Here is a 114,370-nt window from a genome sequence, read left to right on the forward strand (position 1 = left end):
GGAGTGTCCCCGGGGCTGGTGCGCCATCACTTCGGGTCCAAGCAGGCGCTGCGCCAGGCGTGTGACGCCCACCTGATCAAGCTGATCACCAGGATCAACGAGCAGGTCGCCGCCGACACGACCGCCGGCGGCGTGAACTACGTCGGTGCCTCCCTGGCGGCTCTCGGGCCCTACCAGCGATACCTGGCGCGCGCCCTGACCGAGGGACGGGCCGAGCCGGTGTTCGACGCGATGGTCCAGATGAGCGAGCAGTGGCTCGCCGAGCTCGACGAGCGCCGCTCCGATCCGCCCTTCGCCGACCGTAAGGCCAGGGCGACGGTGGGCACGGCGATGGCACTGGCCGTCGGGATCCTCCATGAGCACGTGTCCCGAGGGCTGGGCGTCGACGTGTCCAGCGAGGGAGGCGCCGACCTGCTCGCCGTGACCCTGCTCGATCTCTACTCCCACCCCTGGCTCAGCCCGGAGAAGGCCGCCGCGTACCGCGACGCCCTGGAGAACACCCGGCGTTCGACGGAGGAGCATGCTGATGAGTGACGCGATATCGGTAACCGGCCTGGTCAAGGCGTTCGGCGCCACCCGCGCGCTGGACGGCCTCGACCTCGTCGTGGGCACCGGAGAGGTGCACGGTTTCCTGGGGCCCAACGGCGCAGGCAAGAGCACCACGATCCGGATCCTGCTCGGCATGCTGCGCGTGGACGCGGGCACCGCCCGGCTGCTCGGCGGCGATCCGTGGGCCGACGCGACCGAACTGCACCGCAGGCTGGCCTACGTGCCCGGCGACGTCACCCTGTGGCCTCAGCTGTCCGGAGGCGAGGTGATCGACCTGCTCGGACGGCTGCGCGGCGGGCTCGACCAGCGGCGCCGCGCCGAGCTGCTGGAGCGCTTCGACCTGGACCCCCGCAAGAAGAGCCGTGCCTACTCCAAGGGCAACCGGCAGAAGGTCGCCCTGATCGCCGCGCTGGCCTCCGACGCCGAGTTGCTCATCCTCGACGAGCCCACCTCCGGCCTGGACCCCCTGATGGAGGAGGCCTTCCGCGAGACGGTGAGTCAGGAGCAGCGCCGCGGAGACCGGACCGTGCTGCTGTCCAGTCACATCCTGTCCGAGGTGGAAGCCCTGTGCGACCGGGTGACCATCATCAAGGACGGCCGTACGGTGGAGAGCGGCACCCTGGCCGACCTGCGTCACCTCACCCGTACCTCCATTCAGGCCGACCTGGCGGCGCCGGCGGACGGGCTGGCCGCCCTGCCCGGCGTACACGACCTGCGCGCAGAGAGCGGCCGGGTACGGTTCGACGTCGACACCGCCGCCCTGGATGTGGTGCTGAGGCACCTCACCGACGCCGGCGTACGCGGCCTCGTCAGCCGGCCCGCCACCCTTGAGGAGCTGTTCCTGCGCCACTACGACCGCACCGCCGCGAGCGACGGGCCGCACGCGGGAGCGGCACGATGAACGCGCTCACCGGCGCCGGTCACCTGGTCCACCTGGCGCTGCGCCGCGAAAGGGCCATCGCCCCCTGGTGGATCCTGCTGGTCGTGAGCCTGGGCCTGGTGATGGTCGCGTACATCAACAGGAACATGGGCACCTACGAGCTGAAACTCGCCTACGTCGACCTCGTCCGCCGCAACGCCTTCTTCCAAGGGCTCGGCGGCGGATTCGCCGAACCGCGGCTGGAGGTTCTCGCCACGTGGCGCAGCGGCGGATTCCTCTATGTCGCGAGCGCGTTCGCGGCCGTCATGTCCGTCGTCCGGCACACTCGCCGGGAGGAGGACGCGGGCCGGACCGAGCTGGTCCGCTCGGCCGTGGTGAGCCGCCACGCCCAACTGACCGCCGCCGTGCTGGTCGCGGCCGGGGTCAGCCTGGCCTGCGGGCTGTCGACGGCCGTCGCGCTGATCGGGATCGGGCTCGAACCGATCGGGTCGCTCGCCTACGGGGCCGCCGTCACGGTCGCGGGCTGGGTCTTCGCCGGAGTCGCCGCCGTCGCCGCCCAACTGGCACGCAACGCCCGTACGGCCACGGCGATCGGCCTGACTGTGCTCGCCACCTCCTACGTGATGCGCTACGCCGGTGACGCGAGCGCGCAGTACTGGCTGAAGTACCTGTCCCCACTCGGCTGGAGCCATCTGGTGCAGGCGTACCAGGGCGAACGGTGGTGGATGCTCGGGGTCTCGATCCTGACCGGCGCCATCCTGCTCGCCATCGCCCACCACCTGCTCGGCCGCCGCGATCTGGGCGCCGGGATGCTGCCCGAACGCCTCGGCCGCGCGACGGCCCCGGACCTGCGCGGCCCGATCAGCCTGGCCTGGCGGCTGCACCGCGGCCTGCTGGTGAAATGGGCGGCCGGGGTCGCGTTCTTCGCAGCGGCGGCCGCCGGGCTGAGCCCGCTGGGCCGGGAGTTGCTCTCACGGCCGAGCATCGTGGTCGACACCATCACCAAGACCCTCGGCCTGCCCGCCGACGCGACGCTCGGCGCCTACTCCTGGTACATGATCCTGATCATCGCGTACGCCGTCGCCCTCTACCCGGTGCTCATGACACTGCGGCTGCGCGAGGAGGAGACCTCAGGCCGCGCGGAGGCCGTACAGGCCACCCCCGTGACCCGGCTCCGGTGGGCGGCCGGTCACCTGGTCGTGACCGGGCTCGGCACGTTGGCGCTGATGGCCGTCGCCGGGCTCGTGTTCGGCGCGCTGTACTCGGTGCTGGTGGGCGACCTCGCCATCGACCTGCCCCGCTTCCTGGCCGGTGCGCTGGCCGCCGTACCGGCCGCCTGGTGCGTCGGGGCGGTGTGCGTGCTCGCGTACGCGATGCTGCCGAGGGCGAGCGTGGCGATCTGCTGGGCGATCTGGGCCCTGACCGTCGCGCTCGGGCAGGTCGCCGGCCCTCTGTACGGGCGGTGGGGCGGCAGCCCGCTGGAGCCGTTCCACTACGTCCCCAACGCCTTCGCCACCACGTCCATGAGCCTCGAACCGACCTTGGCCCTGCTCGCCGTCACGGCGGGGTTGCTCGGCGGCGCCGTGCTCGCCCTGCGCCGCCGCGACTTCGGATAAGGCCACTGGCAGATCTGTGGGCTGGCCGCCGCGTCCACCGCGCAGGAGCGGAATCTGGTCAAGACCGCCGGAGACCTGGACGCCGAAGGGCTCGGCGCCAGGGTCAGCCCGGCGCGCGGCCCGGCGACCGGTTGACGGCGCTGCCGATCAGTGCCCTGTGGGATCGGTGATCAGGCGCGGTGGAAGGCGACAGGCTCCGGGGGCAGGGGGGTGTTGCCGAGTATGAGGTCGGCGGACTTCTCCGCCAGCATCATGACCGGCGCGTAGATGTTGCCGTTGGTGACGTACGGCATGGCCGAGGCGTCCACCACCCGCAGGCCCTCGACGCCGTGCACGCGCATCGTCTCTGGATCCACGACCGACCTCTCGTCCACGCCCATCTTGCAGGTGCACGACGGGTGCAGCGCCGTCTCGGCGTCGCGCGCCACCCAGTCGAGGATCTCCTCGTCCGTCTGAACCCCGGGCCCGGGGGAGAGCTCGCCGCCGTCCAGGTCCGCCCAGGCCGGCTGGGACAGGATGTTCCTGGCGTGCCTGATCGCCTCCACCCACTCGCGGCGGTCCTGCTCCGTCGACAGGTAGTTGAAGCGCAGGGCCGGCTTGACGCGCGGGTCGGCGGAGGTGATGCGGACCGAGCCGCGGGCGTCGGAGTACATCGGGCCGATGTGCACCTGGTAGCCGTGGCCGCCGGCCGGCGCGGAGCCGTCGTAGCGCACCGCGATCGGCAGGAAGTGGAACATCAGGTTCGGGTACGCGACCTCGTCGTTGGAGCGGATGAAGCCGCCCGCCTCGAAGTGGTTGGTGGCCCCCGGCCCGCCGCGCAGGAACAGCCACTGGGCGCCGATGACCGGCCTGCGCCACTTGGCCAGCGACGGCTGCTGCGACACCGGCTGCCTGCACGCGTGCTGGACGTACACCTCCAGGTGGTCCTGCAGGTTCTCGCCCACGCCCGGCAGATCGTGCACCATCTCGACGCCCAGCGGCTCCAGCAGCGGGGCGGGGCCGACGCCGGACAGCTGCAGCAGCTGCGGCGAGTTGACGGCGCCGCCGCAGACGATGACCTCGCCCGCGGTGATGCGCTCGCCGTCGCAGATGACCCCCACCGCGCGGTCGCCCTCGAAGACGATCCGCTCCACGAAGGCCCTGGTCCTGACGGTCAGGTTGCGGCGGCCGCGCACCGGGTGCAGGTAGGCGCGGGCCGCGCTGAGCCGGCGGCCCCGGTGCAGGTTGCGGTCGAAGGCGGCGAAGCCCTCCTGCCGGTAGCCGTTCACGTCGTCGGTGAGCGGGTGCCCGGCCTGCTGGACGGCCTCGAAGAAGGCCCGGAACAGGGGCCCGTCGGCGGGGCCGCGCTCCAGCTTGAGCGGGCCCTCGCCGCCGCGGAAGTCGGTGCCCGGGTCGGCCAGGCAGCTCTCCATCTTCTTGAAGTACGGCAGGCAGTGCGCGTAGTCCCAGCTCTCCATGCCGGGGTCGGACGCCCAGCGCTCGTAGTCGAGCGGGTTGCCGCGCTGGAAGATCATGCCGTTGATGCTGCTGGAGCCGCCGAGGACCTTGCCGCGCGCGTGGTAGACGCGCCGGCCGTTCATGTGCGGCTCGGGCTCCGACTCGTACTTCCAGTCGTAGAACCGGCTGCCGATGGGGAACATCAGCGCGGCGGGCATGTGGATGAACACGTCCCACCGCCAGTCGGCGCGGCCCGCCTCCAGCACCAGCACCGACACGGACGGATCGGCGCTCAGCCGGTTGGCCAGGGCGCAGCCGGCCGAGCCGCCGCCCACGATGACATAGTCGTAGCTCACCGGGGGATCCAGTCCTTCCACACGATCTCGTTCTCCTCGACCCAGCGCTTCGCGGCCTCGGCGGCCGACAGGTCCTCGTTGATCATGTCGCTGGCGACCTTGTTCTGGTCGTCGTTGGTCCACTGGAAATTGCGGACCAGCTCGTACGCCCTGCCGCCGTTCTCGGCGAACCGCTTGCTGACGATCTTGTCGAGCAGGTACGGCGGATAGTCGCACGCGACCCTGGCCGGGCGGGCGTCACAGCCGATGGCGTGCGCGGGAAGATTGATCTTCACCAGCTTGACCTTGGTGAAAAGCCATTGCGGCTCATAGAAGTAGAGCAGCAGCGGCGTCTTGTTCTTGGTCGCCGACTGGGCGGCCTTGATCAATGCGTCCTCGCTGCCCGAGTAGACGACCTTGTAATTCAGCCGGAGATTCTTGACCAGTGCCTCGTCATTGGTGACGAACGACGGGTCACCGTCGAGCACCTGGCCGAGTTCGCCGGATTTCGGAGTCTTGAAGAGGTGCGCGTAGTCGTTGAGGTTTCTCCAGTCGGTGATGTTCGGGTGTTCCTTGGCCATCCACTCGGGGACGTACCACCCGATCACCCCCTTGTTGCCGGTGAGACCTGCGGAAAGGGCGACCTTCTTCTTCTCGATGTACTCCTCCTTGAGGTCGTTGTGACCCCAGTTCTCGACGATGACGTCGACCTCACCGGTCTCGAAGCCCTTCCAGGAGTCGGCTTCGGCCATTTCGCGCGTTTCCACCTTGTAGCCGAGCTGAGTTTTGAGCAGGTGGGACAGCACGGCGGCCTGGGCCTCGTACCCGACCCAGCCGTGGATGTCGATCTTGACCGTCTGGTTGGCGTCGGCCTGCGTGCTGGGCTCCTCGCCCGTACAGGCGGTCAGGAGCAGGGCCAGCGCGAGCGGGCCGGCGAGAATCTTGGTTCGCATGAGAGTCTCCGGCGACCGTGACCCCGCCTGGGCGGGGTCACGGGTCTTGAGGGATCGGAGGGGGTTACTTGGGGATCCAGGCCTGCCACTTGTCCGGGTTGGCCTCGATCCACGCCTTGGCGGCCTCCTCACCGGACATGCCGCCGTTGGTCATGTCGTCGGACACCTTGTTCTGGTCCTCGTTGGTCCACTGGAAGTTCTTGACCAGCTCGTACGCCTTGCCGCCGGTGTCGGCGAACTTCTTGCTGACGATCTTGTCGAGGTCCATCTCCGGGTAGTCGCAGGCGACCTTCTTCGGGTCGGCGTCGCAGCCCTCGGTGTACTCCGGCAGGTTCACGCGGACCAGCTCGGTCTGGCTGAACAGCCAGTGCGGGTCCCAGAAGTAGAACAGCAGCGGCTTCTTCTGCGCCTGCGCCTGCTGGGCGCTCTTGATCAGCGCGGCCTCGCTGCCACCGGTGACGATCTTGAAGTCCAGCTTGAGGTTCTTGATGAGCGCGGCCTCGTTGCTGACGTACGACGGGTCGCCGAACAGCAGCTGGCCCTTGCCGCCCGACTCGGAGGTCTTGAACAGGTCGGCGTACTTGTTGAGGTTCTTCCAGTCGGTGATGTCGGGGTTCTCGTCGGCCATCCACTTGGGGATGTACCAGCCGATGACGCCCTTGTTGCCGGTCGAGCCCGCCTCGACGGCGACCTTCTTCTCCTCGATGTACTGCTTCTTCAGGTCCGGGTGGCCCCAGTTCTCGATGATGACGTCGACGTCGCCGGTCTCGAAGCCCTCCCAGGCGAGCTGCTCCTTGATCTCCGGCAGTTCCACGGTGTAGCCGAGCTCGTTCTTCAGCAGGTACGCCACCACGTTGGCGCTCGCCTCGTAGCCGACCCACGGGTTGATCGCGATCTTCACCGTGCCGGCCGGGGTGGCGGCGTCGGCCGAGCCCTCGGGGGAGGCGGCGGTGGTCGCCCCGCCGTCGACGGTGGCCCCGCCGCAACCGGCGGCCAGGCCCAGCGCTAAGAGGCCTGCGAACAGGCGAATTTTCATGTGAATTTCCTTTTGTGGGGCAGAGAACGCCTGTCGGCGCCCTGCGTGATGCGGTCCAGCATGACTCCGAGCAGGACGGTCGCGACACCTGCGACGAAGCCCATGCCGAAGTCGGGGCGCTGGGAGAACCCGAGCACGACGTCGTAACCGAGGGCGCCGGCGCCGACCAGCCCGCCGACGACCACCATGGCGAGCGTCAGCACGATCCCCTGGTTGGCGGCGAGCAGGATGGCCCGGCGGGCCATCGGCAGCTGCACCTTCCACAGGATCTGGGCGGAGGTGGAGCCGGTGGAGGCGGCGGCCTCGATCACGGAGGTGGGCACGTGCCTGATGCCGTCCTCGACCAGGCGCACCACGGGCGGCACGGCGTAGATGATCGAGGCGAAGATCGCGGTGAACCGGGTGGTCCCGAACAGGGCCAGCGCCGGAAGCAGGTAGACGAACGCGGGCATGGTCTGCGCGGCGTCCAGCAGCGGGCGCTGCACGGCGGAGAACCGGTCCGAGCGCGCGGCGGCGACGCCCAGCAGCACGCCGATCGCCAGGGTCGCGACGACCGCGACGGCGACCGTGGTCAGCGTCCGCATCGAGTGCTCCCACGTGCCGAGCAGCGCGATCCCGAGCAGGCAGACCAGCGCCGTCAGCGCGGGCCGTACCCCGCTGACCCGCCAGGCGACCAGCAGCACCGCGGCGGCGACCAGCCACCACGGCGCGGTGGTGAACACCGTCTCCAGCGGGTTGAGCAGATAGATCGTGACGGTGTCCTTGACGAACGTGGTGACGCCGTACCAGCTCGTCTCGGCCCAGAGCACGGCCTCGTTGATCGGGCGGGTGACGCTGACCGTCAGGTCCTCCGGCCACTGCCGGGGCACGAACGCCGCGGCCACCAGCCCGGCGACCGCCAGCACCCCGGCGGCGGCCACGTTGCCGCGGCCGATCCGGCTGTGCGGGTCGCGCCTGGCCACCGAGACCATCATCCGGTCCAGGATCACGGCCATGATCACGATCGCGATGCCCGCCGGCAGCATGATGCCGACCTGGGCCCTGGACAGGCCGCGGATGATGTCGGAACCGAGGCCGGGCGCGGAGATCAGGTTCGCGATGACCACCATGGACAGCGCCATCATGATGGTCTGGTTCACCGCCAGCGCCATGGTGGAGCGCGCCAACGGCAGATACACCTTGAACAGCGTCTGCGCCCGGGTGGCGCCCAGCGAGGCGGACGCCTCGACCGCGGTGGGGGAGACCTGCTCGATGGCCAGCGCCGTGATGCGGATCGCGGGCGGGATCGAGTAGATCATCGTCGCGATCACGCCGGCCGGCGCGCCGATGTGGAAGAACAGCGCGAGCGGCGCCAGGTAGGCGAACGTCGGCATGATCTGCATGACGTCCAGCACCGGCGTGACGGCCTTGCGCACCCGCGCCGACATGCCCGCCCAGATGCCCAGCGGCACGCCGATCGCCAGCGACAGCAGCACCGCCGCGGAGACCAGCGCGAGCGTCTCGACGCTCGACTCCCACAGCCCGAACACGCCGAACGAGCAGAACCCGGCCACCGCCATCAGCGCGACGCGCCGGCCGCCCGCCAGCCAGGCGAGCCCGCCCATGACCCCGATCAGCCCGGGCCAGCCCATCGCCACCAGCACCGCGTGGAAGGAGGTGTAGAGGGCGTCCACGAACAGGCGGATGTAGTTGAGGAAGTACAGGAAGAGCGGATTGTCGTTGCGGTGGTCGTCGATCCACTCGCGCAGCTCGGTGACCGCGGTGAACGGCGCCGCCTCGCTGTTGTGCGGCAGCGTGCCGGTGCCGCGGAAGGCCAGGTACGCGAGCGCGAACAGGGCCGCGACCCCCGCCGGGACCACCCACCTCGGCACGCGCAGCCTGGAGGCAGGCGTGACCGCGGTGCTGCTCATGCGCCGACCTGTGCGGCCGCGGGCGTCTCCTGACCGGAGAGGAAGGCGAGCATGTCCACCCGGTCGAACACCCCGGCCAGTTCCTCGCCGTCCATCACCCGGATCGGCCTGGAGGAGGTGGAGACGGCGCCGATGGCGTCCTTGATCAGGGTGTTGGCGGGGAGCTCCGGCCCGTCCAGGTTCTCGCGCTCCTCCGGCGGCCGGGCGATCCAGCGCAGCGTCAGCACGTGGCTTCTGGGCACGTCCCGTACGAAGTCCGCCACGTAGTCGTCGGCCGGCGCGCCCACCAGCTCCTCGGGGGTGCCGAGCTGGACGATCCGGCCGTCCCGCATGATCGCGATGCGCTCGCCGAGCTTGAGCGCCTCGGACAGGTCGTGGGTGATGAACACCATCGTCTTGCCGACCTCGCGGTGCAGGCGGACGACCTCGGCCTGCATGTCGCGGCGGATCAGCGGGTCCAGCGCGCTGAACGGCTCGTCGAACAGCATCACCTGCGGGTCCACGGCGAGCGCGCGGGCCAGGCCGACGCGCTGCTGCATGCCGCCGGAGAGCTGGTCGGGGTAGGAGTCGGCGTGGCCGTCCAGGCCCACCAGCGACAGGATCTCCCTGGCCCTCTCGTGCCTGGCGGCCTTGGCGGCGCCCTGGACCTCCAGCCCGTACGCCACGTTGTCGATCACCCTGCGGTGCGGCAGCAGGCCGAAGTGCTGGAAGACCATGCTGACGTGGTGCCGGCGCAGATCGCGGAGCTTGGCCGGGGAGGCGCCGATCACGTCCTCGCCGCCGATCGTCACGCGGCCCGCTGTGGGCTCGATGAGGCGGGTGAGGCACCGTACGAGGGTGGACTTGCCGCTGCCGGACAGGCCCATGACGACGAAGACCTCGCCGGGGCGGACCTCGAATCCGACGTCCCTGACGGCGGCGGTGCAGCCGGTCTTCTCTCGAAGCGCGGCGGGATCCAGGTGTTTGTCCTCGCTCGCCAGCACTCTCTCGGACTTGGGCCCGAAAATCTTCCAGAGCCCTTCGACCGCGATGGCCGCGTTGTCAGGGGACACCCCGTACTCCTCGCCTTCTCGCCCAGGGGGCTCAACATATGGGGTTAAGAAAGCAAATCTCAACGTTGTGACCGTTAGGAGACCTCTGTGCATCTGCGGTGTTACGTCGTTGGATCGTTCCAAACACCCATTTCTGGACATAGGCGGGCGTAATGCAATATTTCTCGCCATATGGTCTTCATAAGTGGAGCTCCAGGTTCTATGCTCATGCGTCACACTGCTTGACTTATGTCGCGTTATGGTCGCTTGGCTGGCCTGGCGCGGGTGTGTTCCAATTACCCGAGCTTGCATGGATTTCCCCACAGGTCACGAGGCCTTGCATATACGCCGATACTGGGCGAGAGGTTGCGTTCGGTGAGTACAGAGTTAGCAGAGCGGCCGCCGGAGGAAGGCAGGTGGCGGCTGCGCAATTGGCGGGTCCGCGCCAGGCTGGTCGCCCTGATCCTGGTGCCGACGGCTGCGGCCGTGCTCCTGGGCGGGATCCAGGTCTTCGCCTCGACGGGAGCGGCCGCCGACTACGCCCGCATCAACCAGCTCGCCCGGCTGAGCGAGCAGGTCGGCGGTCTCATCCACGAGATGTCCGGGGAACGCGCCAGAGTCTCCTGGCACATCGCCCGGAACCGCCCCCAGGCTCAGCTTCCCGACGTACGCGCCCAGATCGGCAGGACCGACGCCGCCATCCGCGAGGTGAGAGACACCGCCGGCCAGCTGCTCGGCGGGGTCAGCGGCCGTACCGCCGACCAGATCGAGAACATGCTCAACCGGTTCGACGACCTGGACGGGCTGCGCGACCAGGCCATCGAGGCCGACCTGCTCCCCGCCCCGGCCGTCGAGCTCTACACCACCGTGATCAACGACCTGCTCTCCATCCACGACGAGCTGGTCAGCGGCAGCCAGGACGACGAGCTGTTCCGGCAGACCCGCATGCTCGACGCGCTGGCCCGCGTCAAGGAGAGCGTCTCCCTCCAGCAGGCCCTGCTCACCACCGCGCTGGTGGAAGGTTCCTTCGGCCAGGAGCAGCTCAAGACCTTCCTCGGCGAGCTGTCCCGCGAGGAGAACCAGCGCGAGGCCTTCTCCGAGGAGGCCACGGCCGGGGAACGGCGCTTCTTCGACGAGACCGTCAACGGCCGCTCCGCCGACGACATGCTGTTCCTGCGCGAGCTGGTGCTCATCCGGGCCACCGCGGGGCAGACGCTGCGCGGCCTCGACCTGGCCAAGCGCGACGACGCCGGGCAGTGGTTCGAGGCGTCCACCGTCGTCATCGACTCCCTGCGCACGGTCGAGCAGCGCCAGGCCGCCGGCATCCTCAGCCGCAGCGAGTCGCTCAGCTCCGGCGAGCAGCAGAGCGCGTACCTGATCGCGGGCGCGGTCATCGCCCTGCTCATCGCCGTCCTGGCGATCACCACCGGGGTGGCGCGCTCCCTTGTCCGCCCGCTGCGCCGGCTGCGCGCCGAGGCCCTGGAGATCGCCGGAAGGCGGCTGCCCGACTTCGTCCAGCACCTGCGGGAGTCCCGTGACGGCGCGGTCGACGCGGAGGTGCCGCCCATCGGCGTCTTCTCCCGCGACGAGGTCGGCGAGGTGGCCAGGGCCTTCGACGAGGTCCACCGGGAGGCCGTGCGGCTGGCCGGCGACGAGGCCCGGCTGCGCGCCAACGTCAACGCGATGTTCGTGAACCTGTCGCGGCGCAGCCAGACGCTGGTCGAGCGGCAGCTCACCCTCATCGAGCGCCTGGAGCGCGGCGAGCGCGACGACGACCGGCTGGCCGACCTGTTCAAGCTCGACCACCTGGCCACCCGCATGCGCCGCAACTCCGAGAACCTGCTGGTCCTGGCCGGCCAGGAGGCCGCGCGCAAGTGGAGCCAGCCGGTCGAGCTCATGGACGTGGTCCGCGCCGCGCTGGGCGAGGTCGAGAGCTACGACCGCGTCAGCATCCAGGTCCAGTCGGACGCGGCCATCGCGGGCCAGGCCGTCAACGACGTCGTGCACCTGCTGGCCGAGCTGATCGAGAACGCCGTGTCGTTCTCCTCGCGCGACACCAAGGTCATCATCTCCAGCAGCCGCATCGACGGCGGCGGGCTCATGGTCGCCGTCACCGACCAGGGCATCGGCATGAGCCCGGAGGAGCTCTCCGAGTCCAACTGGCGGCTGGCCCACCCGCCGGTCGTGGACGTGTCGGTGTCGCGCCGGATGGGCCTGTTCGTGGTCGGCCGGCTGGCGCTGCGGCACAACATCAAGGTCCAGCTGCGCCGCCAGGACGTGGGCGGGCTCACCGCCATGGTCCTGCTCCCGGAGGCGCTGCTCACCCCCGTCCCCGGCGCCTCGGCCACCGCGCCGCCGTTCCCGCAGGCCGCCGCGTCCCAGGACCCGCCGTCGTTCGCGCACGTGCCGATGCAGGCCAGCACCGCGCACCCGGGCATCGGCCACCCGTCCATGCCGGGCACGGCGCATCCGTCGATGGACTCGCTCCCCGAGCCGTCGTCGTGGTTCAACTCGACGCACACCCAGTCGGGTGACGTCTCACGCGACAGCGTCTTCGGCGCCGACCCGCCGCGGGGTTTTCCCTCGGACGGCGCGTTCGCCGACCCGCCGCGCGGCTTCGCCGGGGACGGCGCCTCCGGCGACGGCCCGCGTGACTTCCAGCAGGACGGCGCGTTCGGCGGGGAACTGCCGCGCCGCCTGCCGCCGGACAACGGCACGGGCGGAGAGCTGCCGCGCCGCCTCGCCGCCGACAACGGGGCCTCCGGGGGCCTGCCGCGCCGCCTGCCGCCGGAGCAGCCGGCCTTCCCGCAGCAGGGCGACTACCTGCCCGTCCACGCCTCGATGGAGCCGAGCCCCGAGGTGTCGAGCTGGTTCACCAAGCCCGCCTTCACCGACGAGCGGGACCAGCCAGGCCCCGGCCCCGATCCGGCCTGGTCGTCGGGCGACTCGTGGTCCGCGCAGGGCGACACCGCCGCCATCCCCAAGATCGACATCTCCGCGCCGCCGCCCGAGCCGTCCCACAGCGGCAGCTGGTCCTCGCCCGCCGACAACGGCTGGCAGGCCGCCGGCGCGGCCCGCGAACCGGCGCTCGGCGGCACGACCAGCTCCGGGCTGCCCAAACGGACGCCCAGGGCGAACCTGGTGCCGGGTACCGCGGCGCCGGCCCCGCCGCCGGCGCCCGCGCCCCCGGTGTCCCCCGACCGACTCCGCAGCAGGCTCTCCAGCTACCAGCAGGGCGTCCGCAAGGGACGCGCCGAGCTAGAGGAGGACTGATGAAGGATTTGAGCCAGGCGGCAAGAGACGTCAACTGGCTGGTGTCCAACTTCGTGGAAGAGGTGCCCGGCGCCGCGCACGCCGTGGTGGTCTCGGCCGACGGGCTGCCGATGGCCTTCTCCCGCGGCTTCCCGAAGGACCGGGCAGACCAGCTGTCGGCCATCGCGGCCGGCCTGGTCAGCCTGACCCAGGGCTCGGCCAGGGTCTTCGAGGGCGGCAACGTCGTGCAGACCCTGGTGGAGATGGAACGCGGCCTGCTCCTGGTGATGTCGATCAGCGACGGATCCTGCCTGGCGGTGCTGGCCGCACCCGATTGCGACATGGGCCTGGTGGCCTACCAGATGACGGTCCTGGTGGAGCGTGCGGGGCAGGTGCTGACGCCTGACGTGCGCGCGGAACTGTCGGCCGTGCGACCGTGGTGATGGGAGTAGGACGTTGGCATCGTGGCATGGCGGGGAGCCGGAGCCAGAGCGCAGCTCACTGGTCAGGATGTACGCCGTCACAGGCGGCCGTACACGCAGCACGCTCGCGATGGAGGCGCTCGTCTCGTCGGCGACGTCCATCCAGCTCGGCCATACCTACACGCGTGAGTACCGGCAGATCAGCGAGCTGTGCCGGCAGGTGAGGTCGGTCGCGGAGATCTCCGCGCTGCTGGCCATGCCGCTCGGCGTGGCACGGGTGCTGATCGCCGACATGGAGGCGGAAGGGCTGGTCAGGGTGTACCAGCCGCAGTTGGACGCAGGCAAGCCGGACAGGGGCCTGCTCGAAAGGGTGCTCAGTGGACTTCGCAGGCTCTAACGCCGGGCTCACCTCGACGAAGATCGTGGTGGCCGGCGGGTTCGGGGTGGGCAAGACGACGTTCGTGGGGGCGGTGTCCGAGATCATGCCGCTCACCACGGAGGCGGTGATGACGGACGCCTCGGCCGCGGTGGACGACCTCTCGCTCACCCCGACCAAGACGACCACCACGGTGGCGATGGACTTCGGGCGGGTGTCCCTGGACCGCGACCTGATCCTCTACCTGTTCGGCACGCCCGGGCAGCACCGGTTCTGGTTCATGTGGGACGACCTGGTGAAGGGGGCGATCGGCGCGGTCGTGCTGGTCGACACGCGCCGGCTGGCCGACAGCTTCCCGGCCATCGACTACTTCGAAGAGGCCAAGCTGCCGTTCGTGATCGCGCTCAACGGCTGGGACGGGCAGTTCCCGCACGTGGAGAACGAGGTCAGGGACGCGCTCACCCTCGCCGCGCACATCCCGATCGTCCGCACGGACGCCCGCAGCCGCGAGGCGGTCAAGTCGACCCTCATCACCCTGGTCGAGCACGCGCTGACCGTCCGCTCCTACTGAGGCCGGCCCGACCACCAGTACGCCGCCACGAGCTCCGCCACCAGGGTCTCCGTCAGCAGGCGGACGTCCGGGTCGTCGTCGTGCGCGTACCGCACGACGGCCGCCGCGTCCTTCACCTCGCCGCCGACCGCGACGACCGTGGAGCCGCGCTCGCGTACCCAGTCCATGGCCTGCTCGTCGTAGCGGGAGCCGGGGAACAGCAGCGCCCGGTAGGACAGCGTCTTCGTCAGGTAGACGTCCACGTGCGCCCAGTCGCCCGTCTCGCAGGCGTCGGCCGGCCTGCGGGGCCCCTCGCGCACCATGAGCGCCGACTGCTCCGCGGACGAGAGCCGCTCGGCGGGGGCGATCGCGTAGACGCCGTTCGGCCCGTTCAGCAGCTCCAGCACCATCGGCAGCCAGGCGTCGCGCCGCTCCAGCAGGTCGGCCGTGGCCTCGGCGGCCCGCCGCACCAGCCCGGCCACGTCGCGGCCCGCGCCGGTGAGGCGGGACTCCAGGGCGAGCAGCAGGGCGAGCGTGTGCTGGAACGTCCGGCACGCCACCCCGCCGCGCTCCTCGCCCGCGTGCATGGGCACCACCAGGCCGGCGGCCTGCGCCAGCGCGGAGCCGGGCGCGTTGGTGAGCGCCATCAGGAACGACGCGCCGCCCGCGTACCGTTCGACCGCGTCCAGCGTCTCCCGGCTCCCGCCGGTCGCCGAGATCGGGACGACCAGCGTACGGGGGCCGGGCGGGAAGGTCGCGGCGGCCGAGGCGTACTCGGCCCAGGCGTCCACCCCGGCGGCGCGCAGGCGCAGCGCGGCGACCCCGGCGGCGTACCGCGAGCTGCCCATGCCCAGGAACAGCACCCTCCCGATGCCCTCGGGCAGCCCCGCGAACGGGTCCGCGGCGTCCAGCGCCCCGGCCAGTTCGGTGAGAGCGGCGGGCTTGGCCTCCAGGTCGGCCAGGAAGAGGTCGGGGTTCACGGGTTCTCCATCCAGTTGCGCAGCACGCCCATGGGGGCGTACCTCCAGCGGGGCAGGTGGCGTGCCGCGTAGATGAGCTCGCGGCACTCCTGCTCCACCTCGAAGGGCCGGATCAGGGATTCGTCCAGCAGGTCAGGTCGGCCACCCGCGGCCAGGCGGCCCTCATAGGCGGCGAGCATCAGGGCACGGGCCTCGGCGGCCCAGCGCGCCGCCCGCTCGGCGGGCAGGTCGCGGCGCTTGACCGCGACCTGGGCGACGTGCTCGATGCTGGTGGTCAGCTGGGCGACGTCGCGGGCGGCGGGCTGGTACGGGTCGGCCTCGGAGACGGTCGGGTTGCCGTCGAAGTCGATGACCGCGCAGCCGTCGCGCCACCGCAGGATCTGGCCGACGTGCAGGTCGCCGTGGATCCGGATCAGCGGGGTGGGGCCGGTGGAGGCCAGCGGCGCCAGCTCCGCGCGCAGGCGGCCGGCGACGGTCTCCAGCCAGGCGCCGTCGGGGCCGCCGGTCAGCGCCAGGGCCTCGCCGAGGGCGTCCTCGGCACGCGGGCGGTGGTCGCGCGGGGCCGCGCCCCCGCCGTCGCCGGGGAGGGTGGCGAGCGTGAGGTGGAGGTCGGCAGCCAGGGCGCCCAGGACCGGGGCGAAGGCGGTGTCGCCGGCCTCGGCGTCGTCCACGCACCAGGTCCAGCCGTCCGTGGCGTCCGGGAGGTAGCCGGTGACGAGTGCCAGGAGACGGGAGCCGGCGAGCAGCGCGGCGTAGGGCGGCGCGGTGTGCGGGAAGCCGGTGCTTGCCAGATGGGGGAGTACGTCGAGCGCCGGATGGGGAAGCGGGACCGGCGGTGTGAGCCATTTCACGACGACGCGCTCGTCCACCACTACCGAGTAGTTCGTCTGATCGACATGGGCGCCGAAGTCCCGCTCGGCGGGCACCCCGATGTGACATCCGGGCGTGTCGTACGAGAGGCTTGGCAACGGCAGGAAGCGCCGGACCTCGAAGGGCGGCGGCACCTCGCCGTCCAACAGCCGCAGCACCGCGGCTGTGAGACCGCGCTCTCGGTCGGTGAGCGGCTTCTCACCCAGAGACAGCAGCCGTTCCCAAATTGAATCCGAATTCAACACTTAGATCAAACTTCCAGGTAGCAATGTCTACCAAAGTCTTGCTCATGTTGATTTCTGCTGCAACACTCCTGGTCTGGTCTGCCGTGCCCGGTTGGTCGCGCGACCCCCCGTACATGCACATCTCATAAGGAGTAGCGGCCGTGTTCCGAACCCGGTTCACCCGTCGTCTTCCGGCTGCCGCCGTGGCCGCCGGCCTCGCGCTCGCCGTCGCGGCGTGCGGCGGTGGATCGACTGACAGCGCAGAGACGGCGACGCAGACGGCAGCCGCCCTGAACCCCAACGCGGACCTGACCAAGCAGTCGCTCGCGGTGACCGTGTGGGACGGTTACACCCCCAAAGAGCTGCAGGACATGGTCAAGCGGGATCTGAAGATCTCCGAGCTCAACGTCACCCTCCACGACACCAACGAAGTCGCGATGACGAAGCTGACCGCCGGGGGCGACAGCGGCATCGACGTGGCCTTCGTCTCGGGGCAGTACGCCCAGGCGCTCAACGAGCAGGGCCTGCTGGAGCCGATCCACGCCGAGCTCATCCCCAACCTGGCCAACCTCTACCCCGAGGCCACCCAGCTCTCCTACGACAAGGGCAACAAGTTCTCGGTCCCCTACACCTGGGGCACGACCGGTATCTGCTACCGCAGCGACCTGGTGAAGCAGGAGCCGACGAGCTGGAACGACATCCTCAAGCCCCCGGCCTGGGCCGAGAAGAAGGTCACCATGATGACCACCGAGCGCTGGCTGGCCCTGCCCGCGCTCAAGGCCCTGGGCTACTCGGTCAACACCGACAAGGACGACGAGATCGCCAAGGTCAAGGAGCTGCTCCTTGAGGCCAAGCCGCACCTGCTGGCCTACGACGACCTCACCTTCGGCGACCGGCTGATCAAGGGCGAGGCCGTCATGGTCGAGGCGTGGGACGGCTGGTGCCCGACCACGGACGAGAAGCAGAACATCAAGTTCGTGGTCCCGAAGGAGGGCAGCGACCTCTGGGTGGACACCATGGTGATCATGAAGACCTCCAAGAACAAGGAGGCCGCGCACGCCTTCATCAACTACATCCTCAGCCCCGACGTGCACCGCTGGGCGGCCGAGAACATCAACTACATGGTGCCGAACAAGGCCGCCATGGACAAGGTGAAGATCGTCCCCGGCTCGCTGCTCGGCACCAAGCCGGCCGAGCTGCTCAACGGTGAGTCGATCATCGACATCGGCCAGGCCAGCACCAAGTACACCCGCCTGGCGTCCGAGATCAAGGCCGAGTAGGTGTGAAGGACAAGCCAGAAGCCCGGCCGGTGTCCCTCTCAAGAGGGCGCCGGCTGGGCGCGTTCGTGTTCCTGGCGCCGGGGCTGGCCTACCTGGTCGTGCTGCTCCTGGTGCCGCTGGCGCTGGTGCTCAGCTACACGGTCTTCCAGCGCGGCCGCTTCGGCGGCGTCATCTACGAGTTCACCTGGGAGAACTTCGAGCGCCTGTTCGACTCGCTCTATCTGCGGGTGCTCGTCGACTCGCTGGAGATGGCCGGGCTGGCGACGCTGATCGCGCTGCTGCTCGGATACCCGACGGCCTACCTGATCGCGTGCCTGCCGCGTAAGTGGAAGACGATCGCGCTGGTCGCGATCGTGCTGCCGTTCTGGACGAACTTCATCATCCGGGTCTACGCCTGGATCATCCTGCTGAGCCCGGAAGGGCTGATCAACGGCTGGCTGCAGGCGTTCGGGCTGGGCCCGTACGAGCTGCTCTACAACCGGGGCGCGGTCGTGCTGGGCCTGCTCTACTCGTACCTGCCGCTGATGGTGCTGCCGCTCTACGCCTCCATCGAGAAGCTCGACCCGCAGCTGCGGGAGGCGTCGGCCAACCTGGGCGCCTCGGCGTTCACCACCTTCCGCAAGGTCACGCTGCCGCTGACGGTGCCGGGCGTGTTCACCGGCTGCCTGTTCGTGTTCGTGCCGAGCTTCGGCAACTTCGTCATCCCCGAGATGCTCGGCGGCGGCAAGTCGGCCATGGTGGGCAACCTGATCCGCACCGAGTTCCTGTCGGCGCGCGACTGGCCGTTCGGCTCCGCCCTGGCGCTGGCGCTCATCGCGGTGCTGCTCGTGCTCCTGGTCGTGCAGGCGTGGGTGACGCGCCGTGCGTAGATCAAGGTGGCTGCACGTCCCGTTCTGGGCGACGTACGTGTTCCTGTACGCGCCGATCCTGGTCCTGGTCGTCATGTCGTTCAACTCCGGCGACTCGGCGTACACCTACGAGGGTTTCAGCCTCGAGTGGTACGGCGAGCTGGCCGGCGACGAGCGGATCATGAGCGGCGTGGTCAACACGCTCATCGTGGCCACCGGCTCGACCGTGATCGCCACCGTGCTCGGCACGATGCTGGCCGTCGGCCTGGCCAGGCACTCCAGATCCAAGACCCTGGACGCGCTGGCGCTGATGCCGGCCGTGCTGCCGGACCTGGTGCTCGCGATCGGGCTGCTGCTCTTCTACGGCCTGATCCAGCTCACGCTCGGGCTCTACTCGGCGGTGCTGGCGCACGCGCTGTTCTCGATGGCGTTCGTGGCGGCGGTGGTGCGCACCCGGCTCACCGGCGCGGACACCTCCCTGGAGGAGGCCTCGCGCGACCTCGGCGCCGGCCCGTTCACCACGTTCATGAAGATCACGCTGCCGCAGCTGGCCCCCGGCATCGTCGCGGGCGCGCTGCTCGCGTTCACGCTGTCGCTGGACGAGTTCGTGATCGCCTACTTCACGATCGGCAACCACGAGCAGACGCTGCCGATCGTCATCTACTCGATGATCCGTTTCGGGGTCACCCCGAAGATCAACGCGCTGGCCGCGATCCTGCTCCTGGTGAGCTTCACGGCGGTGATCGCCGGACAGCGCATGACCAAGATCGGGGAAAGGATGCCGCGTGCTCAAGATTGACGGGATCACCCGCAGGTTCGGCGACGTCACCGCGCTCGACGGCGTCTCGCTGGAGATCGGCCAGGGCGAGTTCTTCGCCCTGCTCGGCCCGTCGGGCTGCGGCAAGACGACGCTGCTGCGCATCATCGCCGGGTTCGAGACGCCCGACGCCGGCACGGTGACGCTCGACGGCGAGGACCTGCTGGACAAGCAGCCGAACCGGCGCCCCATCAGCCTGATGTTCCAGTCGTACGCGCTGTTCCCGCACATGACCGTCCAGAAGAACGTCGCGTACGGACTGGAGCGCGAGAAGCTGCCGCGCGCCGAGATCAAGAAGCGCGTCGGCGAGGTGCTGGAGACGGTGGGCCTGTCGGAGCTGGCCGGCCGCAAGCCGAGCCAGCTCTCCGGCGGCCAGCGGCAGCGCGTCGCGCTGGCACGATCCATCGTCAAGCGCCCGCGCCTGCTCCTGCTGGACGAGCCGCTGTCGGCGCTCGACAAGAAGGTCCGCGCCGACATGCAGCTGGAGCTCAAGCGGCTGCAGAACGAGGTCGGCATCACGTTCGTGGTCGTCACCCACGACCAGGAGGAGGCCATGTCGCTCGCCGACCGCATCGCGGTCTTCGACAGCGGCGCGGTGCGCCAGGTGGACGAGCCGGTCGCGCTCTACGAGCGGCCCCGCACCCCCTTCGTCGCCGACTTCGTCGGCGCCAACAACCTCTTCGAGGGTACGGCCGGCGCCAAGGACGAGCTGGAGACCGAGGACTTCGGGGTGCTGCCCGGCTCCCCGGCGGAGGGCCTGGAGCAGGGCGCCAAGGCGCTGCTGGCCGTCCGGCCGGAGCGGGTCAGGCTGATCGGGGCCACCGAGTCACGCGGCCTGAAGGGCACCGTGGTGGACGTAAGCTTCTACGGAGGCGTCTCCCACGTCTCGGTCGGGGTTCCCGGCCGGGGCAAGCCCGTGCTGGCGGCCGTCCAGGGCGCGAGCGAGGTGCGGCCGGGCGCCGAGGTCCGGCTCGACTGGCAGGCCGATGAGGCGGTCATCATCCCGGTGGATCAATGAAGCAGATCGTTGCCCGTGACCGTGCGGGCGTACGAGAGGATCAGCTCCGCGGCCTCGTCGGGGCCGATGAGCGGGTGACGAGCGGTGATGCGGTAGCCGTACGCGTCCTCCAGCGCGACCAGGTTGCGCGAGATCGTCAGCGTGTCGGTGGTGAGCCTGAAGACGCCCAGCGCCGCCCCGGTGTCCAGGATCGACTGGTACATCGACACCTGCCGGTCGTAGAGCGAGGTGAGCAGCACCCCGTAGACGCGGTTGCGGCCGGCCGCGCCGCCCATCTCGTTGAGCAGCCGCACGTCCGGGTCGAGCGATCCGGTGGGCAGCCCCGACCGGATCGTCAGCACCAGCTTGGCGACCGGGTCGGTGTGCGCGGCGAGCTGCCGCAGCCGCTGCTCGTAGAAGCGCTCCATGCCCGCGTGCTGCGCCTCGACCAGCAGCTCGCTCAGGTCGGGGTAGTGGTAGAGCACCGCGCCGGAGGTCAGCCCGGCCTCCTCGGCCACGTGCGAGAGCTGCACCCGGTCGATGCCATGCCGGATGATGGCCCGCCGCGCCGCCTCGATCAGGTCGATGCGCCGGTCACTGCGGCTCTTGCGCTGGGCCATCTTCGCCTTCGCTTCCCAGAGTTCGCTTTACATTCAGGAATCCGTTGACCATAGTGCCCTGAAGTTGACCTTCGCGCCAGATGCGTAATTGAATTCCCCTTCAAAAGGCTAGATCTCCCCCGGAGCGCACATGTCTCTCACCATCCTGTTCATGCCGGAAAGCGCCTACGGCCCGACCAACAACAGCGCCGGCATCGGCGACATCCTCCGCCGCCGCGGCCACCGCGTCGTCTTCGCCGCCGAGGCGTCGTGGAAGGGCAAGCTCGAGGCGCTCGGGTTCGAGGAGGACCTGGTCGACCTCGCGCCTCCGGCCGAGGAGGAGCAGGACGCGGGCCAGTTCTGGAAGGACTTCATCCGCGACACCGCGCCCGAATACCGCAAGAGCACCCGCGAGCAGCTGGAGACCGTCACCGCTCCGATCTGGAAGGAGCTGATCGACGGCGCCAAGTACTGCGAGCCGCAGCTCAAGGAGATCATCGAGCGGGTCCAGCCGGACGTCATCGTCGAGGACAACGTGCTCACCTTCCCGGCGCTGCTGACCGCCGGCAAGAAGTTCGTCCGCATCGTCTCCTGCAACCCGCTGGAGGTCCGCGGCGAGGGCATCCCGCCGGTCTTCTCCGGCCTGCCCGCCGCCGACCGCGCCGAGTGGGACGCCTTCCGTGCCGAGTACGACCGCACCCACCGCGAGATGTGGACCGCCTGGAACGAGTGGTGCGTCGAGCAGGGCACCGAGCCGCTGCCCGAGCTCGACTTCATCCACGAGGGCGACCTGAACCTCTACGTGTACCCGGAGCTGCTCGACTACGTCGACGCCCGCCCGCTGGGCGCCAACTGGCACCGGCTCGACTCCTCGGTGCGCGAGACCGACGAGGACTTCGAGCTGCCCTTCGAGCGCAACGAGGGCGCCTCGCTGGTCTACTTCTCGCTCGGCTCGCTCGGCTCGGCCGACGTGGGGCTCATGCAGCGGGTGATCGACGTGCTGGGGACCACGCCGCACCAGTACGTCGTCTCCATGGGCCCGCTGCACGAGGAGATCAAGCTCGCCGGAAACATGTGGGGCGCCGAGTTCCTGCCCCAGACGAAGATCATCCCGCAGTGTGACCTGGTCATCACGCACGGCGGCAACAACACCACCACCGAGGCGCTCCACTTCGGCAAGCCGATGATCCTGCTGCCGCTCTTCTGGGACCAGTACGACAACGCCCAGCGGGTGCACGAACTCGGCTATGGTGTCAGGCTTTCCACCTACGCCTTCACCGACGAGGAGCTGACGGGGGCGCTCGACCGCCTCCTCGGCGACGAAGAGATGCGCGCCAAGCTGGCCGCCGCCGGCGAGGAGATCCGCCGCCGCGACGGCCTGCGCAAGGCCGCCGACCTGATCGAGGAGCTCGGCCGCAGCTAGGCGGCCGGGGCCAGCGAGGAAAGTAAGTTCATGCGTACGTTGATCAACCCAGCCACCGGCACCGCCTGCGCCGAGGTGCCCGACACTCCCGTGGAGGCCGTCGAGGCCGCCGTGCGGCGGGCCCGCACGGCCTCCGCGGAGTGGGGCGAGGCCACGCCGGCCGAGCGGGCCAAGCTGCTGCTCCGGGTGGCGGACCTGGTGGAGGCCGAGGCCGAGGAGCTGACCAGGCTGGAGGTCGAGGAGACCGGCAAGCCCGCGGCCGTCTTCAGGGACGGCGAGCTGCCCTTCCTCGCCGACAACCTGCGGTTCTTCGCCGGGGCCGCCCGCTCGCTCGACGGCACCGGCGCCGGGGTCTTCAGCTCCGGCTACACCTCGGTGCTGCTGCGCCGCCCCGTCGGGGTGGTCGGGTCGATCGCGCCGTGGAACTTCCCGCTGGTCATGGCCGTCTGGAAGGTCGGCCCGGCGGTCGCCGCCGGCAACGCCGTGGTGATCAAGCCGGCTCCCCAGACGCCGCGCACGACGCTGCGGCTGGCCGAGCTGTTCGCCAAGGCGGGCGCGCCCGCCGGGCTCGTGCAGGCGGTCACCGGCGGCGCCGAGGTCGGCCAGGCCCTGGTCACCGACCCGGGGGTCGACATGGTGAGCGTGACCGGCTCCACCGAGACCGGCCGGGCCGTCATGACCGGCGCCGCCGCCACGCTCAAGCGGGTCCACCTGGAGCTCGGCGGCAAGGCTCCGGCGCTGGTCTTCGAGGACGCCGACCTGGCCGAGATGGCCCGCGGCGTGGCCATGGGCGCCACGTACAACACCGGCCAGGACTGCACCGCCGCCACCCGCGTGTACGTGGCCCGGCAGGTCTACGACGAGGTCGTGGAGGCGCTGCGGGCAACTCTTGCCGAAATCCGGGCCGGCGACCCCTGGGACCCGGAGACCGACATCGGCCCGCTGATCTCCGAGACGCACCGGGAGCGCGTGCACGGCTTCGTGGCACGTTCCGGCGGCCGGATCGCGCACGGCGGCGCGCCGGTCGCCGGGCCGGGCTTCTACTACCCGCCCACGCTTGTGACGGATGTCGCACAGGACAGCGAGATCGTCCAGGGCGAGCTGTTCGGGCCGGTGCTCGTGGTCCTGCCCTTCGACGGTGAGGACGAGGCGGTGCGGCTGGCCAACGACACCCGTTACGGTCTGGCCTCGTCGATCTGGTCGCGTGACGTGGCCCGCGCCATGCGTGTCTCACACCGGCTGGACGTGGGTGTGACCTGGGTCAACGACCATCTCCCGATCGCCAGCGAGGCTCCGCACGGCGGGGTCAAGGGCAGCGGGTCCGGCAAGGACATGAGCCAGGAGGCGGTCCTGGAGTACGCGGTGACGCGGCATCTCATGATCAAACACGCGGCGCCCGCTGAGCGGGACTCCTTCAGGCCAGCCTGAAAGCGTGTGCGGCGGAATGTCGCCCAAAATGCCTACTTGGGCGCATTTGATGGGATATGTTCGGTTGGCCGATCTGGTACGGAGTGTGTTCCAATTACCCAGCCCGGCAGATTCCCATGCGCCACACGCGTGTCTGATTTCTTCGAGCACGTAAGGCGAGAGGTAGCGAGAGTCAGTGAGGACGGAAAACCCCAAGCACACGAGGCCGGGGGACAACACAGGCGGACGTTTCCGGCTGGCGAACTGGCGCGTGCGCTCGAGGCTGGTAGCACTGATCCTCATCCCCACGGTCGTGGGTGTGCTGCTCGCCGGTTTGCAGCTCGCGAGCGCGATCAACACGAGCACCGAGTATCGGCGCCTCACCGAGGTGGCCGAGCTGGCGCAGCGCGTCGGAGCGCTCGCCCACGAGCTGGGCAAGGAGCGCACGCTCACCGCCTGGTACATCGCCGACCGCCGTCGTGCGGGGCGTCTCGCCCAGTTGCGTACCCAGCGTGGAACGGTCGATAACGCCAAAAAGCGGGTAATCGAGGCGGCCGGTGCGATCGACGACAGCCACGCCGCCCGCGTGCGCGCCGACGTCGACGGCATCCTGCGCTGGCTGAACGGCCTCGACGGCCTGCGTGACTCGATGACCGCCCAGAACGTCCCGCCCCGCGCGTCCATCAGCACCTTCACCGACATGATCGGGGTGCTCGCCAACCTGCAGAACGACCTCGGTGAGGGCATCGCCGACGACGGGCTCCAGGGTGACGCGGCCGCGCTGACGGCGCTGCAGCGGGCCAAGGAAGAGGTCTCCCGCCAGCAGGGCATCCTGGTCGTCGCCCTGGTCGAGCGGAAGCTGGACTACGACGACCTGTCCGACTTCCTGGGCTCCTGGAACCGGCAGCAGTCGGAGCTCGACAGCTTCACGCAGGAGGCGCGCACCGCCGACCAGGCCGCCTACCGGCAGGCCATGCGCGGCCCGGAGATCGACCGCGCCGACGCGATGCGCCAGCGGGCGCTGGCCCAGCTGCGCGAGTACTCCACCATCAGGGACCTCGACGTCACCACCCGGCGTGACCTCAGCCTCTGGTACGAGAGCACGACGCTGGCGGGCAACGCCATGCGCAAGGTCGAGGACAGCCTGGCCACCAGGGTCGTGACCCAGACCAGGGAGCTGAGCGACGCCGAGCAGCGCAACGCGATCATCTCCGGCGCGACCATCCTGATCCTGCTGCTCCTCGTCCTGGTGATCACCAGCCGGGTGGCCGGTTCGCTGGTCCGCCCGCTGCGCCGGCTGCGCGCCGAGGCGCTCCAGGTGGCCACCACCCGGCTGCCGGAGACGGTCCGCATCCTCCGCGAGGGCGGCGAGGGCGCCCAGATCCCCGAGGTCCCGTCGATCGGCGTCAACACCCGCGACGAGATCGGGGAAGTGGCCCGGGCCTTCGACGAGGTCCACCGCGAGGCGATCCGGCTGGCCGGCGACGAGGCCAAGCTGCGCGCCAACGTCAACGCGATGTTCGTCAACCTCTCCCGCCGCAGCCAGACTCTGGTCGAACGGCAGCTGCAGCTCATCGAGGGCCTGGAGCAGGGTGAGGAGGACGAGCAGCGGCTCGCCAACCTGTTCCGCCTGGACCACCTCGCCACCCGCATGCGCCGCAACAGCGAGAACCTCCTGGTCCTCGCCGGCCAGGAGGCCGCGCGCAAGTGGAGCGAGCCGGTGCCGCTGGTCGACGTGGCCCGCGCCTCGCTGTCCGAGGTCGAGAACTACGAGCGCGTCCAGATCCAGATCCCGTCCGGCATCCAGGTCGCCGGCCCGGCGGTCACCGACACCGTCCACCTGCTGGCCGAGCTGATCGAGAACGCCATCTCGTTCTCCCCGCGCGAGAGCAAGGTGCAGGTCAGCAGCCAGACCGCCGAGGGCGGCGTGCTGGTGACCATCAACGACCAGGGCATCGGCATGAGCCCCGAGGAGCTGGGCGAGGCCAACTGGCGGCTGGCCAACCCGCCGGTCGTGGACGTCGCCGTCTCCCGGCGCATGGGCCTGTTCGTGGTCGGCCGCCTGGCCCTGCGCCACGGCGTCCGCGTCCAGCTCAAGCAGCGCGAGCGCGGCGGCCTGAGCGCGATGGTGCTGCTGCCCGCGACGCTGCTCATCGGCGGGCAGGGCTCGGTGCCGCACCAGCGCTCCCAGTACGACGCGTTCACCAGCTTCGACCCGTCCCAGTTCGACTCCGCCGCCGCGGCGGCCAACGGCTCGGTCTTCCCCGCCCCGTCGTCCCTGTCCATGGAGACGAAGGACGTCCGGGGCAGCGACAGCGCGCCGCTCGACACCCAGTGGCCGGGCACGATCCCGGCGCCCGGTGGCGAGGGCTGGCCGTCGTACCCCGAGCCCGGCAAGCAGGACTGGCCGCCGTTCACCGAGCAGCCCGCCGCCGGGCAGCAGGGCGAGCCCCGCTGGCCGTCCTTCGCCGAGCAGCCGCCGGTCAACTCCGACGACTCCCGCTGGCCGTCGTTCGCCGACCAGCCGCCGGCGGCCAAGGCCGAGGAGCCGCGCTGGCCGTCGTTCGCCGAGGAGCCGCCCGCGCAGCAGGACCAGCCGCGCTGGCCCTCGTTCGCCGAGGACCCCGCGGCGCGGCGCGACGAGGCCCAGTGGCCGTCCTTCGCCACGGAGCCGCCGCCGCAGCAGCGGGAGGAGCCGCGCTGGGGATCCTTCGGCGACCCGGCCCCGCAGGCGCCCTTCGGGGCGGAGCCGAGCCAGCCCTTCGGCGCGGAACCGAGCTCGTTCGGCGACCAGCGCTGGCCCTCCTTCGCGGAGACGGTCAAGGCCGCCCAGTCCTACCCGTCGAACGGCAGCGCCGACCCGTTCGGGCCCGGCGAGTACTCCTCTCAGGACCTGACCGGCCCGCTTCCCGCGGTGCGCAACTCCCCGATGGAGGAGCAGGGCGAGGAGTTCCTGCCGATCTTCTCCTCCGTCGGCTCCGACTGGTTCCGCCGGCCCGAGTCCGAGCAGAGCGCGGAGCCTGAGCTCCGGGCCGCCGCTCCGGTGGAGGAGGCGGAGACCGCCCAGCACGCGGCGGTGACCGACCGTCCGGTGCTGCCGCAGCGCACTCCGGGTCAGTCGGGCGCGGGCGCGTCGTGGTCCTCTCCCGCCGACAGCGGCTGGCAGGCCGCGCAGGCCGCCGCCCAGCCCGCGCAGGGCGGCACCACGTCGTCCGGTCTGCCGCGCCGCGTGCCCAAGGCCAACCTGGTCCCCGGTACGGCGAGCCTCGCCGAACCTGCGGTCACCTCGCCCGCTCCGCAGATCTCGCCCGAGCGGCTGCGGAGCCGGCTGTCGAGTTTCCAGCAAGGTGTACGGCAAGGCCGCGCGTTCACCCGCGGAGATGTGAATGAGGAGGAGCAATGAGAGAGTTGAGCCAGGGAGCGCGTGGCATCAACTGGCTGATCACTGATTTCGTCAACAACGTGCCCGGCGTCGCGCACACCGTCGTGGTGTCGGCCGACGGCCTGCCGTTGGCCTACTCCGAGGGCTTTCCCAAGGACCGGGCCGACCAGCTCGCCGCGGTGGCCTCGGGCGTGATCAGCCTGACCCAGGGCGCCGCCCGGGTTTTCGAGGGCGGGATGGTGACCCAGACCGTCATCGAGATGCAACGCGGACTGTTGATGATCATGTCGATCAGCGACGGCTCCTGTTTGGCGGTTCTGGCCGCACCCGACTGTGACATGGGCCTGGTGGCCTATCAGATGACGCTGTTGGTCGAGCGTGCGGGGCAGGTGCTGACGCCTGCCGTACGCGCTGAACTGCAGGCGGCCCGCCCCCGCTAGCCGGGCGGTGACAGGAGATCATGGTGTCAGGTCAGGGTTGGGCTGGTGATAGCAATACTCCGCCGCATCCGTCGGCTCCCCGTCCGCCGAAGTCCAGCTCCCTGGTCCGGCCGTACGCCGTGACCGGGGGGCGAACCGCCCCGCGGATGAAGTTCGCCATGGAGGCGCTGGTGTCCTCCGTGACGTCCGAATACCAAGACATTTCAATGCTGAGTCCGGAATATCAGGCGATCATTCAGCTGACTCGGAACGTCCGGTCAGTTGCCGAGATCTCCGCCCTCTTAAAGCAACCTCTGGGGGTGGTCCGGGTGCTGATCGCCGACATGGCGTCAGAAGGCCTGATCCGCGTGCACCAGCCTGCCCTGGACGCGGGCAAGCCGGACCTCAACCTGCTGGAAAGGGTGCTCAGTGGACTTCGCAGGCTCTAGCGCCGGGCTCACCTCGACGAAGATCGTCGTGGCGGGCGGGTTCGGCGTGGGCAAGACGACGTTCGTGAAAGCGGTGTCCGAAATCCTGCCGCTCACCACGGAGGCGGTGATGACGGACGCGTCGGCCGGTGTGGACGACGTCTCGCTCACCCCCAACAAGACGACCACCACGGTGGCCATGGACTTCGGCCGCGTGTCGCTGGACCGGGAGCTGATCCTCTACCTGTTCGGCACGCCCGGTCAGCACCGGTTCTGGTTCATGTGGGACGACCTCGTACGCGGCGCCATCGGCGCGGTCGTGCTGCTCGACACCCGCCGGCTGGCGGACAGCTTCCCCGCGATCGACTACTTCGAAGAGGCCAAGCTGCCGTTCGTCATCGGCATCAACGGCTGGGACGGGCAGTTCGCCCACTCGGAGGACGAGGTGCGCGAGGCGCTGTCGATCGGCCCGCAGACCCCGATCGTGCGGCTGGACGCCCGCGTCAGGGACTCGGTCAAGGCCACCCTGATCGCGCTGGTCGAGCACGCGCTGTCCCGCCACATGCACGCGCCCGCCTGATCCGGGCGGGAGAACGGCCGCCGCCGCGTTCCGGCGGCGGCCGCCGTGTGTCTCCGGCGCGCCCCCGGGAGGTCAGTGGGCCACCGGCTGGCCGCGGACCAGGCGGCCCACCTCGGCACGCAGGTGGACGAAGTCGGGGTGCTCGCGGGTGTTGATCTGGTCGCGCGGCGACGGCAGGTCCACCTGGAGGTCGGCGACGACGTGCGCGGGCGCCTTGGAGAGCACCACCACGCGGTCGCCCACGTACACGCTCTCGTCGATGTCGTGGGTGATCAGCACGATCGTCATCTTGTGATGCCCGCGCACCTTGAGCACGAGGTCCTCCAGGTCCTCGCGGGTCTGCGCGTCGACCGAGCCGAACGGCTCGTCCATGAGCATCAGCGTGGGCCGGTAGGCCAGCGCGCGGGCGATCGCCACCCGCTGCTGCATGCCGCCGGAGAGCTGGAACGGGTACTTGCGGCCCGCGCCGGAGAGTCCCACCGACTCCAGCGCCTCGGCCGCGGCCTCGCGGCGGCGCTTCTTGTCCATGTTCTTGCGGCGCAGCGGCAGCGCCACGTTGTCGGCCACCGACATCCAGGGGAACAGGGACCGGCTGTAGTCCTGGAACACCACGGCGAGGTTGTCGGGGGTCTGCCTGACCAGCTCTCCGTCGACCTTGATGCGGCCGCCGGTCGGGGTGATCAAGCCGGCGATGGACCGCAGGAGGGTGGACTTGCCGCAGCCGGAGGGGCCCACGATGCACAGTAACTCGCCCTCGGCCACGCTCAGGTTGAGCTGGTCGATGGCGTGGTGCGCGCTGGGCCCGCCGCCGCCGTAGATGTGGGTGAGGTTCTCTATCTCAAGCAAGGCGATTGTCCTAAAAGGGGGCGAATCCAGAGATAACACGGCGACTCTACCGAAGGCCACATTGGTTGCACATGGTTACGCCGTACCGGCCGGTTCATGTCAAGCGCCCGCCGTCTCGCGGGCGTGATGCCAGCCGAGCACGCGGCGCTCGACGACCAGGAACACCTCGTTCAGCAGATAGCCCAGGATGCCCAGGAGCACGATCCCGGCCCACATCGCCGGCAGGTTGAACATCGAGTACGCGACCGTCAGCTGGAAGCCGATGCCGTTCGTGGTGCCGGGCAGCAGCTCGGCGAAGACGGTGACGATCAGTGACAGCGACAGGGCCAGCCGCAGCCCGGCGAACACCTTCGGCAGCGCGGCGGGCAGCACGATGCGCAGCACCCGTTCCCGGCGCGACAGCCGGAAGGCCCGCCCGGTCTCCAGGTAGAGCGGCTCCACCGCGCGGGCGCCGTCGGCGGTGTTGAGCAGCACCGGCCAGATGATGCTGAACATGATGAAGGCGAGCTGCATCCGCATCCCGAAGCCGAACACCACGAGGAACACCGTCACCAGCGCCGGCGGCGGGATCGCCCGCAGGAACTGCAGCACGCCGTCGAGGTAGTCGTAGGCCCTGGAGGACAGCCCGAGCGCCAGCCCGAGCAGGATCCCGGCGGTGGCGCCGCCGGCCAGCCCGCCCGCCATCCTGCCCAGGCTCGGCAGGATGTCGGCCACGGCCTGGTCGGTCAGGAACAGCCTGCCGGGCGGCCCGGAGAACCACATGGCGTGCATCCGGGTCACGATCGTGGACGGCGGCGGGAAGAACGCGCTGCCCGCGGCCCTGGTCGCGACCTCCCAGAGGATCACGAGCACGATCAGCAGCGGCCACCGGAGCAGCGCCCCGCCCAGCCTGGTCATGAGCCGCCTCCCACGCGCGTGTGATGCCACCGGAACAGCCGCCGCTCGGCCGCCACCAGCAGGGCGTTGACCACCACGCCGAACAGCCCCACCCAGACGACCCCGGCGAGGATGTCGTCCATCCGGGCCGGCACCGCGATGCCGGCGAAGTAGATGAACACGCCGATGCCCTCGCCCCGCCCGGCCACGATCTCGGTGCTGACGGTCAGGATGAGCGCCACCCCGGTGGCCAGCCGGAAGCCGGTCATGATGAACGGCGCCGCCGAGGGCAGCGACACCCACCACAGCACCGAGAGACGGCCGAAGCCGTAGGAGCGCAGGGACTCCCTGGCCACCGGGTCCACGCCGCGCAGCCCGTACATCGTGTTGTAGAGGATGGGCCAGACGGCGGCGTAGATCACCAGCGTGACGCGCAGTTGCAGGCCGGTCCCGATGAGCAGCGCCACCAGCGGGATGAGCGCCACGGACGGGATGGGCCGCAGGAACTCCACGATCGCCCGCGTCGCCGCGTCGATCACCGGGACGCTGCCGAACAGCACGCCGAGCGGCACCGCGACCAGCGCCGCCACGGCCAGCCCGATCGCCCACGCGAGCACGCTCGTGCCCGCGTGCGCGCGGAAGCCCTCGTCGAACAGCAGGGCTCCGGCGCGCTGGAGGATCTCCGAGGCGGGCGGCAGGAACTCGGCCAGGCCGGCCCGCCCCGCGATCTCCACCAGCGCGGCGAACGCGAGCGCTCCCGTCACGCGGCGCGCCCACCGGGAGGACCGGGGACGCGCCAGAGGCGAGCGGGTGAGTACGGGGGCGTTCACCCCGAGGTGGTGGGCGACATCAGCGACGCGACGTCGATGTCCTTGCCGAGCCATCCGGCCTCGACCATCCAGTCGGCCACCCGCTGCAGCCGCACCGGGTTGTCGGAGCTGGAGAAGTACGGGAACGTGACGGTGGCGGCGGTCGCCTTCTCGATCTGGGTGAAGTTGGGCAGCACGTCGACGACGAGCTCGCGGTTGGACTCCATCATCTTGGCCGCGGCGTGCAGCGCGCGCTGGAAGGCGGCGGCCGTGTTCGGGTTCTTCTCGTACCATTCCTGGGTGCTGACGTAGCCCGAGATGGGGAACTCGGCGGCCGGGCCGGACGCCGGGTCGAGAATCTTACGGGCGCCCATCTGGGAGGTCGCCGCGGTGACCATGGGCTCACCCAGGTAAGCCGCGTCGATCTGGCCCTTCTGCCAGGCCGGCATGATGTTCTGGAACGTCACCTGGACGTATTTGATCTTTTTCGGATCGACATTATTTGCTTTTAGGACCTGGGTCAGCGCGAGCTCCTGGAAATTGTGCAGGACGTTCACGTTGATCGTCTTGCCTTCGAGGTCCTTGGCCGACCTGATCGGCGAATCAGGCAAAGCCATCACACTCAGGGAATCCGGGGCCGCGCGCGAGCCCTCGGCCAGGATCCGCAGCTTCAGCGCGCCCTGGTCGTGGGCCTGGAACATGGACACGTAATTGCCGAACATGGCGTCGATCTCGCCATTCAGGAGCATGGGAATGGCCTCGGGGGACGACTGCACGATCTGCGGCGTGACCTTGAGCCCCTCCTTCTCGAACAGTTTCTGGTCGATGGCCACGTACAGGGCGGCCGTGTCGATGGCCGGCAGGCCGACGACCTTGATCTCGGTCTTCTCCAGGCCGCCGTTGGCGGCAGCGGTTGAGGTCGGCGCGCTGGTCGTGGTGCTGTCACCGCTGCACGCGGTGATTCCCAGCGCCAGGACCAGCCCGATGACGGCGGCCCTGCTAGGACGGCCAAGCCTCATGTCTGGGACTCCCTTCGCACGGTTAGACGGAGCCTGAAGGTAGGGGGGTGGTCTGTTTCTCGCGGGAGGTGCGCCTGGACACGCAACAAGCACTGACGGTAGCACCAGATGGCGCTCCATCATCGCGAAAATAACACTTATGGTTGCATTGCCGGTTTGACGTTCTATCGTGGTGATTGGCTTGAACAATTAACAATCTTCGTGCTTTCGCCTGCCTTGACTGGGGTTGAGGGGCTCGGGTCGGGCGGTGAAGGAGGTGATGGGTGGGTTCCCGATACTGGTGATGCGTTCGATGATCGGCCAATACGAGCTGTGAGTCGGCTGCCCTCATTTCTCATGACGTGATGGGCGGTCTGGTGACCGTGTCGCGATATCGGGGACGATTAGGCGCCCCGTGCTCGAAATGGCCCTCATCTCGATAGTCAATGAGCCCCCACCCGCAATGGTCATCGAGATTCCCCGTCCGGGGCGAGAGGTTGCGAAGGCAGTGAGTAAGCAGGGTGCTGTAGCTTCCGTTGACCGCGAACCGCACGGCCACCAGGACCGACACCGGACCAGACCTTTCCCGAGCAGATTCCGTCTGGGCAACTGGCACGTGCGATCACGCCTGGTCGCGCTCATCGCGGTGCCCACGGCCGTGGGCGTCGCCCTGGGCGGCCTGAACGTGATCACCTCGCTCCAGGACGCGAACACGTACCAGACCCTGCGCGAGGTCGCCGAGCTGAGCGAGTCGCTCGGCGCGGTCTCCCACGCGCTCGCCGCCGAGCGGGACGAGACCGCTCTCTACATCGCCCAGGGCAGGCCCGACGTGCGCGAGCCGCAGCTGCGCGGCATCCACAACGAGGTCGACGACCTCATCGCGGACGTCAGGCAGCGCGCCACCGCCGTGAACGACACCCACGGCGACGCCGTCCGCCCGGTGCTGCGCAGGCTGGAGGAGATCCGGGCGCTGCGCGACACCGCCGTCGAGGGCAAGATCCAGCCGTTGCCGACGATCGTCAAGTACTCCCAGATCAACGCGGGCATCCTGCAGTTCCACGACCAGCTCGGCCAGGTCGCCGTCGACGACGTGGTCGCGCACACCGCGGGCGCCATGGCGGCGATCGCGCGGGCCAAGGAGCAGGCGTCCAGACAGCGCGGCATCCTGGCCAGCGCGCTGGACAAGAAGAGCTTCGACGCCGGCGAGCTGGACTCCCTCACCACGTCCAAGGCGCGGGAGGAGAGCGAGGAGACGCTCTTCGCCACGCTGGCGACGCAGGACCAGCTCGAACTCTTCCGCAACGTGGTCGTGGGCCAGGACATCGACCAGACCGACCTGTTCCGGTTGCGGGCCATCGCGCAGTCGGCGCAGAACCGGCCGCTGAGCATCGGCACCGACCCGGCCAAGGACGTCGCCACCTGGTTCGACGTGAGCTCCGGCAAGATCGAGGCGATGCGGAAGGTGGAGACCTCGCTGTCCTCCTCCCTCATCCTGCGCGCCCGCGCGCTGGAGGACGGCGCCAACAGGGCCGCGCTGATCTCGGCCGGGCTCATCATGATCCTGCTGCTCGTGGTGCTCGCCGTCATCACGCTCATCGCCCGCTCCCTGATCAGGCCGCTGCGGAGGCTGCGCCGCGAGGCGCTGGACGTGGCCAACCACCGCCTGCCGGAGACCGTGCGCACGCTGCGCGACAGCGGTGACGCGACGCCCGCCCCCGTCGCGCCGATCGGGGTCAAGACCGAGGACGAGATCGGCGAGGTGGCGCGGGCGTTCGACGAGGTGCACCGGGAGGCGGTGCGGCTGGCGGGCGAGGAGGCGCGGCTGCGCGCCAACGTCAACGCGATGTTCGTCAACCTGTCGCGGCGCAGCCAGACGCTGGTAGAGCGGCAGATCACCCTGATCGACGGCCTGGAGCAGGGCGAGCAGGACGAGCAGCGGCTGGCCAACCTGTTCAAGCTGGATCACCTGGCCACCCGCATGCGCCGCAACTCCGAGAACCTGCTGGTCCTCGCCGGTCAGGACCCGCCCCGCCGGTGGAGCCAGCCGGTCAAGATGGTCGATGTGGCCCGCGCCTCGCTGTCGGAGGTGGAGGGATACGAGCGGGTGGTGCTCCAGGTCCCCGACGGGGTGTCGATCGCCGGACAGGCCGTCAACGACGTGATCCACCTGCTGGCCGAGCTGGTGGAGAACGCGCTGTCCTTCTCCCCGCGCGAGACCCGCGTGACCCTCTCGGGCAGCCGGATCGACGGCGGCGGCGTGATGCTGTCGATCACCGACTCCGGCATCGGCATGACCCAGGAAGAGCTCGCCCAGGCCAACGAACGGCTGACGGACACGCCCGGCATGGACGTCGCGGTCTCGCGCCGCATGGGCCTGTACGTGGTGGCCAGGCTGGCGCACCGGCACGGCGTCCGGGTGCAGTTGCGCCCGCACGCCTCGGGCGGGCTGACCGCGATGGTGCTCATCCCCGAGTCGCTGCTCGCCCAGTCGGCCGCCCTCGCGGGCGCGTCCGGCGGCCAGGGCGACGCGTACACCGGGCCCCAGCCCGCGCCGATGCCGCTCAACGTCTTCCCGATGGGCCCCGGACACCCCTCCTTCCCAGGCCCCGACGTCGGAGCGGACGGCGTCGGCTCCGTCTGGCCGGCCCCGCCGTGGCCGCCGGACGGAAGCTGGCCGGAGCCCAGCCGGGGCGGCGGCGGGTCGTACGAGACCAACGACTGGGTGCCCCCGCGCACCCCCGGATGGAACGGCGGCAACCCGCCGATGCCCCGCCGTGGCATGCCCGACCAGCGGCAGCCCATGGGCTACGCGTACGGCGAGCGCATCGACCCGCCGGAGCGGCCGAAGTACGAGTTCCCCGGCAGCGAGCCGTCCACCGGCCCGCTCCCGGCCGTCGGCCCCGGCTCCTCCGGCAGCGGGGACGACTACCTGCCGATCTACGCCGCGGTGGAGTCGGCCTGGTTCGAGCGCGGCGGTTCGAGCTGGAGCTCGTCGAAGGCGGACGAGGGCTGGTCGGCGGCGCAGGCGGCCGTGGAGCCGGTACGCGACGGCTCGACCGCGGCCGGGCTGCCCAAGCGGGTGCCCAGGGCGAACCTGGTGCCCGGCTCGGCCGAGACCGCGTCGGCGCCCAAGGGCGTCATGCCGGTGCCCGCCGTCTCGCCGGATCGGACCCGCTCCCGGCTGTCGAGCTTCCAGCAGGGCTTCCGCGCGGCGCGCGACGACATCAACGGCGGCCGGACACCGGCGAACACGCCCCCGCCCGGCCCGGCCTTCGGCGGGAACGCGTCCGGAGGGAACACCTTCGGCGGCATCAACGGCAGGAACGACGACACAGGCGAGGACCTATGAACGAGCTGAGCCATGCCGCACGTGGCGTGGACTGGTTGATCACCGATTTCGTCAGCACGGTGCCGGGCGTGGCGCACGCCGTGGTGGTCTCCTCCGACGGGCTGCCGCTGGCGGCCTCGTCGGGGTTCCCCGCGGACAGGGCTGATCAGCTCGCGGCCATCGCGTCCGGCCTGGTGTCGCTGACCGCGGGAGCGGCCCGGGTGTTCGAAGGCGGCGGGGTGGCGCAGACCATCGTCGAGATGCAGCGGGGGCTGATGCTCATCATGTCGGTCTCGGACGGCTCCTGCCTGGCGGTGCTGGCCGCCCCCGACTGCGACATGGGCCTGGTGGCGTACCAGATGACCTTGATGGTGGACCGGGCGGGGCAAGTGCTCACGCCCGCGGTGCGTGCGGAACTGCGCGCGGCCCAGACCAGGTGATGCGGGTGACGGATTCGCGGTGGAACAGCGGCGGCTGGGAGCAGGGCCTCCCGCCCCGATCGCAGGCCGACCCGGCGTCGCCGGTGCGGCCTTACGCGGTGACCGGCGGGCGGACGGCGCCGCGGGTCAAGCTGGCGATGGAGGCGCTGGTGTCGTCGGCCACCGCCGAACACCGGGAGTTCTCCCATATAACCCCTGAATATCAAGCGATTTCCCGATTGTGTCGTCAGGTGCGGTCGGTCGCCGAGGTGTCGGCTCTGCTGCACATCCCGTTGGGGGTGGCGCGGGTGCTGATCGCCGACATGGCGGCTGAAGGGCTCGTACGCGTGCACCAGCCGCAGCTGGATGCCGGCCGTCCGGACGTCAACTTGCTGGAAAGGGTGCTCAGTGGACTTCGCAGGCTCTAGCGGGGAATTGACCTCGACCAAAATAGTGGTGGCCGGCGGCTTCGGGGTGGGCAAGACGACGTTCGTCGGCGCCGTGTCGGAGATCATGCCGTTGACGACCGAGGCCGTGATGACCGACGCGTCGGCGGGGATCGACGACCTTGGCATGACGCCGCTGAAGTCGACCACGACCGTGGCCATGGACTTCGGGCGGGTGTCCCTGGACCGTGACCTGATCCTCTACCTGTTCGGCACGCCGGGTCAGCACCGGTTCTGGTTCATGTGGGACGACCTGGTGCGCGGCGCGATCGGGGCCGTGGTGCTGGTCGACACGCGGCGGCTGGCCGACAGCTTCCCGGCGATCGACTACTTCGAGGAGGCCCAGCTGCCGTTCATCGTGGGCGTCAACGGCTGGGACGGGCAGTATCCGCACCCCGACAGCGAGGTCCGCGACGCGCTCTCGCTGGTCCCGCACATCCCGCTCATCCGCCTGGACGCGCGCTCCAAGGAATCGGTGAAGGGCGCGCTCATCCACCTGGTCGAGCACGCCCTGACCGTGCGCACCGCCGTCCCCGGCTGGAACGGCTAGGCGGGAACCGCCTCGATCACGCTGGCGGCGGCCTCCAGGCCGACGACCCTGGTCAGGGTGAGGTCCGCGCGGGCGAGCAGCGCACCGTACTCCGCCCTGCTGCGCTCGGCGCCGCCGTCGAAGACGGCGAGCATCCGCATGTCGAGGTCCTTGCCCAGGTGGGGAGCGTCGTCGTCGGGCAGCACGATCTCCAGGATCAGCACCCGGCCGGTCGGGCTCATCGCCTGACGCACCGTGCGCAGGATCGCCACCGCGTCCTCGTCGTCCCAGTTGTGCAGCACGCTGCCGAGCAGGTAGGCGTCCCGGCCCTCCGGGACCGACCGGAAGAAGTCGCCCGGCACCAGCTCGCAGCGGCCGGCCAGACCGTCGTCCGCGAGCGCCTGCCTGGCCTGCTCGACGACGTGCTCCCGGTCGAGCAGCACTCCGCGCATCTCGGGGTTGGCCCGCAGGATCGCCGACAGGATGTGTCCCCGCCCGCCGCCCACGTCCACCAGGCTGTGCACGCCGGTGAAGTCGTAGCCTTTCACCAGGCCCTCGATGAACGGGATCGCCCTGGTCGACATGTATTCGCCGAAGATCCTGCTCGCCTCGGGGTCGGTGGCCAGGCTCTCGTAGAGAGGGCCGTAGCGGGCCGTGAGCGCCGACGATCCCGAGCGGACGGTGGCGGGCAGGTTGCCCATCGCATACCAGAGCCTCTCGTCGCCCAGCATCCGGATCGACGAGCGCAGCGAGCCGGGGACGTCCGAGCGCAGCACGGTGCCCCGTTCGGAGAGGTCGTAACGGTCGTCTCCGGCACGCCGCACCAGGCCCATGGCCGCCAGCTCGCGCAGCACCCTGCGGAGCGCGCGCGGATCCGCCTCGCACCGCCTGGCCAGCTCGGCCGGCTCGAGCGGGCCGTGGGCCAGCTCGTCGGCCACGCCCAGCTCGGCCATGGTCAGCAGGGCCGCGAAGCGGGAAAGATCCGCCATCGCGTCCCAGATGAGGTCGTCGGAGTGACGCATGGATTCCTTTCTCGATCTCGTATCGTCATGGTCTGCGGGTGGCCTGGCGGTGCCAGACCAGGACCCGCCGTTCGGCCAGCACGAACAGCGCGTTCACCAGATAGCCGAGCACGCCGAGCAGCGCGATCGCCGACCAGACGCCGGCCGCGTCGAAGCTCCGCTGCGCCTGCAGCATCTGGTAGCCGATGCCGTCGGTGCCGCCGAAGATCTCCGAGAGCACCATGAGGATCAGCGCCAGCGACAGGCTCAGCCGCAGCCCGGCGAAGATCTTCGGTGACGCCGCGGGGATGACGACCACCCGCAGATGCTGGGCCTTCGACAGCCCGAACACGGTGGCGGTCTCGGTGTAGGTGCGGTCCACCGACCGGGCGCCGTCGATGCTGTTGAGCAGCACCGGCCAGATGACGCCGAACACGATCGTGGCCAGCTGCGTCGCCAGGCCCGACTGGAACAGCACGAGGAACAGCGGCAGCAGCATCGGCGGCGGCACCGCCCGGCCGAACTCGATCAGCCCGTCCACGTACCCGGAGATGGTGCGCGAGCGCCCCAGGACCACCCCCACCACCACGCCGATCAGCGAGGCGAGGACCCAGCCGCCGAACATGCGGCCGAGGCTGGGCATGATGTTGGCGAACGCGTCATCGGTGAGGAACAGCCGGGAGGCCGGTCCCGAGAACCACAGCTCGTACATCCGCACGACGATCTCGCTGGGAGGCGGGAAGTCGTCGTCCACGTAGACGAAACGGGTGACCAGCTCCCAGGCGACTATCACCAGGGGTACGAACCAGAGCCGGTTGAGCACTTTCACGTCCGCGCCCCTCCCGTCCGCAGCCAGTGCCAGCGGAACAGGCGCCGCTCGGCCGTCTGCAACGCCAGGTTCGCCACCACTCCGAAGATCCCGGCCCACAGCGTGGCCGCCATGATCAGGTCCATCCGGTTGCCCGAGCCGGCCGCGACCGCGAACACGCCGATGCCGTTGACGCCGCCGGCCAGCAGCTCCGCGCTCACGGCCAGCACCAGCGCGATCCCGGCGGCGATCCGCACGCCGGTCGCCATGAACGGCGCGGCGCTGGGCAGGCTGACCCGGGCCAGCACCGCCAGCGGGCCGAACCCGAAGGTCCGCATCGACTCCTTGGCCAGCGGGTCGACGTCGTGCATGCCGTACAGGGTGTTGATGAGGATCGGCCACAGCGACGCGTAGACGATGACCGAGACCTTCATCAGCGAGTCTTCGGGGATGAGCAGGATCGCCAGCGGGATGATCGCCACCGACGGGATCGGCCGCATGAACTCCAGCAGCGGCCGGACCGCCTGCTCCGCCCGGGGCAGCGCGCCGAGCAGCACGCCCAGCGGCACCCCGACGCCGATCGCGACCAGCAGGCCGAGCGCCCAGTTGCCGATCGTGACCAGCATTCCTTCGAGGAACTCGGGGTCCGCCAGGAGGAGCGCGGCTTCGTACAGGATCACCGACGGAGCCGGGAAGTCGAACGTCCGGGACACCCAGAGTCTGATGACCAGCTCGCCGAGAATGAGGAAGCCCGCGACGCCGATGGCGCCGCGGGTCAGTTGGGCACTTCTCATCCTGCTGCTGGGGGAGCCACGATGATCGACTTCACGTCGATCGGCTTCTCGAGGTACTTGTACTCGAGCATCAGGTCGGCGACCTTCTGCAGCCGGTCGGCGTTCAGCTCGCTCGGGTAGGTGCCGAGCGTGATCACCGACGCGACCTCCGGCGTGATCTTCGTGTACGTCGGGATCATCGCCTCGATCTCCTTGCGGTCGCTGGAGGCGAGGGTCTGGGCCTTGGAGATCGCGCGCTGGAAGGCGGCCAGCGTCTTCGGGTGCTTCTGCGCCCACTCCTCGGTGGCCATCCAGCCGGCGATGGGCAGGTTCTCGGTCTCACCGGTCATCGTGTCGGCGAGCTTGCGGAAGCCGAGCTGGCTCTGCGTCGCGGTGATGAACGGCTCGGTGATCCAGCCGGCGTCGGCCTGGCCGCTCGCGATGGCGTTGCCCATCTCGGGGAACGGCTTCTCCGCGAATTTGACGTCGTTTTCAGTAAGACCGGCGACCTTCAGCTGCGTCGTCACGGCAAGCGTGGCGACGTTGCGCAGGTTGTTGACCAGGATGGTCTTGCCCTTGAGGTCCGCCACCGCGTTAATCGGCGAGTCCTTCGGGACCATGATGTTGAAGTTGTTTTCAGCGGCCTGGTACATGTCCGCGACGAGCTTCAGCTTCTTGCCGGCCTCGACCGCGGAGAAGGTCGAGACGTAGTTCGTCATGGAGATGTCGAGTGAGCCGTTCTCCACTTGCGGGATCGCGGCCGCGCCACCGGTAATGATGACCGGCTCGACCGTGAGGCCCTCCTCCTTGAAGTAGCCCTTGGCGTTCGCGATATAGAGCGACACGGGGTCGGGAATGGGGAGGGCCCCCACCTTGATGGTGGTCTTTTCCAGACCGTCGGCGTTGGCCGTCGTGTCGGGGGACTCGCCGCCGCTGCCACAGGCGGTAAGGGCGAGTGCGACTGCGGCGCCGACGGCAATGGCGCGACAGCGCAGGTTGCGTGTCATGGGGAAGGTCTCCTACCAGGGGGGAAGCTATTGGAGCGCGGCATTCGATCGCCGGGCGTGAAGCGTACCGGAGGGGAGATCAGAGCTGAAGCCGATCCGTCTCGAATCCCCTAGTTTTCTGCTTAACACGACTTCTCGCTTTATAGTCGCATATATTACTTTCTGTCATCTAAAGGGTCATATGTCCGAATCGGAAGATCGTAGCTCTCCGTAAACGGAAGCTAGCGGCCCGAACAAAGCGGCCCTCTGGACGATGGAAAACTCGTGAGGCGTTGGCTCAACTATGAGGTTTGTGCTCAAATTGGGCACCGAACTTGCCTGCGATCACGCGTCGGCGTGCCAAATGCGCGTGATCCCCACTAAGCAGCAGGCTATGGCGAGAGGTTGCCACAGTGAGGACACCAGCGACCGATTCCGGTCGTAGCAGGGCGCAAGACCTGCCGGGACCGCCCGTTTCCACGCTGGCGCCGGCGGACCGGCCGCTGCCCAAGCCGGGCAGCTCGTTCGCTCTGCGTAACTGGCGAGTACGGACCCGCCTCATCGCCCTCATCGCCATCCCGACGATCGTCGGCGTCCTCCTCGGCGCGCTGCGCGTCGGCACCTCCATCGGCAGCGCCCAGCAGTACGCGCAGGTCGGTGAGGTCAACACGCTGATGAGCAGTGTCGGGGAGCTCGCGCACAACCTGGCGGTCGAGCGCGACCGGGCCGCCCGCTACGTCGCCTCCAACCGCAGACAGGGCGAACTGCAGCCGCTGACCACGCAGCAGGATATCGTCGACGCCAGCGCCAAGCGCTTACTCGGGATTTCGGGCTCCGCCCAGGGCCTGCTGTCGGATCTGGGCCAGAGGCGTCTGGAACTCACCCGCTTCCGGCTCGGGCAGCTGCCCACGATGCGCAAGACGATCCAGGGAAGCCAGCTCCCGCCGCTGCCGACCATCGAGAAGTACAGCGAGGTCATCAGCGATCTGCTGCAGCTCTTCGACGAGGTCGGCCAGGGGGCGGCCGACGAGCAGATCACCTCGACCAGCACGGCCATGCGCGCCGTGGCCCGGGCCGAGGAGGAGACCTCCAAGCAGCGCGCGCTGCTGTCCGCCGCGCTGCTGAAGAACGAGTTCACCGGACCCGAGTTCAACGCCTTCGTCGACGCCCGCGCCCGCCGCGAGAGCGAGCGGGCGACCTTCCGCAGCGCCGCCACGCCGGCCCAGCGCCAGCACTTCGACAACACGGTCACCAGCGTCGAGGTCGGCCGGGCCGAGTTCTACGCCAACCGCGCGATCTTCCTGCACAACGCGGGGACGGCGCTGCAGCGCCTGGACACCACGACCACCAAGGACGTCGACAAGTGGTACGACTCCATCACGCGGACGGTCGACAAGCAGAACGAGGTGCAGAAGGCCCTCTCGCAGCAGATCGCCACCCGCAGCGCCGACCTGCAGGGCGCCGACCGGCAGGCGGCCGCCTTCAGCATCGGCCTGGTCATCCTGCTGCTGGCGCTGGTCCTCGTGGTCACCGCCGTCATGGCGCGCTCGCTCGTACGGCCGCTGAGGCGACTGCGCGGGGACGCGCTCAAGGTCGCCGGCAAGACGCTGCCCGGCCTGGTGCGTCAGCTGCGCGAGGGCGAGGCGGATCCGGAGTCGCTGCACGTGCCGCCCATCCAGATCTCCTCCAAGGACGAGATCGGTGAAGTCGCGCGGGCGTTCGACGAGGTGCACCGGGAAGCGGTGCGGCTGGCGGGCGAGGAGTCCCGCCTGCGGGCCAACGTCAACGCGATGTTCGTGAACCTGTCGCGGCGCAGCCAGACGCTGGTCGAGCGGCAGATCACCCTGATCGACGGCCTGGAGCAGGGCGAGCAGGACGAGCAGCGGCTGGCCAACCTGTTCAAGCTGGACCACCTGGCCACCCGCATGCGCCGCAACTCCGAGAACCTGCTGGTCCTCGCCGGCCAGGAGCCGCCACGCCGCTGGAGCCAGCCCGTCAAGATGGTCGACGTGGCCCGCGCCTCGCTCTCCGAGGTCGAGAACTACGAGCGGGTCGTGCTCCAGGTCCCCGACGGCGTCTCCGTCGCCGGCCAGGCCGTCAACGACGTCATCCACCTGATCGCCGAGCTGGTGGAGAACGCGCTGTCGTTCTCCCCGCGCGAGACCCGGGTGACGGTGTCCGGCAGCCGGATCGACGGCGGCGGCGTGATGCTGTCCATCAGCGACTCCGGCATCGGCATGACCCAGGAAGAACTCGTCCAGGCCAACGAACGGCTCGCCCAGACCGTGGCCGTGGACGTCTCGGTCTCGCGCCGCATGGGCCTGTTCGTGGTCTCCCGGCTGGCGCAGCGGCACGGCATCCGCGTACAGCTCAGGACGCAGAGCGGCGGCGGGCTCACCGCGATGGTGCTGGTGCCCGAGAGCCTGCTGGGCGCGCAGACGCAGGGCTTCGACGGCGCGGCCGGCGCCGCCGGGGCGCTGGCCGGCATGCAGCGCGCCAGGGCCGAGGCCTTCACCTCGCCGCCGCCCGTGCCCCAGTGGGGCGACAACGGCTTCCAGATGAGCCCGGCGCACCCCTCGTACCCGGGGAGCGCGGAACCCAGCGGCTCCTGGCCCGCCACCAACGTGCAGTGGCCGTCCAACGGCGGCGGCTCGGGCGCGTGGCCGTCCGATCCGCGCGGCGGCGGGTTCGACACCGACGACGTGTGGATCCCCTCGCGCGTCCCCGGCAGCTGGACGAACGAGCAGGCGCCGCCGATCGAGCGCCCCGCCGACCCGCTGCCGACCAGGAACCCGGCCAACCGCGGCAAGCAGGCGTACGACTTCCCGGAGACGGCCGAGTCGGGGGCCACCGGCCCCATGCCCGCGGTCAACGCCTCCTCGGGAGGGGACGACTACCTGCCGATCTTCGCCTCGGTGGAGTCGGCCTGGTTCGAGCGCGGTGGCAGCAGCGGCGCGTGGGGGTCGGCCAAGGCGGACGCGGGATGGACCGCGGCGCAGGCGGCGGCCGAACCCGTACGGGACGGCGCGACGGCCTCAGGGTTGCCCAAGCGGGTGCCGAAGGCGAACCTGGTGCCGGGCTCGGCCGACACGGCCGCGGCGCCCAAGGGGGTCGCCCCGATGCCCGCGATCTCACCGGACCGGGTGCGCAGCCGGCTGGCGAGCTTCCAGAAGGGCTTCCGTGCGGCACGCGACGACATCAGCGAGGGCAGGGCGAACGTCTCTGACCCGAGGGAGAACAGGGAGGAGGGCGCGTGAACGACCTGAGCCAGGCGGCGCGGGGAGTGGACTGGTTGGTCACGGACTTCGTCAACAGTGTTCCCGGTGTCGCGCATGCGGTGGTGGTGTCGTCCGACGGACTGCCCCTGGCCACGTCGGCCGGGTTTCCGGTGGACCGGGCCGACCAGCTGGCGGCGATCGCCTCCGGGCTGGTGAGCCTGACCCAGGGCGCGGCCCGGGTGTTCGAGGGCGGCGCCGTGAACCAGACGATCGTGGAGATGCAACGGGGGCTCATGCTGATCATGTCCATTAGCGACGGTTCCTGTCTGGGAGTGCTCGCCGCTCCGGACTGTGACATGGGGCTGGTCGCGTACCAGATGACGTTGATGGTGGATCGCGCCGGCAAGGTGCTGACCCCGGCGGTGCGTGCCGAGCTGCGCGCCAGCCAGACCAGGTGATGTAGGTGACGGACCCCAGATGGAACAGCGGCGGCTGGACTCCCCAGCCGCCTCCGCCGTCGAGCAACGACCCGGCCTCGCCGGTCCGTCCCTACGCGGTGACCGGCGGGCGGACCGCGCCCAGGGTCAAGCTCGCGATGGAGGCCCTGGTGTCGTCGGCGACGGCCGAGCACCGGGAGTTCTCCCACATCACTCCCGAATACCAGGCGATCAGCCATCTCTGCCGTCAGGTGCGGTCGGTCGCGGAGGTGTCGGCGCTGTTACGGATGCCCTTGGGCGTGGCGCGGGTGCTGATCGCCGACATGGCCGCTGAGGGCCTGGTCCGGGTGCACCAGCCGCAGCTGGACGAGGGCAGGCCGGATGTCAACCTGCTGGAAAGGGTGCTCAGTGGACTTCGCAGGCTCTAGCCCCGGGCTCACCTCGGCGAAGATCGTGGTGGCCGGCGGCTTCGGGGTGGGCAAGACGACGTTCGTCGGCGCCGTGTCCGAGATCATGCCGCTGACGACCGAGGCCGTGATGACCGACGCGTCGGCGGGGATCGACGACCTCGGCATGACCCCGCTCAAGACGACCACCACGGTGGCCATGGACTTCGGGCGGGTGTCCCTGGACCGCGACCTGATCCTCTACCTGTTCGGCACGCCCGGGCAGCACCGGTTCTGGTTCATGTGGGACGACCTGGTGAAGGGGGCGATCGGCGCGGTCGTCCTGGTCGACACGCGCCGGCTCGCCGACAGCTTCCCGGCCATCGACTACTTCGAAGAGGCCAAGCTGCCCTTCATCGTGGGCATCAACGGCTGGGACGGACGGTACCCGCACGGCGACAACGAGGTCCGTGAGGCGCTCACGCTCGCGCCGCACATCCCGCTCCTCCGTCTCGACGCGCGTACGAAGGACTCGGTCAAGGGCGCTCTGATCAACCTCGTGGAGCACGCGTTGTCGGTCCGGATGGCCGTGCCAGGCTGGAACGGCTAGCGAAGCGGATAGGCTGAGAGCAGACCCACATTCGCTTCGAGGACTGGCCAACCACGTGTTCGAGACGCTTTCCGACCGGCTGACATCGGTCTTCTCCTCCCTCCGATCCAAGGGTCGGCTGTCCGACGCCGACATCGACGCGACCACCCGCGAGATCCGCATCGCGCTGCTCGAGGCCGATGTCGCGCTCCCGGTGGTCAAGGCGTTCGTCGCCCGGGTCAAGGAGCGCGCCCGCGGTGCGGAGGTCTCGCAGGCGCTCAACCCGGCGCAGCAGGTCGTCAAGATCGTCAACGACGAGCTGATCGAGATCCTGGGCGGCGAGACGCGCAGGCTGCGTTACGCCAAGACGCCGCCGACCGTGATCATGCTCGCCGGTCTCCAGGGCTCCGGCAAGACCACGCTGGCGGGCAAGCTCGCCAAGTGGCTGCGCGAGCAGGGCCACGTGCCGCTGATGGTCGCCGCCGACCTCCAGCGCCCCAACGCGGTGCAGCAGCTCCAGGTGATGGGTGAGCGCGCGCAGGTCGCGGTCTACGCTCCGGAGCCCGGCAACGGGGTCGGCGACCCGGTCGACGTCGCCCGCCGCTCGATCGACGAGGCCAGGCGCCAGCAGCACGACATCGTCATCATCGACACCGCCGGCCGCCTCGGCATCGACCAGGAGCTCATGCGGCAGGCCGCCGACATCCGCGACGCGGTCCAGCCCGACGAGATCATGTTCGTGGTCGACGCCATGATCGGCCAGGACGCCGTCACCACGGCCCAGGCGTTCATGGACGGCGTCGGCTTCGACGGCGTGGTGCTCACCAAGCTCGACGGCGACGCCCGCGGCGGCGCGGCCCTGTCGGTGCGCCACATCACCGGCCGCCCGATCATGTTCGCCTCCACCGGCGAGAAGCTGGAAGACTTCGACGCCTTCCACCCCGACCGGATGGCCTCCAGGATCCTCGACATGGGTGACATCCTCACCCTGATCGAGCAGGCCCAGAAGACGTTCGACGAGGAGCAGGCCGCCAAGATGGCGGGCAAGCTCACCTCGGGCGAGAACTTCACGCTGGAGGACTTCCTCGAGCAGATGATGATGGTCCAGAAGATGGGCCCCATCAAGAACCTGCTCGGCATGATGCCCGGCATGGGGCAGATGCGCGACCAGATCAACTCGATCGACGACCGCGACCTCGACCGCATCGCCGCCATCATCCGTTCGATGACCCCGGCCGAGCGGCAGGACCCGAAGATCATCAACGGCTCCCGGCGGGCCCGCATCGCGAACGGCTCCGGCACCACGGTCAGCGCCGTCAACAACCTGGTCACCCGCTTCTTCGAGGCCCAGAAGATGATGAAGCGGATGGCCGGCGGCATGGGCATCCCCGGCATGCCGGGCGGCAAGGGCAAGGCGGCCAAGTCCTCCAAGAAGGCCAAGAAGGGGCGGCGCGTGAGCGGCGACCCGCGCAAGGCCGCGCTCGGCAAGGCGACCGCGGCCGACGAGGCCCCCGCCGCGCCCAAGAAGGGCGGCGCGCTGGGCAACCTCGGCGGCAAGCTGCCTCCGGGCGTCGAGCTGCCCCCCGGCTTCGACCCGTCGAAGCTGCGGCTGCCCGGCCAGAAGTAATCTTCGTGGCGGCGGGCGTGTGGGTCCCGGGCAGTGTCCGGCGTCTGGCACAATGACATGTTGGAACACCGTGACCAGGCGGGTGCCCTCTCACCTCCCGCAGGTCACGTTTGTCCCTTGAGCGGGCTCGCATCGTGCCCCACTCGATGAGAAGCCGCTCACTCGTGTCTGTGAACGCAGGAGAGACCACACCCGTGGCAGTCAAGATCAAGCTCAAGCGGCTCGGCATGATCCGCAACGCTCAGTACCGCATCATCGTCGCCGACAGCCGCACCAAGCGTGACGGCCGTGCGATCGAGGAGATCGGTCTGTACCACCCGAAGGAACACCCTTCGCGTATCGAGATCAATGGTGAGCGTGCCGCTTACTGGCTGGGTGTCGGCGCGCAGCCGACCGAGCCGGTGCTCAAGCTGCTCAAGCTCACCGGCGACTGGCAGAAGTTCAAGGGCGAGCCCGCCCCGGCGCCTCTCAAGGTGGCCGAGCCGGCGCCCGACAGGCACGCCGTCTACGAGGCCGCCGCCAAGGAGGCCCTGGCCGGTGGCGAGACCGCCACCACCGCCACGACGCCGAAGAGGTCCAAGAAGAAGGACGAGGCCGAGGCCCCCGCCGAGACCCCGTCCGAGGGCGAGGGCTGACGTGCTCGAGGAGGCACTCGAGCACCTCGTGAAGGGCATCGTCGAACATCCCGACGATGTCCGGGTCCGCGCACGCCGCATCCGCAGCGGGCGCGTCCTGGAGGTCCGAGTGCACCCTGACGACCTGGGCAAGGTCATCGGCCGCGGCGGGCGCACCGCCAAGGCTCTGCGCACGGTCGTGAACGCCCTGGCCGACGGCAAGTACGTCCGGGTCGACCTGCTCGACCTGCACGAAGCGGTCCGTTGACGTCAGGTTTCGCGCGCCCTCATCGGTAAGCCCGGTGGGGGCGCTCGTGGTTGTGGAGAGGGAAGGTTCACGTGCAGCTGGTCGTCGGCCGGATAAGCCGTGCCCATGGAGTGCGCGGTGACGTCACCGTGGAGGTGCGCACCGACGATCCGGGGCTGCGCTTCGCCGTCGGCAACGCGCTCACGACCGACCCGCCCGAGCGCGGGCCGCTGGTGATCGAGAGCAGCCGCTGGCACAAGGGCGCGCTGCTGCTTTCGCTCGCCGGCGTCACCGACCGCGACAGCGCCGAGGAGCTCCGCGGCACCATGCTCGTCATCGACTCCTCGGACGTCGAGCCGTCCGACGACCCCGACGAGTTCCACGACCACCAGCTCATCGGGCTCACGGTCGAGACCACCGGCGGCGAGACCGTCGGCGAGGTGGCCGACGTCCTCCACCACGGCCAGGACCTGCTCGTGGTGCGGCGCGGCGGCGGCCGCGAGGAGGCGCTCGTCCCGTTCGTGAAGGCGCTGGTCCCCGTCGTGGATCTGGAGGGCGGCAAGCTCGTCGTCGATCCGCCGGAAGGCCTGCTGTGAGGCTCGACATCATCTCGATCTTCCCTGAATACTTCGCGCCGCTCGGCGTCTCGCTGATCGGCAAGGCCCGCGAGCGCGGCACCCTCGACGTCCGCGTCCACCAGCTCCGCGACTGGGCGCACGACGTCCACAAGACCGTCGACGACACCCCTTACGGCGGCGGCCCCGGCATGGTGATGAAGCCGGAGGTGTGGGGCGAGGCCATTGACGACGTCATCGGCGACGGCGGGCCCCGGATGATCGTGCCGACGCCGAGCGGGCGGCCGTTCACCCAGGAGCTGGCCCAGGAGCTGGCGGGGGAGGAATGGCTGCTGTTCGCGTGCGGCCGCTACGAGGGCATCGACTCCCGGGTGATGGCCGAGTACGGCTCGCGGCTGCGCGTCGACGAGGTGAGCATCGGCGACTACGTGCTGGCGGGCGGCGAGGTGGCGGTGCTGGTGATGGTGGAGGCCATCGGCCGGCTGCTGCCCGGCGTGCTCGGCAACGTCCGCTCCGCCGTCGACGACTCCTTCGCGCCCGGGGCCATGCGCAACCTGCTTGAAGGCCCGGTCTACACCAAGCCGCCCGTCTGGCGGGGTCACGAGGTGCCGGACGTGCTGCTGTCCGGGCATCACGGCAAGGTCGCCAGATGGCGCCGTGACCAGGCGCTCCGCCGTACGGTCGCGACCCGGCCCGAGCTGCTCGCGGAGATCGACGCCGAGACGCTCGACAAGCACGACCGGCGGCTCCTCGACGAGCTGGCGTTTCGCGTCCCTCCGGAAGATGTGGCAAACTGAAGCGTCGCCAACTGCCATGTGGTTGGTCAGCATGCCCGGGAAGCTTCCCGGGTTCACCGAATCAGCAGGCGCGTCCGCCATGAGCTCAGGCCGGGTGGACCTCCGCGTGCTCGCGAGACTTGAGGAAGCATCTCTCATGCACACGAAGATCCAGGAGCTTGAGAAGGCCAACCTGCGCAGCGACGTCCCGGACTTCCGTCCCGGTGACACGCTCGAGGTCCACGTACGCGTCGTCGAGGGCAACCGCTCCCGCGTCCAGGTCTTCAAGGGGTTCGTGCTCCGCCGTCAGGGCGGCGGCGCCCGCGAGACCTTCACCGTCCGCAAGGTCAGCTACGGCGTCGGCGTCGAGCGCACCTTCCCGGTGCACAGCCCGGTGATCGAGAAGATCGTCGTGGCCAGCCGGGGCGACGTGCGCCGCGCCAAGCTCTACTACATGCGCGACCTGCGCGGCAAGGCGGCCCGCATCCGCGAGAAGCGTGAGACGCCCGTCAAGTGAGCCCGGCGTCCGAACGGCCCGCCCTGTGGGGCGGGCCGTTCCGCCTTTGCGGGGGCCTTCCCTTTATGTGGAGCGACTCGTGCCCGGTGTAACGTCGGTCGAGGCTTGCCGAGCCGACACATCATCTAGGCTCATCACCGATGACTAGCGAGAGCCAGGAGTACGGCGCGTCGCGCCGCCCTGTCGAGGACGAGGTGGACGTGGTCGCCGAAGAGACTCACCAACCGGCAAAAGGCGGGAAGCCCGACGAAGACCAGAAGAAGGAAAAGAAGGGCTCCTTCTGGAAGGAGCTCCCCGTCCTGGTCGTCGTGGCACTGGCCCTCGCGCTGATCATCAAGACCTTCGTGATCCAGGCGTTCTACATCCCGTCCGAGTCGATGGAGAACACCCTCCTCACCAACGACCGGGTCCTCGTCAACAAGCTCGTCTACCACACCCGCGACATCGAGCGCGGCGACGTCGTGGTCTTCTCCGGCGTCAACTCCTGGGACGGCGAGTTCCAGATGGAGGAGCCGAGCAACCCCGTCGAGGGCTTCTTCCGGTGGGTCGGCACCGCGTTCGGCATCGTGCCCGGTGAGAAGGACTACATCAAGCGGGTCATCGGCGTCGGCGGCGACCACGTCGAGTGCTGCGACAAGCAGCAGCGCATCACCGTCAACGGCGTGCCGCTCGACGAGAGCTCGTACCTCTACCCGGGCAACCTGCCCTCGCGTGAGGAGTTCGAGACCGACGTGCCGCCCGGCCACCTGTGGGTGATGGGCGACCACCGGCAGGTCTCCATGGACTCGCGCTCCCACACCGGCGATCCCGGCGGCGGGTCCATCCCCGAGAGCCAGGTCATCGGGCGGGCCTTCGTCATCGTCTGGCCGTTCTCCCGGGCCACCACGATCCCCATCCCCGAAACGTTCGCACAGCCCGCGCTCCAGGCGCTCAGCGGCGCGACACCGCTGGTCGCCGGGTTCGCGCTGGCCGTCCCCCTGGTTCTGGTCCGTAGGCGCTGGCTGCGGAGTAAGCGCTGATGGCCGCCACCGAGAAGGCGGAGTCCTTGGAGAAGAAGAAAAAGGGCGGCTTCCGGGAGACCGTCCTCCTGCTGATCACGGGGATCGGCATCGCCCTGTTGCTGCAGGCCTTCGTGGTCGGATCGTTCTACATCCCCTCGGAGTCGATGGAGAACACCCTCAAGATCAACGACCGGGTGTTCGTCAACAAGCTCGCCGGGCCGCCCGGGCGCGGCGACATCGTGGTGTTCAAGGGCTGGAACGGCGAAGACACCATCAAGCGGGTGATCGGCGTCGGCGGCGACCAGGTCAAGTGCTGCGACTCCAAGCGGCGCATCACCATCAACGGCAAGCCGCTCGACGAGTCGTCCTACCTCTACCCCGACGACTACCCCTCGGGCGACGAGTTCGACGTCAAGGTGCCCGAGGGCAAGCTCTGGCTGATGGGCGACCACCGCAGCGCCTCCGCCGACGCGCGCAGCCACATGGAGGAGCCCGGGGGCGGCTTCATCTCGGTCGACGACGTCATCGGCACGGCGGTCGTCCGCTACTGGCCGCTCGGACGCGGCACGATCTTCACGAAGCCTGACAGCTTCGCACGGGTCGAGTAGTCGCGGTTTGCGCCGGATGGGGCGTACGCTTCCAGTGTCATGACAGTAGCGTTCCGCCCTCGACCGAGCGTGGTCCGGCGTGATTCCGGGCTCTACGCCTACGAGCGGGCGCTGGCCCGCCGCGGCCTCACTCCCATCGCCGGAGTCGATGAGGCCGGACGTGGCGCGTGCGCCGGCCCGCTGGTCGTCGCCGCCGTCATCCTGCGCAAGCCGATCGAGGGGCTGGGCGACTCCAAGCTGCTCACACCCGCCGTGCGGGAGCGGCTGCACGACCTCATCCTCGCCACCGCGCACGTCGGCGTCGTCGTCATCCCTCCGGAGGTCATCGACGCCAGGGGGCTCCACAAGTGCAACGTGGCGGGAATGCGGCGGGCGGTCGCGCGGTTGGCCTGCGATCCGGGATACATCCTCACCGATGGCTTCCCGGTTCCGGGTCTGCCGGCGCCTTCGCTGGCGGTCTGGAAGGGGGACCAGGTGGCCGCCTGCGTGGCGGCCGCGTCGATAGTGGCGAAGGTGACGAGGGACCGGCTGATGGCCGCGCTCGACGAGGAGTTCCCGCTTTACGGCTTCGCCGAGCACAAGGGGTACGTCACGCCACAGCATCGCCTCGCACTCGAAACGCACGGCCCGTGCCCGCACCACCGTTACTCCTTCGTCACGGTGGCTAGGGGGATGGGCGAGAATGAAATGGGGGCCGGGGTTGCCTGATCAGGCACGCCGGGGGACCGGTACGACAGGAGGACCGCGATGAGCGCAGAGGATCTCGAAAAGTACGAGACCGAGATGGAGCTGCAGCTTTACCGCGAATACCGCGATGTCGTCGGATTGTTTACCTACGTGGTGGAAACGGAGCGGCGGTTCTACCTGACGAACTCGGTCGATCTGGACGTACGCACGGCGGAGAACGGCGATGTGTTCTTCGACGTGAAGATGCAGGACGCGTGGGTGTGGGACATGTACCGGCCCGCGCGGTTCGTGAAGAACGTCCGTGTGGTCACGTTCAAGGATGTCAACGTCGAAGAGCTGGCCAAGGCCGACCTGGAGATGCCCAAGGAGGGCTTCTCCGGTTAGCGGCGTGACAGATTGACGAAGGGGCGCGAGCTGTTCGCGCCCCTTCGTCGTATCTACGGGTCTTCTGGTTGTCCACAGGGCGCCCGCGCTCACCCCCGCTGTCCCCAGAGCCACGTTCGGGGCCGGACGCGGCGGCCCCCGTGCGCGAAGGTCAGTGCCCGGAGGTGGCACACATGGCCGCGAAGAACGAACTCGGCAGGCACGGCGAGCAACTCGCCGCCGACTACCTGCGTGCCGAGGGCATGACCATCATCGAGCGCAACTGGCGCTGCCGCCACGGCGAGATCGACATCATCGCCGAGGACGGCCCCACCCTCGTGGTGGTCGAGGTCAAGACCCGATCGAGCATGTCGCACGGCACGGCGCTGGAGTCCGTGCGCCCCGCCAAGCTGGCCCGCCTGCGCGCACTCGCCGCCAAATGGCTGGCCGCGGAGTCGCGCACGTACGCCACGGTCAGGATCGACGTGATCGCCCTGGACCGCTTCGCGGGCGACTACTCCCTGCGCCACGTGCGGGGGGCGTCGTAGATGGCGGTCGCACGCACCCGCAGCGTCGCCCTGGTCGGCGTCACGGGCAGCTCGGTGGAGGTGGAGGCCGACGTCGGCAACGGCCTGGCGGGCATCCACCTCATCGGGCTGCCCGACGCGGCGCTGAGCGAGGCCAGAGAGCGGGTCCGCTCGGCCATGGTCAACAGTCATTTCCCGTGGCCCGACGCCCGCATCACGGTCAGCCTGTTCCCCGCCAGCGTCCCCAAGCGCGGCAGCCAGTTCGACCTGTCCATAGCGGTGGCCATCCTGGGCGCCGCCGGAGTGGTCCCGGCGAGCCGCATTGCGGGCCCGTTCTTCCTCGGCGAGCTCGGCCTCGACGGACGCCTCCGCCCGGTGCGCGGCGTGCTCCCGTCCGTGCTGAGCGCGGCCAAGGAGGGCGACGACATCACCGTCGTGGTCCCGGCGGCCAACGCCGCGGAGGCCGCCCTGGTCCCGGGCGTGCGGGTGATCCCGGTGCCCGACCTGCGCCGCCTCGTGGAGTGGCTCCGCGCGGACGACTTCCCGTCGTCGATCGAGACGCCCGCCCACCCTCCGACGCCGGGCGGGACGCCCGATCGCTTCGGGGCGCCCGCCCACCCTCCGACGTCGGCCGCAACGCCCGACCGCTTCGGGGCGCACGGCCACCCCCTGACGCCGGCCGGGACGCCCGACCGCTTCGGGGCGTCCGGGCACTCGCGGCCGTCCCCGCCCGTCCAGCCGCACGTCGACCTGTCCGACGTGGTCGGCCAGCCCATGGCCAGGCGCGCCCTGGAGGTCTGCGCCGCGGGCAACCACAACCTGTGGATGCTCGGCCCGCCCGGCACCGGCAAGACCCTCCTGGCCGAGCGCCTGCCCACGCTGCTCCCCGACCTGGAGCTCGATCACGCCCTGGAGGTCACGGCCATCCACTCCGTCGCCGGCGCGCTCCCGCCCAACAGCCCCATGGTCTTCCGTCCGCCGTACATCAGCCCGCACCACACCGCCACGGCGGCGGCGATCGTCGGCGGCGGCAGCTCGGTCGTCCGTCCCGGCGCGGTCTCCCTGGCGCACCGGGGCATCCTGTTCATGGACGAGGCGCCCGAGTTTCCCTCCCACGTGCTCGACTCGTTGCGGCAGCCGCTGGAGTCCGGGCAGGTGACCGTGTCCAGGTCGATCGGCTCCGTCACCTTCCCCGCGCGTTTCATCCTCGTGCTGGCGGCCAACCCCTGCCCGTGCGCCCAACCGCAGGACAAGGGCGGAGAGTGCCAGTGCTCGCCCACCACCCGGCGCCGCTACCTGAGCAGGCTCTCCGGCCCGCTCCTCGACCGCGTCGACATGAAGGTCACCGTGGCGCGCTCGTCCAGACGCGAGCTGATGGCCGACCGGCAGTTCGTCGAGACCAGCGAGACCGTGGCAGGGCGCGTTCTCGCGGCCCGCGCCCGCGCCGCCGAACGCCTCATCGGCACGCCATGGCGGACCAACGCCGAAGTCCCCTCCGCGGCCCTGCACTCCCGGTTCCGGCCGTCAGACGCCGCCATGAAGCCCATGACGAGCTGCCTCGACTCCGGCTCCCTGAGCGCCCGCGGCCTCGACCGTGTCGTCCGCGTCGCCTGGACGCTCGCTGACCTGGCGGGCAAGCCCCGCCCCGACGAGGACGAGACCTCGGCCGCGCTGGCCCTCTGGCTCGGCCTCAATCCATGACAGCCATCCGCCACCGGAGGATCACCATGAGCACCCCCGATCACGAGGCGAGAGCCGCCCTCATGCGCGCCGCCGACGCCGGCGACACCGTCATGGGCGCCCTCGTGTCCCACCTGGGCGCCGTCCAAGCGCTCCAAGCCGTACGGGAGAGGGCCGCGCCACCCGGGTTCGCCCTCGCCGAAGAGCTGGCCGGCCGCTTCCAGAGCTGGCACGCCCGCCTGGCGGCCTGCGACCCCGCGGCCGACCTGGAGGCGGGCGAGCGGGCAGGCGCCAGGCTCGTCATCCCCGGCGACGCCGAATGGCCCACCCAGCTGGACGCGCTCGGCTCCGGCCGCCCGCTCGGCCTCTGGCTTCACGGCACGGCCGACCTGCGCTTCTCCTGCCTGCGTTCGGTCGCGGTGGTCGGCGCGCGAGCCGCCACCTCCTACGGCGTCCACGTCGCCGCCCAGTTCGGCATCGGGCTGAGCGAGGCCGGATGGACTGTGGTGTCCGGCGGCGCATTCGGCATCGACGGCGCCGCCCACAGGGGAGCGCTGGCCGCCGGAGGCCCCACGGTGGTGGTCCTGGCCTGCGGCGTCGACTACTGCTACCCGGCGGAGCACCGTTCCCTGTTCGCCGGAGCCCGCGACCGGGGCGTGCTGGTCAGCGAATGCCCGCCGGGCGTCCGGCCGACCCGGTCCCGCTTCCTGATCAGAAACCGCGTCATCGCCGCCCTGTCCAGAGGCACCCTGGTTGTGGAGGCAGCCCTGCGCAGCGGCGCGCTCAACACGGCCGGCCACGCCCTCACGCTCGACAGGCATCTCGGCGCCGTCCCCGGCCCCATCACCTCCGCCCTGTCCGACGGCTGCCACCGTCTCCTGCGCGAACGCAAGGCCGTCTGCGTGACGACCCCGGAGGAGATGATCGAACTCGTCGGCGTCATGGGCGACGACCTCGCCCCCGCGTTGCGGGCCCCCGCCCTTCCCCGGGACTCTCTGCCGGAGCAGACCAAACGCGTCCTGGACGCGGTCCCGGCCCGGATCAGCGCGGGCCCCGCCACCATCGCCGTGACCGCCGGCGTGGACCTCAACACGGCCCTCAGCGCTCTGGGCTCCCTGGCGGCCACCGGCTACATCGAACGCACCGCCGGCGGCTGGCGCGCCCGCCGCCCGGTCTCACCGATCTACCCGAAGGCCGAACCCGCCCTTCCGCGGTCCACCCCGGCGGCAGCCGCCGACGACCTCGGCGTCGTACCGAATCCGCCCAGGGAAGCGTCCTTGGGGAGCAACTCCGGCGTACGTGATGAGCTCCCAGAGGTGGTGTCGTCCGTCCCCGTCGACCGCGACCCTGGCGGCGTGCCGACGGAACCGGCGGGATCGGAGCCGTCGTCCCGCTCGGCGGCGGTAGGTGCACCGGCTCTATCGGCCCCCACGGAGGGACCTTCCTTCCACGGTCCGGGATCACCCGCCAGCACGGGGAAATTCGCGGCTGGGACATCGGTTCACGCGAAGGAGTCTCTTGTGCAGGGTTCCGCGACGCCGGTCAGCTCGGCGGAGCCTGGGACTGGGGCGTCTGCCCGTGCGGGGGAGTGTCCTGTGCGGGCTTCGGCTTCGCCGGTCAGTTCGGCGGAGCCTGGGACTGGGGCATCGGTCCGTGCGGAGGAGTGTCTTGTGCATGCCTCCGCGACGCCGGTCAGCTCGGGGGCGTTTCCGGCTGGGGCCTCGTCGTCAGCGCATATGGGTAGGGCTCCCTCCCGTGTTTCGGCATTGCCGGTCGGTTCGGCGGAGTTTGGGGCTGGGGCGTCGGTCCGTGTGGGGGAGTGTCCTGTGCAGGCTCCGGCGTCGCAGGACTGGGCGGGACAGCCCTCGGCCAGGGGATGCGCGTCCTCGGTTGGTCTGGGGGCGGCTGCGGGCGGGGCGTCGGAATCCTCCGATTGGGTGGGTGGGCTTCTGGATCGGGGTTCGCGGTCGGAGTCCTCGGTATGCCCGGAAGAGATCGCAGGCGCTGTTCCGGAGACGCTGGCCTGTCCGAGTGCGTTGGCCGGGCCTTCCGCTTCGTCGGAGGAGTGCGCTGATCCCGGAGGCCTGATCCCGCGACCACGACCGGCTCGCGAATGAGCGCACGCGGTCACGCGGGGGTCAGGATCGCTGCTCATGTTCGCCTTGGGCGTCGCCTCCTGTGACGGCCACGGCACCGCCTGAGGCGACTCGATGACCACTGCGCCGCCGAGCAGGCGATCGCTGAGGTTCTCCCTATCGGGACGGGGGACTGGGAGATCGCTGGAATGCGGGAGCCGGCGGCGTGCCAACGATGCGTGGGATCGAACTCTCGTTGAACGGTGCTGGGCGGTGAGCCCGGATGGGCCAGTCGGCCAGGGGTCAACACCAGGTCTCAGGGTTTGCGTTCGCGACATCACGGGAGCGATCGAGCGAGAAGCGCTCTCTTCGGAAGGAGGGGAGTAATCGCCATGGGGAAAGATTGAGGGGTGGCTGACGGTGGAGGCGCTGTGGACGTCAACGACGTGATCGGGGAGTTCGAGTCGTACCTGCGGTTCGAGCGGGACCTCTCGCCGCATACGATCCGGGCCTATGCCGGTGACGTGACCTCGTTGCTCGAACACCTCGGCGGCACGATCGACGGCCTGGACGTGAGCGCGCTGCGGGGATGGCTGGCGACGCAACATGACGAGGGCAAGGCCCGCGCCACGCTCGCCCGGCGGACGGCGTGCCTGCGGACGTTCACCGCCTTCTGCCATCGGCGCGGGTGGCTCCCCGACGATCCCGGACTGCTACTGGGCACGGCCAAGGCCCCACGCGCGCTGCCCGCCGTACTCGATCAGGAACAGGCGCGGCAGGCGCTCGACACGTCACCCACCGGGGAGCCGAAGGATCTGCGCGATCAGGCCATGCTGGAGTTGCTGTACGCGACGGGGATCCGGGTGAGCGAGCTGTGCGGGCTGGACGTCGACGACGTGGACCGGGATCGGCGGGTCGTGCGGGTGCTGGGCAAGGGGCGCAAGGAGCGGGCGGTGCCGTTCGGCGCTCCGGCGCTGCAGGCGCTGGACAGGTGGTGCGTGCACGGCAGGCCCCTGCTGATGCGTGAGGGGAGCGGGCCGGCGCTTTTCCTGGGGGTGCGCGGCGGGCGGATCGACGCGGGCACGGTCAGGCGGGTGGTCCACGCCCGGGTGCGGCAGGTGGAAGGTGCTCCTGACATGGGGCCGCACGGGCTGCGGCACAGCGCCGCGACCCACCTGCTCGAAGGCGGGGCCGACCTGCGCAGCGTCCAGGAACTCCTCGGTCACGCCTCGCTCAGCAGCACCCAGGTCTACACGCACGTCTCGATCGACCGCCTCCGCCGCGCCTACAACCAGGCCCACCCCCGAGCCTGACCACCGGGCACCGCACCGCCACGCGGTCTCCGCTCTGGTTCCTGCCCCCGAGCGTTCGCGTCGCCGCTTGTGTCACAGGTGCCGGCTCTGGTTTTGAGTACTGGTGTTTGCCGATGGGAAGTCCTCGGCAGGTGGTTCGTCTTGACCGACCGCCTACCGGAGATCTTCATCAGTTCTCTTTGAAAACGCCGTCTTCATGTGGGGGAGGAAGCGGACCTCTGCGCGGCAGGGCAGGGGCAGACGATTCGCCGCTAAGAAGTCCTAACAAAATGATCTAGGAATACTGGTGATCGCTCTTAGGTTGATCACCGGTATGAGGAAGGGCGAGCAGCCACCGTGGATCATCTCGGATGAGCTGTGGGCTCGAATCGAACCGTTGCTGCCGGTCGTGCCGCGCCGTACTGATCATCCGGGCCGCAAGCGCCTGGATGACCGGAGGGTCCTGTCGGGCATCTTGTTCGTGCTCTACACCGGTATCCCTGGGAGTTCCTGCCTCAAGAGCTGGGCTTCGGTTCGGGGATGACCTGCTGGCGGAGACTGCGGGACTGGCATCAGGCCGGGGTGTGGCAGAAGCTGCACGAACTCCTGCTGGCTGAACTGCATACCGTGGGCAAGCTGGACTGGTCCAAGGCGGTGATCGACAGCTCCCACATCCGGGCGCTGAAGGGTGGCCCGAAACGGGTCCGAGCCCGGTCGACCGTGCCAAGCCGGGCTCCAAGCACCACGTCATCGCCGACGGCAACGGCATCCCGCTCGCCCTCAGCCTGACCGGCGGCAACCGCAACGACGTCACCCAGGTCATGCCGCTGCTCCGGTCGATCCCGCCGGTACGTAACCGGCGCGGCCGGTCACGTCAACGCCCGAAGGCGTTGTACGCCGACCGGGGCTACGACCATGACAAGTACCGCCGGATGTGGTGGGCCACAGGCGTCAAGCCGGTCATCGTCCGCCGGGGTACCGGGCACGGCTCCGGCCTGGGTGCACATCGTTGGGTAATCGAGCAGACGATCGCCCTGCTGCACTGGTTCCGCCGCCTGCGCATCCGCTGGGCGATCCGCGACGACATCCACGAAGCCTTCATGACCCTCGCCGCTGCGATCATCTGCTGGCGACGGCTCACGAGCAGCTGATAACAAGTCAGCGATCGGATCCAACCGCCGATAGGTCCCCCACGGCGTCGGCGTAGTACGCCGAGCCTGCCAGGTGGAACGCTATCTGTCGGAATGTCCAGCCCGCGCCGGGCGATCGGTCGAGCTGGTCTAGGGTGAGCGCGCTCAATCGGTTGGTCCAGATCTGGCTGAGCCGGGTGAGCCGGCTCTTGGCCTCGTCCAGGTCCTGGTCAGTGAAGGGCGCCAGATCGCCAGGAGTTGTGCTCGCTGACGCATGCCAGCGATCAGGAATCGTGGGGTTGCCAGCCAGCCGTGCGTCCACCTCGGCGAGATGATCGATGAGGTGATCGGCGACTCGGCGGATTGCCTTGTGCGGGGTGTAGATCCGATCACCGGCGCGCACCGGGTGACCGTCCCACGTTGTCCACGTCGCTGCCAGGTCGAGTACGTAATCGATCATCAACGACACGACCAGCGCCGGTTCACGATCATCAGTGGTCGGGATCTCATCGGACATCTACGGCCTCCAGCTCAACGCGTCTCACGGCCGGACGGGACACACTCACTGACCCCGACCCGGCGCAAACCGACAACGGCTTCGGAACGCAACCTAGGCTTCAGACATCTCGATCGGCATCGAAGTATGGATGCACAGCCGGTCAAGACTCATTCCGTTAGGGCCTCTAAGCGGGCCGCCGTTGCAACGCGGCACGACAACGCACGGTTCGGTGGTGTGCTGGTTCGGTGGCGACAACCAAGACACTGAACCAGCGATCAGAACCAACCCTGGCCAACTGCGACCATCCCAACCACACCGTGCGGACCCGCGCACTGTACGCCTACCTGCGCTGGCGCAACGCTTACGCTCGTCATCCCGACGTGCTGGCCGCGCAACGACGCGAACGCGCCCGTATCCGCGGCGAGAAAGGCATCCGCGGGGGTGGCCGAACGCTGGCATCCGCCGCATACCACCCGCTCGGTACTCTCGCCACGCTGAAGGAAAGGACCGTTCGCACCTCATGCAGATCCTGCAGACGAATCCCGCGCTGCTGAGCCGACTACTGCCGGCGGCCCAACCGGAGGATCTCACCGTCCGCCAAGGACAATTCCACCAGGTAGTGATCGGCGCGGACCGTGTCGTGTGCCTGCCTCGCACCGAGGCTGCGGCCACCCGGCTGCCGCGCAGGGCCGCTGTCTTGCGCCTGCTTGCCGGATTCGATCTCGGCTTCCGCACGCCTCGGCCACTGCCGGAGAGCAACACTCAGGGCACAGACCAGCCGCAGTTCCTGGTCCTCAGCCGCGTTCCCGGAGCCCCGCTGGAGGTCGAAGCACTCAAAGACCCCCCGGTGGCCGAGGCCGCGGCGGCGCAGTACGTCACGCTGCTTACCGAGTTGGCCAGGATCGGCACTGAGGAGAACGTGCGAGCGGCCCTGCCGGCACCGCAAGATCGATGGCGGCAGTTCGCAGCCGACGTCCGCGCCGAACTGTTCGGGCTCATGTCCGATGGCGGGCGTCGACGAGCCGAGCGAGAGCTCGCGGCGCTCGACGGCCTTCCCCACATCACCGATGCGGTGGTCCACGGTGATCTCGGTGCGGAGAACGTCCTATGGGAGTGCCATGACGGATTGCCCGTGCTCAGCGGGGTGATCGATTGGGATGAGGTCACGATCGGTGATCCCGCGGAGGACCTTGCGGCCGTTGAGGCCGGCTACGGCACGCATTTCTTGAATCGGGTACTGACGCTGGGCGGCTGGACGGACAGCACGATGGCCACCCGCATCGCCATCATTCGCACAACCTTCGCCCTGCAGCAGGCTCTATCCGCGCACCGGGACGGCGACGAAGAACAACTAGCGGACGGCCTGATCGGCTACCGCTGAATCCGTCCCCCGGCGCCACCGTGATCGTCGTCTACTCCCCTCACTGGTGTTGACGGACAGCACCCGATCCCCGAAGACGCGGACGAGCCTCTGCAAAGGAGCTCATGCCTGCAATAACCCGGTGATCGTTTCCGGTCACAGCACTAGCTGTGAAGGGGGAGCCTTCACGGTCGGCCGGTTGTGAAGGGGGAGCCTTCACGGGCGACCGGTTGTGAGGCGGGAACCTTCACGGTCGGCCGGTTGTGAAAGGGGAACCCTCGCGGGCGTCCGTGGGATCCCGGTCCTTCCGGGACGGGAGGATGTCTGCGATCGGCCCGAGGGCCTCGGGCCGATCGCACACCTCGTGGCGGGCTTGGACGTGGGGTCCTAGGACGGCTCGTCCGGGAACCAGGTGCCGTGGAAGCCTGTCGGCACGCCGCGTGGCAGGTGGACGGTCGCCACCGGTCCGGCGGCGACGTCGGAGGCGTCGAGCACGAGGAGGCGGGACGCGTTCCCGTCGAGGGTGGTGGTGATAGTGATCAGCCAGCCGTCGTCCTCACGGCGGGGCCCGGAGGTCGCGGGCACGAAGACAGCCTCGCCGGTGCTCGTCCACTCGGGCAGGGCGTGGCCGGTGACCTCGCCGCCCGACAGGTCGTACTTGACGATCTCGGGGCCGGCGACGGCGTAGAGATAGCGCGCGCCCCGGCCGACCCGTTCGTCGTCGAGTGTCGGGAACTCCACCGAGCGGTCGTCGAGCGTCTCCTCCTTGGCCACGCCGGTCACCGGGTCGAGCGTCCAGCGGTGCAGCAGGGCCGAGGCGGAGGAGGCGGCGGCAGCGGCGGCGGGCCCCGCCGGGTCGTCCGTGATGTCGGGGGTGCTCCAAAGGGCGGTGAAGTCGGCGCGGGCGTAGCGGACGGCGTTGAGGACGATACGGCCCGACGCGTCCTCGTGAGCGTCGCCGACGTGGAAGACGTAGCAGGGATCGACGTCGAACCAGCGCACCGGGGCGTCGGGCCGGTCGTGGCGCATGACGCCGAGGCGGGCGCCGTATCCGTCGTCCCACTGGTAGGGCATGGTCTTGCCGACCAGTTCCGGCCGGAAGGTGAGCGGAAGGTCGAGCCAGACCACATGGTGCTCGGTGATGGCGAAGTCGTGCATCATCGTGCCCCCGGGGACGGTGATCTCACGACTGTGAACGAGCTCGCCTGACGCGTCGAGCCGGTGGTAGGTCAGGTAGGGCGGGACCATGCCGTACCCGAAGAAGTGCAGTTCGCCTGTCGCGGGGTCCTGCTTCGGGTGCGCGGTCATGGCGGTGGTGAGCCGCCCGCCGAAGTCGTGCGCGCCGACCGTGTCGAGCTCCGGCGTGACCTCGTACGGCAGGCCGCCCTCCTCCAGCGCGAGGATGCGGCCCGCGTGGCCGATGACGTGCGTGTTCGCGGCCGAGATGGACAGGTCGGGGGTGCCGTCCGGCCTGAGCTCCGGCCGGCCGGCGAGATACGCCGTGCGGACCCACCGGTTGCGGTACCACTCGGCGCGGCCGTCGCGCAGCCGTACGCCGTGCAGCATGCCGTGTCCGAGGAACCAGTGGTTGGACGGCTCCCCGGGCAGCGGGTTGGGGCCGTTGCGGATGTAGCGGCCGTTGAGCTCGGGCGGCAGCGTGCCGGTCACGGGCAGGTCCGCGGCGTCGATCTCGTCGGGGACCGGGGCCAGGTGGCCGGTCATGTGGGCGGGTGTCTGTGGCATGTCGGCTCCTCTCGATGCTGACCAGTCTTCACATATCCAATTGGACATGTCAATACTGACATGTCCAATTGGAGTGATAAGGTCGGCGGCATGGCGCTGCGATACGCACTGCTCGGCCTGCTGGCGGAGCAGCCGGCGAGCGGGTACGAACTGGCGAAGGCGTTCGAGGGCGACCTCGGCCGGTACGCCTGGCAGGCCGGTCACAACCGGATCTATCCAGAGCTGGCCCGTCTCGTCGACGAAGGCCTGGTCGAGCGTGCCGAGGAAGGCGCGCGGGGCCGCCGCGTCCACACCCTCACCGCCGCGGGGCTCGAGGAGTTGCGTGCGTGGCTGCGCCAACCGTGGGAGGGCAGCACGGTGCGCAACGAGGGAGTGCTGAGGCTCTTCCTGCTGTCCGCGCTCGATCCCGGCGACGCCCGGAAGATCCTCCATGAGGTCGCCGCGCGGTGTGAGGAGGAGCTCGCCCCGCTCAGGGACATCGTGTCCGGCGAGACGCCGATCTCCCCGGAGGGGCGTCTGGAGCTCGGCTGGCTTGCCGCCGGCTATGGCCTGCGCCAGTACGAGGCCTCCCGGGACTGGGCCGTCTGGGCTCTCGGCGAGCTCGACAAGGTTGACCACGGGGGCATGAAAGCCTCGGGGTGACTCTCGCCGGCGATCATCCGGTCGGTGATGAGGATGGCCAGGGCCTGTTGGTGGCCTGCGGGGTCTGTCTGTCTGCGATCACGTGTGGGTCCCGGGTGATGGTGGCTGTTGGGTGAGGGCTGCCATGGTCATCGCCTGTTCGCTCAGTTGTCGCCCTTCGCTGCGGGGGTTGGGCGATCCGACTCTTTTCTGTGCTGGCCTCTGGTGGCCGGAGGGCGGACTGCGTGCTTCCCCCGTGATCGGCGCCTGCGGGCTCTCGTACGGAGCAGGCGGAGGACGAGGCCGAGCAGGAGGAGGGCGGCGAAGGCCGTCAGGGCGAGAGGGCCTGGTGGCGGGGTGGCGGCGGATCGGGGGAGGAGGGCCGGGAGCCGGTTCGGGGACCCGGTGGGCAGAGCTGACGAGGTGGCGGCCGGTGTCGGCACCTGGGCTGAGATCGCGGTGACCTGTGGCGGGAGTTGTGCCGAGGCCGCGGTGGCGGGTGGTGGCAGTCGGGCCGAGGTCGCGGTGGCCGGTGGCGGCAGTTGTGCCGAGGCCGCGGTGACTGGTGGCGGCATTTGGGCCGGGATCGCGGTGGCAGGTTCGGACTCCCAATAGGGCAGGAGGCGGATGCGGGTACCGGTCAGCAGGAGGAGGGGATCGAGGTACGTCAGGCCGTCGCGGAGCCCCCAGTGGAGGCAGGACTCCAAGCAGTGCGGCGGGGCCGGGGCGAGGGCGCCCAGGAGATCGCCTGCTGACACCGGGTCGCCCGGGCGGACTGCCGGGGTCACCGGGAGGTACGTAGTCCGCAGGCCGCCCGCGTGGTTGACGGTGACGACGCCTCGGCCTGCTACTGAGCCCGCGAAGCCGACCGAACCTGCACCCGCGGCGAGGACCGGGGCGGCAGGTGGTGCAGCGAGGTCGACGCCTCTGTGACCGGCCAGCCAACGGGCCGGCGGCGGGGAGAAACGGCGCAGGATCTCGGGAATGCCGTCCAGGGGCCATCGCCAGGCGTTGCCAGCAGGTGCGGCGAACAGCGCCCCGGTGCCACGGGCCGCGGATGGTGTGCGGAACGGGATCCCGGTGCGGTGGGTTGCGGATGGTTCGGTGAGGGGACGCGCGGTACGGGTCGCCGCGGGCGGTGGTGCGAGGAGGGTCCCGGCGCGGATGGGCGCGGGGAGGGGAGGGCGGGCGCCGCGGGGCATGGACGCTGCGGCGGGTACGTGTGGGTCGGCGTTCGCCGAGACAAGGGGTGCGGCGGCGGAAAAGGCGACAACCAGGAGGGGGATGGCCAGGGCGATGCGGGGAGGCATGCACGTGAGTGTGCGGCTCAGCGGGGCGGCGGTCCTGGGGCGAACGCGGTTCTGTGGACAAGGGCGGGCGGACGGTGGAGGGCTGTGGACGAGGAGGGGCGCCGTACGTGGAAGGGAGTTCTGTCTTGCCTCAAAACGGTCCGTCCTTGATGAACCTCCTGTCTTGCCTAAGACGGTCCTTCCTTGACCTCCTGTACGCCTAGGACGGTCGTCTTCGACGTCCTGTCTCGCCTAGGACGGTCGTCTTCGACGTCCTGTCTCGCCTAGGACGGTCGTCCTTGACCCCCTCTCTCGCCCATGACGGTCCGTCCTCGATATGTCTCGCCCGGCACGGCCCCTCCTCTGACGAACCTCATGGACGGGCGGCAGGCCTCTAGACCAAGGGCTGGCGCTTGGTGACCTGGCGTTCCTGGTGCGTTGAGGAGTTCAACGGCACGGAGTCGGGCTGCCGGTAGGACGGGGGGCGCGAGGACGGGGAGCGGAGGGGAGAGGCCCAGATCCAGAGGATGGCGGTTGCGATCCCGACCGCGCACACCAGGATCACCGGACGCAGGCCGAGCACCTCGGCCAGCGCCCCGCCCGCGAGCCCGCCCAGCGCCATCACGCCCTGGACGGCGAAGGTCATGGTCGCGTTGACCCGGCCGCGCAGTTCCTCGGCAGTGTCGCGCAGGATGATCCCGCTCATGCACGAGGCGAACGCCACCACGATGCCGCCCGTCGCCGTCCCGGTCAGGGCGAGCACGGTGACCTTCCACCACAGCGGCCCGTCCAGCAGGCCGACGGCCAGGATCTCCAGAGGGAAGAACAGCACCGAACCCAGCAGCACCTTGTTCTCGCCGTACCGTTCGGCCAGGCGGGTGGCCGCCCAGGCGCCCAGGAGACCACCGACGCCGCCGAGCGCGGTGAGCAGGCCGATCAGGCCCTTCGGGATTCCGAGGGTGTGCAGCATGTAGAGCATCGACACGGCCACGTACGCCATCGCGAAGAAGTTGATCGTCACCCCGGCCCCCAGCAGGGCGCGGAGCACGGGCTGGGTCACGCTCACCCGCAGGCCCGCGACCACGTCGCGCCACAGGCCGCGCGAGGGGGCGGGCTGCCGGTTCTCGGGCGTCCTGATCGTCCGCAGGAGCAGCGCCGACACCAGGAAGGAGATGCCTTCGACCAGCACGGCCAGCGGCGCGGTCAGCACCTGCACCAGCACGCCCGCCAGCCCGGGCCCGGCCACGGACGCCACCGAGTAGGAGGCGTTGAACCCGGCCATCGCGGCGGTCCTCTGGTCAGGAGGGACGAGCGCGGCCACGTACGGGAAGTTGGCGGACCTGAAGAGCACCGCCGCCGTGCCGATCACGAGGGCGACGGCGATCAGCCACGGGATCGTGAGCACCCCGAGGAACCACGCCAGCGGCACGGTGAGGGCGGCGGCGCAGGACACCAGCTCACAACCGATCATGAGCGGCCGGTGGCGGCGCAGGCGGTCGGCGATCGCGCCCGAGTGCAGGCCGAACAGCAGGGCGGGCACCGAGGCGGCGGCCGTCAGCACGCCCATCTGGAAGGGCGAGGCGGCCAGCAAGGTGATCGCGGTCAGCGGCACGGCGAGCTTGGAGACCTCCGAGCCGGTGATCGAGATGGTGCGCGCCGACCAGAGCAGCCGGTAGTCGCGCTGCCGGCGCAGCGGTACGGACGGGTTCATGCGTCGAACTCCAAGATGTGAAAGAAACCCTTTAGGACTATGAAAGTAATCCTTCAGAGTTCTGAAGGCAATCTTTCAGATCTGATCGCGGTACCTTGGGCGCATGGACACGGAAGGGCTCAGCGACCCGAAGGCGATGCGGGCCCTGGCTCATCCGGCCAGGCTGGCGATCCTGAGCCGGCTCCGCACAGAGGGCAGCGCCACCGCGACCGAGGTGGCCGAGAGCGCCGGCATCACGCCCAGCGCCGCCAGCTACCACCTGCGGATGCTGGCCAAGTACGGCTTCGTCGAGGACGCGCCGCCGCGCGGCGACGGCCGGGAGCGCCTGTGGCGGTCGATCGGCACGGCCCTGCAGGTCGGCGTAGTGCCCGAAGACCGGCCGGACGTCCGCGAGGCCAAGAACGTCCTGATCCGCGCGCTCCGCCGCGACGCCCACGACGAGGTGGAGCGGGCGCTGAGCGCCGTCGAGCAGGAGCCCGAGGAGTGGCGCGACGCCACCCTCTTCTCCCGGACGACGCTCAGGCTCGACGCCTCCGAGATGGCGCGCCTGGCCGGGGAGATCGGCAAACTGCTGGAGCCGTACGTGGCGAGCAGCCGGAGCCAGGAGGACGCGCCGGAAGGCGCGCGGATCGCCGAGGCCCAGATCAACCTGTTCGTACGCTCCAGCAGGCCGGTTCCTGGCCTGCCCACCGAAGACCACGACAGGGCGGCGCCGGGTCCGGACGGGCCGCGTTGACCTGATCGGTCAGGCGGGTGCGGCGCGGGAGGTAGACTTTTCGGTGGCCTGGGACCCAGGCCGACTTCGCATGCCTCGCCAAGGATCGCGCCATCGGTCCGGGTTCTGCCCGGCTGGAGCGGTTCGGGGCATCAGGGCGGTGCCGACCGGTCACCGCGACACAACCGAGAACGCGCCCGGCCCCGGCAGGGCGCCCAACCTGGAGGACCAGCTCATGGCCCCCGTCGTCACCATGCGACAGCTGCTTGAGAGCGGCGTTCACTTCGGACACCAGACCCGCCGCTGGAACCCGAAGATGAAGCGCTTCATCTTCACCGAGCGCAACGGCATCTACATCATCGACCTGCAGAAGTCGCTGTCCTACATCGACCGCGCCTTCGACTTCGTCAAGGAGACCGTCGCCCACGGCGGCACGATCCTGTTCATCGGCACGAAGAAGCAGGCCCAGGAGGCCATCGCCGAGCAGGCCGCCCGGGTCGGCATGCCGTATGTCAACCAGCGCTGGCTCGGTGGCATGCTCACCAACTTCTCCACCGTGCACAAGAGGCTTCAGCGCCTGAAGGAGCTCGAGGAGCTCGACTTCGACAACGTCGCCGCCTCGGGGCTCACCAAGAAGGAGCTCCTCATGCGCCGGCGTGAGAAGGACAAGCTGGAGCGCACGCTCGGCGGCATCCGCGACATGGGCCGCGTGCCCAGCGCGGTGTGGGTCGTCGACACCAAGAAGGAGCACATCGCGATCAGCGAGGCCAAGAAGCTCGGCATCCCCGTGGTCGCGATCCTCGACACCAACTGCGACCCCGACGAGGTCGACTACCCGATCCCGGGCAACGACGACGCCATCCGCGCCGTCGGCCTGCTGACCCGCGTGGTCGCCGACGGCGTGGCCGCCGGGCTCATGGCCCGCTCGGGCGCCTCCCGCGGTGACGAGAAGCCGGCCGCCGCCGAGCCGCTGGCCGAGTGGGAGCGCGAGCTCATCGAGCAGGGTGGTGGCGAGCAGGGCGAGGCCCAGCCGCAGGAGACCGCCGAGGCGGCCGCTCCGGCCGCTCCCGCTGAGGAGGCTCCCGCCGCCGAGGCCGAGGCCGAGGCGCCGGCCGTCGAGGCCGAGGCCAAGCCCGAGGGCGAGCAGCAGGCCTGACCTGCCCGCGCCGCACCCGGATCCACCCGCCGCCGGCCGTGCCCGTTTCCCGGGCACGGCCGGTGAGCGGCGGACGGTCCCTCTCGGGCTGATCGGCCCGGGGGGTTCGCGGACGGACCGGTGCCGGGGCTGGTCAGGGGGCAGGCGAGCAGGACGTTCCGGGTCCGAAATGACGGGCACGGGACGCGTACCGGCTTCTGCGCGGCACGCGGTGCCGTGACGACAGCCGAGCGGCGGCGCCCGCTCGACGCACGACGACATCCACCGACATCTCACAAGGAAAAGCAATGGCTTCCGTGAACATGGCCGACGTCAAGCGGCTTCGCGAGATCACCGCCGCCGGCATGATGGACTGCAAGAAGGCTCTGGAGGAGGCCGAGGGCGACTTCGACCGCGCCATCGAGCTGCTCCGCCTCAAGGGCGCCAAGGACGTCGGCAAGCGCGAGGCGCGCACCGCCTCCAACGGCCTGGTCGCGCTCAAGCAGGACGGCGACTCCGTCGCGGCGCTGCTGGAGCTCAACTGCGAGACCGACTTCGTGGCCAAGGGCGACCGCTTCCAGGAGCTCGCGGCCCAGGTGGTGGCGCACGTCCTGGCCACCAGGCCGGCCGACGTGGCGTCGCTGCTGGAGTCCTCCTTCGACGGCCAGACCGTCAAGGAGCACCTCGACGCCGCCAACGCCACGCTCGGCGAGAAGATCGAGGTCCGCCGCTTCGCCGTGATCGAGGGCGGCTACGTCGGCGCCTACATGCACAAGACCGACCCGGCGCTGCCGCCGGCCGTCGGCGTGCTCGTCCAGCTCGACAAGCCGAACGCCGAGGTGGCCAAGGACATCGCGCAGCACGCCGCTGCCATGGCCCCGCAGTACCTCAAGCCCGACTCCGTCCCCGCCGACGTCGTCGACAAGGAGCGCAAGCTCTTCGAGGAGATGACCCGCGAGGAGGGCAAGCCCGAGGCCGCCATCGGCAAGATCGTCGACGGTCGCGTCAAGGGCTGGTACAAGGACTTCACGCTGCTGGAGCAGGCCTTCGTCAAGGACAACAAGAAGTCCGTGGGCAAGTACGCCGAGGAGAACGGCGTTCAGGTCCAGGCCTTCGTCCGCTTCAAGGTCGGCCAGGCATAGGCTGGAGCGAGTCGTCCAGTCCGAAGAACCGCCGAGAGAGGGAGGCCGCCGCCGTGCAGGACAATCAGGAGCCAGCCACGACGGCGGCTGCTCCGCCCCGAAGCCAGCTCCGCTGGAAGCGGGTGATGCTGAAGCTGTCCGGTGAGGCGTTCGCCGGCGGCGAGCCCCTGGGGATCGACCCCGTGGTCGTCGACCACCTGGCCGACTCGATCACCGAGGCGGTGCGCGAGGGCGTCCAGGTGGCGATCGTGGTCGGCGGGGGCAACATGTTCCGCGGCGCCACCCTGTCCGAGGGCGGCATCGACCGCGCCAGGGCCGACTACATGGGCATGCTGGGCACCGTCATCAACTGCCTGGCCCTGCAGGACTTCCTGGAGAGGCGCGGCGTGGAGACGCGGGTGCAGACCGCGATCACCATGCAGCAGGTCGCCGAGCCGTTCCTGCCGCGCCGCGCCATCCGCCACCTGGAGAAGGGGCGTGTGGTCATCTTCGGCGCGGGGCTCGGCTCGCCCTACTTCTCCACCGACACCGCCGCCTCCCAGCGGGCTCTGGAGATCGGCGCGGAGGCGTTGCTCAAGGGCACCCAGGTCGACGGCATCTACGACTCCGATCCACGGAAGAATCCCGACGCGGTGCGGTTCGACCAACTGGACTACGGAGAGGTGCTTCTCCGTGACCTCGCGGTCATGGACGCCACCGCGATCAGCCTGTGCAAGGACAACGACCTGCCGATCGTGGTCTTCGACCTGATGGGCGAGGGCAACATCCTGCGAGCGGTCCGCGGTGAGAAGATCGGCACGCTGGTGAGTCCCGCAGGCAAATAGGTGTGAGCCCGACACCGCCAGCTAGAAGACAGGGAGCCGCTGTGATCGACGAAACCCTCCTCGAAGCCGAGGACAAGATGGACAAGGCCGTCTCGGTCGCGAAGGAGGACTTCGCGACCATCCGGACGGGCCGGATCACCCCCTCGATGTTCAACAAGATCACCGCCGAGTACTACGGCACGCCGACGCCGATCCAGCAGCTGGCGTCGTTCCACGTGCCCGAGGCTCGCATGGTGCTCATCCAGCCGTACGACAAGAGCTCGATGGCCGCGATCGAGAGGGCCATCCGCGACTCCGACCTCGGCGTCAACCCGACCGACGACGGCCAGGTGATCCGCGTGACCTTCCCCGAGCTGTCGGAGGAGCGTCGCAAGGAGTACATCAAGGTCGCCAGGAACAAGGGCGAGCACGCCAAGGTGTCCATCCGCAACATCCGGCGCTCCGCCAAGGAGACGCTCGACAAGATGATCAAGGATGGCGACGCGGGCGAGGACGAGGTCAGGCGGGCCGAGAAGGAGCTCGACGACCTCACCCAGAAGCACGTCGCCAAGGTTGACGAGCTGCTGAAGCACAAGGAAGCCGAGCTGCTCGAAGTCTGAGCGGCCCGCTGCCGGCGGACCGCGGTCAGCGGACCGCCGCAGGTAGCGCATCTACGGCCCTCGCCTGACGGCGAGGGCCGTGGCCTATGGAGAAGTCTTGGAAGAACGCACGGCCGGCCCCAGCCCGAGCGGCGGCAGCCGCACCGGCCGCAATCTCCCCGCCGCGATCGGTGTCGGCCTCGGACTCGCCGCCCTGGTCCTGATCTCCCTCTACACCGTCAAAGAGCTCTTCCTGGTAGTGGTCACCGCGGCGGTCGGCGTCGGCGTGGTGGAGCTGGTGCGGGCGTTCGCCACCCGCGGCATCCGGGTGCCGGCCGCGCCGGTCCTGGCCGGGCTGGCCGCGATGCAGGCCGCCGCCTACTGGGGCGGCGGGGTGTGGCTGCTCGGCACGTTCGTGGTGTTCGCGCTGGCGCTGCTGGTGTGGCGGATGTTCGCCGACGGCACCGACGGCTACGTGCGCGACGCGACGGCGTCGGTGTTCATCCTGTTCTACCCGGCGTTGCTGGCGGGGTTCGTGGCGCTGCTCCTGGCGCCTGACGACGGCAGCCACCGGGTGGTGGTCTTCATCGCGGTCACGGTGGCCAGCGACACCGGCGGTTACGCCGCGGGGGTGCTGTTCGGCAGGCATCCGATGTCGGCGATCAGCCCGAAGAAGACCTGGGAGGGCTTCGCCGGTTCGGTCCTGGCCTGCACGGTCGTGGGCGCGTGGCTGGTGACGTGGCTGCTCGGCGGCGAGTGGTGGCAGGGCGCGCTGCTCGGCGCGCTGGCCGCGGCGCTGGCCACCATGGGCGACCTGATCGAGTCGATGATCAAGCGGGATCTCGGCATCAAGGACCTGGGCTCGATCCTGCCCGGCCACGGCGGGCTGATGGACCGGCTCGACTCGCTGGTGGCCACGCTGGTGCCGGTCTGGCTGCTGCTCTCGCTCTTCGTCTAGCCGGTCAGGGCCTCGGCGGTGATCGGCGTGAGCCAGAGCCACCGTACGGCCTCCCCGCCAAATGCAAACCCCGACATATCCGGCATGTCAGGGGGGTCGGCCTGCATGAGCACCCCGGAGTACTGCGGCCCCAGCGGGAACGTCTCCGGCTCGTGATACCACTTGGCGGTGTGGCCGTGGCCGAGCCAGGTCACCGAGTGCCACGGATACTGCGCCAGCCACACCAGCAGCAGCGCCGCGTCGCGCGGGTTCGCGCGGGTGGCCACCGCAAGCTCGATCCTGGCGTACGCGCCGGGCTGGTCGATCCACTGCTCCACCGTCGGCATCCGCTGGCAGCTCATCCCCACCGTCGACAGCACGCTGAACACCCGGTCGCCGTGAGCCGGGCGCTCGGTGATGCCGACGGTCGGCAACCGGTCACCGGCGGCGTCCCAGTAGCGGCCCGACGGGCCCAGCACCCGGTCCAGATGGCCCATCACGAACTGCTGGAACGACGGCCACGACCCCTCGGAGTAACGCCAGCGCCAGTAGGACCCGGCGTTGGCGATGCGCGGGCTCAGCCCTTCGAGCGCCTCCGACAGCGCCCACGCGAACGGCGACTCGCCCACCGCGTCCCGGGCGTAACCCGGCATGCCCCGATGCATGTCGGCCCAGCCCGGGATGACCGCCAGCAGATCGTCCTCCTCGTACAGGGCCACCCCGTCACCCTCCTCGAACCAGAGCGGGGTGAGCTGGCCCAGCGGCCGGCGCCCCCCGGGGTGGAGGGTGTTGGCCCGCGGCATCAGCGGCGGCAGGCCCGCGTTGATCCGCGCCAGGTCGACCACGTCGGGGGCGGCCCGATGGTTGGCCAGCCAGCAGGCGCCGTGCACGGTGCCGTCAGGAGAGCACAGGTAGGCGACCGAGGCGTCCTCGTCGCGCTCGACCACGAGCGTCCGGCTCCCGTACGGGTTGCCGGCGGTGAGGACGACCTCGGTGTGCCCCTCGCCCGACGCAGACCGGAAAATCGCCATACGGGGAAACTGTAGATCCGCGAGTCGCTCTCGTGCGAGCCTTACCCCGATCGGGAGCGCCGGGTGACGGCCATGGAATTCGCCCCGCCGGGCAAGCGTTCACTACCCTGGTCGGCAATCCCCGTGACAAGCAGAGGCAGGATCGTGTCCCAGCAGCCAGGCCAGCTCACCTTCGTCGCCCCGCGCAGGGCCAAGCCGGCTCGCCACCTCGCGGACCTGTCCATGGCCGACCGCCGCGCGGCCGTCACCGAGCTGGGGGAGAAGGCGTTCCGCGCCGACCAGCTCTCCCGCCACTACTTCGAGCGGCTGACCACCGACGTGCAGGCGATGACCGACCTGCCCGCGGCCTCCCGCGACAAGCTGTCGGCGCTGCTGCCGCCGCTGCTCACCTCGGTGCGCGAGCAGACCACCGACCGCGGCACGACCCGCAAGACGCTGTGGCGGCTGTTCGACGGCGCGCTGGTCGAGTCGGTGCTGATGCGTTACCCCGACCGCGTGACGATGTGCGTGTCGTCGCAGGCCGGCTGCGGCATGAACTGCCCGTTCTGCGCCACCGGCCAGGCCGGGCTGACCCGCAACATGTCCACCGCCGAGATCGTCGAGCAGGTGGTCGCGGGCGCCCGCGCCCTCGCGGCGGGCGAGGTGCCCGGCGGCCCCGGCCGGGTGAACAACGTGGTGTTCATGGGCATGGGCGAGCCGCTGGCCAACTACAAGCAGGTGATCCAGGCGGTCCGCCGCCTGGTCGAGCCCGCCCCCCACGGGCTGGGCATCTCCGCCCGCGGCGTCACCGTCTCCACGGTCGGGCTGGTGCCCGCGATCGGCAAGCTCGCCGACGAGGGCCTGCCGGTCACGCTCGCCCTGTCGCTGCACGCCCCCGACGACGAGCTGCGCGACACGCTGGTGCCGATCAACACCCGGTGGAAGGTGGCCGAGGTGCTCGACGCCGCCTGGGCGTACGCGGCGAAGACGAAGCGGCGGGTGTCCATCGAGTACGCGCTGATCAAGGACATCAACGACCAGGAGTGGCGGGCCGACCTGCTCGGCAAGCTGGTCAAGAACAAACTCGTGCACGTCAACCTGATCCCGCTCAACCCGACCCCCGGCTCGAAGTGGACGGCGTCCCGGCCGGAGGACGAGCGCGCGTTCGTCAGGCGGCTGGAGCTCCACGGCGTGCCGGTGACGGTCCGCGACACCCGCGGGCGCGAGATCGACGGCGCCTGCGGCCAGCTCGCCGCCGCCGAGTGATCTACGGCCTGGTACGGCGGAGCCACGCGTACGCCGCCAGGCCGAGCAGACACCAGACCAGCGAGACGGCGGCCAGCTCGGGGAGCTGGGCGACCAGCCGTTCGGCGCTCGCGGCGCGCATCCACACCGTGAGCGGGACCGTGAGCCAGTGCAGCGGCGACGCGCTGATGAGCAGCATCGCGACGAACCCGGACACCAGTGCCATGATCGACAACGCGGGCGACGGCAGCAGGGCGCGGCTGGTGAGCGCCCCGAGCATGAGGCCCGCCAGCGCGCTCAGCGCGTGCAGCACGATCCCGGCGGCCAGCACCGGCCCCGGGGGCGTGGCGCTCATCCCGAGCAGCACTCCCCAGACCAGGGCCAGGGCGGCGAACGCGGCGCACGCGGTCAGCGCGGCCAGCAGCCCGGCCGCCAGCTCCCTGCCGCGGCCGCCCGCCAGGGCCGCGGACATCTCCCGCTGCCGGTCCGGCTCGGTGTCGAGCAGGCTCCGGGCGGCCCAGGCCAGGAGCGGGAGGATCAGCACGGCCGAGTCCGCCAGGACGGCCGCCTCGTGGCCCGCCGGCGCCCGGGTGGCGTAGACGACGGCCAGCGCGGCCAGCAACGCCAGCAGCGCCTGATGGACCCGGTGCGACCGGACGTAGGCGGCCAGCCGGAACGCGCTCAGAGCGATCACCGGGACTCCTCCCCGCTCACCGGGCGGGCAGGGTATCCCTCACCGCGCATCCGCTCCAGAAAGGCCCCCAGATCCCCGACCGGCACGGTCACCTCCACAGCGACCCCACCTCCGTCCACGCCCACTCCGACATCAGCAGAACCTTCTACGGCCCTTCCGCCGGCCTCACCGGCGGGACTACCGACAGTCGTCGCGGTCGTGTCGGGCGTGACCGCGGGTTCTCCGGCGATGCCCCCGACGGCGTCTTCGGCGGGTCCTTGAGGGGTGGTTCCGGCGAGCTTTCCCGCGAGTACGGGGGTGCGTGCCGGGGTCGTCTCCACGAGGCGTCCGTCCGTGATCGTCCAGTGGCGCAGGGACGGGAGGTCGCGCAGGCCGCCCTGGTGGTCGGCGGTCACCACGATGGCGCCGCGCGCCGACAGTTCGGCCACGATGGGCGGGAGTTCGTCGCGGGTGCCGGAGTCCAGCCCGGCGAACGGTTCGTCGAGGAGCAGCAGCCCCGGCTCCGCCATCAGCGCCTGTGCCAGACCGACCTTGTGCGCGCTGCCCTTGGACAGCTCGCGCAGCCGCACGCCCAGCAACTGCTCCATGTTCAGCCGCTCCGCCCACGGACGCCACCGCCCGCCGCACACGCGCGCCATGTGGTCGAGGTAGCCGGACACGGTGAACGGCTGCTCGCCGGGGAACCGGTCGGGGGCCAGCCCGACGGCGGCCGGGCGGCCGGTGATGGCGCCGCCGGTGGGCCTGAGCAGCCCGGCGAGCAGGCGCAGCAGCGTGGACTTGCCCGCGCCGTTGGCCCCGGTGAGCTCGACCACGTCGCCGGGGGACAGCTCGGCGGCGGCCTCACGGATGACGGATGGATCACGTCTTCGATAGCGGAAAGACACGTCGGTCAGGCGCATGGTGGTCTTTACCATAGACACCGGCCCGCAGGGCCGGGATAAAAGGACCCCAGAGGGCGACCCCCCGTCAGGACCCAGAAGGAGTGGGCTTGAACCGCTTTCCGCGCGTCATGGGTATGCGTTCAGGCTATGACCCCGCCGAGGTCGACGCTCTGATCGAGCGGATCGAGGCCACGCTGGGCAGAGGCTCACTCGACGCCGAGCCCGTGACCGCCGACGAGGTGCGCGCGGCCACCTTCCGCTCCAGGCGCCGCGGCTACCAGGAGACGGCGGTCGACTTCGCGCTGGAGGCGTTCGTGGTGGCGCTGGAGACCATGACCCAGCGGCCCGTGCGGCTGGCCCTCGCCGAACCCACGGGCGAGCTGCTGCGCGAGGAGTGGTTCGAGAGCCAGGCGGCCCGCGTGGAGAAGGTGATGTTCCGGTCGGCCCGCATGGCCACCGGCTATCACGAGGACGAGGTCGACGCCTTCCTCGACCGGATCGTGGCCACGCTGCGCGGCACCACCCAGTATCCGGTGACGGCCAAGGAGGTGCGCGAGGTGAAGTTCGGCACCGTCGTGCTGCGGCCCGGCTACCTGATCGCCGACGTCGACGCGTTCCTGGCGGGCATCGCCGACGTGCTGGAGCAGCGCGCCTGACCCCGGCGGTACGCGCCCGCCGGCGTGCACGGACGCCTGGCTCGGGCGGATGGTGCGGTGTCGCCGGCGTTCACAGGCGCAGCCCAGACTCCAGGTGGGCCAGCGCCCTGTCGATCTCTTGGGGACCGTCCATGGCGGGGGTGTGCGCCCACTGCGTCCACACCATCGCCACCACCCCGAAGACGGCGCCGACGGCGTTGCGGACCCCGGGGTCGTCGGCGGCGCGGCCGGCCCGGTCGGCCACGGCCGCGCAGACCTCGCGGATCAGCCCCGGGCTCCTGCGCAGGTTGGCCACCACCAGTTCGGGCACGGTGGCCGCGAACACCTCCCGGGCGTGACCGGCGGCGATCTCCTCTTCGGACAGGGCGGCGAACGCCGCGCGGAACGCGCCGCGCAGCACGGGGACCGGCTGGCCGGGCGGCTGGACCGCCAGCGCCTCGACGAGCGGCGGGAACCGGTCGAGCGTGACCAGGTCCTCCTTCGACGGGAAGTAGCGGAAGAAGGTGGCGGGGGAGATCTCGGCCGCCTCGGCGATCTGCTCGACGGTGGTGGCGTGGTAGCCGCGCTCGCGGAAGAGCCGGAACGCCTCTCGCAGGATCGCCTCCCGGGTCTTCGCCTTCTTGCGCTCGCGCAGCCCGCCGTCAGCCATGCGAAAAATCTTACCGTACGTGCAAATGATGGTTTACTCTCAACTGAGAGTTTACTTTCATATTCGTCCGGGAGACGCCATGGGTGATGACATCAACGGCCTGCACCACGTCGGCCACATCGTGCGGGACCTGGGTGAGGCGACGGAGAGATACCGGCAGCTCGGTTTCGCCGTGGGGACGCCCGCCTACCCCGTCCTCCAGGGTCTGTCCGGCGGTGCGGCCGAGCCGGTCGGCGTGGCCAACGCGCACGTGTACTTCCCCGGTGACTTCATCGAGCTCGTGGCCCTCGTCGACGCCGGCCGGATGCCGGGAGCGGCCCGGCCGATCCCGCTGCGGGTGCCCGACGACAAACTGGCGGGACTGGCGGCCGCCGTCCGCGCCACCGCCGCTAACGTCGTGACCTTCCTCGACCGGTTCCAGGGCGTCCACATCGTGATCGCGGACACCTCCGACATCGACGGCCTCGCGGCGCGGTTGACCGCCGCCGGCGTCGGTCACGGCGGAGTCCACGCCGTCCAGCGTCCCGTCGAGACCCCCGCGGGGATCACGATGGAGCCCGCGCGCTACGTCGAGATCTCCGCCCCCGGCCTGCCGGGCCGCGTGCCGGAGGGGCGCATCGGCTTCGCCCAGAACGCGCCGGTCGCCGTTCCCGACCGGCATCCCGCCCACCCCAACGGCGCGACCGGGCTGATCGGATGCGTCCTGTGCGTCGACGACCAGGCCCTCCCCGACCTGACACACCGCTACAGCACCTACTTCGGCCGGCCCTGGGGTGACTTCAGGCAAACGGCGGGTGCCCACGGCGGGACGCGCGGCGACCTCGGGCCGGTGGGTGACCTCGGCGGGGCGTGTGATGACCTCGGCCGAGCGGTGGGTGGCCTGGTGGTGCGGTTCCGTCGGGCGGGTGTGACGGTTGTGGGGGCGTCGGCGCTGGATGGGCTGCTGCCGGGCGAGCGGCCGGCCGGGCTGCCCGGGTTCGTCGCCTACGCGGTGTCCGTGCGCGACCTCGACGCCACCGAAAGGCTTCTGCGTGGCAACGGCGTTCCCGTGGTCAGGAGCGGGCCCGGGGAGGTGTTCGTGCCCGCCGACGCCGCGCTGGGCGTCGCGGTCGTCTTCCGTCAGGACGGCTGACGACGGTCAGACCCGGGCGCGGCCCTCGCTGAAATCCTCACGGTTCAGGAGGGCCACGATCACCGAGACCACCGGTGAGGCCAGGAAGGCGCCGGCGATGCCGAAGAGCAGGCTGCCGACCGCGATCGCGATGAGGATCACCGCCCCCGGCAGGTCCAGCGCCTTGCCGTAGATCTGGGGCGCCAGCACGTGCCCCTCGATCTGCTGCACCAGCACCGTGACCCCGACCACGATGAGCGCGATCAGCCAGCCCTTGGCCACGAACGCCACCACCGCCGCCAGCAGACCGGCCGTGAACGCCCCGACGATCGGCAGGAACGCGCCCACCCAGGTCAGCACCGCCAGCGGCACCGCGATCGGCACCCCGAGTATCCACAGCGCGGTCCCGATGAAGAGCGCGTCCACCGCCCCCACGATGGCGACCCCGCGGATGTAACGGCCGATGACGCCGAACGCCACCGGCCCGGCCTCGCGCAGCCGCTGCCTGGCCCCGGCCGGGAACAGGCCGGTCAGCCAGTGGAACAGCCGGTCGCCGCCGTGCACGAAGTAGATGCCCAGGATGACCGCCAGCACGGCCCCCACGATGATCTCGGTCGCGGTGCGCACCCCGGCCACCGCGCCGGTGGTGATCTGCTGCTGGCGCTGCTCCACCCACCGCCTGCCCTGGGCGACGAGGTCCCCGAAGTCCAGGCCGAAGTTGGCGGCCAGCGCGTGCAACTGCTCCAGGACCGTGCCCACGCTGGCGCGCAGCTCTGCCAGGCCGCTGACGGTGGTCGGCACCAGCAGCGCGAACAGCCCTCCCGCCAGCAGCAGGCCGCCCACGAACGTGATCACGGTGGCGAGCGACCTGCCCAGGCCGCGCCGCATCAGCCAGCGCGCGGGCGGCGCCAGCAGCGCGGCGACGAACAGTCCCACGATGATCGACAGGACCACCGTGCCCACGTGGGTCAGGCAGTAGAGCACCACGGCGGCGATGCCCACCCAGCCCAGTGCGCGCCAAGGGTCCATCGTCGCCTCCCCCGAGATCAGGCCCGGACAGTGGCCTTCCCTCGGGGCGGCTGCGGCAACCCTGCTGGTCAGCCCGCTGGCGGGGTCAGCCGGCGGTGCTGGTCGCGCTTCGCGGTCTCGTACGCGGTCCTGGCCTCGCGGCCCGTGCCGGTGCTGGAGACCTCCGCGACCGGGACGTCCCACCAGGCCTCGGACGACGGGCTGTCGATCGCCGGGTCGGCGCGCACGTACACGACGGTCACGCCGCGGGACGCGCGGGCCGTGTCGAGCGCCTTGCGCAGCTCGGCCAGGGAGCTTGGGCGCAGCACGGTCGCGCCCAGGCTGGCCGCGTTCGCCGCGAGGTCGACCGGGAGCGGCCCGCCGTCGTAGCGGCCCTCGCCCCGGTAGCGGTACGCGGTGCCGAGCCGTTCGGCGCCGACGCTCTCCGAGAGGCGGCCGATGGAGGCGAAGCCGGAGTTGTCGACCAGCACCACGGTCAGCTTGACGCCCTCCGCGACGGCCGTGACCAGCTCCTGGGCCATCATCAGGTACGAGCCGTCGCCGACCATGACGAAGACCTCGCGCTCCGGGGCGGCCAGCTTGACCCCGAGCCCGCCGGCGATCTCGTAGCCCATGCACGAGTAGCCGTACTCGACGTGGTAGCTTCCCGGCCCGCTGGGCCGCCAGAGCTTGTGCAGGTCGCCGGGCATGGACCCGGCAGCGCAGATGACCACGCCGTCGTCGCCCGCCGCCGCGTTCACCGCGCCGATGATGGCGGGCTGCGGCAGCGGGTCGCCGTCGAGCGCGTACGCCGCGTCGACGGCGGAGTCCCAGGCCCGCGACAGGCCGGCGGCGCGAGACTGGTAGTCCTCGCCGGTGGCCCAGCCCGAGCACGCCGCCGCCAGGTCCGCGAGCCCTTCGCGGGCGTCGGCGACGAGTTGCAGCCCGGACATCTTGGCGGCGTCGAAGCCGGTGATGTTCAGGTTCACGAACCGGGCCTCCGGCGCGAACAGCGAGTGGGAGGCCGTGGTGAAGTCGCTGTAGCGGGTGCCGACGCCGATGATCAGGTCGGCCTCGCGGGCCAGCGCGTTGGCGGCCGTGGTGCCGGTCGCGCCGATCGCGCCCATCGCCATCGGGTGGCCGTGCGGCAGCGCGCCCTTGCCCGCCTGGGTCTCGGCGACCGGGACGCCGAACGTCTCGGCGAAGGCCCGCAGCTCGCCGGTGGCCTCGCTGTAGATCACGCCGCCGCCGGCCACGATCAGCGGCCGGGACGCGGCCTTGACCAGCTCGGCGGCCCTGGCCAGCGCGGACCGTTCGGGGCGCGGCCTGGGGATGTGCCAGACGCGCCGGGCGAACAGCTCCTCCGGCCAGTCGGCGGCCTCGGCCTGCACGTCCTGCGGCAGCGACAGCGTCACCGCGCCCGTCTCGGCCGGGTCGGCGAGCACCCGCATGGCCGCCAGCAGCGCCGCCGGGAGCTGCTCGGGCCGGTTGACCCGGTCCCAGAAGCGGGAGACCGGCTTGAAGCAGTCGTTGACGGAGACGTCGTAGGAGCGCGCGTCCTCCAGCTCCTGCAGCACCGGGCTCGCCACCCGGGTGGCGAAGATGTCGCCGGGCAGCAGCAGCACGGGCAGCCGGTTGATGGTCGCGGCGGCCGCGCCGGTGACCATGTTGGTCGCGCCGGGGCCGATCGAGGTGGTGCAGGCCAGCGTCGACAGCCGGTTGGCGGCCCGCGCGTACGCGGCGGCGGTGTGCACCATGGCCTGCTCGTTGCGGCTCAGATAGTAGGGCAGGCCGGGGCCGGAGGTGGCCAGCGCCTGGCCGATGCCGGCCACGTTGCCGTGACCGAAGATGCCGAAGACGCCGCCGAACATCCGGTGCTCGACGCCGTCGCGCTCGGTGTGCTGGGCGGCGAGGAAGCGCACCACCGCCTGGGCCACGGTCAATGTCACCGGCAGATTCACGAGGTCCTCCCGAAGGGCAGCCGGGGGTCGATGTCCTGGCCGTCCCAGGTGGCGCGGATCCAGGCGTGGCGGGGGTCGTCGCAGAACGCCATGGACCGCTCACCGGCGGGACCGGCCAGCACGTTCAGGTAGTAGAGGTCGTAGCCGGGCGCGGCCATGGACGGGCCGTGGTAGCCGTACGGCACCAGCACCACGTCGCCGGAGCCCACCTCGGCCAGGGTGTCGATCTGCCCCCGCTCGGAGGAGTAGACGCGCTGGTAGCCGAGCCCCTGATCGGCCACCTCGAAGTAGTAGATCTCCTCCAGCACGGCCTCGCCGGGGTTCGCCGTGTCGTGCTTGTGCGGCGGGTAGGACGACCAGTTGCCGCCGGGGGTGAGCACCTCGACGGCGACCAGCTTGTCGCAGGCGAGGACGCCGGGCGCGGCGAAGTTGTTCACCTGGCGGCTGGCCTGGCCGGCGCCGCGCAGCTCCACCGGCACCGCCGAGGCGGGCACGTGGCGCGGCTCCAGGCGGCGGGTGGCACGCGCGGACGGCAATGCGATCCGGCCCGTACCGGTCAGCGTCACATGCTCAGAAATCGGGATATAGGCGAAATCGGAGGGCCCGGCGAACACCGAAGGCCGCCCGGCCAGCTCGAAGACCCGCGAGCCGTCCGCCCCGACCGTCACCGTGCAGGAGCCCGACAGCGGCAGGACAATCATCTCCTCCTCGCCGGTGTCGAACGACACGGGAGCCCCGGCCAGGTCCACCACCCGCAGGCCCGAATAGTCCCAACCGGCCAGCGACGGCGTGACCTCCACGGCCCACGGCCCGTTCGCGGCCTTGCCGTACGGAAGAAATGTCATGATCCAGCCTCTCGAACCAGTGCGGCGGCGCCGTCCACGGCGGTGGCGACGTCATCGTCCGGAGGGTAGAGCAGGGCGCGGCCGACGACGAGCCCCCGCACGCCGGGCAGGCGCAGCGCGCGCCCCCAGTCGGCGAAGGCGGCGGCGGCGTCCGGCGGGTCGCCGCCGAGCAGCAGCGCCGGCAGCGTGGTGGCGGCCATGACCCGCTCCATCTCGGCCACCGCCGGGATCTTCAGCCAGGTGTAGGCGGAGGTGACGCCGAGCGCCTGGGCCACGCTGATGGCGCGGATCACCGCGTCGGGGGACAGGTCGTTGCGGACCGCCCCGGTCTCGGTGCGCGTCGTCCAGAACGGCTCCACCATCGCCACGAGCCGCCTCCTGGCCAGATCGGTGACGGCGCGGGCGCACGACTCCAGGGTGGTGACGCTGGCGGGGTCGGACGGGTCGATGCGGCACAGCATCTTGCCGCCGTCGAGCCGCATCTCGTCGATGGCGGCGGCGTCGTAGCCGGTGAACCGGTCGTCCAGCTCGAACACCGAGCCCTGCAGACCGCCCCTGTTCATCGAGCCGAAGGCCAGCTTGCCCTCCAGCGCGCCGAGCAGCAGCAGGTCCTCCAGCACGTCGGGGGAGGCCAGGATGCCGTCGACGCCGGGCCGGGCCAGCGCCACCCGCAGCCGGTCGAGCAGGTCGGTCCGGCTGGCCATGGCCAGCGGCCGGTCGCGCACGGCCAGCGCGCCGCGCGCCGGGTGGTCGGCCGCGACGATCAGCAGCCGCCCGCCCTCGCCCGGCAACTCACGCCGCTGACGGCGGGCCGCGGCCTGCGCGATCGCCCCGGGCCTGGTGGCGCGGATGTGGGTGAGCTCCTCGTACCGCGTGGTCCTGGGCAGCGTGACGTCGCTCAAGGACGCACCTCGCTCCGCGGGTCGGTAGCGGCCTCTCCGGCGGTGGTCGCGGGCCGGCCCTCCAGCAGGGCCAGCACCTCACCGGTGGTCGGCATGGCCTCCGCGCAGGCCAGCCGCGCCGCCACGTGGGCGCCCGCCGCGTTGGCGAAGCGCACCGTACGCTCCAGCGACCAGCCGCGCACCAGCCCGAGGCAGACCGCGCCGCCGAAGGCGTCGCCCGCGCCCAGTCCGTTGACCACCTCGACCCGGACCGGCTCGGCCACCACGTGCTCTTTCCCGCTGCGGGCCAGCACCCCGTCGGGGCCCATCTTCACGATCGCCACCTCCATCCCGGCGTCGAGCAGCGCCTGCGCCGCCGCCTCCGGGTCGCGGGTGCCGACGGCGATCTCGACCTCGTCGAGGTTGCCCACGGCCACGTTCGCGTGCGGGAGCGCGCGCCGGTATTCGCGCTCGGCCGCCTCGCGCGACTCCCACAGCATCGGGCGGTAGTCCAGGTCGAACACGGTCCACCCCGACGGCGCCGTCCGGGCCGCCAGCGCGGCGGCGTGCGCCGAGCGGCTGGGCTCCTGGCTCAGCCCGGTCCCGGTGAACCAGAAGACCGGCGTCCGGCGGATCGCGTCCAGGTCGAGCGACTCGGGGGTGATCCGCAGGTCAGGCGGATGCTCGCCCCGGTAGAAGTAGATCGGGAAGTGGTCGGGCGGGAAGATCTCGCAGAACGTGACCGGCGTGGGCGGCCCCTCGACCGTCCCCACGAAGACGTCGTCGACACCGAATCCGCGGATCGCCTGCCGTACCCACTCCCCGAAGGGGTCGGCGCCCACGGCGGTCACCACGGCGGGGCGCAGGCCGTGACGCGCCGCGGCGACCGCGACGTTCGTCGGGCTGCCGCCGAGGAACTTGCCGAAGGACTCGACGTGAACCAAGCTCACGCCGGTCTGCAGCGGATAGATGTCGACGCCGCAGCGTCCCATCGTGATCAGGTCGAACAACGCACCTCCAGAGCTGGAGCTTCCGGCAGACACTATGGCATATTGTCATGACATACGGATGTCCGCTATGTTTCTCAACTGTGCCCCGTGCCGTATTCCGAAGGGCCCCGTGGGCACGCTCCCCGGAATCAGCCAGGACTTTTACGTCATATACATGTCATGACATATTGGCCCTGACTTCCTCCCTTATGGACGTGTCGGAGGGTTTGCAGAATGGTGCGGAACAGGTCGATGGGTGTGGTCGCGGTGCTCGCCGCGTCCGCGCTGGGACTGGCCGCGTGCGGCCAGTCGTCCGGTGATGGCGGCGAAGGCGGCGCCATCGAGTTGACGATCGCCCAGAACGCCATCGCCGGAGGCAAGAACGCGGCGGCGGCCGACCACATGGCCAACTGGGTGATCCCCAAGTTCGAGGAGGCCCAGAAGGCCAAGGGCAAGGACGTCACGGTCAAGTTCGTTCCCAGCGGCGTCGACGACGAGCAGTACAAGACCAAGCTCTCCCTCGACCTCAAGTCAGGCAAGGGCGCCGACGTGATCGACATCGACGGCATCTGGGCCGGGGAGTTCGCCGAGGCGGGCTACATCAAGCCGCTGGCGGAGGTCGCCGGGCCGGAGGCCGAGAGCTGGGAGGGCTGGCAGCAGATCCCGGAGGCCGTCCAGGGCCTGGCCACCTACAACGGCAAGAAGTACGCCCTGCCCGTCGGCACCGACGGCCGCGTGCTCTACTTCAACAAGACGCTCTTCCAGAAGGCCGGGCTGCCCGCCGACTGGCAGCCGGTGAGCTGGCAGGAGGTCCTCGACGCGGGCGAGAAGCTCAAGTCGTCCGGCGTCCCGGTGCCGATCCAGATCAACGCCGGCACCGCCATGGGCGAGGCCACCACGATGCAGGGCGTGCTCCCGCTGCTGGCGGGCGCCGGCGGCGAGGTGCAGGTGGACGGCAAGTGGACCGGCGCGGCGCAGCCGCTGAAGGACGTGCTCGGCCTCTACCAGAAGGTCTACGGCGGCAGCGGCCTCGGTGACCCGAAGCTCCAGCAGGAGGCCAAGGGCCGCGACAAGTCGTTCCAGCAGTTCGCCGAGGGCAAGGTCGGCATCCTCCTGGAGGGCGACTACTTCTGGCGCGGCGTGGTCAACCCCAAGACCGGCGTCGCCCCGATGGCCGACCGCGAGGAGGTCGTCGGCTACGCCAAGATCCCGGCGATCGAGCCCGGCAAGGGCATCCGCGGCCAGGACTTCGTGAGCATGTCCGGCGGCGCGCTGCGGACGCTCAACCCGAACAGCAAGCACCCGAAGGAAGCCTTCGAGCTGCTGGCCTTCACGCTGTCGGCGGACGCGCTGAAGGAGGAGACCAAGGACGGCAACGTGCGCATCACCCCGCGCACCGACGTCAACAAGGAGATCCTGGCCGGCGAGCCGCTGCTGACCTACATCTCCGACGAGGTGCTCCCGCTGACGGCCTACCGGCCGCCGGTGGCCGTCTACCCGCAGGTGTCGGTCGCGCTCCAGGAGGCCACGGCCGCGGTCGCCGGCGGCACGGCCGCCGACCAGGCGGCCGCCGACTACCAGAAGAAGCTCGAAGGAATCGTCGGTGGCGCAGCAAACGTCGCCTCCTGACACGAAGGCCCTCGACGAGTCGCCCGCCCGCGGCTACAGCTCCGACGCCGCGGGCCTGGGCAGGCTGCGGGCGGGGGCCTTCGTGGCGCCCGCCCTGGCGCTCATCGCGGTCTTCCTGGTCTTCCCGGCGCTCTGGGTCATCTACCTGGGGCTGATGAACTACCGGCTGACCGGGATCGCCGCGGCCGAGCCGCAGTTCGTCGGCCTGGACAACTACCTCAAGGCGCTGTCGGACCCGGGGTTCTGGAACTCCACCGTGCTGACCTTCCAGTTCGTGCTGGGGTCGGCCGTCATCGGGCAGGTGGTGCTCGGCTTCACCCTCGCCTGGCTGATGCGCAACCGCCGCGGCACGCTGAAGAGCGTCGTCGAGGGCGTGGTCATCCTGGCCTGGATCCTGCCGAGCGCGGTCGTGGCGTTCCTGTGGGTGGCGCTGCTCGACCGCGACAGCGGCACGCTCAACGCGCTGCTCGGCATCCCGGGCTTCGCCTGGCTGCTCGACTATCCGATGCTGTCGATCATCCTCTTCAACACCTGGCGCGGCACCGCGTTCTCGATGATGCTCTACGGCGCCGCGCTCGGGAACGTGCCGCCCTCCCACCTGGAGAGCGCCAGGCTGGCCGGGGCGTCCGGCTGGCAGCAGTTGCGTGACGTGGTCTTCCCGCACATCCGCGGGCACATCCTGACCAACCTGCTGCTGATCAGCCTGTGGACGTTCAACGACTTCGGGCCCTTCCTGCTCACCGCGGGCGGCCCGGAGAACAAGACGGAGATCCTGGCCGTGTACGTCTACAAGACCGCGCTCCAGGCCGGTGACCTGGGCTACGGCGCCGCGATCTCCACGATCATCCTGCTGATCAACCTGGTCGTGGCGATCTTCTACCTGCGGCTGCTCAGGAGGAAGGGATGACGCGGTTCGTCGCCGGCCGGATCGGCTTCTACACGCTGGTCGCGTTACTGCTGGCCTTCTTCACGATCCCCCTCCTGTGGCTCGCCTCGGCGCCGTTCACCTCGAACCCCACGTACGAGGTCCGGGTGCCGGACTTCACCTGGGAGAACTTCCAGATCATCCTGGATCACCCGTACGCGCTCGGCTCGCTGGTCAACTCGCTGATCCTGGCCATCGGCACGGCGGTCCTGGTGGTGGTGATGTCGGCGCTGGCCGCCTACGCGCTCAGCCGGGTGCGGCTGCCGGGCCGCGACGCGCTGCTCTACGCGCTGCTGCTGCTCTCGTCGATCATCACCGGCACGGCCGCGATGGTGCCGCTGTTCCAGCTCGCCATCGAGCTCGGCCTGATCGACTCGCACACGGGCCTGATCCTGATCATGACCGGGGGCCTGCTGCCCGCCGCGATCTTCATGATCAAGGACTTCATGGACACCACGCCGAAGTCGTACGAGGAGTCCGCGCGGGTCTTCGGCGCCTCGCCGCTGCAGATCGTCCGCCACGTGGTCGTCCCCGTCGTCCGGCCCGGCCTGGCCACGATCGCCGTGTGGACGATCGCGAACGTGTGGGGCAACTTCCTCATGCCGTACCTGCTGCTCAGCGACGTCGAGAAGCAGCCCGCCGCGGTGATCATGTACACCCTCTACACCGAGGGCGGCCAGGCCAACCTCAAGGTGCTGTCCACGTTCGGCCTGCTCTACTCGGTCCCCGTGGTGCTCATGTACCTGTTCGTCAGCAAGAAGTACGGCTTCCGCTTCCACGGAGGGATCAAGCGCTGAAATGGCCGCAATCGAACTTCGGGGCCTGACCAAGGTCTATCCCGGTGGAGTGAAGGCGCTCGACTCGCTGGACCTGACCATCCCCGACGGCGAGTTCTTCGCCCTGCTCGGCCCCTCGGGCTGCGGGAAGACGACGCTGCTGCGTACCATCGCCGGTCTGGAGACCGCGACCGGCGGCGCGGTCGTCATCGGCGGCCGCGACGTGACCAGGGTGCAGCCGGGCGGCCGCGACGTCGCCATGGTCTTCCAGGACTACGCGCTGTTCCCGCACATGGACGTCACCGACAACATCGCCTACCCGCTGCGGATCAAGAAGGTCGCCAAGGCCGAGCGCCGGGCCAAGGCGGAGGAGGTGGCCGCCCGGCTGGGCCTGGAGAAGCTGATGGACCGGCGGCCCGGCCAGCTCTCCGGCGGCCAGCAGCAGCGCGTCGCGCTGGCGCGGGTGATGGCCACGCAGGCGCAGGCGTTCCTGTTCGACGAGCCGCTGTCCAACCTGGACGCCAGGCTCCGCCTGGAGGCCCGCACGTTCCTCAAGAAGCTCCAGCGTGAGCTGGGCGTCACCACCGTGTTCGTCACCCACGACCAGGCCGAGGCGCTGGCCATGGCCGACCGGATGGCGATCATGGAGGCGGGGCTCATCCGCCAGATCGGCACTCCTTCCGAGGTGTTCCAGCGGCCCGCCAACACCTTCGTCGCCGGATTCATCGGCTCGACTCCGATGAACCTGCTGGACGCCGTCGCCCGGGGTGACACCCTTGAGGTGGCCGGGTGCAAGGTGCCCGTCCCCGCCTCGGCGGAAGGACTCGTGGTCGACGGGGAGAAGCTCGTGTACGGCGTGCGCCCTGAATACATGACCTACCAGGCCGGAACCGTCGAGGGCGGCCTGAGCGGCAGCGTGGTCATCCTGGAGAACCTCGGCGCGTCCCACCTGGTGACCCTGGACGTCGGCGGCGTCACGGTGCAGGGCGTGGTGGCCGAGGGTGAGGAGCCCGCGCTGGGCGAGCAGGGCGCCGTGGTGCCCAGGAGCGACCGCGCGCTGGTCTACCGCGACGGTGAGCTGGTGGCCGCATGACCGTCATCAGGGGCCGCTGGAGCCTGGACGACCGGCTGGAGCGCATCCTGCGCGAGGTGCCGTTCGAGGTGCCGGCGGGCACCGCCGCCGTCACCGTCCGGCTGTCGTACGACCGTTCCCAGGGCGTGCTCGACCTGGGCTGCGCCGGGCCGGGCGGCTTCCGCGGCTGGTCCGGCGGGGCCCGCGACGAGTACACGATCACGCCAGGCTGGGCCACGCCCGGCTACCTGCCCGGCGAGCCCGAGACCGGCGAGTGGCAGGTGTGGCTGCGCCTGCACCGGATCCCGCCGCAGGGTCTCGACTACACGCTGGAGATCCGTACCGAGACCACGCCCCCGCCGCCGGAGGAGGAGGCCGAGCCGGCGCACGGCGAGCGGCCGCCGCGGCGCGACGTCCCCGACCTCGACGGCCTGCGCTGGTTCGCCGGCGACTTCCACGCCCACACCGTCCACAGCGACGGCCAGCTCACCATCGCCGAGCTGGCCGAGCTGGCCCACGGGCGCGGCCTGGACTTCCTGGCCGTCACCGACCACAACACGGTCAGCCACCACCCCGGGCTGGCCAAGACCGACCGGGGCATCGCGCTGCTGCCCGGCCAGGAGGTCACCACCGACCGCGGGCACGCCAACGTGTTCGGCGACGTCGGCTGGGTCGACTTCCGCGATCCGGCCGACTCCTGGGTGGCGCACGCCGAGCGCGCGGGCGGGCTCATCTCCATCAACCACCCGCTCGGCGGCGACTGCGCCTGGCTGCAGCCGCTCACCCGGCGGCCCAGGATCGCCGAGGTCTGGCACTCCGGCTGGTGGGACCGGCGCTGGGGCGCCCCCCTGGCCTGGGCCGACGCCTGGCATCCCGACCTGGTGGCGATCGGCGCCAGCGACTTCCACCGGCCCGGGGCAGACGGCCTGCCCGGCTCGCCCACCACCTGGGTGCTCGCCGAGGACACCGGCGCGGTGTTCGCCGCCGTCGCCGAGGGCCGCACCGCCATATCCGCGGGGCCCGACGCCCCCCTGCTGCTGCGCCTGGGCGACGAGCTGCTCGCCCTGGACGCCGACGGCCTCATCCTGGTACGCCCCGGCGGCGAGCGCCTGGTCATCCGCGGCGACAGGGTGCTGCTGCCCGCCGCGGAAGGACGGCACCGCCTGGAAACCTACGAGAACGAGGTGATGGCGCTATGCGCCTGATCAGTGTCGCCAACGCCCCCGTGAGCTTCGGCGTGTTCGAGCTGAGCGACGCGCCGCCGCCCCTGACCTCCGCCGAGATGGTCTCGGCCATCGCCGGCGCCGGCTACGAGGGCATCGACCTCGGCCCCATCGGCTATCTCGGCACCAAGGACGACCTGGCCGAGCGGCTGGGCGGGCTGCTGCTCGCCGGCGGCTGGGCCGACCTGCGCTACGGCGACGCCGGCGAGTTCGGCAAGGGGCTGGACGCCCTGGACGCCACCCTGGAGGTGTTCGCCGCCGCCCCGCCCGCCCCGGACCATCTCAGGCCCCGGCCGACGCTCGGCTGCTCCGGCTCGCCCGCGCGCTTCGCCCGCCCCGGCGGGAACGCTCCAGGGCTGGAGCCGGGGGAGTGGGCCGGATACGCCTCCCGCGTCCAGGAGGCGGTCCGGCGCTGCCGCGACGCCGGCTTCGAGCCCGCCTTCCACCACCACCTCGGCACCTACGTCGAGACCCCCGAGGACGTGGAGCGGCTGCTGGAGCTGACCGACGTGCAGCTCTGCCTCGACACCGGCCACCTGCTGCTGGCCGGGGGAGACCCGGTGACCGCGCTGCGCGACTGGTCGGGCCGGATCGGCCACGTGCACGTCAAGGACGGTGACCGGGCGATCCTGGCCCGCGCCCTGGCCGACGGCGTGGACCTGCGCGAGCTGATGGGCCGGGGCGGCTTCGCCCCGCTCGGCGAGGGCGAGCTGGACCTGCCCGGCGTGGTGCGGGCGCTGGAGGAGACCGGTTACACCGGCTGGGTGATCATCGAGCAGGACACCCTGCCCGGCAGGCGGTCAGTTGCCCAGAACATCACCGATCAAGCCGCCAACCGCGAGAAGCTACGGGAACTCGGACTTTGACGTCACGCTGGAGGATCCAGTCTTGAAGATCGCCCTTGTCGGGTGCGGCGCCGTCACGCAGGCGGTGTACGCGCCGCTGCTGTCGCGCCGTCGCGACCTGTTCGAGGTGACGGCCGTCTGCGACCTGTCGCGGACGCTCGCCGACGCCGCCGGTGACCGGCTGGGCGCGCCCGGCCGGTACACCTCTCTCGACGCGATGCTGGAGGCGGGCGGCTTCGAGGCCGTGCTCGTGCTCGCCTCCGGCTCCCACGGCGACACCGTGCGGCGGGCGCTCGCGGCGGGTCACGCGGTGCTCTGCGAGAAGCCGCTGGCGCTGACCCGCGCCGAGGTGGCCGAGCTGCCGGAGGGCCGGCTCATGGTCGGCTACATGAAGCAGTACGACCCGGCCGTGCGCCGGGCCGGGAAGCTGCTGGCCGAGCTGGGCGGGCCGGACGCCATCCGGTCCGTCGAGGTGACCGTGCTGCACCCCAGCGGGGAGTCGCAGCTCGCCTTCGCCAACCTCACCCAGGCCCGCGACGTGCCCGCCGACCTGCTCGCCACGCTGCGCGCCCGCGAGGAGGCGCTCGTGTCGCGGGCGCTCGGCGAGGAGGCGCCCGCGCCGGTCCGCGACCTGTACGCGATCGCGCTCGGGTCCGTCTGCCACGACCTGTCGCTGCTGCGCGGCTTCACCGGCTCGCCCGCGGAGATCGGGCACGTCGAGACGTGGGGGGACGCGCCGGGGTCCGTGGAGATCTCCGGGCGGCTCCCGGCCGCCGGGCGGTTCTCCATCCGGTGGCACTACCTGGAGGACTATCCCGCGTACCGGGAGACCGTGGTCATCCACCACGACGCCGGCTCGCTGGAGCTGGTCTTCCCGTCGCCCTACCTGATGAACGCGCCCACCGTTCTCACCGTGGTGTCCGGCGGCGAGAGCCGCGCCGAGTGGCGCGAGGTGACCGAGGCGTTCGAGGTCCAGCTGGCCGCCTTCCACGCCTTCGTCACCGACGGCACGCCGCCGCTCACCGACCGGGCCGGCGCGCTGGAGGACATCGTCACCGCCCAGCGCATCGCGGCCCGCTACGCCGTACAGCATGACCTGCCGATCGGAGGGGAAGCAGCGTGACCGCAGAGTTCGCCGGGGAGATCGTCGTCGTCCCGCACACCCACTGGGACCGGGAGTGGTACGAGCCGTTCCAGCGTTTCCGGCTCCGGCTGGTCGCGCTGATGGACGAGGTGCTCGACACCATGGAGCGCGAGCCCGGCTACCACTTCACCCTCGACGGGCAGCTCGCCTGCGTGGACGACTACCTGGAGGTGCGGCCGGAGAACCGCGACCGGGTGGCCGCCCTGGTCGAGTCCGGCCGGCTCGCGGTCGGGCCGTGGCAGATCCTGCTCGACGAGTTCCTCTGCTCGGGCGAGAACATCGTGCGCAACCTGGAGCTGGGCATGGCCAGGGCCGACAAGCTCGGCGGCGCCATGCCGGTCGGCTACCTGCCCGACATGTTCGGCCACACCGCGCAGATGCCGCAGATCCTGAGGCGGGCCGGGCTTCCCTACGCCTGCGTGTACCGGGGCGTGCCGTCGTCGGTGACCACCGACGCGTTCGCCTGGGTCGCCCCCGACGGCACCGCGATCCGCACCCAGTACCTGCCCGCGGGCGGCTACGGCAACGGCGCCCACCTGTTCGAGGACCCCGATCGGCTCGTCGAGCGCGGCGCCGCCTTCGTCGGGACCATGCGCCGCTGGCACGGGCCCGACGGGCCGCTGCTGGCCATGTACGGCACCGACCATTCGGCCCCGGTGCGCGGCCTGCCCCAGATGGTGGCCGGGCTCGGCGCCCGCATGGACACCCTGTCCGGCTACGTCACCGCGCACCCGGCCGACGTGGAGGGGCTGCCCCGGGTGGCGGGTGAGCTGCGCTCGCACGCGCGGGCCAACATCCTGCCCGGCGTCATCTCCGTGCGGGCGCACGTGAAGCAGGCCATGGGCCGCGCCGAGCGGATGGTCGAACGGTACGCCGAGCCGCTGGCCGCGCTCTGGGGCGCGGAGTGGCCCGGCCGGTTCCTCGACATGGCCTGGTGGCGGCTGGTCGACGCCAGCGGCCACGACTCGGTGACCGGCTGCGGCGTCGACGAGACCGCCCAGCAGGTGGCCGCCCGCATCGCCGAGGCCGAGCACCTCGGCCAGGCCGTGCGCGACATGGTCACCGCCCGGCTGTCCGCGTCCGTGCCGTCCGGCGGCATGCTCGTCGTCAACCCCACGCCCGCCGCCCGGCGCGGCGTGGTGCTGCTCGACCTGGCGGGCGAGGACCCGGTCGTCGACCCGGCCGGCGCCAGGGTGCCGATCCAGCCGCTGGAGTACGCGCCGACGCTGCTGCTCGACGAGGAGATGGACCCCGTCACGGCGCTCACCTTCGTCCACGGCACCGAGCTGTACGGGCAGCAGATCACCGGCTGGTCCGCCGAGGACGGCGTGCTGACGTTCACCGTCGCCCGCGAGTCGCGGCTGCCGTTCGACGTCGGCCAGGTGCGCGGCGCGCTCGCCGGGATCACCCGGGTACGCATCCTCGCCGAGCCGCGCCGCACCGTGGCCGCGCTCGTCGAGGCGCCGCCCCTGGGCCACACGAGCGTGCGGCCGCAGCGCGGCGGCGGCCACGCCAGCGACCTGCCCGCGTCGACCCTGCCGGTCGGGGCCGACGAGCGGGTGCTCGACAACGGGCTGCTCCGCGTCGAGGTGGACCGCGACGGCACCCTGACCCTGACCGGCGCCGGCGGCGTCACGCTCAGCGGCGCCGGGCGCATCGTCGACGGCGGCGACGTGGGCGACAGCTACAACTACGCGCCGCCGGCCGAGGACCGGTTCGTCTTCGAGCCGGAGTCGGTGCACGTGGAGATGGTGTGCGCCGGTCCGCTCGTGGCCGCGTACGACGTGTGGCGCACCTACCGGTGGCCCGCCGCCGGCGACGGGATCGAGGGCACGCCGGAGATCCCCGCGCGGTCCCGCACCGAGGCGACCGAGGAGATCGCCGTCCGCACCCGCGTCGAGCTGCGCGCGGGCGAGCCGTTCGTCCGGCTCAGCGTCGACTTCGACAACCGGTGCGCCGACCACCGGGTGCGACTGCACGTGCCGCTGCCCGAGCGGGCCGCCGAGTCGCACGCGGAAGGCCAGTTCGCGGTCGTCACCCGCGGCCTCAGAGCCGAGGCCGGCTGCGGCGAGGAGCCGCTGCCCACCTACCCGGCCTCCTCGTGGGTGGCCGCCGGGGGAGTGGCGGCGCTGCTGGAGCACGTCACCGAGTACGAACTGGTGGAGGACGGCGGGGAGCTGGCGCTCACGCTGCTGCGCTCCGTCGGCTACCTGTCACGCAACCGGCACGCGCTCCGGCCCGAGCCCGCGGGCCCCCAGCTGCCGACCCCGGCGGCGCAGTCGCGGGGGCTGCGGTCGGTGAGCCTCGCGCTCATGCCCTACAGCGGGACGTGGTCGGCGGTGCCCGGCGCGGCCGAGGTGTTCAGGCACGACCTGCTGACCGTGGCCGGATCGGGCGACCCGTCCCTGCCGCTGCCCGCCCCCGCCGCGGGGCTGTCGGTCACGGGCGACGGCGTGGTCATGACCTCGCTGCGGGCCCGTGAGGAGTGGAAGGAGCTCCGCGTGGTGGCCCTGTCGGACGACCCCGCGGAGGCTCTGGTCACGGGTGACTTCACCCGCGCCCGCCGCGCCGACCTGCGCGGCCGCCCGGATGACGAGCTGGAGGTCACGGACGGCACGCTCCGCCTTCCGCTGGGCGCCTGGGAGATCGCCACCGTGCAACTGTCCTAGGACCGGTCGGTCAGGCCGAGCTGGCCGGCGGCCTGGAGGGCCAGCCAGACCTCGGTGAAGGCGGTCGTCGAGGTGAGGTCGCGCCCCGTCAGCGACGCGAAGCGGCGCAGCCGGTACGCCAGCGTGTTGGGGTGGATGTGCAGGAGCGCCGCCGTGTCCTCGGCCCGGCGGTCGTGCTCCATCCAGGTGCGGACCGTGGCCAGGAGGTGTGAGCCGTGCGCGGCGTCGTACGCGATCACCTCGCCCAGGACGTGGTCCACCAGGGCTGCAAGGGTGGCGGCGTCGTCCGGCAGCCAGCGCCCGGTCGGGTCCCTGCCGTAGACGACCAGCGGCTGCCCGGACTCGGCCGCCCGGGTGGCCGCCCACTCGGCCTCGCGCCGAGCCACCCTGGTGGAGGCGCCGGGCGGGAACGGCCGGCTCATGCCCGCCCTGACGGCCGGCAGGCCGGTGACCGGCCCGGCCAGTGAGGGCGGGCCGAGCACGTACAGGTCGTCGCCCCGCCGCAGCATGAGGTGCGGGTGGTCGGCCAGCGCCCGCCGCAGGCCGACGTCATCGGCGCCGCGCACCACGACGAGCACCGCGTCGGTGTCGGTGGGCAGCCCCAGCCGGGCCAGGCGGCGGCGCGCGGTGGCCGGGTCGAGCAGGTCCTGCAGCAGCTCCGACAGCGTCTCGGCGCCCTCGCGGCGCAGCGTCTCCCGTTCGTGCCTGGCCATGGCCACCTGGAGCGCGGCCACGGTGGCGATGTGCTGGACCACGGCCAGCCCGGCCGGCCGGGCGCCCTCGCGCTCGAACGCCACCAGGAACCCCGCGGGCCCGCCGGGAGCCGGCACCGGCAGCACGAAACCGCCGGGGACGGTCGGCGGCGCCTCCGGCTCCGAAGGCAGCACGTCCAGCGACGGCGGCACCGGCACGCCGGGCAGCAGCGGACGCCCCTGCGGCGTGCACAGGAACACCTGGTAGCCGGAGAGCCGCTCCAGCCGCTTGAACAGCGTCGCCGTGTCGAGATCCTCGGACGCCAGCCAGCGCAGCGCCCCGAACACCTGGAGCTGCGCGCCCAGCCGGTGGCGGGCGTCCTCCTGCACCGCCGCCGCCACCTCCTGGGCGACGGCGATGAACGGCACCGCCAGCGGCACCTCCAGCACCGGCATGCCGCGCCGCTCCGCAGCCTCGAAGAACGCCCGGTGCAGCGGCGGCACGTGCAGCTGCGCCGACAGGGCCAGCGCCGACACGCCCGCGTCGTCCAGCCGCTCCAGGTATGCCCGCTGATCGGCGGCGGAACGGGGCACGCCGATGCCGGTCGTCATGATCACCTCGGCGCCGAGCAGCCACGGCGTCGGGTCGGCCAACTCGCTCACGTGCGCCCACGACACCGACCGGCCGAGCCCCGCCTCGCCCGCGAGCAGCCGCAGCTGCAGGGCGGGGGAGCGCAACAGGTCGAGCACCGTCACCTTGTGGTCCGCCACAACACCTACTGTAGGACTTCGTGACGCGGCCAATTGCCGCAGGTCAGAAGCGTGACATTGACTGTGCCCATGAATAAAGGCCCCGTCGACTCAGCCAGGGTCCCGCGTTTCGCCGGGCCCGCCACCTTCGCCCGGCTGCCTCGCCTCGACGAGGTCGGACGCGCGGACGTGGCGGTCGTGGGCGTGCCGTTCGACAGCGGCGTCTCGTACCGGCCTGGAGCGAGGTTCGGCCCCGCCGCGGTCCGCGAGGCGTCGCGGCTGCTGCGGCCCTACCACCCCGCGCTGGACGTCTCCCCGTTCGAACGCGCCCAGGTGGTGGACGCGGGAGACATCGTCGCCAACCCGTACCACATCGAGGAGGCGATCGAGAGCGTCGAGGCGGGGGCCGCCGCGCTGGACGCCCGGCTGGTGACGATCGGCGGCGACCACACGATCGCGCTGCCGCTGCTCCGCGACGCCGCCCGGCGCCACGGGCCGGTCGCTCTGCTGCACTTCGACGCCCACCTGGACACCTGGGACACCTACTTCGGCGCCGAGTACACGCACGGCACCCCGTTCCGGCGGGCCGTCGAGGAAGGGCTGCTCGACACCGAGGCGCTCAGCCACGTCGGCATCCGCGGCCCCCTGTACGGCAAGAGGGACCTCGACGAGGACCGGCGCCTCGGCTTCGGCATCGTCACCGCGGCCGACGTGCTGCGGCGCGGCGTCGACGAGGTGGTCGACGCGCTGCGCCAGCGCATCGGCGACCGCCCCCTGTACGTGTCGGTCGACATCGACGTGCTCGACCCGGCACACGCCCCCGGCACCGGCACCCCGGAGGCGGGCGGGCTCACCAGCCGCGAACTGCTGGAGATCCTGCGCGGCCTGGCCGGAGGGAACCTCATCGGCGCCGACGTCGTCGAGGTGGCGCCGGCCTACGACCACGCCGAGATCACCTCGGTGGCCGCCTCCCACGTCGCCTACGACCTCGTCAGCCTGCTGGCCCTCCAGGAGTACAAGTGAGCACCCCCATCACCGAGATCGAGACCCGCGGTGTCGACCGCATCCCCGACGCCGAACGCACCGCCCGCCCGCTGGACCTGTTCAGGGTCTCCTTCGGCGGCGCGAACACGTTCGCCACCTGCGTGCTCGGCGCCTTCCCCATCCTGTTCGGCCTGTCGTTCTGGCAGGGGTTCGCCGCGACCGTGCTCGGCCTGCTCGTCGGCGCGCTCATCCTGGCGCCGCTGTCGCTGTTCGGGCCGCTCAACGGCACCAACAACGCCGTCTCCTCCTCCGCCCATCTGGGCGTGCACGGCCGGATCGTCGGCTCGTTCCTGTCACTGCTGACGGCGATCGCGTTCTTCTCGATCTCCGTGTGGTCCTCGGGCGACGCGCTCGTGGGCGGCGCGCACCGGCTCGTCGGCCTGCCGCAGAACGACTTCATGTACGGGATCGCGTACGCGATCTTCGCGGGCCTGGTGCTCGTGGTGTGCGTGTACGGGTTCCGGTTCATGCTGTTCGTCAACAAGATCGCGGTCGTGGCGGCGTCGGCGCTGTTCGTGCTCGGCGTGTTCGCGTTCGCCGGCGACTTCGACCCGTCGTACGCGGGCATGCTGGCGCCCGGGGACCCGCTGTTCTGGCCGTCGTTCATCGGCGCGGCGCTGATCGTGCTGTCGAACCCGGTCTCGTTCGGCGCCTTCCTCGGCGACTGGTCGCGCTACATCCCGGCGGACACGCCGCGGCGGCGCGTGATGGCGGCCGCCTTCCTGGCGCAGGCGTCCACCATCCTGCCGTTCTTCTTCGGCCTGGCCACCGCGTCGATCATCGCCGCCAAGGCCGCCGAGTACATGGACCCGGCCGCGCCCAACTACGTCGGCGGCCTGCTGGCCATCGCGCCGACGTGGTACTTCGTGCCCGTCTGCCTGATCGCGCTGATCGGCGGCATGTCCACCGGCACCACCTCGATGTACGGCACGGGGCTGGACTTCGCCAGCGTGTTCGCCCGCTTCTCCCGGGTGCGGGCGACGCTGTTCATCGGCTCGCTGTCGATCGTGTTCGTCTTCGTCGGCCGCTTCGCGGCCAACCTCACGCAGAGCATCTCCACGTTCGCCACGCTGATCATCACGTGCACGGCGCCGTGGATGGTGATCATGATGCTCGGGTACGTGACGCGCCGCGGCTGGTACGACCCCGAGGCGCTGCAGGTGTTCACCCGGCGGCAGCGCGGCGGGCGCTACTGGTTCAACCACGGCTGGAACTGGCGCGGCATCACCGCCTGGCTCGCCTCGGCGCTGCTGGCGCTGGCCTTCGTCAACCTGCCCGGCCAGTTCGTCGGGCCGCTCGGCGACCTGGCCGGCGGGGTGGACGTGTCGCTGCCGCTGGGCCTGGGCACGGCCGCGGTGCTCTACCTGGCGCTGCTGCGGGCCTTCCCCGAGCCGCGCGAGGTGTACGGCCCGCTCGGCCCGCGCTGGGTGCGGGCGGCCGACACGCCCGTGCCGCCGATCGTGCCCATCGCCGCCCCGGCGCCCGAGCCCCAGAGGCTCACCGGCGTGTGAGGATGGCCGTCATGGAGCTGGTCGAACTGTCGGTGCCGATCGTCACCGGGATGCCCGTATACCCGGGTGATCCCGAGGTGACGATCGAGCCGGCGCTCATCGCAGGCCGCGACGGGGTCAACGTCCTGGCCGTGCACCTGGGCTCGCAGTCCGGGACCCACGTGGACGCGCCGTTCCACCTGGACGACACCCTGCCGGACCTGGACGAGCTTCCTCTGGAGAGGTTCGTGGGGCCCGCCGTGACGGTCGACGCCCGGGGGCTCGCCCCGGGCGCGGCGATCGGGCCCGGCCTCTTCAGGGGCGAGCTGGGCCGGATCGTGCTCGTCGCCACCGGGTGGTCGGCCCACTGGGGGACTCCCGCGTACCTCGACCATCCGCACCTGACAGAGGAGGCGGCGCGGCTGCTCGTGGAGCGGGGCGTGCGGACCGTGGGGATCGACGCGCTGAGCGTCGATCCCACCCCGGCGGAGGACTTTCCCGCGCACCGGGTGCTGTGCGGGGCGCACGCGGTGATCGCCGAGAACCTCACCGGGCTCGGCCGGCTGCTGGACGCGCAGGCGGCCGGACGGGCCGTCGAGGTGTCGATGCTGCCGATCCGGCTCGCGGGCGCCGACGGGGCGCCGGTCAGGGCCGTGGCCCGGCTATCGGGTGCCCCATGAGTAGGTCTGCTTGCGCAGCTTCAGATAGACGAACGACTCTGTGGCCCGCACCGCCGGTATGGCACGGATCTTGCTGAGGATCTCCAGCAGGTGACGGTCGCCCTCGCACACCACCTCGACGATGACGTCGAAGGAGCCGGCGGTGAGCACCACGTAGTCGATCTCCTCTATCGCCGCCAGCTCGTCGGCCACGGACTCCAGGTCGCCCTCGCACGTGACGCCGATCATGGCCTGGCGGGGGAAGCCGAGCGTGAGCGGGTCGGTCACCGCGACGATCTGCATGACGCCGGCGTCCTGCAGGCGCTGGACGCGCTGGCGGACCGCCGCCTCCGACAGGCCGACGGCCTTGCCGATCGCGGCGTACGGTTTGCGCCCGTCGGACTGGAGCTGCTCGATGATCTGTTTGGACAGCTCGTCCAGCACGACCGGTCCGGATGCCGCGTCCTTGCTGCGGCGTACGCGCGGCGGCGTCGTCATGTCGAGGGATCCTCCAAGCGGTCCGGCATGTTACGGGGGCGTTCCCGCCGGGTTGCCGTCCTGGTGCGACATGCTTTCAGTTCTCGGCGGTCTGTCAAGCGAATTCGTAGCAATTTGATATCTTCACCACGAAATCCCTTGTTCAGATGCGGTTACTCTGTAAGAGTCGCGGCATCTCGCCCACCTGCGACATCAGTAAGCCATCTCACCAGGAGGTCATCCCTTGACCGTCCGTCTCCAGAACTTCGTCAACGGTGAGTTCGTGGACGCCAAGAGCGGCCGATTCTCCGACGTCATCGATCCTTGCACCGGCGAGGCCTACCTCCAGGCCCCGATCTCCGGCCCCGAGGACGTGGACGCCGCCTACGCGGCGGCCGCCGCCGCGTTCGAGTCGTGGGGCGCCACCACGCCGGGAGAGCGGTCGAACCTGCTGCTCAAGGTCGCCGACGCCATCGAGGCGCGGGCCGACGAGATCAACGAGGCGGAGTGCCGCAACACCGGCAAGCCGCGCGCCCGCATGGCCGAGGACGAGACGCCGGTGGCGGCCGACCACTTCCGCTTCTTCGCCGGTGCCGCCCGCACGCTCGAGGGCCCGACGGCCGGGGAGTTCCTCGCCGACCACACCAGCGTCATCAGGCACGAGCCGATCGGCGTGATCGGCCAGGTCACGCCGTGGAACTACCCGGTGATGATGGCGGTGTGGAAGATCGCCCCCGCGCTCGCGGCCGGCAACACCGTGGTGCTCAAGCCGTCCGACACCACCCCGGTCGCCACGCTCAAGCTCGCCGAGATCGTCGGCAGCGTGCTCCCGCCCGGCGTCTTCAACGTCATCACCGGCGACCGCGAGACCGGCGCCACGGTGGTGAGCCACCCGACCGCCGCGATGGTGGCGATCACCGGGTCGGTCGGCGCGGGCATGTCGGTGGCCAGGAGCGCGGCCGACGACCTGAAGCGGGTCCACCTGGAGCTCGGCGGCAAGGCCCCTGTCGTGATCTTCGAGGACGTGAAGGACCTGCGCAAGGCGGCCGAGGACATCGCCGTGGCCGGCTTCTACAACGCGGGCCAGGACTGCACCGCCGCCTGCCGGGTGCTCGTCCACGAGAGCGTGCACGACGAGTTCGTGGCCGCGCTGGCCGAGGCCGCCGCCGCCACGGTGACCGGCGACCTGTCCAACGAGGACGCGCTGTACGGCCCGCTCAACAACGAGACCCAGCTCGCCCGGGTGCAGGGCTTCATCGACCGCGTCCCCGCGCACGCCAAGGTGCTCACCGGCGGGCAGCGGGTCGGCGACCGGGGCTACTTCTTCGCCCCCACCGTCGTCGACGGCCTCAAGCAGGACGACGAGATGGTGCAGAACGAGGTGTTCGGCCCGGTCATCACCGTCCAGACGTTCACCGACGAGGCCGATGCGCTGGCCAAGGCCAACGACGTCAGGTACGGGCTCAGCAGCTCCGTGTGGACCTCCGACCACGGCCGCGCGATGCGGATGTCGAACAAGCTCGACTTCGGCGTGGTCTGGGTCAACACCCACATCCCGTTCGTCTCGGAGATGCCGCACGGCGGCTTCAAGCACTCCGGGTACGGCAAGGACCTGTCGGTGTTCGGCCTGCATGACTACACCAGGGTCAAGCACGTCATGCACTTCATCGGCGAATAGCCCGAAAAATCACGGTAAAGCACGCACAAAGGGAATCCCCCCGACATGGCCGATCAGAGTCCGATCGACACTCCAACTGACCGTGCGATCGAGCTGGAGGACGTCCTCAAGGAGTACGTCTCGCATGGCGAGGTCGTCCAGGCGGTCAAAGGCGTGACGCTGGACATCGCCGAGGGGGAGTTCTTCTCCCTCCTCGGCCCGTCCGGTTGCGGCAAGACCACCACCATGCGCATGATCGCCGGGTTCGAGGAGCCGTCGAAGGGCGTGATCCGGCTGCACGGCCGGGACGTCACCGACGTCCCGCCGAACAAGCGCGACGTGAACATGGTCTTCCAGTCCTATGCCCTGTTCCCGCACATGAGCGTGTGGGACAACGTGGCCTTCGGGCTGAAGCAGAAGAAGACGTCGCGCGAGGAGATCAAGCGGCGGGTCGGCGAGATGCTGGAGATCGTCGACCTGACCGGCCGCGAGAAGCGCCGCCCGCGCGAGATGTCCGGCGGCCAGCAGCAGCGCGTCGCGCTGGCCCGCGCGCTGGTCAACCGGCCGCGCGCGCTCCTGCTCGACGAGCCGCTCGGCGCGCTCGACCTCAAGCTCAGGCAGGCCATGCAGCTGGAGCTCAAGCGCATCCAGCGCGAGGTCGGCATCACGTTCGTGTACGTGACGCACGACCAGAACGAGGCGCTGACCATGAGCGACAGGATCGCCGTCATGAAGGACGGGCTAATCGAGCAGCTCGCCGGGCCGCGCGAGATCTACGAGCGGCCGGCGACCACCTTCGTGGCCGGCTTCATCGGCACCTCCAACCTGCTGACGGGCACCGCCACCGGCGGCGTGCTGAAGGTCGGCGAGGGCCGGGTGCTGGTGCCCGGCAAGGAGGGCGAGGTGTCGGTGACCGTACGGCCCGAGAAGATCACCCTCGCCAAGCAGGAGCCCTCGGGTGACGTGAGCGCCCTGCCCGGAACCGTCTCCGAGGTCGTCTACCTCGGGACCTACAACAGCTACGCCGTGCGGATCGCCGACGGGGACGAGATCACGGTGTTCGAGCAGAACGCGCACGACGCGACGGTCACGGCGGAGCGGGGCGACTCCGTCTGGCTGTCGTGGCAGGCGCAGCACTCATATGTGATGGGAAGTTGATAGCACGTCATGAACCGCCTGCATTCCCCCGCCCTGTACCGGGGCATGACCCAGCCCCGCACCCGCCGTGACGTCTTCCGGCTGGCCGGCCTGTCCGCCGCCGGGCTGGCCCTGGCCGCCTGTGGCGTCCAGGGGCAGAAGGCCGCTCCGCCGAAGGCCGACGCCGTCGCCGACTACTGGGCGAGCCAGAAGAAGAACGGCAAGGTCGTCTTCGCCAACTGGCCCGAGTACATGCCCGAGGACCACGGCCCGCTGAAGAAGTTCCAGCAGGAAACCGGGATCTCCTACGAGTACAAGGAGGTCATCAACGAGAACACGGAGTTCTTCGGCAAGGCCGACCCCGTGCTCCGCGCCGGCCAGCCGCTCGGCTACGACATCGTCGTCATGACCAACGGCATCCAGCTCCAGCACATGTTCGAGCTGGGCTACGCGGTCACGCTGGACCAGTCGAAGATGACGAACTTCCAGGCCAACGCCGCCGAGGCGTACAAGAACCGCGCCTACGACCCGGGCAACAAGTACACGATGCCGTTCGCCTCCGGGTTCACCGGGATCGCGTACAACACCAAGTACGTCAAGGACGACATCACGAGCATCCAGGCGATGTTCGACGCCAAGTACGAGGGCCGGGTCGGCATGATGGCCGACGCCCAGGAGATCGCCAACTTCGGCATGATCGCCCTCGGCGTCGACCCGGAGAAGTCGACCGAGGACGACTGGAAGAAGGCCGGGGAGAAGCTCCAGGCGCAGCGTGACGCCGGGATCGTGCGCAAGTACTACAACCAGGACTACATCGACGCCCTGTCCCGTGGTGACATCTGGGTGTCGATGGCCTGGTCCGGCGACGTCTTCCAGCGGCAGCTCGCGGGCGAGCCGGTCAAGTTCGTGATCCCCGAAGAGGGCGGCACGATCTGGACCGACAACATGCTCATCCCGAAGGGCGCGGCCAACCCGGTCGACGCCATGATGCTGATGGACTTCCTCTACAAGCCGGAGATCGCCGCCGAGCTTGACGAGTTCATCCAGTTCGTCACCCCGGTGCCGGCCGTCCAGGAGCTGCTGCGCGAGAAGGCCGCGAGCGCGTCGGGCGACGACAAGAAGGCCCTGCTCGACATGGCCGAGAGCCCGCTGATGTTCCCGACCGAGGCCGACTACGCCAAGCTCCACAGCTACACGCCGCTCACCACGGCCCAGGAGCAGGTGTTCAACCCGATCTTCCAGTCCGTCACCCAGGCGTAGGCCATGAGGCGTCTCACCCCCTACCTGCTCGCGCTGCCGAGCTGGATGTGGCTGGCGATCTTCCTGGTGGTGCCGCTGGCGGCGATGGCGTCGGTGTCGCTGCAGACCGGGAACGTGATCGACGGCTTCGTCATGACGTTCAGCTTCGGCAACTACGGCGACGCCCTCGGCACCTACAGCACCCAGCTGGTCCGCTCGCTGGGCTACGGCGCGACGGCGACGGCGGCCATGCTGGTGATCGGCTACCCGGTCGCCTACTGGATCGCCTTCAAGGGCGGCAGCCGCAAGTCGGTCTACCTGTTCCTGCTGCTGCTGCCGTTCTTCGTGTCGTTCGTGCTGCGGACGATCTCGTGGGGCTTCCTGCTGGCCGACGACGGCATCGTGCTCGGCACGCTGAAGAGCTGGGGGGTGCTGTCCGCCGACTTCCACGTGCTGGCCACCTCGTTCGCGGTGATCGCGGGCCTGACGTACAACTGGCTGCCGTTCATGATCCTGCCGATCTACGTGTCGCTGGAGCGGGTGGACCCGCGCCTGGTGGAGGCCGCGCAGGACCTGTACGCGACGCGCGGCACCGCCTTCCGCAAGGTGGTGCTGCCGCTGTCGCTGCCGGGCGTGTTCGCCGGGGTGCTGATGACGTTCGTGCCGGCCACGGCCGACCCGGTCAACGCCCAGGTGCTCGGCGGCACGGGCAACACCATGATCGGCAACATCATCCAGACCGAGTACCTGGTCAACAACGACTACCCGACGGCCTCGGCGCTGTCGTTCACGCTGATGGCGGTGCTGCTCGTGGGCATCTTCGTGTACGCCAGGGTGCTCGGCACCGAGAACGTCCTAGAGGCGGCGGCCCGATGAGGGGGGTCCGCGGGAGGTTCGGCGACCGGCTGCTGCACGCCTACACCTGGCTGATCATCCTGTGGCTGGTCGCGCCGATCGCCGTCATGATCGCGTTCGGCTTCAACGACAAGCAGAGCAAGTCGAACGCGACCTGGCAGGGCTTCACGCTCAAGTGGTACGGGGAGCTCTTCGCGATCCCCGACCTGAGCGACGCGCTGGTCAACTCGCTGCTCATCGCGGTGGCCAGCACGATCGTCACCGTGGTCATCGGCACCATGCTCGGGCTGGCCCTGGGCCGCCACCGGTTCCGCGGCCAGGGCGCGACGAACTTCCTGGTGTTCGCCGCGATCTCCACGCCCGAGCTGGTCATGGGCGCCTCGCTGCTGTCGCTGTTCGTCTCGGCGAACGTGCCGAGGAACCAGATCACGATCACGATCGCGCACGTGCTGTTCTCGCTGGCGTTCGTGACCGTGACCGTGCGGGCCCGGGTGGTGAGCCTCGACCCGTCGCTCGAAGAGGCGGCCAAGGACCTCGGGGCGGGGCCGTGGGCCACGTTCCGGCAGGTCACGCTGCCGTCCATCATGCCCGGCGTGCTGGCCGGGGCGATGCTGGCCTTCGCGCTGTCCATCGACGACTATGTGGTGACGAGCTTCGTCAACGGCTCCGAGCTCACCTTCCCGCTGTGGATCATCGCCTCGGTGAAGACGGGCATCCCGCCGCAGGTGAACGTCATGGGTACGCTGATCTTCGGCGTGGGCGTACTGATCGCGGTCGTCAACGCGGTCGCGGCCCGGCGCCGTACCTGAAAGACCTCAGCCCCCCGCGGACCGCGCGGGGGGTTTCGACGCTGCCGGCAAAGAACAGGGAGGCGAGATCGGATTCCGGCGGGGGGAACCCGCGCGTGATCACCGTTTTGGTCCCGCAATTTTCGACTTTTGACATACACCGTAGGGAAGTGGGATTTGTGGATCCGCTGAAGGCGCTGGCTGACGCGGAGCGCAAGCCGTACTGGCTGGACAGCCCGGCCAGACCCGAGCCGCGACCGCGGCTCTCCGGACACACCACCGCCGACCTGGTCGTCGTCGGCGGCGGTTTCTCGGGCCTGTGGACGGCCCTGATGGCCAAGGAACGCGACCCCTCGCTGGACGTGGTGCTGCTGGAGGGGCGCAGGATCGGCTGGGCGGCCTCCGGCCGCAACGGCGGGTTCTGCCTGGCGACCCTCACGCACGGACTGCCCAACGGGCTGGAGCGCTGGCCGGACGAGATCGAGCGGCTGGAACGCATGGGCGTGGAGAACCTCGACGAGATCGAGGCGACGCTGCGGCGCCACGACATCGACTGCTCCTTCGAGCGCACCGGCGAGCTGAACGTCGCCACCGAGCAGTGGCAGCTCGACGCCCTGTACGAGCACCTCGACCTGATCGAGGAGCTCCGGCTGGACTACGTGCCGCTGGACCGGGAGCAGATCCGCGCCGAGATCGACTCGCCCACCTACCTGGGCGGGCTCTGGGACCGCAGCGGCTGCGCCATGCTCGACCCCGCCCGGCTGGCGTGGGGGCTGCGCGAGGCGTGCGTGCGGCTCGGGGTGCGGGTGCACGAACGCAGCCCGGTGCGCTCACTGGACGACGACGGCGCCTCGATCACCCTGCGCACCCCGCACGGCTCGGTCACCGCCGGCAGGGTCGCGCTCGGCACCGGGGTGTTCTCGCCGCTGCTGCGCCGGCTCAAGCACTTCGTGGTGCCGGTGTACGACTACGCGCTGATGACCGAGCCGCTCAGCGACGCCCAGCTCGGCGAGATCGGGTGGCGCAACCGGCAGGGCGTGGGCGACGGCGCCAACCAGTTCCACTACTACCGGCTCACCGACGACAACCGCATCCTGTGGGGCGGCTACGACGCCGTCTACTACAACGGCGGCCTGGTCAAGCCGGAGTACGAGCAGCGCGACGAGACCTTCGTCAAGCTGGCAGGCCACTTCTACGACACCTTCCCGCAGCTGTCCGACGTGCGCTTCACCCACCGGTGGGGCGGCGTGATCGACACCTGCAGCAGGTTCAGCGCGTTCTACGGGCAGGCGCACGGCGGGCGCCTGGCCTACGCGGTCGGCTACACCGGCATGGGCGTCGGCGCCACCCGGTTCGGCGCGAACGTCATGCTGGACCTGCTGTCGGGGCAGCGCACCGAGCGCACCGAGCTGCGCATGGTGCGGGAGAAGCCGATGCCGTTCCCGCCCGAGCCGGTCCGCTCGGGCGTCATCCAGTTCACCCGCTGGTCGATCGCCAAGGCCGACGAGCACCAGGGCAAGCGCAACCTGTGGCTGCGCACGCTGGACCGGATGGGGCTGGGCTTCGACTCCTAGCGGCACGGGCCCGCGGCCGGCCCGGCCGCGGGCCCCTTCCCGCCACACTGGAGAGATGAGAATCGAATTCACCGCCGACGGCGTGCCGCTGGTGGGAGAGCTGCGGGTGCCCGACAGTACGGAGCCGTGCCCGGCCCTGGTCCTGACCGGCCCGTTCACCGGCGTGCGCGACCAGGTGACCGGGCTGTACGCGGAGCGGCTGGCCGCCCGAGGATTCGTCACCCTGGCCTTCGACCACCGCAACTGGGGCGAGTCGGGCGGCGAGCCGCGCTGCCACGAGGACCCGCAGGGCAAGCTGCACGACCTGCGCGCGGCGGTGTCGTTCCTGCGCTCGCGGCCGGAGGCCGACGGGGAGCGGATCGGCGCCGTCGGCATCTGCCTGGGCGGCGGCTACGCGCTCAAGTTCGCCGCGTTCGACCCCCGGGTGAAGGCGTTCGCCGGGATCGCGGGCGCGTACAACAACCCGTACACGATGCGCGCCGGCATGGACTACCAGGCGGCCCTGGCCTCCTTCACCGCCGTGCTGGAGCGGCAGGACCAGGGCGGGCCGGTGGCGTACATCCCGGCGGTGGCCGAGGAGGGGGAGGCCGCCATGCCCGGCGCGGAGCCCTACGCCTACTACGGCACCGCCCGCTCGGCCTCCGCCCACTGGGCCAACCGGGTGACCAGCGCGAGCGTGCGCGAACTGATCACGATGGACAACATGATGGGCGCCGACTTCCTGTCGCCCAAACCGGCGCTCCTCGTGCACGGCGTGGCCGACCGGTTCTGCTCGCCCGAAGGCGCCGAGGAGGCGTTCAAGCGGCTGGACGAGCCGAAGAAGCTGGTCTGGCTGGACGCCAGGGAGCACATCGACCTGTACGACCGCGAGCCGTACGTGACGCAGGCCGTCGAGGCGACGGCGGAGTTCCTGCACGCGCATCTCTAGCCGGGCCGGCGTCCGAGGGCTCAGTGCGCGCGTACGAGATCCTCCTCCGGGATGACCTTGGGCACGCCGCGGAGCCCCACCAGCGCGAGCGCCGCCACGACCACCAGCATCGCCGACGTGGCGAGCGCGGTGACGTTCACCGCCTGCACGAACGCCTCCCGCGCCGCCAGCACGAGCTGACCCGCCTGCGCGGCGGGCAGCGACTCGGCCGTGGCCAGCGCCCCGGCGATCGACTCGCGCGCCGCCTCGCCCGGCACCCCGGCGGGCACCTCCAGGCGGCCGGCATAGGTGCTGTTCAGCACCGTGCCCAGGATCGCGATGCCGAGCGCGCCGCCCAGCTCGAACGAGGTCTCCGAGACCGCCGCCGCGGCGCCCGCCCGCTCCCTCGGCGCGGTGGCCAGCACGTTGTCGTTGTTGACGGTGAACGCCAGCCCGATGCCCATGCCGCCCACCACCATGGCGCACGCCATGACCGGGTAGCTGACCTCCAGGCCGATCGTGGAGTAGTAGAAGAACGCCACCGCGTTCAACAGCAGGCCGAGCGCCACCACCCCGTTCCTGCCGATGCGGTTCACCAGCGGGGCGGCCACCACGCCGCCGATCGCGCCGCTCAGCCCACCCGGCAGGCCCGCGAGCCCCGCCTGCAGCGGCGACCAGCCCAGCACGAGCTGGAAGTACCAGGCGAAGAACAGCGACATGGCCATCATCGTGAAGATCGCCAGCAGGTTGGTGCCGATCGACGCGGAGAACGCGCGCCGCCTGAACAGCCGCACGTCGATCAGCGGCTCGGCCAGCTTCGTCTGCCGCCAGACGAACACCAGCAGCCCGGCCACCCCGAGCACCCCGGTGACCTGCACGTCCACGTGCGCCAGGCCCTTGTCGGCCGCTTCCTTGACCGCGTAGACGACGGCCACGATGCCGGCGAACGACAGCGCCACGCTGATCAGGTCGATGCGCCCCGGCTCCGGGTTGCGCGACTCGGGCAGCACCCGTACGCCGACGACGACGATCAACGCCATGATCGGCAGGTTGATCAGGAACACCGAACCCCACCAGAAGTGGTCCAGCAGCAGCCCGCCGATCACCGGGCCGAGCGCGAACCCGGCCGCGCTCATCCCGCTCCAGACGCCGATGGCGGTGGTGCGCTCGGCCGGGTCGGTGAACACGTTCCTGATGATCGAGAGCGTGGACGGCATGATCGTCGCGCCCGCCACGCCCAGCAGCGCCCGCGCCACGATGAGCAGCTCGGGGTTCGGCGCGTACGCGGTCACGGCGGAGGCCGCGGCGAACGCGACCGCGCCGATCAGCAGCAGGCGCTTGCGGCCGATCCGGTCGCCCACGTTGCCCATCGTGATGAGCAGGCCCGCCAGCGCGAACCCGTAGATGTCGCCGATCCACAGCAGCTGCGTCGAGGAGGCGCCGAGGTCGGCGACCAGCCGTGGCAGGGCGAGGTGCAGGACCGTGAGGTCCACGGACAGGAGGAGGGTGGCCAGGCAGCAGATCGCGAGTCCGGCCCATTTCTTCGTCATGCGGACCACGGTCGCGCCCGGCGCTGACCGCGTGCCTACCGTCCGCTGACCGCCGCCAGCGCGGCGGCGATCCGCTCCCTCAGGTCGTTCACGCTGTACCAGCCCGCCGGGCACTCCTCGCGGGCCCGCTCCAGCCACGTGCGGGCGGCGGCCAGGTCGCCCACCGCCAGCGCCACCTCGCCCAGCCCGCAGTGCGCCCTGGCCAGGATGTCGGTCGAGCCGACGCGGCGGGACAGCTCCGCCGCCCTCTCGTAGTCGGCACGCGCCCGCTCCGGATCGCCGGTACGGGCCAGCGCGTCGGCGCACCGGCACAGGCTCTCCGCGACGTCGGCCAGCGCGCCCAGTTGCCGCGCGACCTCCATCGCCTCCTTCGCCCTGGCCAGCGTGGTCACGTGGTCCTCCTGCTCGGCGGCCAGGTCGGCGAGGCCGGACAGCGCCAGCATGGTGCCCCAGCGCTCACCCATGGCGCGGAAGGCGGCCAGCGACCGCTCGAACTCCGCTCCGGCCCTTTCCGGCTCGCCCGACTCCTGCAGCATGAACCCGTACCCGCACCCGGTGAGCGCGGTGGACCACGGCGACATCGGCACCGACGCGGTCATCGCGCGCAGTTGCGAAGGCGTGGCCACCCCTTCCGGCGGGCCGGTGAACATGGCCAGCAGCAAGGTCAGGAACTCCAGCTTCGCCGGCATGTAGTCCGTCGGCAGGGAAGGACGCAGCCCTTCGAGCCGCTCGGCCAGCCAGTCATCGCCCACGCCGGTCCAGGCCGCGACGAGCACGCACATGGCGTACTCCTCCTTCAGGCCATCCGGCGCGGCGTCGCCGACGCGTTCCAGCAGCTCGGCGGCGAGAGTCGCGCTGACCGTCCGGTGGCCGCGCATCCACCAGTAGCAGGCGCAGTAGGCCAGCAGCCGCAGCGCCGTCTCCAGCCGGCCCGACTCGGTCGCCCAGCGCACGGCGGCGTTGAGGTCGTCGCTCTCCGCATCCAGGCGGGCGAGCCACTCCAACTGCTCGGCGCGGCGCAGGTGGTCGTCGGCGGTGATCGCGAGATCCAGGTAGTAGGCGGCGTGCGCCTCCCGCATCGTCTCGGCCTCGCCCGCCTCCGCCAGCCGCTCGGCGCAGAACGCGCGGATGGTCTCCAGCATCCGGTAGCGGCCGTCGACGGCCTCCACCAGCGACTTCTCCGCCAGCGAGAACAGCACCTCCTCGGGCAGCCCGCACACCCGCTCGGCCGCCTCCGCCGTCGCGCCGCCCGCGAACACCGTCAGCCGTCCGGCCATCCGCTGCTCGTCCTCGTCCAGCAGGTCCCAGCTCCACGCCACCACCGCGCGCAGCGTCTGGTGGCGCGGCAGCGCCGTCCTGCTGCCGCGCGCCAGCAGCCGGAACCGGTCGTCCAGCCGCGCCGCCACCTCCGCCACCGACAGCGTGCGCAGCCGGGCCGCCGCCAGCTCGATCGCCAGCGGCAGGCCGTCCAGGGCGTGGCAGATGCGGACCACCTGCTCGACGTTCTCGGGGGTGACCGCGAACGCGGGCCGCACCGCCGCCGCCCGGTCGGCGAACAGCCGCACCGCCGGGTAGCCGAGCGGGTCCCGCGCGTCGGGCGGCGGCAGCCGCAGCGGCGACACCGGCACCAGCGACTCGCCGGTGATGCCCAGCGCCTCCCTGCTCGTGGCCAGCACCCGCAGCCCCGGGCAGGACCCGAGCAGCGTGTCGGCCAGCCTCGCGGCCGCCTCGACCACGTGCTCGCTGTTGTCCAGGATGAGCAGCAGCTCCCGGCCGGCGAGCGCGGTCACCAGCCGCTCCACCGGCTCCGGCAGCTCCAGCCCGTGCCGGTCCCGGATCCCCAGCGCGGCCAGCACCGCCGGGGCCACCTCTGCATCCGCCGTCACCGGGGCAAGCTGAACCAGGCACACGTCCCCATCGGCCCGCTCCGCCACCTCCAGCGCCAGCCTCGTCTTCCCCGCCCCTCCGGCCCCCACCAACGTCACCAACCTGGACGCCGCCAGCTCCCTGCTGACCTGCCGCAGCTCCTCCCCCCTCCCCACAAAACTGCTCAGCTGCGCCCGCACCCCCACCTTGACCCCAGCCCCACCCGACCACGCCCCCCGCGAGGCGCCCCCACCCACGTCAGCGGCACCACCACCCGGACCGCCCCAGCCCCGGCCACCATCGGAGCCGTCCAGGCTCTCCCACGGGCCGCCCCCACCGCGCCCGGCTCCGCCCCCACCGCGCCCGGCTCCGCCCTCACCGCGCTCGGCTCCGCGCCCGTCCAGCTGGGTGAAGCGGACGTCGTCTCCCCGGTCGGCTGCGGGACGCGCCGTATCGGGCCGGTGCTCGCGGTGAGTGCCACCGCTTCGGTCGTGCTGGACGCTGGCGTAAGGGGTTTCCCATAGGCCGCTTCCGGCGCTTTCGGCTTCGCGCGCGTCCGGCTGAGTGGAGCGGCCGTCGTCTCGCTGGTGGGCGGGGGGATATGCCGTGCCGGGCCGGCGCTCGCGGCGGTCGCCGCTCGTGTCGTGATGGGTGCTGGCATGGGAGGTCTCCCAAGGGTCGCTTCCAGCGTGCTGGGCTCCCTGCGTGTCCGCCGTATTGTGCTCGCGGTGCCCGCCGCCGCTCGGAGCGTGATGGGTGCTGGTGTGGGGGGTTTCCCATGGGCCGCTCGCGGTGTGCTGGGGTTCCCGCGCGTCCGCCGTATCGTGATCGCCGCCGGTCTGGGGTTCGCGTGTGTCCGGTTGGGTGTCGTGTGAACGGGGGGTGATGGTCTGCGGACTTGTGGGGGTGAGGGACGGTAGGGGGAGGGTGGCGAGGCCGAGGGCGGGGTCGGCGCGGAGGACCGCCAGGTGGGCCGCCGCGAGCTCGGGCCCCGGCTGGATGCCCAGCTGGTCGTCCAGGATGCGCCGGCCCTCGGCGTACGCGGTCAGGGCCTCCGCCTGGCGGCCGCTCCCGTACAGGGCACGCATGAGCTGGGCGCGCAGCCGCTCGCGGAGCGGATGGTCGGCGACGAGCCGGCGCAGCTCGGCGGCCAGCTCGCGATGCCGGCCCAGCTCCAGATCCGCCTGCGCCCGATCCTCGATCGCCGTGAGGCGCAGCTCGGACAGCCGGGCCGCCGACGCGCCGGCGTGCGGCGCGTCGGCCAGGGGCGCGCCCCGCCACAGCTCCAGCCCTTCGCGCAGCAGCGCCGACGCCCGCCCCGCGTCGCCGGACCCCAGCGCCCGCCGCCCTTCGGCGGCCAGCCACTCGAACCGGCTCGCGTCCACGTCCATCGGATCGGCCACCAGCCGGTAGCCCGCCGGATGGAACTCGACCCGGTCCCGCCCCAGTGCCCTGCGCAGCCGTGACACCTGCGACTGCAGCGCGTTCGCCACCCCCTCGGGCGGCTCCTCCCCGTACAGCCCGTCGACGAGCTGGTCGGCCCCGACCACCCGCCCGGGCTCCAGCGCGAGCAGTGCGAGCAGCGCACGCACCCGGGGACCGCCGACCGGGATCCCGGTCCCGTCGTCACCCAGCACCTCGGTGGGGCCGAGGATCTCGAAGCGCATGCCTCTGATTATCGCGGTCCCGGCAGCATGGCGGTGATGTCCCCATAGCTGGGCATAACGGTCTCCTCCCGCGAACCTGACGGACGCACGGCGGCGAGCGCGGACAGGGCGCCCCACAGGCTCGCCCGGTACAGCAGAGACCCCGTGCTGACCCGCGCCACCCCGGCCCGCGCCAGCTCGTCCAGGCCCGGCCCGCCCGGCTGGTACAGGATGTTGACCGGCAGAGGAGTCAGCTCCACCAGCTCGGCGACGGCGCCCAGGTCGCTCAGCCCCGGCACGAAGATCCCGTCAGCGTGTCCGTACGCCCGAACCCGCTCCGACGGGTCGCCCGTCTTGAGCCAGCACGTGTCGGTACGGGCGTTCACGAACACCCCGTGGCCCTTCGCCGCCTCGATGATCTCCTGGTGCAGGCGGACCGGCCGCAGCGTGCCGTCGGCCCGGCCGTCCTCCAGGTTGACCCCCACGACCCCGGCCGCGGCGAGTCCGGCGACCAGTTCCGCCACCTCGGCGGGGTCGTCGCTGAACCCGCCTTCCACGTCCACGCTGACCATCACCCCGAGGCCGGTGATCGCCCCGGCCAGCGCCACGGTCTCCGCCTTAGTTGCCCCGGCGGCGTCGGGCCTGCCGTGCACGGCGGACACGCCGAGGCTCGTGGTGCCGATCGCGGCGAACCCCTCCCGGGCCAGCATCGCCGCGGACCCGTAGTCCCACGCGTTGGGCAGGAGCAGCGGCTCGCCGCGCCGGTGCAGCGCCCGGAACTCCTCGCTCATCGTCCCAGCACCCCCGCCACGACTCCTTCGGCCAGCGCCATCGCGTGCCGCCGGGCGGGACACGGGCGCACCCCCGCGCCGAACGTGAGGTGGGCTCCGGCGTCCCGGTTGACCTGGACCAGATCGATCCGCACCTCTGCCCCGGTCTCCCGGTCCATCCGCCGCGTCACCTTGAGCGGCGGGTCGAGCCTGAGCGTACGATCCAGCAGCCGCGCCACGGCATCGCCGGGTCCGGCCTGACGCAACGCGTTCCGTACCAGCCCTTCGGTCGCGTCGTGCGCCTGCAGCAGCAACGTGATCAGTGCCACCGACGATCGGACGAGGCCGGCGTCGGCGGCGAGGGTGAGCAGGTCGCGGACGGCCGCGTCGGCCTCCGGGGTCTCCTCGCCGGACAGATAGCCGGGGGCGGCGGCGCGCACGGCTTCCACCAGCCGGCCGGTGTCCAGGACGCCGAGGGCGTGGCCGAGCACTGTCACAGGGACGCCCTCCCAGCGGCCGTCCCGCTCCAGCGTCAGCTTCCTGGCGGCGTCCCGGAGCGCGTCCGGGTCGAGGGCGTCGAGCGACTCCTCCAGCAGCCGCCGGCGCCGCGCGTGCACCTCCCCGGTGCTGAACCGGGAGGCGTGGGAGCGCAGCCAGGCGAGCGTGCCCTCCGGCGCGTCCTGCCTGACGGGAGGCGGGATGTAGCGGGTGTCGGCGAGCACCGCGAGGGCCTCGGCACGGTGGGTGATGACCATGCGTCCACGCTAGATCGGGAACGTTTCGGCCCCGGTCGAAGTGTCGTCAGGCGGCCAGGCGCTCCTGGGGTTCCCCGACGGTCTCGCGGGCGGGGACGGCCACCGCCGCGGGGCGCGCGCCGGCGGCCGCCATGACCACCAGGAGCGCCATGTCCGCGACCACCAGGGCGCGCTCCAGCAGCCCGTAGTAGCCCTCACCGCCGATCCAGCCGGAGGTGAACGAGGCCGGATGCGCCGCCAGGTACACGGCCAGCACCAGCCCGGCGGTCACCGCCAGCGCCCGGACCGCGCTCCACCGGGCGGCCCGTGCCCGCCCGCGCGCGAGCGTCCAGCCCGCCACCGGCAGGGTGGTGAAGACCACGGCCGCCGCCCACCGGTGGATCTCCCCGGTCAGAGACTTGATCTCGCCCGGGTCGGTCGGGAAGACCGCGCTGAGCATCAGCCCGGCGGCCGCGGCCAGCAGCAGCACGCGGGTCGCCGCCGTACGGCGAGGGTCGGACGTGGCGAGCCCGTACGCCAGGCTCAGGCACGCCGCCGCCAGCGCGAGCATCCCCAGTAACGTCGGCGCCATCCCGCCAGGCACCAGGGCGTAGTCGCTGAGCAGCGGCTGGGCGGGCAGCGTCAGCTCGGCGTAGCCGAGGGCGCCGGCGGACGCCAGCGCCGCCGTGACGGTGGCGGCGGTCGCGGCACGTGAGGTCATCGCGTCACCTCGTCATAGATCTGCTCGAACCGGGCGAGAGAGGCCTGGTGGTCGTGGGTGAGCGCGAGCTCGCGGCTGGCCAGGCCGAGCCGGTCGCGCAGGTCGCCGTCGGTCAGGACGGAGGTCAGGTGGCGGGCCAGCGCCAGCACGTCCCCGGGCGGGAACAGGTAGCCGTTGTCGCCGTTCACCAGGTGCGGCAGCGCCATCGCGTCGGCGACCACCACGGGCAGGCCGGTCGCCATCGCCTCCAGGGTGGCGATGCTCTGCAGCTCGGCCAC

105 protein-coding genes and 2 pseudogenes (2 of these 107 cut by a window edge) are annotated in these 114,370 nt (G+C 70.7%); 70 read left to right on the plus strand and 37 right to left on the minus strand.

All coding sequences use genetic code 11. The annotated features are described in order from the left end of the window. The 3 genes in view from AB0K05_RS04260 to AB0K05_RS04270 are tightly spaced (each overlapping or abutting the next) and all read left to right on the plus strand, a layout consistent with a single transcriptional unit that may run on beyond the window. On the plus strand, nt 1–534 hold the 3' portion of the coding sequence (locus AB0K05_RS04260; protein ID WP_364226517.1) for a helix-turn-helix domain-containing protein. Its footprint begins 126 nt before the window's first position; 534 of the gene's 660 nt are visible here — the last part of the coding sequence; the start codon falls outside the window, past its left edge; it ends in the stop codon at nt 532–534. Next, complete coding sequence (locus AB0K05_RS04265) at nt 527–1,450, plus strand: ABC transporter ATP-binding protein (RefSeq protein ID WP_364226520.1); 924 nt, start codon at nt 527–529, stop codon at nt 1,448–1,450. The genes AB0K05_RS04260 and AB0K05_RS04265 overlap by 8 nt, the downstream gene beginning before the upstream one ends. Further along, nucleotides 1,447–3,045, plus strand: coding sequence for a polyketide antibiotic transporter (locus AB0K05_RS04270; protein WP_364226523.1), 1,599 nt, complete (start codon nt 1,447–1,449; stop codon nt 3,043–3,045). The genes AB0K05_RS04265 and AB0K05_RS04270 overlap by 4 nt, the downstream gene beginning before the upstream one ends. A gap of 170 nt (nt 3,046–3,215) precedes the next feature. Here the strand turns inward: AB0K05_RS04270 and betA are convergent, their stop codons facing one another. The 5 genes from betA to AB0K05_RS04295 form a co-directional block, all read right to left on the minus strand. Beyond that, complete coding sequence (betA, locus tag AB0K05_RS04275; protein WP_364226525.1) at nt 3,216–4,838, minus strand: choline dehydrogenase; 1,623 nt, start codon at nt 4,836–4,838, stop codon at nt 3,216–3,218. Continuing rightward, nucleotides 4,835–5,770, minus strand: coding sequence for an ABC transporter substrate-binding protein (locus AB0K05_RS04280; protein WP_148033814.1), 936 nt, complete (start codon nt 5,768–5,770; stop codon nt 4,835–4,837). Before AB0K05_RS04280 ends, betA begins: the two co-directional genes overlap by 4 nt. A 64-nt stretch (nt 5,771–5,834) precedes the next feature. Beyond that, entirely contained in the window at nt 5,835–6,806 is a 972-nt protein-coding gene (locus AB0K05_RS04285; RefSeq protein WP_148033813.1) for an ABC transporter substrate-binding protein, read from the minus strand. Beyond that, nucleotides 6,803–8,716 carry an ABC transporter permease subunit gene (locus AB0K05_RS04290; RefSeq protein WP_364226530.1) on the minus strand — a complete coding sequence of 638 codons (1,914 nt, stop codon included), beginning with the start codon at nt 8,714–8,716 and terminating at the stop codon, nt 6,803–6,805. Before AB0K05_RS04290 ends, AB0K05_RS04285 begins: the two co-directional genes overlap by 4 nt. After that, nucleotides 8,713–9,768: a glycine betaine/L-proline ABC transporter ATP-binding protein gene (locus tag AB0K05_RS04295; protein ID WP_261808795.1), complete on the minus strand. Its 1,056-nt coding sequence runs from the start codon at nt 9,766–9,768 to the stop codon at nt 8,713–8,715. The genes AB0K05_RS04290 and AB0K05_RS04295 overlap by 4 nt, the downstream gene beginning before the upstream one ends. 354 nt (nt 9,769–10,122) lie before the next feature. Here AB0K05_RS04295 and AB0K05_RS04300 point away from each other — a divergent pair, with 354 nt between their 5' ends. From AB0K05_RS04300 to AB0K05_RS04315, 4 genes are all read left to right on the plus strand, one after another. Beyond that, complete coding sequence (locus AB0K05_RS04300; protein WP_364226534.1) at nt 10,123–13,020, plus strand: nitrate- and nitrite sensing domain-containing protein; 2,898 nt, start codon at nt 10,123–10,125, stop codon at nt 13,018–13,020. Beyond that, nucleotides 13,020–13,442: a roadblock/LC7 domain-containing protein gene (locus AB0K05_RS04305; RefSeq protein ID WP_148033809.1), complete on the plus strand. Its 423-nt coding sequence runs from the start codon at nt 13,020–13,022 to the stop codon at nt 13,440–13,442. Before AB0K05_RS04300 ends, AB0K05_RS04305 begins: the two co-directional genes overlap by 1 nt. A gap of 67 nt (nt 13,443–13,509) precedes the next feature. Continuing rightward, the gene (locus AB0K05_RS04310) at nt 13,510–13,818 is read left to right on the plus strand and encodes a DUF742 domain-containing protein (RefSeq protein WP_246640374.1); all 309 of its coding nucleotides are present in this window, start codon (nt 13,510–13,512) and stop codon (nt 13,816–13,818) included. Next, complete coding sequence (locus tag AB0K05_RS04315) at nt 13,799–14,368, plus strand: ATP/GTP-binding protein (RefSeq protein ID WP_148033807.1); 570 nt, start codon at nt 13,799–13,801, stop codon at nt 14,366–14,368. Before AB0K05_RS04310 ends, AB0K05_RS04315 begins: the two co-directional genes overlap by 20 nt. On the opposite strand, the gene AB0K05_RS04320 is transcribed toward AB0K05_RS04315, so the two are convergent. Next, the gene (locus AB0K05_RS04320; protein WP_148033806.1) at nt 14,362–15,327 is read right to left on the minus strand and encodes an SIS domain-containing protein; all 966 of its coding nucleotides are present in this window, start codon (nt 15,325–15,327) and stop codon (nt 14,362–14,364) included. The two genes, AB0K05_RS04315 and AB0K05_RS04320, sit on opposite strands and share 7 nt — an antisense overlap. Next, nucleotides 15,324–16,355 carry a hypothetical protein gene (locus tag AB0K05_RS04325; RefSeq protein WP_364226539.1) on the minus strand — a complete coding sequence of 344 codons (1,032 nt, stop codon included), beginning with the start codon at nt 16,353–16,355 and terminating at the stop codon, nt 15,324–15,326. Before AB0K05_RS04325 ends, AB0K05_RS04320 begins: the two co-directional genes overlap by 4 nt. Before the next feature lie 227 nt (nt 16,356–16,582). On the opposite strand from AB0K05_RS04325, the gene AB0K05_RS04330 reads away from it, so the two are divergent. From AB0K05_RS04330 to AB0K05_RS04345, 4 genes are read left to right on the plus strand one after another with little or no spacing between them, the layout of a single operon-like run. Next, nucleotides 16,583–17,701, plus strand: coding sequence for a spermidine/putrescine ABC transporter substrate-binding protein (locus AB0K05_RS04330; protein WP_219546577.1), 1,119 nt, complete (start codon nt 16,583–16,585; stop codon nt 17,699–17,701). Nucleotides 17,702–17,730: 29 nt separating this feature from the next. Next, on the plus strand, nt 17,731–18,570 hold the full coding sequence (locus tag AB0K05_RS04335; RefSeq protein WP_364226543.1) for an ABC transporter permease: 840 nt from the start codon (nt 17,731–17,733) through the stop codon (nt 18,568–18,570). Beyond that, complete coding sequence (locus AB0K05_RS04340) at nt 18,563–19,348, plus strand: ABC transporter permease (protein WP_148033802.1); 786 nt, start codon at nt 18,563–18,565, stop codon at nt 19,346–19,348. The genes AB0K05_RS04335 and AB0K05_RS04340 overlap by 8 nt, the downstream gene beginning before the upstream one ends. Next, nucleotides 19,335–20,384 (plus strand): ABC transporter ATP-binding protein, encoded by a 1,050-nt coding sequence (locus AB0K05_RS04345; RefSeq protein ID WP_364226547.1) that lies wholly within the window; start codon nt 19,335–19,337, stop codon nt 20,382–20,384. Before AB0K05_RS04340 ends, AB0K05_RS04345 begins: the two co-directional genes overlap by 14 nt. Here AB0K05_RS04345 and AB0K05_RS04350 read toward each other — a convergent pair. Beyond that, a complete protein-coding gene (locus AB0K05_RS04350; RefSeq protein WP_148033800.1) occupies nt 20,378–20,983 on the minus strand; it encodes a TetR/AcrR family transcriptional regulator in 606 nt (201 codons plus the stop codon). The two genes, AB0K05_RS04345 and AB0K05_RS04350, sit on opposite strands and share 7 nt — an antisense overlap. Nucleotides 20,984–21,113: 130 nt before the next feature. Here AB0K05_RS04350 and AB0K05_RS04355 point away from each other — a divergent pair, with 130 nt between their 5' ends. The 6 genes from AB0K05_RS04355 to AB0K05_RS04380 all read left to right on the plus strand — a co-directional run bounded on the left by AB0K05_RS04355 (nt 21,114) and on the right by AB0K05_RS04380 (nt 28,601). After that, complete coding sequence (locus tag AB0K05_RS04355) at nt 21,114–22,385, plus strand: glycosyltransferase (protein WP_364226550.1); 1,272 nt, start codon at nt 21,114–21,116, stop codon at nt 22,383–22,385. 30 nt (nt 22,386–22,415) lie between these two features. Continuing rightward, nucleotides 22,416–23,813, plus strand: a complete 1,398-nt coding sequence (locus tag AB0K05_RS04360) for an aminobutyraldehyde dehydrogenase (RefSeq protein ID WP_148033798.1) — start codon at nt 22,416–22,418, stop codon at nt 23,811–23,813. A 250-nt stretch (nt 23,814–24,063) separates the two neighbouring features. Continuing rightward, complete coding sequence (locus AB0K05_RS04365; RefSeq protein WP_364226553.1) at nt 24,064–27,195, plus strand: nitrate- and nitrite sensing domain-containing protein; 3,132 nt, start codon at nt 24,064–24,066, stop codon at nt 27,193–27,195. Nucleotides 27,196–27,200: 5 nt separating this feature from the next. Beyond that, a complete protein-coding gene (locus AB0K05_RS04370; RefSeq protein WP_219546601.1) occupies nt 27,201–27,614 on the plus strand; it encodes a roadblock/LC7 domain-containing protein in 414 nt (137 codons plus the stop codon). A 20-nt stretch (nt 27,615–27,634) separates the two neighbouring features. Further along, the gene (locus tag AB0K05_RS04375; RefSeq protein WP_246640375.1) at nt 27,635–28,042 is read left to right on the plus strand and encodes a DUF742 domain-containing protein; all 408 of its coding nucleotides are present in this window, start codon (nt 27,635–27,637) and stop codon (nt 28,040–28,042) included. Beyond that, a complete protein-coding gene (locus AB0K05_RS04380; RefSeq protein WP_148033795.1) occupies nt 28,023–28,601 on the plus strand; it encodes an ATP/GTP-binding protein in 579 nt (192 codons plus the stop codon). The genes AB0K05_RS04375 and AB0K05_RS04380 overlap by 20 nt, the downstream gene beginning before the upstream one ends. 72 nt (nt 28,602–28,673) lie before the next feature. Here AB0K05_RS04380 and AB0K05_RS04385 read toward each other — a convergent pair whose 3' ends face one another. From AB0K05_RS04385 to AB0K05_RS04400, 4 genes are all read right to left on the minus strand, one after another. Continuing rightward, nucleotides 28,674–29,447: an ABC transporter ATP-binding protein gene (locus AB0K05_RS04385; protein WP_187281345.1), complete on the minus strand. Its 774-nt coding sequence runs from the start codon at nt 29,445–29,447 to the stop codon at nt 28,674–28,676. 99 nt (nt 29,448–29,546) lie between these two features. Further along, the gene (locus tag AB0K05_RS04390) at nt 29,547–30,344 is read right to left on the minus strand and encodes an ABC transporter permease (protein ID WP_364226558.1); all 798 of its coding nucleotides are present in this window, start codon (nt 30,342–30,344) and stop codon (nt 29,547–29,549) included. Next, on the minus strand, nt 30,341–31,087 hold the full coding sequence (locus AB0K05_RS04395; protein WP_271275863.1) for an ABC transporter permease subunit: 747 nt from the start codon (nt 31,085–31,087) through the stop codon (nt 30,341–30,343). The genes AB0K05_RS04390 and AB0K05_RS04395 overlap by 4 nt, the downstream gene beginning before the upstream one ends. A gap of 62 nt (nt 31,088–31,149) precedes the next feature. Beyond that, entirely contained in the window at nt 31,150–32,151 is a 1,002-nt protein-coding gene (locus AB0K05_RS04400; RefSeq protein WP_187281344.1) for an ABC transporter substrate-binding protein, read from the minus strand. A 595-nt stretch (nt 32,152–32,746) separates the two neighbouring features. Here AB0K05_RS04400 and AB0K05_RS04405 point away from each other — a divergent pair. The 4 genes from AB0K05_RS04405 (at nt 32,747) to AB0K05_RS04420 (ending at nt 36,873) form a co-directional block, all read left to right on the plus strand. Next, a complete protein-coding gene (locus tag AB0K05_RS04405; RefSeq protein WP_364226563.1) occupies nt 32,747–35,479 on the plus strand; it encodes a nitrate- and nitrite sensing domain-containing protein in 2,733 nt (910 codons plus the stop codon). Next, the gene (locus tag AB0K05_RS04410) at nt 35,476–35,898 is read left to right on the plus strand and encodes a roadblock/LC7 domain-containing protein (protein WP_148033790.1); all 423 of its coding nucleotides are present in this window, start codon (nt 35,476–35,478) and stop codon (nt 35,896–35,898) included. The genes AB0K05_RS04405 and AB0K05_RS04410 overlap by 4 nt, the downstream gene beginning before the upstream one ends. Before the next feature lie 83 nt (nt 35,899–35,981). Next, nucleotides 35,982–36,305: a DUF742 domain-containing protein gene (locus tag AB0K05_RS04415; RefSeq protein ID WP_148034881.1), complete on the plus strand. Its 324-nt coding sequence runs from the start codon at nt 35,982–35,984 to the stop codon at nt 36,303–36,305. 7 nt (nt 36,306–36,312) lie between these two features. Further along, nucleotides 36,313–36,873, plus strand: a complete 561-nt coding sequence (locus AB0K05_RS04420; RefSeq protein ID WP_148033789.1) for an ATP/GTP-binding protein — start codon at nt 36,313–36,315, stop codon at nt 36,871–36,873. On the opposite strand, the gene AB0K05_RS04425 is transcribed toward AB0K05_RS04420, so the two are convergent. From AB0K05_RS04425 to AB0K05_RS04440, 4 genes are read right to left on the minus strand one after another with little or no spacing between them, the layout of a single operon-like run. Beyond that, nucleotides 36,870–37,874 (minus strand): methyltransferase, encoded by a 1,005-nt coding sequence (locus AB0K05_RS04425; RefSeq protein ID WP_364226567.1) that lies wholly within the window; start codon nt 37,872–37,874, stop codon nt 36,870–36,872. The two genes, AB0K05_RS04420 and AB0K05_RS04425, sit on opposite strands and share 4 nt — an antisense overlap. 25 nt (nt 37,875–37,899) lie before the next feature. Then, nucleotides 37,900–38,682 (minus strand): ABC transporter permease, encoded by a 783-nt coding sequence (locus AB0K05_RS04430; protein ID WP_219546583.1) that lies wholly within the window; start codon nt 38,680–38,682, stop codon nt 37,900–37,902. After that, on the minus strand, nt 38,679–39,455 hold the full coding sequence (locus tag AB0K05_RS04435; protein ID WP_364226570.1) for an ABC transporter permease: 777 nt from the start codon (nt 39,453–39,455) through the stop codon (nt 38,679–38,681). Before AB0K05_RS04435 ends, AB0K05_RS04430 begins: the two co-directional genes overlap by 4 nt. Next, on the minus strand, nt 39,452–40,441 hold the full coding sequence (locus AB0K05_RS04440; RefSeq protein WP_261808793.1) for an ABC transporter substrate-binding protein: 990 nt from the start codon (nt 40,439–40,441) through the stop codon (nt 39,452–39,454). The genes AB0K05_RS04435 and AB0K05_RS04440 overlap by 4 nt, the downstream gene beginning before the upstream one ends. A 392-nt stretch (nt 40,442–40,833) precedes the next feature. Between AB0K05_RS04440 and AB0K05_RS04445 the strand changes: the two genes are divergently transcribed. The 19 genes and pseudogenes from AB0K05_RS04445 (at nt 40,834) to AB0K05_RS04535 (ending at nt 58,790) form a co-directional block, all read left to right on the plus strand. After that, the gene (locus AB0K05_RS04445; protein ID WP_364226574.1) at nt 40,834–43,677 is read left to right on the plus strand and encodes a nitrate- and nitrite sensing domain-containing protein; all 2,844 of its coding nucleotides are present in this window, start codon (nt 40,834–40,836) and stop codon (nt 43,675–43,677) included. After that, a complete protein-coding gene (locus AB0K05_RS04450; RefSeq protein ID WP_148033784.1) occupies nt 43,674–44,096 on the plus strand; it encodes a roadblock/LC7 domain-containing protein in 423 nt (140 codons plus the stop codon). The genes AB0K05_RS04445 and AB0K05_RS04450 overlap by 4 nt, the downstream gene beginning before the upstream one ends. A gap of 98 nt (nt 44,097–44,194) precedes the next feature. Further along, nucleotides 44,195–44,503, plus strand: coding sequence for a DUF742 domain-containing protein (locus tag AB0K05_RS04455; protein WP_261808889.1), 309 nt, complete (start codon nt 44,195–44,197; stop codon nt 44,501–44,503). Continuing rightward, entirely contained in the window at nt 44,484–45,071 is a 588-nt protein-coding gene (locus AB0K05_RS04460) for an ATP/GTP-binding protein (protein ID WP_261808792.1), read from the plus strand. Before AB0K05_RS04455 ends, AB0K05_RS04460 begins: the two co-directional genes overlap by 20 nt. 55 nt (nt 45,072–45,126) lie before the next feature. Next, on the plus strand, nt 45,127–46,677 hold the full coding sequence (gene ffh, locus AB0K05_RS04465) for a signal recognition particle protein (RefSeq protein WP_271275861.1): 1,551 nt from the start codon (nt 45,127–45,129) through the stop codon (nt 46,675–46,677). Nucleotides 46,678–46,871: 194 nt separating this feature from the next. Further along, on the plus strand, nt 46,872–47,312 hold the full coding sequence (gene rpsP / locus AB0K05_RS04470; protein ID WP_148033780.1) for a 30S ribosomal protein S16: 441 nt from the start codon (nt 46,872–46,874) through the stop codon (nt 47,310–47,312). A 1-nt stretch (nt 47,313) separates the two neighbouring features. Next, nucleotides 47,314–47,559: an RNA-binding protein gene (locus AB0K05_RS04475; RefSeq protein WP_148033779.1), complete on the plus strand. Its 246-nt coding sequence runs from the start codon at nt 47,314–47,316 to the stop codon at nt 47,557–47,559. A gap of 71 nt (nt 47,560–47,630) precedes the next feature. After that, nucleotides 47,631–48,134, plus strand: coding sequence for a ribosome maturation factor RimM (rimM, locus tag AB0K05_RS04480; RefSeq protein ID WP_364226581.1), 504 nt, complete (start codon nt 47,631–47,633; stop codon nt 48,132–48,134). Continuing rightward, complete coding sequence (gene trmD, locus AB0K05_RS04485; RefSeq protein WP_271275860.1) at nt 48,131–48,910, plus strand: tRNA (guanosine(37)-N1)-methyltransferase TrmD; 780 nt, start codon at nt 48,131–48,133, stop codon at nt 48,908–48,910. Before rimM ends, trmD begins: the two co-directional genes overlap by 4 nt. 136 nt (nt 48,911–49,046) lie before the next feature. Beyond that, entirely contained in the window at nt 49,047–49,406 is a 360-nt protein-coding gene (rplS, locus tag AB0K05_RS04490) for a 50S ribosomal protein L19 (protein WP_148033776.1), read from the plus strand. A 140-nt stretch (nt 49,407–49,546) separates the two neighbouring features. Continuing rightward, on the plus strand, nt 49,547–50,425 hold the full coding sequence (gene lepB, locus AB0K05_RS04495; protein WP_219546585.1) for a signal peptidase I: 879 nt from the start codon (nt 49,547–49,549) through the stop codon (nt 50,423–50,425). Then, nucleotides 50,425–51,015, plus strand: coding sequence for a signal peptidase I (gene lepB / locus AB0K05_RS04500; protein ID WP_148033774.1), 591 nt, complete (start codon nt 50,425–50,427; stop codon nt 51,013–51,015). Before lepB (AB0K05_RS04495) ends, lepB (AB0K05_RS04500) begins: the two co-directional genes overlap by 1 nt. A 39-nt stretch (nt 51,016–51,054) precedes the next feature. Continuing rightward, a complete protein-coding gene (locus AB0K05_RS04505) occupies nt 51,055–51,723 on the plus strand; it encodes a ribonuclease HII (RefSeq protein WP_345482631.1) in 669 nt (222 codons plus the stop codon). Between the two features lie 39 nt (nt 51,724–51,762). Continuing rightward, complete coding sequence (locus tag AB0K05_RS04510; RefSeq protein WP_026215037.1) at nt 51,763–52,086, plus strand: DUF2469 domain-containing protein; 324 nt, start codon at nt 51,763–51,765, stop codon at nt 52,084–52,086. A gap of 173 nt (nt 52,087–52,259) precedes the next feature. Further along, the gene (locus AB0K05_RS04515) at nt 52,260–52,613 is read left to right on the plus strand and encodes a YraN family protein (protein WP_148033772.1); all 354 of its coding nucleotides are present in this window, start codon (nt 52,260–52,262) and stop codon (nt 52,611–52,613) included. Beyond that, entirely contained in the window at nt 52,614–54,293 is a 1,680-nt protein-coding gene (locus tag AB0K05_RS04520; protein WP_271275858.1) for an ATP-binding protein, read from the plus strand. It begins immediately after the preceding gene. Nucleotides 54,294–54,319: 26 nt separating this feature from the next. Then, nucleotides 54,320–56,389 (plus strand): DNA-processing protein DprA, encoded by a 2,070-nt coding sequence (gene dprA, locus AB0K05_RS04525; protein WP_333485694.1) that lies wholly within the window; start codon nt 54,320–54,322, stop codon nt 56,387–56,389. A gap of 389 nt (nt 56,390–56,778) precedes the next feature. Further along, nucleotides 56,779–57,660, plus strand: a complete 882-nt coding sequence (locus AB0K05_RS04530) for a tyrosine recombinase XerC (protein ID WP_364226590.1) — start codon at nt 56,779–56,781, stop codon at nt 57,658–57,660. Between the two features lie 313 nt (nt 57,661–57,973). Next, nucleotides 57,974–58,790: pseudogene (locus AB0K05_RS04535) on the plus strand (IS5 family transposase). 7 nt (nt 58,791–58,797) lie between these two features. On the opposite strand, the gene AB0K05_RS04540 reads toward AB0K05_RS04535, so the two are convergent. Then, nucleotides 58,798–59,286, minus strand: a complete 489-nt coding sequence (locus AB0K05_RS04540) for a hypothetical protein (protein ID WP_271275857.1) — start codon at nt 59,284–59,286, stop codon at nt 58,798–58,800. 266 nt (nt 59,287–59,552) lie between these two features. Between AB0K05_RS04540 and AB0K05_RS04545 the strand changes: the two are divergent. Beyond that, nucleotides 59,553–59,735, plus strand: a pseudogene (locus tag AB0K05_RS04545) (IS630 family transposase); the annotation flags it as partial. Nucleotides 59,736–59,788: 53 nt separating this feature from the next. Continuing rightward, a complete protein-coding gene (vph, locus tag AB0K05_RS04550; RefSeq protein ID WP_271275856.1) occupies nt 59,789–60,649 on the plus strand; it encodes a viomycin phosphotransferase in 861 nt (286 codons plus the stop codon). Nucleotides 60,650–61,015: 366 nt separating this feature from the next. Here the strand turns inward: vph and AB0K05_RS04555 are convergent, their stop codons facing one another. Continuing rightward, nucleotides 61,016–62,371, minus strand: a complete 1,356-nt coding sequence (locus AB0K05_RS04555) for a carotenoid oxygenase family protein (RefSeq protein WP_364226594.1) — start codon at nt 62,369–62,371, stop codon at nt 61,016–61,018. Nucleotides 62,372–62,461: 90 nt separating this feature from the next. On the opposite strand from AB0K05_RS04555, the gene AB0K05_RS04560 reads away from it, so the two are divergent. After that, a complete protein-coding gene (locus AB0K05_RS04560; RefSeq protein WP_364226597.1) occupies nt 62,462–63,013 on the plus strand; it encodes a PadR family transcriptional regulator in 552 nt (183 codons plus the stop codon). A 143-nt stretch (nt 63,014–63,156) separates the two neighbouring features. Here AB0K05_RS04560 and AB0K05_RS04565 read toward each other — a convergent pair whose 3' ends face one another. Beyond that, a complete protein-coding gene (locus AB0K05_RS04565; protein ID WP_364226600.1) occupies nt 63,157–64,302 on the minus strand; it encodes a peptidoglycan DD-metalloendopeptidase family protein in 1,146 nt (381 codons plus the stop codon). A 373-nt stretch (nt 64,303–64,675) separates the two neighbouring features. Then, nucleotides 64,676–65,992 carry an MFS transporter gene (locus tag AB0K05_RS04570; protein WP_364226603.1) on the minus strand — a complete coding sequence of 439 codons (1,317 nt, stop codon included), beginning with the start codon at nt 65,990–65,992 and terminating at the stop codon, nt 64,676–64,678. A 103-nt stretch (nt 65,993–66,095) separates the two neighbouring features. On the opposite strand from AB0K05_RS04570, the gene AB0K05_RS04575 reads away from it, so the two are divergent. The 6 genes from AB0K05_RS04575 (at nt 66,096) to AB0K05_RS04600 (ending at nt 71,344) form a co-directional block, all read left to right on the plus strand. Beyond that, nucleotides 66,096–66,728, plus strand: coding sequence for a helix-turn-helix domain-containing protein (locus tag AB0K05_RS04575; RefSeq protein ID WP_364226606.1), 633 nt, complete (start codon nt 66,096–66,098; stop codon nt 66,726–66,728). A gap of 214 nt (nt 66,729–66,942) precedes the next feature. After that, nucleotides 66,943–67,863 (plus strand): 30S ribosomal protein S2, encoded by a 921-nt coding sequence (gene rpsB / locus AB0K05_RS04580; RefSeq protein WP_219549363.1) that lies wholly within the window; start codon nt 66,943–66,945, stop codon nt 67,861–67,863. 287 nt (nt 67,864–68,150) lie between these two features. Next, nucleotides 68,151–68,984, plus strand: a complete 834-nt coding sequence (gene tsf / locus AB0K05_RS04585; protein ID WP_148033763.1) for a translation elongation factor Ts — start codon at nt 68,151–68,153, stop codon at nt 68,982–68,984. A gap of 125 nt (nt 68,985–69,109) precedes the next feature. Beyond that, nucleotides 69,110–69,808 carry a UMP kinase gene (gene pyrH / locus AB0K05_RS04590; protein WP_246640903.1) on the plus strand — a complete coding sequence of 233 codons (699 nt, stop codon included), beginning with the start codon at nt 69,110–69,112 and terminating at the stop codon, nt 69,806–69,808. A 41-nt stretch (nt 69,809–69,849) separates the two neighbouring features. After that, nucleotides 69,850–70,407 (plus strand): ribosome recycling factor, encoded by a 558-nt coding sequence (gene frr / locus AB0K05_RS04595; RefSeq protein WP_219549335.1) that lies wholly within the window; start codon nt 69,850–69,852, stop codon nt 70,405–70,407. A 97-nt stretch (nt 70,408–70,504) separates the two neighbouring features. Next, on the plus strand, nt 70,505–71,344 hold the full coding sequence (locus tag AB0K05_RS04600; protein ID WP_271274954.1) for a phosphatidate cytidylyltransferase: 840 nt from the start codon (nt 70,505–70,507) through the stop codon (nt 71,342–71,344). On the opposite strand, the gene AB0K05_RS04605 is transcribed toward AB0K05_RS04600, so the two are convergent. Beyond that, nucleotides 71,341–72,354, minus strand: a complete 1,014-nt coding sequence (locus AB0K05_RS04605; RefSeq protein WP_364226612.1) for a suppressor of fused domain protein — start codon at nt 72,352–72,354, stop codon at nt 71,341–71,343. The genes AB0K05_RS04600 and AB0K05_RS04605 overlap by 4 nt on opposite strands. A 144-nt stretch (nt 72,355–72,498) precedes the next feature. Here AB0K05_RS04605 and rlmN point away from each other — a divergent pair, with 144 nt between their 5' ends. Beyond that, nucleotides 72,499–73,599 (plus strand): 23S rRNA (adenine(2503)-C(2))-methyltransferase RlmN, encoded by a 1,101-nt coding sequence (gene rlmN / locus AB0K05_RS04610; protein WP_271274956.1) that lies wholly within the window; start codon nt 72,499–72,501, stop codon nt 73,597–73,599. Nucleotide 73,600: 1 nt separating this feature from the next. On the opposite strand, the gene AB0K05_RS04615 is transcribed toward rlmN, so the two are convergent. Together AB0K05_RS04615 and AB0K05_RS04620 are read right to left on the minus strand one after the other, a co-directional pair. Next, nucleotides 73,601–74,272 (minus strand): hypothetical protein, encoded by a 672-nt coding sequence (locus AB0K05_RS04615; RefSeq protein WP_364226617.1) that lies wholly within the window; start codon nt 74,270–74,272, stop codon nt 73,601–73,603. Then, on the minus strand, nt 74,269–75,171 hold the full coding sequence (locus AB0K05_RS04620; RefSeq protein ID WP_364226620.1) for an ATP-binding cassette domain-containing protein: 903 nt from the start codon (nt 75,169–75,171) through the stop codon (nt 74,269–74,271). Before AB0K05_RS04620 ends, AB0K05_RS04615 begins: the two co-directional genes overlap by 4 nt. Nucleotides 75,172–75,254: 83 nt before the next feature. Here AB0K05_RS04620 and AB0K05_RS04625 point away from each other — a divergent pair, with 83 nt between their 5' ends. Further along, on the plus strand, nt 75,255–75,809 hold the full coding sequence (locus tag AB0K05_RS04625) for a DivIVA domain-containing protein (protein WP_261808790.1): 555 nt from the start codon (nt 75,255–75,257) through the stop codon (nt 75,807–75,809). A 70-nt stretch (nt 75,810–75,879) separates the two neighbouring features. Here the strand turns inward: AB0K05_RS04625 and AB0K05_RS04630 are convergent, their stop codons facing one another. Then, on the minus strand, nt 75,880–76,458 hold the full coding sequence (locus tag AB0K05_RS04630; RefSeq protein WP_271274959.1) for a TetR family transcriptional regulator: 579 nt from the start codon (nt 76,456–76,458) through the stop codon (nt 75,880–75,882). A 79-nt stretch (nt 76,459–76,537) separates the two neighbouring features. Between AB0K05_RS04630 and AB0K05_RS04635 the strand changes: the two genes are divergently transcribed. Next, complete coding sequence (locus AB0K05_RS04635) at nt 76,538–77,590, plus strand: VOC family protein (RefSeq protein WP_364226623.1); 1,053 nt, start codon at nt 76,538–76,540, stop codon at nt 77,588–77,590. A 6-nt stretch (nt 77,591–77,596) separates the two neighbouring features. Here the strand turns inward: AB0K05_RS04635 and AB0K05_RS04640 are convergent, their stop codons facing one another. The 5 genes from AB0K05_RS04640 to iolC all read right to left on the minus strand — a co-directional run bounded on the left by AB0K05_RS04640 (nt 77,597) and on the right by iolC (nt 83,274). Next, complete coding sequence (locus AB0K05_RS04640; protein ID WP_364226626.1) at nt 77,597–78,598, minus strand: AI-2E family transporter; 1,002 nt, start codon at nt 78,596–78,598, stop codon at nt 77,597–77,599. 68 nt (nt 78,599–78,666) lie between these two features. Further along, the gene (gene iolD, locus AB0K05_RS04645; protein WP_364226629.1) at nt 78,667–80,538 is read right to left on the minus strand and encodes a 3D-(3,5/4)-trihydroxycyclohexane-1,2-dione acylhydrolase (decyclizing); all 1,872 of its coding nucleotides are present in this window, start codon (nt 80,536–80,538) and stop codon (nt 78,667–78,669) included. Further along, nucleotides 80,535–81,383: a 5-deoxy-glucuronate isomerase gene (gene iolB / locus AB0K05_RS04650; protein WP_364226632.1), complete on the minus strand. Its 849-nt coding sequence runs from the start codon at nt 81,381–81,383 to the stop codon at nt 80,535–80,537. The genes iolD and iolB overlap by 4 nt, the downstream gene beginning before the upstream one ends. After that, entirely contained in the window at nt 81,380–82,270 is an 891-nt protein-coding gene (locus tag AB0K05_RS04655) for a deoxyribose-phosphate aldolase (RefSeq protein ID WP_148034876.1), read from the minus strand. The genes iolB and AB0K05_RS04655 overlap by 4 nt, the downstream gene beginning before the upstream one ends. 11 nt (nt 82,271–82,281) lie before the next feature. After that, nucleotides 82,282–83,274 carry a 5-dehydro-2-deoxygluconokinase gene (iolC, locus tag AB0K05_RS04660; RefSeq protein WP_364226635.1) on the minus strand — a complete coding sequence of 331 codons (993 nt, stop codon included), beginning with the start codon at nt 83,272–83,274 and terminating at the stop codon, nt 82,282–82,284. A gap of 213 nt (nt 83,275–83,487) precedes the next feature. Here iolC and AB0K05_RS04665 point away from each other — a divergent pair, with 213 nt between their 5' ends. Genes AB0K05_RS04665 through AB0K05_RS04700 form a run of 8 tightly spaced genes read left to right on the plus strand, consistent with a single transcriptional unit; the run spans nt 83,488 to nt 93,536 of the window. Beyond that, nucleotides 83,488–84,882, plus strand: a complete 1,395-nt coding sequence (locus AB0K05_RS04665) for an extracellular solute-binding protein (RefSeq protein ID WP_261808787.1) — start codon at nt 83,488–83,490, stop codon at nt 84,880–84,882. Further along, a complete protein-coding gene (locus AB0K05_RS04670; RefSeq protein WP_148033750.1) occupies nt 84,857–85,789 on the plus strand; it encodes a sugar ABC transporter permease in 933 nt (310 codons plus the stop codon). The genes AB0K05_RS04665 and AB0K05_RS04670 overlap by 26 nt, the downstream gene beginning before the upstream one ends. Then, nucleotides 85,786–86,604 (plus strand): carbohydrate ABC transporter permease, encoded by an 819-nt coding sequence (locus tag AB0K05_RS04675; protein ID WP_148033749.1) that lies wholly within the window; start codon nt 85,786–85,788, stop codon nt 86,602–86,604. The genes AB0K05_RS04670 and AB0K05_RS04675 overlap by 4 nt, the downstream gene beginning before the upstream one ends. Before the next feature lies 1 nt (nt 86,605). Beyond that, nucleotides 86,606–87,676 (plus strand): ABC transporter ATP-binding protein, encoded by a 1,071-nt coding sequence (locus AB0K05_RS04680; protein WP_364226640.1) that lies wholly within the window; start codon nt 86,606–86,608, stop codon nt 87,674–87,676. After that, on the plus strand, nt 87,673–88,860 hold the full coding sequence (locus AB0K05_RS04685) for a CehA/McbA family metallohydrolase (protein WP_187281340.1): 1,188 nt from the start codon (nt 87,673–87,675) through the stop codon (nt 88,858–88,860). Before AB0K05_RS04680 ends, AB0K05_RS04685 begins: the two co-directional genes overlap by 4 nt. After that, complete coding sequence (locus AB0K05_RS04690; RefSeq protein WP_271274968.1) at nt 88,851–89,744, plus strand: TIM barrel protein; 894 nt, start codon at nt 88,851–88,853, stop codon at nt 89,742–89,744. Before AB0K05_RS04685 ends, AB0K05_RS04690 begins: the two co-directional genes overlap by 10 nt. A 22-nt stretch (nt 89,745–89,766) precedes the next feature. Continuing rightward, the gene (locus AB0K05_RS04695) at nt 89,767–90,846 is read left to right on the plus strand and encodes a Gfo/Idh/MocA family oxidoreductase (protein ID WP_148033747.1); all 1,080 of its coding nucleotides are present in this window, start codon (nt 89,767–89,769) and stop codon (nt 90,844–90,846) included. Then, on the plus strand, nt 90,843–93,536 hold the full coding sequence (locus tag AB0K05_RS04700; RefSeq protein ID WP_364226646.1) for an alpha-mannosidase: 2,694 nt from the start codon (nt 90,843–90,845) through the stop codon (nt 93,534–93,536). The genes AB0K05_RS04695 and AB0K05_RS04700 overlap by 4 nt, the downstream gene beginning before the upstream one ends. On the opposite strand, the gene AB0K05_RS04705 is transcribed toward AB0K05_RS04700, so the two are convergent. Continuing rightward, on the minus strand, nt 93,533–94,999 hold the full coding sequence (locus AB0K05_RS04705) for a PucR family transcriptional regulator (RefSeq protein ID WP_364226649.1): 1,467 nt from the start codon (nt 94,997–94,999) through the stop codon (nt 93,533–93,535). The genes AB0K05_RS04700 and AB0K05_RS04705 overlap by 4 nt on opposite strands. A gap of 69 nt (nt 95,000–95,068) precedes the next feature. On the opposite strand from AB0K05_RS04705, the gene speB reads away from it, so the two are divergent. Genes speB through AB0K05_RS04720 form a run of 3 tightly spaced genes read left to right on the plus strand, consistent with a single transcriptional unit; the run spans nt 95,069 to nt 98,192 of the window. After that, entirely contained in the window at nt 95,069–96,001 is a 933-nt protein-coding gene (speB, locus tag AB0K05_RS04710) for an agmatinase (protein WP_364226652.1), read from the plus strand. After that, nucleotides 95,998–97,533 (plus strand): cytosine permease, encoded by a 1,536-nt coding sequence (locus tag AB0K05_RS04715; protein WP_364226655.1) that lies wholly within the window; start codon nt 95,998–96,000, stop codon nt 97,531–97,533. The genes speB and AB0K05_RS04715 overlap by 4 nt, the downstream gene beginning before the upstream one ends. Nucleotides 97,534–97,544: 11 nt before the next feature. After that, a complete protein-coding gene (locus AB0K05_RS04720) occupies nt 97,545–98,192 on the plus strand; it encodes a cyclase family protein (protein ID WP_364226658.1) in 648 nt (215 codons plus the stop codon). Here the strand turns inward: AB0K05_RS04720 and AB0K05_RS04725 are convergent. Continuing rightward, nucleotides 98,175–98,669 carry an Lrp/AsnC family transcriptional regulator gene (locus tag AB0K05_RS04725; RefSeq protein ID WP_148033742.1) on the minus strand — a complete coding sequence of 165 codons (495 nt, stop codon included), beginning with the start codon at nt 98,667–98,669 and terminating at the stop codon, nt 98,175–98,177. The two genes, AB0K05_RS04720 and AB0K05_RS04725, sit on opposite strands and share 18 nt — an antisense overlap. A 223-nt stretch (nt 98,670–98,892) precedes the next feature. Here AB0K05_RS04725 and AB0K05_RS04730 point away from each other — a divergent pair, with 223 nt between their 5' ends. The 7 genes from AB0K05_RS04730 (at nt 98,893) to AB0K05_RS04760 (ending at nt 106,826) form a co-directional block, all read left to right on the plus strand. Further along, nucleotides 98,893–100,326, plus strand: coding sequence for a gamma-aminobutyraldehyde dehydrogenase (locus AB0K05_RS04730; RefSeq protein WP_148033741.1), 1,434 nt, complete (start codon nt 98,893–98,895; stop codon nt 100,324–100,326). A gap of 45 nt (nt 100,327–100,371) precedes the next feature. Then, nucleotides 100,372–101,463, plus strand: a complete 1,092-nt coding sequence (locus AB0K05_RS04735; RefSeq protein WP_148033740.1) for an ABC transporter ATP-binding protein — start codon at nt 100,372–100,374, stop codon at nt 101,461–101,463. Between the two features lie 9 nt (nt 101,464–101,472). Next, entirely contained in the window at nt 101,473–102,702 is a 1,230-nt protein-coding gene (locus AB0K05_RS04740; RefSeq protein WP_148033739.1) for a spermidine/putrescine ABC transporter substrate-binding protein, read from the plus strand. 3 nt (nt 102,703–102,705) lie between these two features. Beyond that, nucleotides 102,706–103,557: an ABC transporter permease gene (locus AB0K05_RS04745; RefSeq protein ID WP_219549296.1), complete on the plus strand. Its 852-nt coding sequence runs from the start codon at nt 102,706–102,708 to the stop codon at nt 103,555–103,557. Further along, on the plus strand, nt 103,554–104,345 hold the full coding sequence (locus AB0K05_RS04750) for an ABC transporter permease (protein WP_271274973.1): 792 nt from the start codon (nt 103,554–103,556) through the stop codon (nt 104,343–104,345). The genes AB0K05_RS04745 and AB0K05_RS04750 overlap by 4 nt, the downstream gene beginning before the upstream one ends. Before the next feature lie 158 nt (nt 104,346–104,503). Further along, nucleotides 104,504–105,898 carry an FAD-dependent oxidoreductase gene (locus AB0K05_RS04755; protein ID WP_148034870.1) on the plus strand — a complete coding sequence of 465 codons (1,395 nt, stop codon included), beginning with the start codon at nt 104,504–104,506 and terminating at the stop codon, nt 105,896–105,898. A 55-nt stretch (nt 105,899–105,953) separates the two neighbouring features. Beyond that, nucleotides 105,954–106,826, plus strand: a complete 873-nt coding sequence (locus AB0K05_RS04760) for an alpha/beta hydrolase (protein ID WP_364226665.1) — start codon at nt 105,954–105,956, stop codon at nt 106,824–106,826. 20 nt (nt 106,827–106,846) lie between these two features. On the opposite strand, the gene AB0K05_RS04765 is transcribed toward AB0K05_RS04760, so the two are convergent. The 6 genes in view from AB0K05_RS04765 to AB0K05_RS04790 are tightly spaced (at most 46 nt apart) and all read right to left on the minus strand, a layout consistent with a single transcriptional unit that may run on beyond the window. Next, nucleotides 106,847–108,355: an MFS transporter gene (locus AB0K05_RS04765; protein ID WP_148033735.1), complete on the minus strand. Its 1,509-nt coding sequence runs from the start codon at nt 108,353–108,355 to the stop codon at nt 106,847–106,849. Nucleotides 108,356–108,390: 35 nt separating this feature from the next. Next, complete coding sequence (locus AB0K05_RS04770) at nt 108,391–111,888, minus strand: BTAD domain-containing putative transcriptional regulator (protein WP_364226669.1); 3,498 nt, start codon at nt 111,886–111,888, stop codon at nt 108,391–108,393. Nucleotides 111,889–111,896: 8 nt separating this feature from the next. Then, entirely contained in the window at nt 111,897–112,658 is a 762-nt protein-coding gene (locus tag AB0K05_RS04775; RefSeq protein WP_271279388.1) for an isocitrate lyase/phosphoenolpyruvate mutase family protein, read from the minus strand. Further along, nucleotides 112,655–113,392, minus strand: coding sequence for a hypothetical protein (locus AB0K05_RS04780; RefSeq protein WP_271279387.1), 738 nt, complete (start codon nt 113,390–113,392; stop codon nt 112,655–112,657). The genes AB0K05_RS04775 and AB0K05_RS04780 overlap by 4 nt, the downstream gene beginning before the upstream one ends. A gap of 46 nt (nt 113,393–113,438) precedes the next feature. Further along, nucleotides 113,439–114,092 (minus strand): DUF998 domain-containing protein, encoded by a 654-nt coding sequence (locus AB0K05_RS04785; RefSeq protein ID WP_219549286.1) that lies wholly within the window; start codon nt 114,090–114,092, stop codon nt 113,439–113,441. After that, nucleotides 114,089–114,370: the 3' portion of a glycosyltransferase gene (locus AB0K05_RS04790; protein WP_271279390.1), read on the minus strand. Its footprint extends 927 nt past the window's final position; only the last 282 of its 1,209 coding nucleotides appear in the window; the start codon falls outside the window, past its right edge; its stop codon occupies nt 114,089–114,091. The genes AB0K05_RS04785 and AB0K05_RS04790 overlap by 4 nt, the downstream gene beginning before the upstream one ends.

Origin of the sequence: Nonomuraea sp. NPDC049486, from assembly GCF_040676925.1 — a bacterium.
GTDB classification, from domain to species: domain Bacteria; phylum Actinomycetota; class Actinomycetes; order Streptosporangiales; family Streptosporangiaceae; genus Nonomuraea; species Nonomuraea ferruginea.

What these genes read in the sequence shown, in the direction of transcription:
- AB0K05_RS04685 (WP_187281340.1), top strand. Translation starts at nt 87,673, where the DNA reads ATGACCGTCATCAGGGGCCGCTGGAGCCTGGACGACCGGCTGGAGCGC.
- AB0K05_RS04750 (WP_271274973.1), top strand. Translation starts at nt 103,554, where the DNA reads ATGAGGGGGGTCCGCGGGAGGTTCGGCGACCGGCTGCTGCACGCCTAC.
- AB0K05_RS04305 (WP_148033809.1), top strand. Translation starts at nt 13,020, where the DNA reads ATGAAGGATTTGAGCCAGGCGGCAAGAGACGTCAACTGGCTGGTGTCC.
- vph (WP_271275856.1), top strand. Translation starts at nt 59,789, where the DNA reads ATGCAGATCCTGCAGACGAATCCCGCGCTGCTGAGCCGACTACTGCCG.
- AB0K05_RS04575 (WP_364226606.1), top strand. Translation starts at nt 66,096, where the DNA reads ATGGACACGGAAGGGCTCAGCGACCCGAAGGCGATGCGGGCCCTGGCT.
- AB0K05_RS04520 (WP_271275858.1), top strand. Translation starts at nt 52,614, where the DNA reads ATGGCGGTCGCACGCACCCGCAGCGTCGCCCTGGTCGGCGTCACGGGC.
- AB0K05_RS04780 (WP_271279387.1), bottom strand. Translation starts at nt 113,392, where the DNA reads ATGGTCATCACCCACCGTGCCGAGGCCCTCGCGGTGCTCGCCGACACC.
- AB0K05_RS04740 (WP_148033739.1), top strand. Translation starts at nt 101,473, where the DNA reads ATGAACCGCCTGCATTCCCCCGCCCTGTACCGGGGCATGACCCAGCCC.
- AB0K05_RS04360 (WP_148033798.1), top strand. Translation starts at nt 22,416, where the DNA reads ATGCGTACGTTGATCAACCCAGCCACCGGCACCGCCTGCGCCGAGGTG.
- speB (WP_364226652.1), top strand. Translation starts at nt 95,069, where the DNA reads ATGAATAAAGGCCCCGTCGACTCAGCCAGGGTCCCGCGTTTCGCCGGG.
- AB0K05_RS04560 (WP_364226597.1), top strand. Translation starts at nt 62,462, where the DNA reads ATGGCGCTGCGATACGCACTGCTCGGCCTGCTGGCGGAGCAGCCGGCG.
- AB0K05_RS04640 (WP_364226626.1), bottom strand. Translation starts at nt 78,598, where the DNA reads ATGGACCCTTGGCGCGCACTGGGCTGGGTGGGCATCGCCGCCGTGGTG.
- AB0K05_RS04720 (WP_364226658.1), top strand. Translation starts at nt 97,545, where the DNA reads ATGGAGCTGGTCGAACTGTCGGTGCCGATCGTCACCGGGATGCCCGTA.
- AB0K05_RS04270 (WP_364226523.1), top strand. Translation starts at nt 1,447, where the DNA reads ATGAACGCGCTCACCGGCGCCGGTCACCTGGTCCACCTGGCGCTGCGC.
- AB0K05_RS04745 (WP_219549296.1), top strand. Translation starts at nt 102,706, where the DNA reads ATGAGGCGTCTCACCCCCTACCTGCTCGCGCTGCCGAGCTGGATGTGG.
- lepB (WP_148033774.1), top strand. Translation starts at nt 50,425, where the DNA reads ATGGCCGCCACCGAGAAGGCGGAGTCCTTGGAGAAGAAGAAAAAGGGC.
- AB0K05_RS04540 (WP_271275857.1), bottom strand. Translation starts at nt 59,286, where the DNA reads ATGTCCGATGAGATCCCGACCACTGATGATCGTGAACCGGCGCTGGTC.
- AB0K05_RS04505 (WP_345482631.1), top strand. Translation starts at nt 51,055, where the DNA reads ATGACAGTAGCGTTCCGCCCTCGACCGAGCGTGGTCCGGCGTGATTCC.
- AB0K05_RS04605 (WP_364226612.1), bottom strand. Translation starts at nt 72,354, where the DNA reads ATGGCGATTTTCCGGTCTGCGTCGGGCGAGGGGCACACCGAGGTCGTC.
- AB0K05_RS04675 (WP_148033749.1), top strand. Translation starts at nt 85,786, where the DNA reads ATGACGCGGTTCGTCGCCGGCCGGATCGGCTTCTACACGCTGGTCGCG.
- dprA (WP_333485694.1), top strand. Translation starts at nt 54,320, where the DNA reads ATGAGCACCCCCGATCACGAGGCGAGAGCCGCCCTCATGCGCGCCGCC.
- AB0K05_RS04635 (WP_364226623.1), top strand. Translation starts at nt 76,538, where the DNA reads ATGGGTGATGACATCAACGGCCTGCACCACGTCGGCCACATCGTGCGG.
- AB0K05_RS04760 (WP_364226665.1), top strand. Translation starts at nt 105,954, where the DNA reads ATGAGAATCGAATTCACCGCCGACGGCGTGCCGCTGGTGGGAGAGCTG.
- AB0K05_RS04290 (WP_364226530.1), bottom strand. Translation starts at nt 8,716, where the DNA reads ATGAGCAGCACCGCGGTCACGCCTGCCTCCAGGCTGCGCGTGCCGAGG.
- iolB (WP_364226632.1), bottom strand. Translation starts at nt 81,383, where the DNA reads ATGACATTTCTTCCGTACGGCAAGGCCGCGAACGGGCCGTGGGCCGTG.
- AB0K05_RS04630 (WP_271274959.1), bottom strand. Translation starts at nt 76,458, where the DNA reads ATGGCTGACGGCGGGCTGCGCGAGCGCAAGAAGGCGAAGACCCGGGAG.
- AB0K05_RS04435 (WP_364226570.1), bottom strand. Translation starts at nt 39,455, where the DNA reads ATGAGAAGTGCCCAACTGACCCGCGGCGCCATCGGCGTCGCGGGCTTC.
- AB0K05_RS04410 (WP_148033790.1), top strand. Translation starts at nt 35,476, where the DNA reads ATGAACGAGCTGAGCCATGCCGCACGTGGCGTGGACTGGTTGATCACC.
- AB0K05_RS04565 (WP_364226600.1), bottom strand. Translation starts at nt 64,302, where the DNA reads ATGCCTCCCCGCATCGCCCTGGCCATCCCCCTCCTGGTTGTCGCCTTT.
- AB0K05_RS04555 (WP_364226594.1), bottom strand. Translation starts at nt 62,371, where the DNA reads ATGCCACAGACACCCGCCCACATGACCGGCCACCTGGCCCCGGTCCCC.
- AB0K05_RS04375 (WP_246640375.1), top strand. Translation starts at nt 27,635, where the DNA reads ATGGTGTCAGGTCAGGGTTGGGCTGGTGATAGCAATACTCCGCCGCAT.
- AB0K05_RS04265 (WP_364226520.1), top strand. Translation starts at nt 527, where the DNA reads ATGAGTGACGCGATATCGGTAACCGGCCTGGTCAAGGCGTTCGGCGCC.
- rpsB (WP_219549363.1), top strand. Translation starts at nt 66,943, where the DNA reads ATGGCCCCCGTCGTCACCATGCGACAGCTGCTTGAGAGCGGCGTTCAC.
- AB0K05_RS04510 (WP_026215037.1), top strand. Translation starts at nt 51,763, where the DNA reads ATGAGCGCAGAGGATCTCGAAAAGTACGAGACCGAGATGGAGCTGCAG.
- AB0K05_RS04440 (WP_261808793.1), bottom strand. Translation starts at nt 40,441, where the DNA reads ATGACACGCAACCTGCGCTGTCGCGCCATTGCCGTCGGCGCCGCAGTC.
- AB0K05_RS04400 (WP_187281344.1), bottom strand. Translation starts at nt 32,151, where the DNA reads ATGAGGCTTGGCCGTCCTAGCAGGGCCGCCGTCATCGGGCTGGTCCTG.
- AB0K05_RS04735 (WP_148033740.1), top strand. Translation starts at nt 100,372, where the DNA reads ATGGCCGATCAGAGTCCGATCGACACTCCAACTGACCGTGCGATCGAG.
- AB0K05_RS04280 (WP_148033814.1), bottom strand. Translation starts at nt 5,770, where the DNA reads ATGCGAACCAAGATTCTCGCCGGCCCGCTCGCGCTGGCCCTGCTCCTG.
- rplS (WP_148033776.1), top strand. Translation starts at nt 49,047, where the DNA reads ATGCACACGAAGATCCAGGAGCTTGAGAAGGCCAACCTGCGCAGCGAC.
- AB0K05_RS04350 (WP_148033800.1), bottom strand. Translation starts at nt 20,983, where the DNA reads ATGGCCCAGCGCAAGAGCCGCAGTGACCGGCGCATCGACCTGATCGAG.
- AB0K05_RS04665 (WP_261808787.1), top strand. Translation starts at nt 83,488, where the DNA reads ATGGTGCGGAACAGGTCGATGGGTGTGGTCGCGGTGCTCGCCGCGTCC.
- AB0K05_RS04785 (WP_219549286.1), bottom strand. Translation starts at nt 114,092, where the DNA reads ATGACCTCACGTGCCGCGACCGCCGCCACCGTCACGGCGGCGCTGGCG.
- AB0K05_RS04770 (WP_364226669.1), bottom strand. Translation starts at nt 111,888, where the DNA reads ATGCGCTTCGAGATCCTCGGCCCCACCGAGGTGCTGGGTGACGACGGG.
- AB0K05_RS04425 (WP_364226567.1), bottom strand. Translation starts at nt 37,874, where the DNA reads ATGCGTCACTCCGACGACCTCATCTGGGACGCGATGGCGGATCTTTCC.
- AB0K05_RS04515 (WP_148033772.1), top strand. Translation starts at nt 52,260, where the DNA reads ATGGCCGCGAAGAACGAACTCGGCAGGCACGGCGAGCAACTCGCCGCC.
- AB0K05_RS04310 (WP_246640374.1), top strand. Translation starts at nt 13,510, where the DNA reads ATGTACGCCGTCACAGGCGGCCGTACACGCAGCACGCTCGCGATGGAG.
- AB0K05_RS04285 (WP_148033813.1), bottom strand. Translation starts at nt 6,806, where the DNA reads ATGAAAATTCGCCTGTTCGCAGGCCTCTTAGCGCTGGGCCTGGCCGCC.
- lepB (WP_219546585.1), top strand. Translation starts at nt 49,547, where the DNA reads ATGACTAGCGAGAGCCAGGAGTACGGCGCGTCGCGCCGCCCTGTCGAG.
- AB0K05_RS04355 (WP_364226550.1), top strand. Translation starts at nt 21,114, where the DNA reads ATGTCTCTCACCATCCTGTTCATGCCGGAAAGCGCCTACGGCCCGACC.
- AB0K05_RS04620 (WP_364226620.1), bottom strand. Translation starts at nt 75,171, where the DNA reads ATGCGCCTGACCGACGTGTCTTTCCGCTATCGAAGACGTGATCCATCC.
- AB0K05_RS04775 (WP_271279388.1), bottom strand. Translation starts at nt 112,658, where the DNA reads ATGAGCGAGGAGTTCCGGGCGCTGCACCGGCGCGGCGAGCCGCTGCTC.
- tsf (WP_148033763.1), top strand. Translation starts at nt 68,151, where the DNA reads ATGGCTTCCGTGAACATGGCCGACGTCAAGCGGCTTCGCGAGATCACC.
- AB0K05_RS04390 (WP_364226558.1), bottom strand. Translation starts at nt 30,344, where the DNA reads ATGACCAGGCTGGGCGGGGCGCTGCTCCGGTGGCCGCTGCTGATCGTG.
- pyrH (WP_246640903.1), top strand. Translation starts at nt 69,110, where the DNA reads ATGCTGAAGCTGTCCGGTGAGGCGTTCGCCGGCGGCGAGCCCCTGGGG.
- AB0K05_RS04725 (WP_148033742.1), bottom strand. Translation starts at nt 98,669, where the DNA reads ATGACGACGCCGCCGCGCGTACGCCGCAGCAAGGACGCGGCATCCGGA.
- AB0K05_RS04690 (WP_271274968.1), top strand. Translation starts at nt 88,851, where the DNA reads ATGCGCCTGATCAGTGTCGCCAACGCCCCCGTGAGCTTCGGCGTGTTC.
- AB0K05_RS04765 (WP_148033735.1), bottom strand. Translation starts at nt 108,355, where the DNA reads ATGACGAAGAAATGGGCCGGACTCGCGATCTGCTGCCTGGCCACCCTC.
- AB0K05_RS04570 (WP_364226603.1), bottom strand. Translation starts at nt 65,992, where the DNA reads ATGAACCCGTCCGTACCGCTGCGCCGGCAGCGCGACTACCGGCTGCTC.
- AB0K05_RS04680 (WP_364226640.1), top strand. Translation starts at nt 86,606, where the DNA reads ATGGCCGCAATCGAACTTCGGGGCCTGACCAAGGTCTATCCCGGTGGA.